Origin of the sequence: Streptomyces sp. NPDC058697, from assembly GCF_042715345.1 — a bacterium.
Taxonomy (GTDB): Bacteria; Actinomycetota; Actinomycetes; order Streptomycetales; family Streptomycetaceae; genus Streptomyces; species Streptomyces liliifuscus.
Genome location: NZ_JBHXSU010000016.1, coordinates 1 through 115343 on the forward strand (window position 1 = coordinate 1; position 115343 = coordinate 115343).

Annotated in this window: 89 protein-coding genes and 1 tRNA gene (1 of these 90 running past the window's edge); 30 read left to right on the forward strand and 60 right to left on the reverse strand. The window is 71.4% G+C overall.

Annotation, left to right across the window (positions count from 1 at the left end; translation table 11 throughout):
* Positions 1-137: 137 nt before the first annotated feature.
* On the reverse strand, positions 138-1700 hold the full coding sequence (locus ACFWXQ_RS31050; protein ID WP_383935803.1) for an MDR family MFS transporter: 1563 nt from the start codon (positions 1698-1700) through the stop codon (positions 138-140).
* Between the two features lie 213 nt (positions 1701-1913).
* On the opposite strand from ACFWXQ_RS31050, the gene ACFWXQ_RS31055 reads away from it, so the two are divergent.
* Entirely contained in the window at positions 1914-2501 is a 588-nt protein-coding gene (locus ACFWXQ_RS31055) for a TetR/AcrR family transcriptional regulator (RefSeq protein WP_383935789.1), read from the forward strand.
* A 49-nt stretch (positions 2502-2550) separates the two neighbouring features.
* Here ACFWXQ_RS31055 and ACFWXQ_RS31060 read toward each other — a convergent pair whose 3' ends face one another.
* Complete coding sequence (locus ACFWXQ_RS31060) at positions 2551-3246, reverse strand: M23 family metallopeptidase (RefSeq protein ID WP_383935787.1); 696 nt, start codon at positions 3244-3246, stop codon at positions 2551-2553.
* Between the two features lie 833 nt (positions 3247-4079).
* Between ACFWXQ_RS31060 and ACFWXQ_RS31065 the strand changes: the two genes are divergently transcribed.
* Positions 4080-4535 (forward strand): spore-associated protein A, encoded by a 456-nt coding sequence (locus ACFWXQ_RS31065; protein ID WP_383935785.1) that lies wholly within the window; start codon positions 4080-4082, stop codon positions 4533-4535.
* Between the two features lie 94 nt (positions 4536-4629).
* On the opposite strand, the gene ACFWXQ_RS31070 is transcribed toward ACFWXQ_RS31065, so the two are convergent.
* A complete protein-coding gene (locus ACFWXQ_RS31070) occupies positions 4630-6180 on the reverse strand; it encodes a carboxylesterase/lipase family protein (protein WP_383935783.1) in 1551 nt (516 codons plus the stop codon).
* A gap of 207 nt (positions 6181-6387) precedes the next feature.
* Between ACFWXQ_RS31070 and ACFWXQ_RS31075 the strand changes: the two genes are divergently transcribed.
* Entirely contained in the window at positions 6388-9507 is a 3120-nt protein-coding gene (locus tag ACFWXQ_RS31075; RefSeq protein WP_383935782.1) for an NACHT domain-containing protein, read from the forward strand.
* A gap of 131 nt (positions 9508-9638) precedes the next feature.
* Positions 9639-10289 (forward strand): HAD family acid phosphatase, encoded by a 651-nt coding sequence (locus tag ACFWXQ_RS31080; RefSeq protein ID WP_383935780.1) that lies wholly within the window; start codon positions 9639-9641, stop codon positions 10287-10289.
* A 104-nt stretch (positions 10290-10393) separates the two neighbouring features.
* On the opposite strand, the gene ACFWXQ_RS31085 is transcribed toward ACFWXQ_RS31080, so the two are convergent.
* A complete protein-coding gene (locus ACFWXQ_RS31085) occupies positions 10394-12922 on the reverse strand; it encodes an ATP-dependent Clp protease ATP-binding subunit (protein ID WP_383935778.1) in 2529 nt (842 codons plus the stop codon).
* Positions 12923-13351: 429 nt separating this feature from the next.
* Here ACFWXQ_RS31085 and ACFWXQ_RS31090 point away from each other — a divergent pair, with 429 nt between their 5' ends.
* Complete coding sequence (locus ACFWXQ_RS31090; protein ID WP_383935776.1) at positions 13352-14080, forward strand: SCO3374 family protein; 729 nt, start codon at positions 13352-13354, stop codon at positions 14078-14080.
* 8 nt (positions 14081-14088) lie between these two features.
* Here ACFWXQ_RS31090 and ACFWXQ_RS31095 read toward each other — a convergent pair whose 3' ends face one another.
* The 10 genes from ACFWXQ_RS31095 to ACFWXQ_RS31140 all read right to left on the reverse strand — a co-directional run bounded on the left by ACFWXQ_RS31095 (position 14089) and on the right by ACFWXQ_RS31140 (position 22652).
* Positions 14089-14424, reverse strand: a complete 336-nt coding sequence (locus tag ACFWXQ_RS31095) for an Lsr2 family protein (protein ID WP_055618215.1) — start codon at positions 14422-14424, stop codon at positions 14089-14091.
* A 247-nt stretch (positions 14425-14671) separates the two neighbouring features.
* On the reverse strand, positions 14672-15211 hold the full coding sequence (locus tag ACFWXQ_RS31100) for an amino-acid N-acetyltransferase (protein ID WP_383935774.1): 540 nt from the start codon (positions 15209-15211) through the stop codon (positions 14672-14674).
* A 9-nt stretch (positions 15212-15220) separates the two neighbouring features.
* A complete protein-coding gene (locus tag ACFWXQ_RS31105) occupies positions 15221-15721 on the reverse strand; it encodes a BlaI/MecI/CopY family transcriptional regulator (RefSeq protein ID WP_383935772.1) in 501 nt (166 codons plus the stop codon).
* A gap of 180 nt (positions 15722-15901) precedes the next feature.
* The gene (locus ACFWXQ_RS31110; protein WP_189843148.1) at positions 15902-16081 is read right to left on the reverse strand and encodes a hypothetical protein; all 180 of its coding nucleotides are present in this window, start codon (positions 16079-16081) and stop codon (positions 15902-15904) included.
* A gap of 70 nt (positions 16082-16151) precedes the next feature.
* Complete coding sequence (locus ACFWXQ_RS31115; protein ID WP_383935801.1) at positions 16152-16772, reverse strand: hypothetical protein; 621 nt, start codon at positions 16770-16772, stop codon at positions 16152-16154.
* Positions 16773-17035: 263 nt separating this feature from the next.
* Positions 17036-17833 (reverse strand): type III pantothenate kinase, encoded by a 798-nt coding sequence (locus ACFWXQ_RS31120; RefSeq protein ID WP_200397476.1) that lies wholly within the window; start codon positions 17831-17833, stop codon positions 17036-17038.
* Positions 17834-17835: 2 nt separating this feature from the next.
* A complete protein-coding gene (nadC, locus tag ACFWXQ_RS31125) occupies positions 17836-18891 on the reverse strand; it encodes a carboxylating nicotinate-nucleotide diphosphorylase (protein ID WP_383935770.1) in 1056 nt (351 codons plus the stop codon).
* A 5-nt stretch (positions 18892-18896) separates the two neighbouring features.
* The gene (locus tag ACFWXQ_RS31130; protein ID WP_383935768.1) at positions 18897-20615 is read right to left on the reverse strand and encodes an L-aspartate oxidase; all 1719 of its coding nucleotides are present in this window, start codon (positions 20613-20615) and stop codon (positions 18897-18899) included.
* Positions 20612-21601 carry a pantoate--beta-alanine ligase gene (gene panC, locus ACFWXQ_RS31135; protein ID WP_383935766.1) on the reverse strand — a complete coding sequence of 330 codons (990 nt, stop codon included), beginning with the start codon at positions 21599-21601 and terminating at the stop codon, positions 20612-20614. Before panC ends, ACFWXQ_RS31130 begins: the two co-directional genes overlap by 4 nt.
* 31 nt (positions 21602-21632) lie before the next feature.
* Positions 21633-22652, reverse strand: coding sequence for a Rossmann-like and DUF2520 domain-containing protein (locus ACFWXQ_RS31140; RefSeq protein WP_383935765.1), 1020 nt, complete (start codon positions 22650-22652; stop codon positions 21633-21635).
* Positions 22653-22799: 147 nt separating this feature from the next.
* Between ACFWXQ_RS31140 and ACFWXQ_RS31145 the strand changes: the two genes are divergently transcribed.
* Positions 22800-24047 (forward strand): threonine aldolase family protein, encoded by a 1248-nt coding sequence (locus ACFWXQ_RS31145; protein WP_383935763.1) that lies wholly within the window; start codon positions 22800-22802, stop codon positions 24045-24047.
* A 95-nt stretch (positions 24048-24142) separates the two neighbouring features.
* On the opposite strand, the gene ACFWXQ_RS31150 is transcribed toward ACFWXQ_RS31145, so the two are convergent.
* On the reverse strand, positions 24143-24340 hold the full coding sequence (locus ACFWXQ_RS31150) for a hypothetical protein (protein ID WP_383935761.1): 198 nt from the start codon (positions 24338-24340) through the stop codon (positions 24143-24145).
* A 167-nt stretch (positions 24341-24507) separates the two neighbouring features.
* Between ACFWXQ_RS31150 and ACFWXQ_RS31155 the strand changes: the two genes are divergently transcribed.
* The gene (locus tag ACFWXQ_RS31155; protein WP_383935759.1) at positions 24508-25614 is read left to right on the forward strand and encodes a DUF5937 family protein; all 1107 of its coding nucleotides are present in this window, start codon (positions 24508-24510) and stop codon (positions 25612-25614) included.
* 21 nt (positions 25615-25635) lie between these two features.
* On the opposite strand, the gene ACFWXQ_RS31160 is transcribed toward ACFWXQ_RS31155, so the two are convergent.
* From ACFWXQ_RS31160 to ACFWXQ_RS31170, 3 genes are all read right to left on the reverse strand, one after another.
* Positions 25636-26268 (reverse strand): AAA family ATPase, encoded by a 633-nt coding sequence (locus ACFWXQ_RS31160; protein ID WP_383935757.1) that lies wholly within the window; start codon positions 26266-26268, stop codon positions 25636-25638.
* 87 nt (positions 26269-26355) lie between these two features.
* Positions 26356-27039 (reverse strand): response regulator, encoded by a 684-nt coding sequence (locus ACFWXQ_RS31165; protein WP_383935755.1) that lies wholly within the window; start codon positions 27037-27039, stop codon positions 26356-26358.
* Positions 27040-27083: 44 nt separating this feature from the next.
* Positions 27084-28286, reverse strand: coding sequence for a sensor histidine kinase (locus ACFWXQ_RS31170; RefSeq protein ID WP_383935752.1), 1203 nt, complete (start codon positions 28284-28286; stop codon positions 27084-27086).
* A 152-nt stretch (positions 28287-28438) separates the two neighbouring features.
* On the opposite strand from ACFWXQ_RS31170, the gene ACFWXQ_RS31175 reads away from it, so the two are divergent.
* Positions 28439-29590 (forward strand): SAM-dependent methyltransferase, encoded by a 1152-nt coding sequence (locus ACFWXQ_RS31175; RefSeq protein WP_383935799.1) that lies wholly within the window; start codon positions 28439-28441, stop codon positions 29588-29590.
* A gap of 43 nt (positions 29591-29633) precedes the next feature.
* Here the strand turns inward: ACFWXQ_RS31175 and ACFWXQ_RS31180 are convergent, their stop codons facing one another.
* Positions 29634-30794 (reverse strand): NADH-quinone oxidoreductase subunit D, encoded by a 1161-nt coding sequence (locus ACFWXQ_RS31180; RefSeq protein WP_360764503.1) that lies wholly within the window; start codon positions 30792-30794, stop codon positions 29634-29636.
* A gap of 31 nt (positions 30795-30825) precedes the next feature.
* Here ACFWXQ_RS31180 and ACFWXQ_RS31185 point away from each other — a divergent pair, with 31 nt between their 5' ends.
* Complete coding sequence (locus tag ACFWXQ_RS31185) at positions 30826-31341, forward strand: PH domain-containing protein (RefSeq protein WP_269653607.1); 516 nt, start codon at positions 30826-30828, stop codon at positions 31339-31341.
* On the forward strand, positions 31338-32768 hold the full coding sequence (locus ACFWXQ_RS31190; protein ID WP_383935750.1) for a PH domain-containing protein: 1431 nt from the start codon (positions 31338-31340) through the stop codon (positions 32766-32768). Before ACFWXQ_RS31185 ends, ACFWXQ_RS31190 begins: the two co-directional genes overlap by 4 nt.
* Before the next feature lie 150 nt (positions 32769-32918).
* On the opposite strand, the gene ACFWXQ_RS31195 is transcribed toward ACFWXQ_RS31190, so the two are convergent.
* Together ACFWXQ_RS31195 and ACFWXQ_RS31200 are read right to left on the reverse strand one after the other, a co-directional pair.
* On the reverse strand, positions 32919-34862 hold the full coding sequence (locus ACFWXQ_RS31195; protein ID WP_386269641.1) for a hypothetical protein: 1944 nt from the start codon (positions 34860-34862) through the stop codon (positions 32919-32921).
* Positions 34863-35131: 269 nt separating this feature from the next.
* Positions 35132-36256 carry an alpha/beta hydrolase gene (locus tag ACFWXQ_RS31200; RefSeq protein ID WP_383935748.1) on the reverse strand — a complete coding sequence of 375 codons (1125 nt, stop codon included), beginning with the start codon at positions 36254-36256 and terminating at the stop codon, positions 35132-35134.
* Between the two features lie 227 nt (positions 36257-36483).
* On the opposite strand from ACFWXQ_RS31200, the gene ACFWXQ_RS31205 reads away from it, so the two are divergent.
* The 6 genes from ACFWXQ_RS31205 to ACFWXQ_RS31230 all read left to right on the forward strand — a co-directional run bounded on the left by ACFWXQ_RS31205 (position 36484) and on the right by ACFWXQ_RS31230 (position 41618).
* Positions 36484-38289 carry a phosphatidylglycerol lysyltransferase domain-containing protein gene (locus ACFWXQ_RS31205; protein WP_383935746.1) on the forward strand — a complete coding sequence of 602 codons (1806 nt, stop codon included), beginning with the start codon at positions 36484-36486 and terminating at the stop codon, positions 38287-38289.
* 216 nt (positions 38290-38505) lie between these two features.
* Positions 38506-39384, forward strand: a complete 879-nt coding sequence (gene folP, locus ACFWXQ_RS31210; RefSeq protein ID WP_383935744.1) for a dihydropteroate synthase — start codon at positions 38506-38508, stop codon at positions 39382-39384.
* Positions 39381-39884: a nuclear transport factor 2 family protein gene (locus ACFWXQ_RS31215; protein ID WP_383935742.1), complete on the forward strand. Its 504-nt coding sequence runs from the start codon at positions 39381-39383 to the stop codon at positions 39882-39884. The genes folP and ACFWXQ_RS31215 overlap by 4 nt, the downstream gene beginning before the upstream one ends.
* A gap of 237 nt (positions 39885-40121) precedes the next feature.
* Positions 40122-40481 (forward strand): dihydroneopterin aldolase, encoded by a 360-nt coding sequence (gene folB / locus ACFWXQ_RS31220; RefSeq protein ID WP_383935740.1) that lies wholly within the window; start codon positions 40122-40124, stop codon positions 40479-40481.
* Entirely contained in the window at positions 40478-41086 is a 609-nt protein-coding gene (folK, locus tag ACFWXQ_RS31225) for a 2-amino-4-hydroxy-6-hydroxymethyldihydropteridine diphosphokinase (RefSeq protein WP_383935738.1), read from the forward strand. Before folB ends, folK begins: the two co-directional genes overlap by 4 nt.
* 46 nt (positions 41087-41132) lie before the next feature.
* The gene (locus ACFWXQ_RS31230; RefSeq protein WP_383935736.1) at positions 41133-41618 is read left to right on the forward strand and encodes a DUF3180 domain-containing protein; all 486 of its coding nucleotides are present in this window, start codon (positions 41133-41135) and stop codon (positions 41616-41618) included.
* Positions 41619-41737: 119 nt separating this feature from the next.
* Here ACFWXQ_RS31230 and folE read toward each other — a convergent pair whose 3' ends face one another.
* The 6 genes from folE to dacB form a co-directional block, all read right to left on the reverse strand.
* On the reverse strand, positions 41738-42343 hold the full coding sequence (gene folE / locus ACFWXQ_RS31235) for a GTP cyclohydrolase I FolE (RefSeq protein ID WP_055610774.1): 606 nt from the start codon (positions 42341-42343) through the stop codon (positions 41738-41740).
* 146 nt (positions 42344-42489) lie between these two features.
* Complete coding sequence (gene ftsH, locus ACFWXQ_RS31240) at positions 42490-44529, reverse strand: ATP-dependent zinc metalloprotease FtsH (RefSeq protein WP_383935797.1); 2040 nt, start codon at positions 44527-44529, stop codon at positions 42490-42492.
* Positions 44530-44741: 212 nt separating this feature from the next.
* Positions 44742-45302, reverse strand: coding sequence for a hypoxanthine phosphoribosyltransferase (gene hpt / locus ACFWXQ_RS31245; protein WP_266507467.1), 561 nt, complete (start codon positions 45300-45302; stop codon positions 44742-44744).
* Positions 45303-45409: 107 nt separating this feature from the next.
* Complete coding sequence (tilS, locus tag ACFWXQ_RS31250) at positions 45410-46480, reverse strand: tRNA lysidine(34) synthetase TilS (protein ID WP_383935734.1); 1071 nt, start codon at positions 46478-46480, stop codon at positions 45410-45412.
* Between the two features lie 173 nt (positions 46481-46653).
* A complete protein-coding gene (locus ACFWXQ_RS31255) occupies positions 46654-47778 on the reverse strand; it encodes a zinc-dependent metalloprotease (RefSeq protein ID WP_200397454.1) in 1125 nt (374 codons plus the stop codon).
* 153 nt (positions 47779-47931) lie between these two features.
* Positions 47932-49518: a D-alanyl-D-alanine carboxypeptidase/D-alanyl-D-alanine-endopeptidase gene (dacB, locus tag ACFWXQ_RS31260; protein WP_383935733.1), complete on the reverse strand. Its 1587-nt coding sequence runs from the start codon at positions 49516-49518 to the stop codon at positions 47932-47934.
* 79 nt (positions 49519-49597) lie between these two features.
* On the opposite strand from dacB, the gene ACFWXQ_RS31265 reads away from it, so the two are divergent.
* Together ACFWXQ_RS31265 and ACFWXQ_RS31270 are read left to right on the forward strand one after the other, a co-directional pair.
* Positions 49598-50089 (forward strand): inorganic diphosphatase, encoded by a 492-nt coding sequence (locus ACFWXQ_RS31265; RefSeq protein WP_033321679.1) that lies wholly within the window; start codon positions 49598-49600, stop codon positions 50087-50089.
* 105 nt (positions 50090-50194) lie between these two features.
* Complete coding sequence (locus ACFWXQ_RS31270; protein ID WP_383935731.1) at positions 50195-51850, forward strand: threonine/serine exporter ThrE family protein; 1656 nt, start codon at positions 50195-50197, stop codon at positions 51848-51850.
* A 108-nt stretch (positions 51851-51958) separates the two neighbouring features.
* Here the strand turns inward: ACFWXQ_RS31270 and ACFWXQ_RS31275 are convergent, their stop codons facing one another.
* Entirely contained in the window at positions 51959-52939 is a 981-nt protein-coding gene (locus tag ACFWXQ_RS31275; protein WP_383935729.1) for a DedA family protein, read from the reverse strand.
* Positions 52940-53079: 140 nt separating this feature from the next.
* Here ACFWXQ_RS31275 and ACFWXQ_RS31280 point away from each other — a divergent pair, with 140 nt between their 5' ends.
* Positions 53080-53445 (forward strand): YbjQ family protein, encoded by a 366-nt coding sequence (locus ACFWXQ_RS31280; protein ID WP_383935727.1) that lies wholly within the window; start codon positions 53080-53082, stop codon positions 53443-53445.
* Positions 53446-53553: 108 nt separating this feature from the next.
* Here the strand turns inward: ACFWXQ_RS31280 and ACFWXQ_RS31285 are convergent, their stop codons facing one another.
* Positions 53554-54315 (reverse strand): MerR family transcriptional regulator, encoded by a 762-nt coding sequence (locus ACFWXQ_RS31285; protein WP_383935725.1) that lies wholly within the window; start codon positions 54313-54315, stop codon positions 53554-53556.
* Between the two features lie 184 nt (positions 54316-54499).
* Here ACFWXQ_RS31285 and ACFWXQ_RS31290 point away from each other — a divergent pair, with 184 nt between their 5' ends.
* Positions 54500-55906, forward strand: coding sequence for a glutamate decarboxylase (locus tag ACFWXQ_RS31290; RefSeq protein WP_383935723.1), 1407 nt, complete (start codon positions 54500-54502; stop codon positions 55904-55906).
* A gap of 16 nt (positions 55907-55922) precedes the next feature.
* On the opposite strand, the gene ACFWXQ_RS31295 is transcribed toward ACFWXQ_RS31290, so the two are convergent.
* From ACFWXQ_RS31295 to uppS, 6 genes are all read right to left on the reverse strand, one after another.
* Positions 55923-57227, reverse strand: coding sequence for a WD40/YVTN/BNR-like repeat-containing protein (locus ACFWXQ_RS31295; RefSeq protein WP_383935721.1), 1305 nt, complete (start codon positions 57225-57227; stop codon positions 55923-55925).
* Between the two features lie 237 nt (positions 57228-57464).
* The gene (locus ACFWXQ_RS31300; RefSeq protein ID WP_383935794.1) at positions 57465-58214 is read right to left on the reverse strand and encodes an ABC transporter permease; all 750 of its coding nucleotides are present in this window, start codon (positions 58212-58214) and stop codon (positions 57465-57467) included.
* Between the two features lie 38 nt (positions 58215-58252).
* Positions 58253-59197 (reverse strand): ATP-binding cassette domain-containing protein, encoded by a 945-nt coding sequence (locus ACFWXQ_RS31305; protein ID WP_383935720.1) that lies wholly within the window; start codon positions 59195-59197, stop codon positions 58253-58255.
* Between the two features lie 143 nt (positions 59198-59340).
* Entirely contained in the window at positions 59341-59982 is a 642-nt protein-coding gene (locus ACFWXQ_RS31310) for a PadR family transcriptional regulator (protein ID WP_383935718.1), read from the reverse strand.
* Between the two features lie 91 nt (positions 59983-60073).
* Entirely contained in the window at positions 60074-60622 is a 549-nt protein-coding gene (locus ACFWXQ_RS31315) for a DinB family protein (RefSeq protein ID WP_383935716.1), read from the reverse strand.
* 151 nt (positions 60623-60773) lie between these two features.
* Positions 60774-62633: a polyprenyl diphosphate synthase gene (gene uppS, locus ACFWXQ_RS31320; RefSeq protein WP_383935714.1), complete on the reverse strand. Its 1860-nt coding sequence runs from the start codon at positions 62631-62633 to the stop codon at positions 60774-60776.
* A 334-nt stretch (positions 62634-62967) separates the two neighbouring features.
* Here uppS and ACFWXQ_RS31325 point away from each other — a divergent pair, with 334 nt between their 5' ends.
* The gene (locus ACFWXQ_RS31325) at positions 62968-64200 is read left to right on the forward strand and encodes an FAD-dependent oxidoreductase (RefSeq protein WP_383935712.1); all 1233 of its coding nucleotides are present in this window, start codon (positions 62968-62970) and stop codon (positions 64198-64200) included.
* A gap of 97 nt (positions 64201-64297) precedes the next feature.
* Here the strand turns inward: ACFWXQ_RS31325 and ACFWXQ_RS31330 are convergent, their stop codons facing one another.
* Both ACFWXQ_RS31330 and ACFWXQ_RS31335 read right to left on the reverse strand, forming a co-directional pair.
* Positions 64298-65758: an aldehyde dehydrogenase family protein gene (locus ACFWXQ_RS31330; RefSeq protein ID WP_383935710.1), complete on the reverse strand. Its 1461-nt coding sequence runs from the start codon at positions 65756-65758 to the stop codon at positions 64298-64300.
* 105 nt (positions 65759-65863) lie between these two features.
* The gene (locus tag ACFWXQ_RS31335; protein ID WP_200401721.1) at positions 65864-66688 is read right to left on the reverse strand and encodes a helix-turn-helix transcriptional regulator; all 825 of its coding nucleotides are present in this window, start codon (positions 66686-66688) and stop codon (positions 65864-65866) included.
* A gap of 365 nt (positions 66689-67053) precedes the next feature.
* Here ACFWXQ_RS31335 and ACFWXQ_RS31340 point away from each other — a divergent pair, with 365 nt between their 5' ends.
* Positions 67054-67530, forward strand: coding sequence for an ATP-binding protein (locus ACFWXQ_RS31340; RefSeq protein WP_234048372.1), 477 nt, complete (start codon positions 67054-67056; stop codon positions 67528-67530).
* Positions 67531-67668: 138 nt separating this feature from the next.
* Here ACFWXQ_RS31340 and ACFWXQ_RS31345 read toward each other — a convergent pair whose 3' ends face one another.
* The 5 genes from ACFWXQ_RS31345 to rpmG form a co-directional block, all read right to left on the reverse strand.
* On the reverse strand, positions 67669-67887 hold the full coding sequence (locus ACFWXQ_RS31345) for a DUF397 domain-containing protein (protein WP_200401720.1): 219 nt from the start codon (positions 67885-67887) through the stop codon (positions 67669-67671).
* A 331-nt stretch (positions 67888-68218) separates the two neighbouring features.
* Positions 68219-68449: a 30S ribosomal protein S18 gene (gene rpsR, locus ACFWXQ_RS31350; protein WP_383935709.1), complete on the reverse strand. Its 231-nt coding sequence runs from the start codon at positions 68447-68449 to the stop codon at positions 68219-68221.
* A gap of 2 nt (positions 68450-68451) precedes the next feature.
* A complete protein-coding gene (locus ACFWXQ_RS31355; RefSeq protein WP_383935707.1) occupies positions 68452-69747 on the reverse strand; it encodes a GTP-binding protein in 1296 nt (431 codons plus the stop codon).
* On the reverse strand, positions 69747-70046 hold the full coding sequence (locus tag ACFWXQ_RS31360; RefSeq protein WP_383935705.1) for a type B 50S ribosomal protein L31: 300 nt from the start codon (positions 70044-70046) through the stop codon (positions 69747-69749). Before ACFWXQ_RS31360 ends, ACFWXQ_RS31355 begins: the two co-directional genes overlap by 1 nt.
* Positions 70047-70051: 5 nt before the next feature.
* Positions 70052-70216 (reverse strand): 50S ribosomal protein L33, encoded by a 165-nt coding sequence (rpmG, locus tag ACFWXQ_RS31365; RefSeq protein ID WP_030573688.1) that lies wholly within the window; start codon positions 70214-70216, stop codon positions 70052-70054.
* A gap of 65 nt (positions 70217-70281) precedes the next feature.
* Here rpmG and rpmB point away from each other — a divergent pair, with 65 nt between their 5' ends.
* The 3 genes from rpmB (at position 70282) to ACFWXQ_RS31380 (ending at position 71562) form a co-directional block, all read left to right on the forward strand.
* A complete protein-coding gene (rpmB, locus tag ACFWXQ_RS31370; protein ID WP_143640365.1) occupies positions 70282-70518 on the forward strand; it encodes a 50S ribosomal protein L28 in 237 nt (78 codons plus the stop codon).
* Positions 70518-70823 (forward strand): 30S ribosomal protein S14, encoded by a 306-nt coding sequence (gene rpsN, locus ACFWXQ_RS31375; RefSeq protein WP_383935703.1) that lies wholly within the window; start codon positions 70518-70520, stop codon positions 70821-70823. Before rpmB ends, rpsN begins: the two co-directional genes overlap by 1 nt.
* 199 nt (positions 70824-71022) lie before the next feature.
* The gene (locus ACFWXQ_RS31380; protein WP_383935701.1) at positions 71023-71562 is read left to right on the forward strand and encodes a hypothetical protein; all 540 of its coding nucleotides are present in this window, start codon (positions 71023-71025) and stop codon (positions 71560-71562) included.
* A 103-nt stretch (positions 71563-71665) separates the two neighbouring features.
* Here the strand turns inward: ACFWXQ_RS31380 and ACFWXQ_RS31385 are convergent, their stop codons facing one another.
* Positions 71666-73870, reverse strand: coding sequence for an FUSC family protein (locus ACFWXQ_RS31385; RefSeq protein WP_383935699.1), 2205 nt, complete (start codon positions 73868-73870; stop codon positions 71666-71668).
* 162 nt (positions 73871-74032) lie between these two features.
* Between ACFWXQ_RS31385 and ACFWXQ_RS31390 the strand changes: the two genes are divergently transcribed.
* The gene (locus ACFWXQ_RS31390) at positions 74033-74605 is read left to right on the forward strand and encodes a DUF4232 domain-containing protein (protein WP_383935697.1); all 573 of its coding nucleotides are present in this window, start codon (positions 74033-74035) and stop codon (positions 74603-74605) included.
* 70 nt (positions 74606-74675) lie between these two features.
* On the opposite strand, the gene ACFWXQ_RS31395 is transcribed toward ACFWXQ_RS31390, so the two are convergent.
* Positions 74676-75830, reverse strand: coding sequence for a DUF2786 domain-containing protein (locus ACFWXQ_RS31395; RefSeq protein WP_383935696.1), 1155 nt, complete (start codon positions 75828-75830; stop codon positions 74676-74678).
* Between the two features lie 120 nt (positions 75831-75950).
* Between ACFWXQ_RS31395 and ACFWXQ_RS31400 the strand changes: the two genes are divergently transcribed.
* Positions 75951-76682, forward strand: coding sequence for a Clp protease N-terminal domain-containing protein (locus ACFWXQ_RS31400; RefSeq protein WP_383935694.1), 732 nt, complete (start codon positions 75951-75953; stop codon positions 76680-76682).
* A 181-nt stretch (positions 76683-76863) separates the two neighbouring features.
* Entirely contained in the window at positions 76864-78582 is a 1719-nt protein-coding gene (locus ACFWXQ_RS31405; protein ID WP_383935692.1) for a bifunctional 3'-5' exonuclease/DNA polymerase, read from the forward strand.
* A gap of 61 nt (positions 78583-78643) precedes the next feature.
* Here ACFWXQ_RS31405 and ACFWXQ_RS31410 read toward each other — a convergent pair whose 3' ends face one another.
* From ACFWXQ_RS31410 to ACFWXQ_RS31420, 3 genes are all read right to left on the reverse strand, one after another.
* Positions 78644-82345 (reverse strand): BTAD domain-containing putative transcriptional regulator, encoded by a 3702-nt coding sequence (locus tag ACFWXQ_RS31410; protein ID WP_383935690.1) that lies wholly within the window; start codon positions 82343-82345, stop codon positions 78644-78646.
* Between the two features lie 386 nt (positions 82346-82731).
* A complete protein-coding gene (locus ACFWXQ_RS31415) occupies positions 82732-83622 on the reverse strand; it encodes a glycosyltransferase family 2 protein (protein ID WP_383935791.1) in 891 nt (296 codons plus the stop codon).
* Between the two features lie 77 nt (positions 83623-83699).
* Positions 83700-84215: a DUF3052 domain-containing protein gene (locus ACFWXQ_RS31420; protein ID WP_383935689.1), complete on the reverse strand. Its 516-nt coding sequence runs from the start codon at positions 84213-84215 to the stop codon at positions 83700-83702.
* A gap of 110 nt (positions 84216-84325) precedes the next feature.
* Here ACFWXQ_RS31420 and ACFWXQ_RS31425 point away from each other — a divergent pair, with 110 nt between their 5' ends.
* Both ACFWXQ_RS31425 and ACFWXQ_RS31430 read left to right on the forward strand, forming a co-directional pair.
* Entirely contained in the window at positions 84326-85273 is a 948-nt protein-coding gene (locus ACFWXQ_RS31425) for a M56 family metallopeptidase (protein ID WP_383935687.1), read from the forward strand.
* 246 nt (positions 85274-85519) lie between these two features.
* Positions 85520-88309, forward strand: coding sequence for a hypothetical protein (locus ACFWXQ_RS31430; protein WP_383935685.1), 2790 nt, complete (start codon positions 85520-85522; stop codon positions 88307-88309).
* A 124-nt stretch (positions 88310-88433) separates the two neighbouring features.
* Here ACFWXQ_RS31430 and ACFWXQ_RS31435 read toward each other — a convergent pair whose 3' ends face one another.
* The 13 genes from ACFWXQ_RS31435 to ACFWXQ_RS31495 all read right to left on the reverse strand — a co-directional run.
* Complete coding sequence (locus tag ACFWXQ_RS31435; protein WP_383935683.1) at positions 88434-90320, reverse strand: amino acid adenylation domain-containing protein; 1887 nt, start codon at positions 90318-90320, stop codon at positions 88434-88436.
* 33 nt (positions 90321-90353) lie between these two features.
* Positions 90354-91136 (reverse strand): thioesterase II family protein, encoded by a 783-nt coding sequence (locus tag ACFWXQ_RS31440; protein WP_383935681.1) that lies wholly within the window; start codon positions 91134-91136, stop codon positions 90354-90356.
* Positions 91137-91207: 71 nt separating this feature from the next.
* Positions 91208-92512, reverse strand: a complete 1305-nt coding sequence (locus tag ACFWXQ_RS31445) for a M18 family aminopeptidase (protein WP_383935679.1) — start codon at positions 92510-92512, stop codon at positions 91208-91210.
* A complete protein-coding gene (locus ACFWXQ_RS31450) occupies positions 92509-98160 on the reverse strand; it encodes a MupA/Atu3671 family FMN-dependent luciferase-like monooxygenase (protein WP_383935677.1) in 5652 nt (1883 codons plus the stop codon). The genes ACFWXQ_RS31445 and ACFWXQ_RS31450 overlap by 4 nt, the downstream gene beginning before the upstream one ends.
* A 293-nt stretch (positions 98161-98453) precedes the next feature.
* The gene (locus ACFWXQ_RS31455) at positions 98454-101939 is read right to left on the reverse strand and encodes a type I polyketide synthase (RefSeq protein WP_383935675.1); all 3486 of its coding nucleotides are present in this window, start codon (positions 101937-101939) and stop codon (positions 98454-98456) included.
* A complete protein-coding gene (locus ACFWXQ_RS31460; protein WP_383935673.1) occupies positions 101884-103290 on the reverse strand; it encodes an MFS transporter in 1407 nt (468 codons plus the stop codon). Before ACFWXQ_RS31460 ends, ACFWXQ_RS31455 begins: the two co-directional genes overlap by 56 nt.
* A gap of 258 nt (positions 103291-103548) precedes the next feature.
* A complete protein-coding gene (locus tag ACFWXQ_RS31465) occupies positions 103549-104724 on the reverse strand; it encodes an acetyl-CoA carboxylase biotin carboxylase subunit family protein (RefSeq protein ID WP_383935671.1) in 1176 nt (391 codons plus the stop codon).
* A gap of 249 nt (positions 104725-104973) precedes the next feature.
* Positions 104974-105047: transfer RNA gene (locus ACFWXQ_RS31470), tRNA-Thr, on the reverse strand.
* A 102-nt stretch (positions 105048-105149) separates the two neighbouring features.
* The gene (locus tag ACFWXQ_RS31475) at positions 105150-106754 is read right to left on the reverse strand and encodes an alpha/beta hydrolase (protein WP_383935669.1); all 1605 of its coding nucleotides are present in this window, start codon (positions 106752-106754) and stop codon (positions 105150-105152) included.
* 235 nt (positions 106755-106989) lie between these two features.
* Positions 106990-108195: a DNA polymerase III subunit delta' gene (locus ACFWXQ_RS31480; protein ID WP_383935667.1), complete on the reverse strand. Its 1206-nt coding sequence runs from the start codon at positions 108193-108195 to the stop codon at positions 106990-106992.
* A 186-nt stretch (positions 108196-108381) separates the two neighbouring features.
* Entirely contained in the window at positions 108382-111738 is a 3357-nt protein-coding gene (tmk, locus tag ACFWXQ_RS31485) for a dTMP kinase (RefSeq protein ID WP_383935665.1), read from the reverse strand.
* Positions 111739-112011: 273 nt separating this feature from the next.
* On the reverse strand, positions 112012-114840 hold the full coding sequence (topA, locus tag ACFWXQ_RS31490; RefSeq protein ID WP_383935663.1) for a type I DNA topoisomerase: 2829 nt from the start codon (positions 114838-114840) through the stop codon (positions 112012-112014).
* Between the two features lie 368 nt (positions 114841-115208).
* On the reverse strand, positions 115209-115343 hold the 3' portion of the coding sequence (locus tag ACFWXQ_RS31495; protein ID WP_266761973.1) for a hypothetical protein. Its footprint extends 63 nt past the window's final position; the window shows 135 of its 198 coding nt (coding positions 64-198); its start codon lies off the right edge, out of view; the stop codon is at positions 115209-115211.

The window sequence follows — 115343 nt, forward strand, 5'->3', positions numbered from 1 at the left end:
GCGCAGTTCCCCGCGCCCCTGAAAAGCGGGGCTGCGCCCCTGGCTTTTCGTCTTTTAGGGGCGCGGGGAACTGCGCGACCAGCCCCCACCGGGCCCGCAGCAAACACACAACACGAACCCCGCAACCCAACAAACACTCAGACCGTCTCAGCCGCCTTCGGCGTCGAAGCGCCCCGCAGCGGGACCTCCTTCACGAACACCGCCGCGACAAGGGCGACGACCGCGACGACCGCCCCGAGGAGGAACGCCGAGTGCGTCCCGGCGGACACCGCGTGCTGGTACGCCTCACGCGCAGCGACCGGCAGCTTCGCGAGGCTCGCCGCGTCCAGCTGGGCCGACTGTTCGGTGACCTTCGAGCCCAGCGCCCCGGCCCGCTCGGCCATCACGTCCTGGACCCGGTTGTTGAAGAGCGCGCCCATGATCGCGACCCCGAAGGACGACCCGAGCGTACGGAACAGCGTGGTGGTGGACGACGCGACGCCCATGTCCTTCATCTCGACGCTGTTCTGCGAGACCAGCATGGTGATCTGCATCAGGCAGCCCATGCCCGCACCGACCACGGCCATGTACACCCCGGACGTCAGTCGCGACGTATCCGTGTCCATCAGGGACAGCAGGTACAGCCCGACGGCCATCAGCGCGCTGCCCACGATCGGGAAGGCCTTGTAGTGACCGGTGTTGGTGGTGACCCGCCCGGCGACCATCGAGGTGACGAGCATCGCGCCCAGCATCGGCAGCAGCAGCAAACCGGAGTTGGTCGCGGACGCGCCCTGCACGGACTGCTGGTAGAGCGGCAGGAAAAGCACCGCGCCGAACATCACGAACCCGGCGATGAAGCCGATGACGGACATCAGCGAGAAGTTGCCGCTCCGGAAGATGTGCAGCGGCACGACCGGCGCGGCGGCCTTGGTCTGCCAGAACAGGAACCCGACGAGCGACGCGACCCCGATCCCTATCAGCTCCATGATCATGGCGGAGCCCCAGGCGTACTCGGTCCCGCCCCAGGTGGTGACCAGCACGATCGCGGTGATGCCCACGGTGAGCAGCCCGGCCCCGAGGTAGTCGATCCGCGCCTGCGCCCGCTTCCTGGGCAGATGCAGTACGGCGCTGATGGCGATCAGCGCGACGACACCGAGCGGCAGGTTGATGTAGAAGGACCAGCGCCAGCCCCAGTGGTCGGTGATGGTGCCGCCGACCAGCGGTCCGCCGATCATGGCGAGGGCCATCACGCCGGCCATCATGCCCTGGTACTTGCCGCGTTCCCGCGGCGGAATCAGGTCCCCGATGATCGCCATGACGCCGACCATCAGACCGCCGGCGCCGAGCCCCTGGATCGCCCGGAACCCGATGAGCTGACCCATGTCCTGGGCCATGCCGCTCAGGGCGGACCCGATCAGGAAGAGCACGATCGAGGTCATGAAGACGCCCTTGCGCCCGTACATGTCGCCGAGCTTGCCCCAGATCGGGGTGGAGGCGGCGGTCGCGAGCGTGTAGGCCGTGACGACCCACGACAGGTGTTCGAGCCCGCCCAGTTCTCCCACGATGGTCGGCATGGCAGTGCCGACGATCATGTTGTCGAGCATCGCGAGGAGCATCGCGATCATGAGCGCGAGCAGGACGACCCGTACGCTCCTGGGCTGCTTGCCCCCGGACTCGGCCGCCCCCTGTTCCGCTCCTGGTCCCGCCCCCGCTTCCGCCACTGCCTCGGCTGCGTCAGCCGCCTTGGTGTCCGCCACTGTCCCCACTCCCCTGGGTACTGCACTGCCGCTTATTTGCACTTACTTGCCGACCGGCTAGTTGACTACACTGGGGAAAAGTAGACCCGTAACTAGCCGGGCGTCAAGTAAGTTTTTCTTTACCTTACGGCGAGCACCTACGACACGTAGGGACGACAAGGACGAGGAGCAGCCACGATGGACGGCAGCAGGCAGCGGCGGCGTGGGGACACCCGTCAGCGCATCCAGGACGTGGCCGTCGAACTCTTCGCCGAGCAGGGGTACGAGAAGACGTCACTGCGGGAGATCGCCGAACGGCTGGACGTCACGAAGGCGGCGCTGTACTACCACTTCAAGACCAAGGAAGACATCCTCATCAGCCTCTTCCAGGACCTGACGAGGCCGATGGACGAGCTGATCGAGTGGGGCAAGGGGCAGCCGCACACCCTGGAGACCAAGCAGGAGCTGCTGCGCCGCTACAGCGAGGCGCTCACCAACGCCGCCCCCCTCTTCCGCTTCATGCAGGAGAACCAGGCGACGATCCGTGAGCTGAGCATCGGCGAGTCCTTCAAGGACCGCATGCTCGGGATGCTGGACATCATCAAGGAGCCGGACGCCGCGCTGACGGACCAGGTCCGGTGCGTGAGCGCGCTGTTCACGATGCACGCCGGGATGTTCGCCCTCAAGGACATGGAAGGCGACCCCGAGGACAAGCGGAAGGCCGTCCTTGAGGTCGCCATCGATCTGGTCACGCAGGCGCACGGCGGCGCGTCCGGGTCACTCTGAGGCCCGGACTCCCAGGCCAGAAGCCGGGGGCCCGAGGGCCCGAGGCCTCTTAGAGGCTCACGCCCTTGGTGCGCAGGAAGGCAACCGGGTCGACCGCCGAGCCGTAGCTCGCCTTCGTACGGATCTCGAAGTGCAGGTGCGGCCCGCTGGAGTTGCCGGTGTTGCCGGACAGGGCGATGCGCTGGCCGGTCTTCACTATCTGGCCGGGCTTCACGTCCACGCGGGACAGGTGCGCGTACTGCGAGTACGTACCGTTGCCGTGCTTGATCACGACGGCGTTGCCGTACGCGGGTCCGTCGCCGGCGCCGTTGCCGCCGGCCTTCACCACGGTGCCGCCGTGCGCGGCGACGACCTGCGTGCCGGAGGCGACGGCGAAGTCCTGGCCGGAGTGGGTGGACGACCAGAGGTTGCCGGCCTGGGCGAACTTCGCGGAGAGCTTGTACTTCTTGACGGGGTCGACCCAGGAGGCGGCCTTCTTGGCCGCGACCGGCTTGGCGGCGGCCTTCTTGGCGGCCGTCTTGCTCTTGGCCTTCGTCTGAGCGGCGGCCTTGGCCTGCGCGGCGGCCTGCTGCTGCACCGAGACGGCGGCGGAGTCCGGCAGCGCGACGGCGCTCGCCTTGGTGTCGGCGGCGACCGCGACCCCGGCTCCGAGCGCGGCCGAGGCGCCCAGGCCGAGGGCCATGGCGGCGGCCCGGACGCGGAGCTTGGGCGTGCCGGGAAGGTGGGACGTGATGCGCTGCGACATGGGGACTACCTCCAGGGGGACGGACATCAGCACACCCGGCGCGCTGTCGGCGCACCGGGCGAGGCATCCCTTGGTAACCCGCGCCCCCGTCATCCCACAAAGGCCCCATCTACGACCTCAAGTCGTACTTGACACTGAAACTTCCGACTCCTTGACAAGAAGAACGTCTGGGACGAAATCCTCCGCCTTTTCTACGGGAAGTCGGGTTTACGCCCACTTCAGAGCCATCTGCCCCGGCCCCGGAGCCATGGGTCCGGGCCCGCGCCGCACGGCCCCCGACCCCGTCACCACCCCCGGGCCAAAGGTCCTTTTTGCCCGTTTCCACTCCACCACTACTCGCCCTAGTACCGGACAAATCGCCTGTGCGTCATGTCACCGGAGGGCATGATCCAGGGGCCTGGGAATGTGGCGGGGGCTACACCAGGGCCCAGGTGGTTCGCCTACGCTCGGTGCATGGTCGACGCCGGAGTGCTCGGGGCCCGTATCGCGTCCAGCGCGGCCGCACCGCTCGTGAAGAGACTCTTCGTGAAGGACCAGCCGGGGGACGGCCGGGCCGGGGGAACAGCCGGTGACCACCGAGGAGGCCACGGCGGTCACCCACGCCCTCGCGCACTCACTCGCCTCCCTCGGGACCCTCACGATCCAGGACAGGGGCCTCCGGGCGGTGACAGTTCAGTGACACGCGGCGACAGAACGGTGACAAAAGAGGCCACAACCAACCCCCGGGTCCCCTGGTCTCACCTGGTGTGGGGCGGACGGCAGTTGACCTTGCCGGAAGCACCGCCCGACACGGACTCACGGATTCACAGACACACCAAACTGGGGGAACAGAAATGAAGCTCGTCCGTCACGCAGCCGCCGTCGCCGTCGTCGTCACCGGTGGTGCCCTCGCCCTCGCGGCGCCCGCCTCCGCGTCGGCCTCCGCGCCCACGGCGCCCAGGTCGGCTGCCGTCGCGGCCCCGTCGGAGGCCCCGGTCGCGAAGTACAACGGCGCCTGCGGCACCGGTCACAAGGTGATCGACTCCGCCAACATGGAGAACCTCGGCACCACCTTCCTCACCTACAACAAGACGACCGGCGAGAACTGCGTGGTCACCGTCCGCACCAAGCCCGGGGCGGCCGTGAAGATGTTCGCCCGGCTCAGCTCGAAGACCGGCGGAACCGCCACCGACAGCGGCCGGTTCACGACGTACGCGGGGCCCGTCTACATCGAGGCCCCCGGCGAGTGCGTCACGTGGGAGGGCGGCATCACCACGTACTCCACGAAGGGGACCGGCCACTGCGGCTGATCCACGGCCGGACGCCCGGCCGGCGATCCCCGGCCGGGCGCAAGCCCGACAAGCAGCCGCACACTTTCGAAGCGCGTCCCCGGCCGCAGACCCCCTAGCCGCACAGCGGCAGCGCCCCGAACACATGCTCGCGCCAGAGCCCCCGCGACACCTCCTCCGGGTACGGAGCCACCGCGGGCTTCGCGTCGAAGATCCGCACCGACCGCTGCTCGACGTCGTACGCGGACCACCCCGGGCCCTCCCCCGCCGCGAACCCCGTCCAGGAGGCGCGGACCAGCCGCGACAACTCCTCGGCCTCGGCGGGCGGTTCCTCCCCGAGCAGCAGCGCGGGCAGGCCCTCGCCGAGGTTGCCGAACACCAGCGGCACATCGAGCCCGTGGCAGGCGCCCAGCATCCCGCCCATGCCCGGCGCCTTCCAGACCAGCTCGTAGACGTGCGCGCGACCGCCGCCCGCGATCTGCGCCTCGGCCAGCCGGAGCGAGGGCATGCGGAACAGCCAGTCGGACTGGACGAGTTCGTAGAGCTCCTCGGCGCTCGCGGCCGGGAACGCGGCACGGTAGGCATCGCCACCCGCCGCACCACCCGCCGCACCGCCCGCGGCACCGCCCGGTCCGAACGTCCGCAGTGCGACGGCAGCCTGATCCTCCGTCACCTCACCGGTCAGTCCCCGGAGCAGCATCATCAGCCGGAACTCGTCACGGGTGTGGCCGGCCACGAGTTCGACGTCCCGTCCCGCACCGGAGGCCAGCGCCTCCCAGGGGGCGGCCGGCAGCACGTCGCCGTCGACGACCGGCGCGACCGGGATCAGCGCATGGGCCGTCGGCCCCCACCGCTCCGCGAACGCCCCGCCCTTCGCGCCGACCGCGTCCGCCACCGCGGGCAGCCGTCGCGGGGCCACCGCCCCCATCTCCTCCACCGTCGGCCGCACGCCCAGCTCCGCGGCGAACTCCCGGGCGATGTCGGCGGCGAGCTCGGGCGAGAAGAACGTACCGGGCACGCTCTGCGCGACGGCCCGGCCGAAGAGCCCTGCCGCGCGAGGCATGGTGAGCAGCGCGGCCAGCGAACCCGCGCCCGCCGACTGCCCGACGACCGTGACCCGGCCCGGATCACCGCCGAAGGCACGGATGTTGTCCCGCACCCACTCCAGCGCGGCGACCTGGTCGAGCAGGCCCCGGTTGGCGGGCGCTCCCTCGATGTGCCCGAACCCCTCGATGCCGACCCGGTAGTTGAGCGTCACCACGACGACGGCACCCTCCCGCGCCAGCCGGCCACCGTCGTACTCGGGCAGGCCCGACATCCCGATGACGTACGCGCCGCCGTGCATCCACACGATCACCGGCAGCCCCGCACCGGGGTCCGGGTCGGGCGTCCAGACGTTGAGGGTCAGCCAGTCCCCCTCGTCCACCGCGTCGCCGGACACCAGCGCGTCCATGCCGAACGCGGCGGACTGCGGAGGCGGTGTCCCGTACGCCACCGTCTTCCGTACGCCGTCCCAGCTCCGCACGGGCACCGGCGCCCCGAACCGCAGTGCGCCGACGGGTGGTTCGGCGAACGGAATCCCCTTGAACACCGCCGATCCCGACGCCTCTCCGGCTCCCCGCACCACACCTGCCGTCGTACGGACCTCGGGTTCGTCGGCACCCATCACGGCTCCCTCTGCAGACAGTTCGGCCATCGCGGATCATCCCGTCGAACCGGACGCCAGGGCCACCGGTTTTTGGTGTCTCAAGATCCACTGACAGGGCCGACCTCGGCCACTAGGCTGGTTCGGCCGAGCCCCAAAGGGGCGCGGGGAACTGCGCGACCAGCCACGACGGACCCGCAGTCGACGGACCATGCCCGGGGGAACTCCATGGAACCAGCAACCGTCGGAGTCCGCCTGGCATCCACCGTGGCCACGCCGCTGATCAGGAAGCTCTTCACGCCGGAAGGGCCGGGCGCCGGGCTCGTCGACAAGCCCGTACGCATCGCGTCCCGCCTCTCCTTCAGGGGCGAGCAGCGCACACTCGGCGAGAAGGACGTCACCAGGCTCGCCGCCGAGCTGGTCAGGCGGGCCCTGAAGGACGCCGACGAACGCCCCATACCCGCCGACGAGGCGCAACCCGTCGTCCACGCCCTGGCCGACACCCTCCGTGCCCTCGGCGACATCACCATGACCGACGCCCAGGCCGTGGCGCTCGGCCATTCGGGCCTCGCACTCCATCTCCGCCATGCCGCCGGAAGCCCCGACCGGGACCTCGACTTCGACGCGACCCTCTTCTACGAGCGGCTCCTGGACACGGCCTGTCTGCACATCCTGCACTTCTTCACCCAGCGCTCGACGTTCGTCGCCCGGACGCTCGTCGAGCAGACCCGCCGACAGTCCGAACTCATCGCCAAGGTCGACGAGTTGATCGCCCGCACGCCGCGTCCCGGCGACGGGGACGGGGCGTTCGAGCGGCGGTATCTCGCGTACGTCGCCACGAAGCACAGCAAGCTGACGATCTACGGCATCGACCTCGCCAACACACCGAACCGCTGGCAGCTCGACGCCGCCTACATGACCCTGCAGGCGGTGCGCCGCTCCGCGGACGGGGAGTCGGCCGACTACGGAGACGCGTACCTCGCCTCGCCCGGTACCCCGCTGCCCGCCGAGGAGGCGCTCGCGGACCACGACCTGGTGCTGCTGCGCGGAGTGGCGGGCTCGGGCAAGACGACCCTCGTCCAATGGCTCGCGGTGACGGCGGCGCGGGCCGAGCGCGGGGACCGTATCCCCTTCGTCCTTCCGCTGCGTACGCTCATCCGCCGCGCCGACGGACTGCCGGCGCCCGCCGACTTCCTGGCGGCCGTGCGCGTCCCGTTCCACGGCACGGCCCCGGACGCCTGGGCGGACCGGGTCCTGGCCGCGGGCCGCGGGCTCCTCCTCGTCGACGGCATCGACGAGATCCCCGAGCGCGACCGCGAGCGGACGAGGACCTGGCTGCGGGACCTCCTCGACGCGTATCCCGGCAACCAGTGGCTGGTCACCTCCCGTCCCTCCGCCGTGGGCGAGGACTGGCTCACCCCGGACGGATTCACCGAACTGCTCCTGACTGCCATGAGCCGCGCCGACGTCACCGCCTTCATCCGGCGCTGGCACACGGCGGCCGCCGCCGACGCCCAGGACACGGAACTCCTCGCCTCGTACGAGCACTCGCTCCTGGAGGCCGTCAGGGTCAAACAGGACCTCGGCCGCCTCGCCACCAACCCCCTGATGTGCGGGCTGATCTGTGCCCTGCACCGCGACCGGCGCGGCTATCTCCCGCACGGACGCCAGGAGTTGTACGACGCGGCCCTCTCCGCACTCCTCTCGCGCCGCGACCAGGAACGGTCGATGCGGCCCGACCACATCCAGCTCAGCGAACTCCCGCAGATCCAGCTGCTCCAGCGGCTGGCCTACTGGATGATCCGCAACAACCAGGCGGAGATGGACCGCGAACGGGCCGAGCGCATCATCGCCGACGCGCTGCCCTCGCTCCCCGCGGTGGCGAGCCAGGGCGACGCGCCCGCGATCTACCGCCATCTGCTGATCCGCAGCGGGCTGCTCCGCGAACCCTCGGTGGGGACCGTCGAGTTCGTCCACCGCACCTTCCAGGACTACCTCGGCGCGAAGGCGGCGGTGGAGGACGGCGACTTCGGGCTCCTCGTCCGCAACGCCGCCGACTCCCAGTGGTCCGACGTGATCCGCATGGCCGTCGCCCACGCCCGTCCGCGCGAACGGGCCCAGCTCCTGCGCGACCTGACCGGCTCCGCCGAAGGCGTCGAGGGCGCCGCGGGCACCCGCATCCGCCTCCTCGCCCTGGCCGGCCTCGAACACGCCACGGAACTCGACCCGCAGGTCCGGGCCGACGTGGAGGAACAGGCGGCCACACTCATTCCGCCCCGTACGACGGACGAGGCCAAGGATCTGGCCTCGGCCGGCCCGCTGGTCCTGGAACTGCTGCCCGGGCCGGAGGGCCTCTCCGACGCGGAGGCGCGGGCCGTCGTCATCACCGCGTCCCTCATCGGCGGCGACGCGGCCATCCCGGCCCTGGCCCGCTTCCGCACCCACCCGGCCGTGTCGGTACGCGCCCAACTCAGCTGGAGCTGGGACCGGTTCGACTCCGACCGGTACGCGGCCGACGTCATCGCCCACCTGCCCGAGGACGGGCTCTACTTCACCGCCCGTTCGGCGGCCCAGTTGCGCACCCTGCGTTCGTTCGGCGGCCGTCCCCACCTCCAGCTCGTCGGAGACTTCGAGGATGCGGAGCTGCACGCCTGCCTCGATCCGGACACGACTCGCCTGCTCGTCGTCCGGGACAACAACAGGCTGCGCGACCTGAACGTCCTCGCACCCCTGCGCCGGCTGCTGCGACTCGCCGTCAGCGGCAGTCCGCACGTCGAGGACCTCACGCCGCTGAGCGAATTGCCGCTGGAACATCTGTCGTTGGACTACATGCCGGGCCTGGAAAGGCCGGATGTGCTGGCGCCGCTCTCGGCCTCGGCCACCCTGCGCGAACTCGACACCGGAGTACCGCTCCAGGGCGAATCCCTCGATGTCGCACTCCCGGACCTGCCGCTGGCCTCTCTGCGATTCACCAAGAATGCCCTCCAGTTCACCGGACTGCGCGGCCTGCGCCATATGCGCTCGGTGAAAACACTGGCCCTGGGCACCCTCTTCGAACCGCTCACCCCCGAGGACTACGAAGAGGTCGCCCTGCTCCCCGAACTCGAGGAATTGCACCTCAAGTGGGCCACCCTCCCGTGGGACGAAGGCCCTGTCCTGCCGGGCATTAAGCGGCTCCGGTTCCACAAATTCACCGGAAACGAAGATCTCACGGCGGTATCGGCTCTGTTTCCGGGGCTGCAGTCGGTCGCATTCGCGCTGGCCCAGGATACGGCGGAGGTCCCGGAACACACCCGCGCCCTCTTCCCGGGCATCCACACCGTGACGAGGACGTACACCACTCTCTAGCCCAACCCCACCTGGGCACCCTACAGTTACCGACGAGTAATCTCTTCGCTTCCCTGTGGCCTCACACGCACATGAGCATGCACCACGACCCATGTCCGCAGCGCTCCGACGCGAGAGGAACCCCCCATCCCATGACAGGAAGAAGCTGGCAGCGCCTCATTGGCGTGACCGCCGCCGCCACCGCCGTGACCGCGGCCCTGGCGATCCCTGCCACCGCCGCGACCCCGGCCGCCGCCCCCGCCGCGGCCACCACCGTCGCGACCGCCGCCTCTGCCGCCGCCGCGGCGGACGTGGACTACGACACCTGGCAGAAGGACTGCCGGGCCGTCATGGCCGAGGCGCTGCCCTATCTGAAGGACCGCATCGCCGACGCGTCCGCCGGCGAGAAGCAGGCCATCGTCTTCGACATCGACAACACCACGCTGGAGACCGACTTCGGCTTCAGCTACCCGTCGCCGGCCAACGCGCCCGTCCTCGACGTCGCCAAGTACGCCCAGGACCGCGGCGTCGCCCTGTTCTTCGTCACGGCCCGCCCGGACATCATCAAGTCGGTGACGGAGTACAACCTCAAGCACGTCGGCTACAAGGTCTCGGGCCTGTACGTACGCAACTTCATCGACCTGTTCAGGAACGTGGCCGAGTACAAGACGGCCCAGCGCACGGCCATCGAGGCCAAGGGCTACACGATCATCGCGAACATCGGCAACAGCGCCACCGACCTGTCGGGCGGGCACGCCGAGAAGACGTACAAGCTGCCGGACTACAACGGCCAGCTGTCGTAACCGAACCACGGCCGGGCACGACGAAGGGGCCGGTGCCTTGTCGGCACCGGCCCCTTCGGTCGTTCTCAGGTCTCAGCCTCAGTCTCGGACGGAACCCCTGGGGGTCACGCCTCCTTGCTCAGGTTGGGACCGGCACCGCCGGCGGCCTGCTCGATCGGCGGGACGTCCGGCAGCGCGGACTTCTCCTCGCCGCGGAAGGTGAAGATCTTGTTCTCACCCTCGCCCTCGGTGTCCACGACCACGATGTGACCGGGGCGCAGCTCGCCGAAGAGGATCTTCTCGGAGAGCGTGTCCTCGATCTCGCGCTGGATGGTGCGACGCAGCGGACGCGCACCCAGCACCTGGTCGTAACCCTTGGTGGACAGCAGCTCCTTGGCGGACTGGGAGAGCTCGATGCCCATGTCCCGGTCCTTGAGGCGCTCGTCGACCTTGCCGATCATCAGGTCGACGATCTTGAGGATGTCTTCCTGGGTCAGCTGCGGGAAGACGACCACGTCGTCGACGCGGTTGAGGAACTCGGGCCGGAAGTGCTGCTTCAGCTCGTCCGAGACCTTGTTCTTCATGCGCTCGTAGTTGGTCTTCTTGTCGCCCGAGGCCGCGAAGCCCAGGTTGAAGCCCTTGGAGATGTCCCGGGTGCCGAGGTTGGTCGTCATGATGATGACCGTGTTCTTGAAGTCCACGACCCGGCCCTGGGAGTCGGTCAGGCGACCGTCCTCCAGGATCTGCAGCAGCGAGTTGAAGATGTCCGGGTGGGCCTTCTCGACCTCGTCGAAGAGGACGACGGAGAACGGCTTGCGGCGGACCTTCTCGGTCAGCTGGCCGCCCTCTTCATAGCCCACGTAACCGGGGGGCGAACCGAAGAGACGCGAGACCGTGTGCTTCTCGCTGAACTCCGACATGTCGAGGGAGATCAGCGCGTCCTCGTCACCGAAGAGGAACTCGGCCAGAGCCTTGGAGAGTTCCGTCTTACCGACACCGGAGGGGCCCGCGAAGATGAACGAACCACCGGGACGCTTCGGGTCCTTCAGACCGGCGCGCGTACGACGGATCGCCTTGGAGAGCGCCTTGACGGCGTCGACCTGGCCGATGACCCGCTTGTGGAGCTCGTCCTCCATGCGCAGCAGGCGCGAGGACTCCTCCTCGGTCAGCTTGAAGACCGGGATGCCGGTGGCGGTCGCGAGGACCTCGGCGATCAGCTCGCCGTCGACCTCGGCCACGACGTCCATGTCGCCGGCCTTCCACTCCTTCTCCCGCTTGGCCTTCGCGGCGAGGAGCTGCTTCTCCTTGTCACGGAGAGAGGCGGCCTTCTCGAAGTCCTGCGAGTCGATCGCGGACTCCTTGTCACGACGGACTCCGGCGATCTTCTCGTCGAACTCGCGGAGGTCCGGCGGCGCGGTCATCCGGCGGATGCGCATCCGGGAGCCGGCCTCGTCGATCAGGTCGATCGCCTTGTCCGGCAGGAAGCGGTCCGAGATGTACCGGTCGGCGAGCGTCGCCGCCTGCACCAGGGCCTCGTCCGTGATGGACACGCGGTGGTGGGCTTCGTAACGGTCGCGCAGACCCTTGAGGATCTCGATGGTGTGCGGCAGCGACGGCTCCGCGACCTGGATGGGCTGGAAGCGGCGCTCCAGCGCGGCGTCCTTCTCCAGGTGCTTGCGGTACTCGTCGAGCGTCGTGGCACCGATCGTCTGCAGCTCGCCACGGGCCAGCATCGGCTTCAGGATGCTCGCGGCGTCGATGGCGCCCTCGGCGGCACCGGCACCGACCAGCGTGTGCAGCTCGTCGATGAACAGGATGATGTCGCCGCGGGTGCGGATCTCCTTGAGGACCTTCTTCAGGCGCTCCTCGAAGTCACCGCGGTAGCGGGAGCCGGCGACCAGGGCGCCGAGGTCCAGGGTGTAGAGGTGCTTGTCCTTGAGGGTCTCGGGCACCTCGCCCTTGACGATGGCCTGGGCGAGACCTTCGACGACGGCGGTCTTGCCGACGCCGGGCTCACCGATCAGGACCGGGTTGTTCTTCGTACGGCGGGACAGCACCTGCATGACCCGCTCGATCTCCTTCTCGCGCCCGATGACCGGGTCGAGCTTGGACTCACGAGCGGCCTGGGTGAGGTTCCGGCCGAACTGGTCGAGGACCAGGGACGTCGAGGGCGTGCCCTCGGCAGGACCGCCACTGGCGCCGGCGGTCTCCTTGCCCTGGTAACCGGAGAGCAGCTGGATGACCTGCTGCCGCACCCGGTTGAGATCTGCGCCCAGCTTGACCAGGACCTGGGCGGCGACGCCCTCGCCCTCGCGGATCAGGCCGAGCAGGATGTGCTCCGTGCCGATGTAGTTGTGGCCCAGCTGAAGGGCCTCGCGGAGCGACAGCTCCAGGACCTTCTTGGCACGGGGGGTGAAGGGGATGTGCCCGGACGGGGCCTGCTGGCCCTGCCCGATGATCTCCTCCACCTGCTGGCGGACCGCCTCGAGCGAAATCCCGAGGCTCTCCAGGGCCTTAGCGGCGACACCCTCACCCTCGTGGATCAGGCCCAGGAGGATGTGCTCGGTGCCGATGTAGTTGTGGTTGAGCATCCGGGCTTCTTCCTGAGCCAGGACGACAACCCGCCGCGCGCGGTCGGTGAACCTCTCGAACATCGTTAATCGCTCCTCAGAGCGGTCAGGCAGTAAGGGGACGCTCCCCTCCCTGTCCTTCCGCAGCTTAGTCCCGCAAGCGGGGACCGCTCATTCCAACTGCCGACACCGTCCTTGGCCTCCTGACCCCGAACGCCGACATCTGCTCCAACCTGATGGTGCGAGACGATGTTCCCGCAGGCCAGGCAGATACCCCCACCATCTGTACGCCGATGGCGAACGTGAGATGCCCGAGCCATGCGTGTCGCCCCTCCCACTAGGGATGTCTTACCCGTACGCACTGACACTCCATGCCGAACGCACCGGTTCCCTCCGCTATGGGCGAACATCCTTGCGCCGCGGACCGCTGCGGAGCGCCCACTTTTCGGACACTCTGCGCACACGCGAAGCCACCCAGCGTAACTCGAACGCGGCTGTGGCGGTTGGCCTTGCATGGTCTTCACGGTCCCTTCTCCCCGCCGGCCCCTCGACACGAGTCACCCGAGCGACTCGGGCCACCCGAGCCACGCGAGTCGCGCGGTCCGGCATTGGTACGAGAACGAACTGGGCTGGCCGACCGTGCCCGGCACTCCCGTGGACCTGCCGACGGGGCTGCGTTTCGACGTACTGGACGCACCGGTGGAGGCGGGGTACGCGGCGCTGCGGCATCTGCGGCCGGGCTCTCCGGTGGCCGTGCGGGCGGACCGGATGCGGATTCTGGTGGCAGCGGGAAGCGCGGACGAGCTGCCGGGGCTGCTCGACTGGCTGGAGTGGGGGGCTCTCGCGCTGGATCTCAGGGCGATCGGCGAGGGCGGGCACATCGAGGCACCGCTGCCGCCCGGCACCTTCACGCTCGGCACTTCGGCGCCCGTTGCTTCGGCGCTCGGCACTTTGGCGCCCGTTACTCCGGCGCCCGGCACACCGCGACTTGCGGGGACCCCCGTACCTGTCCCCGCGCATACGTCTGCGGATACCGCTGTGGACGACTCGCAGGGGGCCGCTGTCTGGCTGCGACCCCCTGAGCCTGGCTGCGAGGTGGAGCCGTCGCTGCCGACGCTGTCGGCGCTCGGTGGGGGCGTTGGGGGCGCCCCCGATCTCGTACGACTCGTGGACACGATGGCGACGGAATGCCATCGCATCCGGCTGCGCCGTTCCTGTGCTCAGCCTTTGGCCATGTCGTAGGCCTCTGCTCAGCCGTTGGCCTTCTCGTAAGCCTCACGAATGGACGCCGGAACGCGACCGCGGTCATTGACCTCGTAGCCGTTCTCCTTCGCCCACGCGCGGATCTGAGCGGTGTCCTGGCTGCCACCGGAAGCGGCGCGCGCCTTTCCACGGCTCCCCGAGGCGCGGCCTCCGGTACGACGACCGCCCTTGACGTACGGCTCGAGAAGTCCACGGAGCTTGTCCGCATTGGCAGTCGTGAGATCGATCTCGTACGTCTTGCCGTCCAACGCGAACGTCACGGTCTCGTCCGCCTCGCCGCCGTCGAGGTCGTCGACAAGAAGGACCTGAACCTTCTGTGCCACCGGATTTCCTTTCATCGATATCTTCAGGGACGGGGTCCGCGGCGGCCGCCGCTGTTTCACGTCCCTGTTATATGCACTACTGCAGTACGTCGGAAAGCAAACCGCTTTTGCTGGAAAAACACAAACCCCTGGCAGAGACCGACGGACCCGGGAAGACCGGAAACGTGCGCGTTTCGGACATAGGGCCCGCGGGCAAGGGCCGCCGGGCTAGTGGCGGGAGTATGCCGCGGGTATTACGGGGTGGCGATCACAGATGCAGAAGCATCCGGCTGTTGCCCAAGGTGTTCGGTTTCACTCGTTCGAGACCGAGGAACTCGGCCACGCCCTCGTCATAGGAACGCAACAGCTCGGCGTAGACATCGGTGTCCACAGGTGTCTCACCGATCTCCACGAAGCCGTGCTTCGCGAAGAAGTCGACTTCGAAGGTCAGGCAGAATACGCGGCGAACACCGAGCCAGCGGGCGGTGTCCAGCAACTTCCCCAGCAACTGATGTCCGACGCCGGCGCCCTTCATCGAGCCGTCCACGGCGAGAGTGCGGACTTCCGCGAGGTCTTCCCACATGACGTGCAGAGCGCCGCAGCCCACGACCTCCGTGGTTGAACCGGAGTCGTGTTCCGCGACCCAGAACTCCTGGATGTCCTCGTAAAGCGTCACCGTCGCTTTGTCGAGCAGGATGCCGCCGCGGACGTAGGCGTCGAGGAGACGTCGAACCGCCGGGACATCGCTGGTCCTGGCCCGGCGGACGGTGAGGGCTTTAGTGGCGGCTTCGGGCTGCTCTGCTGGCATGAGCGGACGTTATCGCCCGGTCTCGCCCCCGGCGGCGGCGGGGTTCTCGCCGACGGGGTTCTCCGCTTCCGGGTTCTCCGCGGCCGGGTTCTCGACTGCCAGGTTCTCGGCTACCGGGTTCTCGACTGCCGGGTTCTCGACTGCCGGGTTCTCCGCCGTCGGGTTCTGTGGCGCGGGGGTTTCCTCGGGGCCTTGGACCATACGCACGGCATCGCGCAGTGCTTCACGCTGTTCCGGGGACATCATGCCGAAGAAGGCGACGAGAGCGGCGGCCGGGTTGTCGCTCTGGGTCCAGGCTTCGTTCATCAGTGCCGCCGCGTAGGCGGCGCGGGTGGAGACCGCCTCATATCGATAGGCCCGGCCTTCGGCTTCGCGACGCACCCAGCCCTTCTGATGGAGATTGTCCAAAACGGTCATCACCGTCGTGTAGGCGATGGACCGCTCCTGCTGAAGGTCTTCCAGGACTTCCCGAACGGTCACCGGGCGGTTCCACTTCCACACCCGCGTCATGACCGCGTCTTCGAGTTCTCCCAATGGGCGAGGCACAGCTCAGAACAATAGGGGGAGATGTCGCCAATCACGCGGTGGACGTGGCTTTGGATGACAAACAGCAACAAAAAGGGCGTACGACTCGAAAAGCTGATGAGTCGTACGCCACGGGGTGGACGCCGTCCGGCGCCCGGGTGGGGCTCAGGCGCCGGTGTCGCGGGAGGCCTGGCGGGTGCTCTCGGCGCGGGCGAGGGCCGCGTCGACGACCGCGTCCTCCTTGGCCTTGTTGGCGCCGCCCTGGGTCTTCACGATCGTCACGATCAGACCGGTGAAGAACACGGCCATCACTACCGGGGGCACGAGCGCGGAGACGTAGTCCATGCCGTCCAGAGTAGCCAGGGGCCGTGGGGGGTGCGGGGTGGGGGTGGCGCGGGCCGCCCCCACGGTGCGGCTAGACCGCGGCGAGCTGCTGCGGTGCGTTCGCGGGCGGGGCGGCCGGTTTGCGCCTCGGGGGGAAGACCTCGCCGGGGGTGGGGATGGGGCGGTCGCGGCGCGGGGACTGCGGCTTGGGCTGTGGGGAGGCCGGCTTCTCGGCGGGCTTTTCCGCGGGCTTCCTGCCGGGTTCCTCGGTGGCGGCGGCGAGGCCGCCAGGGAGGGCCGTCAGACGGGTGCGCGCACGACTGCGGGAGGCCGGGACCGCACGGAGGGCGAGACGCAGGCGTACGTCCTGCTCCGCGAGGTCGTGGCAGCGGTCGAGGAGGACCGCCGCGACGGGGTTGCCGCGCAGGGCGCGCAGCGCGGCGAGGTCGTCCGGGACCGGGTGATAGCCGACCACGAGGGCCTCCTCAAGGAGCGTCAGATAGCCGGCCGCCGTGCCGGGGAGCGCGGCGCGGTAGCGGGCGAGGTCGGCCAGCAGGAAGGCGCGCAGCCGGGCGCCCTCGCGGGCCGCCTCGTCGACTGCCTCCGCCAGGCGGAGGCAGTCCTGGACGTCCTCGGCCGAGGCGGGGCGGGGGTGGAGGGCGAGAGCGAGCGCACGTCGGAGCACACGCAGCTCCTCCGCACCGAACGCCATGCCGCCGCGGGATCCATAGGGCGTGGGCATGCTCGCGACGATACGCGCTAATCAGACAAAATCCGTAGATCGGGTGCCGGTGTGGCGTGGCTTCGCCGCGCCGTGATTACGGGGGTGCCACCGAGGGTGCGTGGGGACGTGCGGGCGGGTGGGGGCTGGGCGCGCAGTTCCCCGCGCCCCTGGGTGGGTGCGACCGGGGGACGCGCGTTGCCTGCGGGTCGTCCTGGGTTGCTCGCGCAGTTCCCCGCGCCCCTTTGGGGCGTCTAGGTGCGGGACACGTTTCTTTCGTAGACCAGGCGGAGGCCGATCAATGTCAGCCAGGGTTCGTGTTCGTCGATGACCGAGGATTCGCCGAGGACCATGGGGGCGAGGCCGCCGGTGGCGATGACCGTGACGTCGTCGGGGTCGTCGGCGAGTTCTCGGGCCATGCGGTTGACGACGCCGTCGACCTGGCCCGCGAAGCCGTAGATGATGCCCGACTGCATGGCCTCGACGGTGTTCTTGCCGATGACCGTGCGGGGGCGGGCGATCTCGATCTTGCGGAGCTGGGCGCCGCGGACGCCGAGTGCCTCGACGGAGATCTCGATGCCGGGGGCGATGACGCCGCCGGCGTACTCCCCGCGCGCGGAGACCGCGTCGAACGTCGTCGCCGTGCCGAAGTCGACGACGATGGCAGGGCCGCCGTAGAGCTCGACGGCCGCGACCGCGTTGATGATGCGGTCGGCGCCGACCTCCTTGGGGTTGTCCATCAGGATCGGGACGCCCGTCTTGATGCCCGGTTCGACGAGGACGGCGGGTACGTCGCCGTAGTAGCGGCGGGTCACCTCGCGCAGCTCGTGCAGGACCGAGGGGACGGTCGAGCAGATGGCGATGCCGTCGATGCCGTCGCCCAGCTCGTCGCCGAGGAGCGGGTGCATGCCCATCAGGCCCTGGAGGAGTACGGCCAGCTCGTCCGCGGTGCGGCGGGCGTCCGTGGAGATGCGCCAGTGCTCGACGATGTCCTCGCCGTCGAAGAGGCCGAGGACGGTGTGCGTGTTGCCTACGTCGATCGTGAGCAGCATGTCTACTCGGCCTCGCTCGTCGTCGACGCGTCGGAGACCTCGGACGTCCGCGAGACCTCGGACGCCTCGGAGGCCTCGCGCAGGTCGAGGCCGATGTCGAGGATGGGCGAGGAGTGCGTGAGGGCGCCCACCGCGAGGAAGTCGACGCCCGTCTTCGCGTACGTCGGGGCGGTGTCCAGGGTGAGGCGGCCCGAGGCCTCCAGGAGTGCGCGGCCGCCGACGATCGCGACTGCCTCCTCGCACTCGCCGGGCGTGAAGTTGTCGAGGAGGATCAGGTCGGCGCCCGCGTCCACGACCTCGCGGAGCTGGTCCAGGGTGTCGACCTCGACCTCGATCGGCACGTCCGGGAAGGTCTCCCGTACGGCCTTGAAGGCCTGGGCGACGCCGCCCGCGGCGACCACGTGGTTGTCCTTGACGAGGGCCGCGTCCGAGAGGGACATGCGGTGGTTGACTCCGCCGCCCATGCGGACCGCGAACTTCTCCAGGGAGCGCAGTCCCGGCGTCGTCTTGCGGGTGTCGCGCACGCGCGTGCCGGTGCCCTCCAGAACGTCCGCCCACGCGCGCGTGGCCGTCGCGATGCCAGAGAGCCGGCACAGGAGGTTCAGGGCGCTGCGCTCGGCCGTCAGCAGGTCGCGGGTTCGGGTCATGACGCTCAGGAGCTGCTGGCCGGCCTCGACGCGGTCGCCGTCGTCGACGTGCCGCTCGACCTCGAACTCGTCCGTGCAGACCACGGAGACGACCGCCTCGGCGACCCTGAGGCCCGCGACGACACCGGCCTCGCGGGCGGTGAAGTCGGCGGTGGCGACGGCCTCCTCGGGGATGGTCGCGACCGTGGTCACGTCCACGCCGTGGTCGAGGTCCTCCTCGATGGCCAGATGGGCGATGTCCTCGATCTCTACGGGGTCGAGCCCGGCGTCGGCGAGGAGCTGCGCGAGGGCGGGGTCGAGCCCGCACTCGGCGTACTCCAGGGGATCGACGTCGTACTCCCCTGCGGCGCCGCAGCCGCAGCCGTCGCCGCAGCCACCGCCGGTGAGGAGGGGAAGGTCGGGGGTGCTCACTTCTGTCACTGCTCCTGGGGACGGGACTGCTGTGTCGGGGGGAAGTCTGGGGTGTCGGTGGTGTGTACGGCGAGTGTCCGGTCGGGATTCAGCCGCACGACGATGTGGCGCCGCCAGTTCGTGTCGTCCCGTTCACCTTTGTCCTCCCGCCAGTGGCAGCCGCGGGTCTCCTCGCGCAGCCGGGCGGCGGAGACGAGGACGCGGGCCACGCACAGGAGGTTGGTGGCCTCCCAGGTGTCGACGCCGGGCTCGGCCGTCTTGCCGTACACGTCGAGGGCGTCGCGGGCTTCGGTGTGCAGCTGCTGGATGCGCTCGGCCGCGGTCTCCAGGGAGGCGGCCGAGCGCAGGACCCCGGCGCCGTCGGTCATGATCCGCTGGATCGCGAAGCGTGCCTCGGGGGCGAGCAGCGGATGGGCGGGCCTGTCCGGGTGGGCCACGGGGGCGGGCACGCGCGCGTGGAGGCTGTTCTCCTCGTGGCCGCCCACGATGTCGGCGGCGATGCGCTCGGCGTAGACCAGGCCCTCCAGGAGGGAGTTGGAGGCGAGCCGGTTGGCGCCGTGGACGCCGGTGCAGGCGACCTCGCCGCACGCGTACAGGCCGGGGACGGTCGTACGGCCCCGGGAGTCCGTACGGACGCCTCCGGAGGCGTAGTGGGCGGCCGGGGCGACCGGGACGGGCTCGGTGACCGGGTCGATGCCGTGGGCGCGGCAGGCGGCGAGGATCGTCGGGAAGCGGTGCTCCCACATGTGGGCGCCGAAGTGCCGGGCGTCCAGGTACATGTGCTCGGCGTCCTGCTCCTGCATGCGCCGCATGATGCCCTTGGCGACGATGTCGCGGGGGGCGAGCTCGGCCAGTTCGTGCTGGCCTGCCATGAAGCGCACGCCGCCCGCGTCGACCAGGTGGGCGCCCTCGCCGCGGACCGCCTCGGAGACCAGGGGCTGCTGGCCCTCGGCGTCCGCGCCGAGGAACAGCACGGTCGGGTGGAACTGCACGAACTCCAGGTCGCTGACCTCGGCGCCGGCGCGCAGCGCGAGCGCCACGCCGTCGCCGGTGGAGACGGAGGGATTGGTGGTCGCCGAGAAGACCTGGCCCATGCCGCCGGTCGCGAGGACCACGGCGGGCGCGTGGACGGCTCCCACGCCGTCGTGCTGGCCCTCTCCCATGACGTGCAGGGTCACGCCCGCGGTGCGTCCGTCGGCGTCCGTGAGGAGGTCCAGGACGAGCGCGTTCTCGACCGTACGCAGTCCACGCGCGCGTACTGCCTCGACGAGGGCCCGGGAGATCTCGGCGCCGGTGGCGTCGCCGCCCGCGTGGGCGATGCGGCGGCGGTGGTGGCCGCCCTCGCGGGTCAGCTCCAGGACGCCCCCTTCGGACTCGTCGAAGTGGGCGCCGGTCTCGATGAGCCGGCGTACGGCGTCGGGGCCCTCGGTGACGAGGATGCGGACGGCTTCCTCGTCGCACAGTCCCGCGCCCGCGACCAGGGTGTCGTCGAGGTGCTGCTCCGGGGTGTCGCCCTCGCCGAGGGCCGCGGCTATGCCGCCCTGGGCCCAGCGGGTGGAGCCGTCGTCGAGGCTGGCCTTGGTGACGACGACGGTGCGCAGGCCGGCGGCGTCGCAGCGCAGGGCCGCGGTGAGTCCGGCGACTCCAGAACCGACGACCACGACGTCGGCGGCGACAGACCAGCCAGGGGCGGGCGCGTACAGACGTATGCCTGTGCTGGTCACGAGGCGGCTCCGAAGGTCAGAGGAATGTTGTCGATCAGCCGGGTGGTCCCGACCCTGGCGGCGACGGCGAGGACCGCCTCACCGGTGTGGTCGTCCGGGATCTCGGTGAAGTCGGACGGATCGACCAGCGCGAGGTAGTCCAGCGCGAGCGGCGGCTTGAGGCGGGCCGCGTCGTCGAGGACGAGGCGGGCGGCGGCGCGGACCGCGGCGGGGCCGCCGGGGGCCGCCTTGGCGACGGCGTGCGTGTCGGCCGCGGCGCGGGACTCGCCGATGGCGCTGAGGGCCTCGGCACGCGCGTGCGTGGCGGGCACTTCACGGGCACGCGCGCGCAGGGCCTCCTGGGCGGCGTGCCGGTCGCTGCCCGCGAACAGGGCCTGGGACAGCGCGAGTGCGGTGCGGCGCTCGGTGGCCGACAGATAGCGGTTGCGGCTGGACAGGGCCAGGCCGTCCGCCTCGCGCACCGTCGGGACGCCGACGATCTCCATGCCGAAGTTCAGGTCTCGCACCATGCGGCGGATCAGGGCGAGCTGCTGGGCGTCCTTCTGCCCGAACAGCGCCACGTCGGGGCGGGTGAGGTGCAGCAGTTTGGCGACGACGGTGAGCATGCCGTCGAAGTGCCCGGGACGGGTCGCCCCCTCCAGGCGCCCGCCCATGGGGCCGGCGCTGATGCGGACCTGGGGTTCGCCGCCCGGGTAGACCTCGTCCACGGAGGGGGCGAACACGACGTCCGCGCCCGCCAGTCCGGCGATCTTGACGTCGGCGTCCAGGGTGCGCGGGTAGCGGTCGAGGTCCTCGCCCGCGCCGAACTGGAGGGGGTTCACGAAGACGGTGACGACGACCTCGCCGTCGCCCGCGATCCCACGGGCCGTGCGGATCAGCGTCGCGTGGCCCTCGTGCAGGGCGCCCATGGTCATCACGACGGCACGGCGGCCGGTGCGCACGCGCGCGTGGAGCTCGTCGGCGGTGCGCAGCACGGTGGTGGTCATCGGGTCGCTCCGTTCTCGGCACCTGCGCGCGTCATCGGGCGTCTCCTTCGGGCCCGTCGGGTCCGTTCGTTCCGCCGGGTCCGTTCGTTCCGTCGGTCCCGTTCGGGCCGTCGGGGCCGCCCGTTCCGCCCGGCCCGGCGGTCCCGGCCGTCCCGTTGGCGAGTACTCCGAGGAGGTCCTCGGCGAGTTCCGGCTTGAGCAGGCCGTGGGCGAGGGCCCGGTCGGCGGTCGCGCGGGCCATCGCCAGATAGCCGGCGACGGTCTGCGGCGCGTGCTTGCGCAACTCGGCGACGTGCGCGGCGACCGTGCCCGCGTCACCGCGCGCCACCGGTCCCGTGAGGGCCGCGTCGCCCGACCTCAGTGCGTTGTCCAGGGCGGCGCCCAGCAGCGGGCCCAGCATCCGGTCCGGGGCCTCGACGCCCGCCGCGCGCAGCAGCTCCATGGACTCGGCGACCAGCGTCACCAGGTGGTTGGCGCCGAGCGCGAGGGCCGCGTGGTAGAGCGGCCGGGAGGCCTCGGCGATCCACTCGGGCTCACCGCCCATCTCGATGACCAGGGCCTCGGCGGCCAGACGCAGCTCCTCGGGCGCGGTGACCCCGAAGGAGCACCCGGCAAGGCGCTGCACGTCCACCGGAGTGCCGGTGAACGTCATCGCGGGGTGCAGCGCGAGCGGCAGCGCACCGGCGCGCAGCATGGGGTCCAGGACCCTCGTGCCGTACCGCCCGGAGGTGTGCACGACGAGCTGTCCCGGCCGTACGGCACCGGTCTCGGCGAGGCCCTCGGCCAGTCCCGGCAGGGCGTCGTCCGGGACGGTCAGGAGCACCAGGTCGGCCCGGTCCAGGACCTGCCCGGGGGTCACCAGCGGCACGTCGGGCAGCAGCTCCGCCGCTCGTCGCCGGGAGGCGTCGGAGACTCCGGAGGCGGCCACCGGGCGGTGTCCGGCGAGCTGCAGCGACGCGGCCAGGGCGGGGCCCACGCGACCGGTGCCGACCACACCGACGGTGAGCCGCGCGGGGCGGTCCTTGGGGTCTGGCTGGGGGAATGTACTCACTCGACGGCGGCCTTCCGTTCCAGTCCGCTCGGGGTACCGGACGATTTCTCGTCATGTTAACGCGATTGGTCCGAGGGCCGTTTTTCTGTCCACAGGCTGTGGGGAATTCGCATGCCCGGCCGCCTGGGTGTCCTGCATGATCCGGGCATGGGCGATACGGCGGAGCATTCGGTGGAACAGGCGGCGGAACCGGCGGCGGAGCGGGCGGCGGAGCGGGCAGCCGAGCAGGCGGCGGACGGTTCGGCGGGGCAGGGCGCGGAAGAGACGGCCGAGCAGCGGCGCGAGCGGCGCACGGTCGCCTGGCGAGGGGCGCGGCGGGTGCTGTGGCGGCCCGGTTTCCGCTCCACGGTCGGTGAGCTGCTGACCCGGCTGACGGACGCGGCACCCGACGTGTACGACCTGGACAGGCCGGTGGACATGTACGGCGACGGGATCGTCGAAACCCTGGAGGAGCGGGTCGCGGCCCTGCTCGGCAAGGAGGCCGCCGCCTTCTTCCCCTCGGGCACCATGGCCCAGCAGGTCGCACTGCGCTGCTGGGCGGGCCGTACGGGGAATACCACGGTGGCGATGCATCCCCTCTCCCACCCGGAGGTCCACGAACGGCATTCCCTGAGCACGGTCAGCAACCTGCGGACCGTCCATCCGACACGCGAGCCGCGGATGCCCTCCGCCGAGGAGGTACGCGACCTGGACGAGCCCTTCGGGACGCTGTTCCTGGAACTGCCCCTCAGGGAGGCCGGTTTCGTCCTGCCGTCCTGGGAGGAACTGGTCGACGTCACGGACGCGGCACGCGAACGCGACGCTGTCGTGCACCTCGACGGGGCCCGCCTGTGGGAGTGCACCACCCGCCTCGGCCACTCCCTGGACGAGATCGCGGACCTCGCGGACAGCGTCTACGTGTCCTTCTACAAGTCGCTCGACGGATTCGGCGGCGCCGCCCTCGCGGGCCCGAAGACACTCGTCGACGAGGCGAAGGCCTGGCGCCACCGCTACGGAGGGCAGATCCTCCAGCAGTTCCCCACCGCCCTGTCCGCGCTGATCGGCCTGGAGAAGGAGCTGCCCCGGCTCCCGGAGTACGTGGCCCACGCGCGCGTGGTCGCCGCGGCGCTGCGCGAGGGGTTCGCCGCGGCCGGGGTGCCCTGGGCCCGGGTCCACCCCGAGGAGCCGCACACCCACCAGTTCCAGGTCTGGCTGCCGTACGACGCCGATGTCCTCACCGACACGGGGACGCTGCAGGCCGAGGAGACGAGGACCGGCCTGTTCCCGCAGGTCTGGCAGCGGGGCGGCCCCGATCTGGCGTTCACCGAGGTCACGGTGGCCGCGCCGGGCCTGGAGTGGACCGCGGAGGACGTCCGAGCGGCGGTCGCCGACTTCGTGTCGCGGCTCCCGCGCTGACCGGGCCGATGTCGTGGCACGGCTCCCGCGCCGACCACCTGGACCGGCGCCACCGCCTGGGCCGGCGCCTGAGAAGTCGGCGCCCTCGGTGGGCCTCAGTGCCCAAGCAGCCGGGTCAGTGCCGCCCGGATCCGGCCCCGGGCCGGACGTGCGGTCAGGGCCGCGCGGAACCGGCGGTGGTCGGCGAGTTCGCGCATGGCCTGCCAGTCATGGGTGCCGGGGGCCGGCGGGGTCGGGTCGCCGTGCTGCCGGGCGCGGTAGGTGTCGAGGAGGTACTGCTGGGTGATGCTCATGGCGGATCGCCTCTTCGGGACTGGGTACGGACGTGAACTCCGTGGGCCCCGCGGTTGCCCCGGTTCTGTGATCCCAGCTTGCGCGCGCCCGGCCGGGGCGTCGCGTCGATTGACCGGCGTCGTCAATCGACGGCCGCGTTGTCAGTGGCGGGGTGCACCATGAGGTCATGAGCGTGACCATCGACATTTCCGGGCTCCGCAGGGAGCGGGTGGCCGTCGTGCCCTCGCCCCTGGCCGAGCTCTGCATGGCGCTGCACGCACTGGCCGAGCCGGGGCACCATCCCGGGCTGCAGGGCTGGGCGACCGGGGTGACCGCACGGCTCGACCCGCATCTGGCGGACCGGATGTGCGAGGCCGACTTCCTGTGGCGGACGACCTTCTCGGACCTGTTCCTGCCGTATGCGGGGGTGGGCGGCGGCACCGCGCTCCCCGGCGCCACTCTGGCCGAGGACCTGGACCTGCTCGACAAACTGACGGACGACCAGTTCGTGGACGCGGCCCTCGAATTCACCTGCGCCCTGCCGTACGACGCACAGGGCGCGGGCGCGCTCACCCATGCCGGGGCCCGTCGGCGCGCGCTGGAGCTGGCCGCCGCGCGCGGACCCCGGCCGGCGGAGTTCACCGCGCGGCTGCTGGAGGACCCGCCCAGGATCCGCGCCTGGCTGCGCCAGTTCCTGGAGGACTGCGACGAGGCCTTCTTCGCCGAGACCTGGTCCCGGCTGCGCCACCAGCTCGCGGCGGACGCCCGCCACAAGACGGACCTGCTCAGACGCAAGGGCCTGGCCGAGGCGCTGGCTTCGGTGTCGCCCGCGGTGGCGCTCGACGAGGCGGCCGGCCGCGTCACCGTCGACAAGCTGGGCAGCGGCCACACCACGGTCCGGGACAGCAGCCTGCTGCTGGTGCCGACGAGCCTCGGCTGGCCCCACCTCATGGTGCTGCACCGGTACGGCTGGCAGCCGGTGCTGCACTATCCGGTCGGCTCCCCCGAGCTGGCGGCCCCGCCCTCCGTCGAGCAGCTGACCCTGAGGATGACGGCCCTGTCCCACCCGGTGCGGATGCGCCTGTGCCGCAGTCTGGCCCGCAGCGCCTTCACCACGAGCGAGCTGGCCCAGACGCACGGCATGACCCCGCCCGAGATATCCCGGCACCTGAGTGTCCTGAAGAAGGCGGGCCTGCTCACCACCCGCCGCCGCGGACGGTACGTCCTGCACCAGCTGGACGTCACGATGGTGGCCCGGCTGGGCAGCGACTTCCTGGAGGGCATCCTGCGCTGAGCCGCGCCTTCCGGCGGCGGATCAGTCGAAGCGGATGTGCCTGGCGCTCGTCCAGGACCGTCGCAGCCGGCCCCGCAGGGCACTGTCCTTGTTCGGCGCGAGGGTCAGGCCCGCCAGGACCGCGATGCGGTCGGCCGTCCTGGCGACCGTCGTGTGGTCGGTCCACAGGTGCTCGGCGAACTCCGGTTCGCGCAGCCGCTCCAGGCAGTGGTCGAGCTGCTGGACCGCCCAGCTCTCCCTGCGAAGCGGGGCGTCCTTGCCGGCGACGTACCGGAGGAGATGCCCGAAGCCGCGCTCGCGCAGCCGCCTCAGGACGGTCTCGCGCTCGGCGAGGAGCGTGAAGTGGCGTACGTCGTGCCCCTTTTCGCGCAGCAGCCCGACGGTCTCGTCGAAGTAGCCGAAGTCGGTGACCGTCATGGGCGCGATGACGACTCCGTCGTGCTTGGTGAGGGCGAGGTCGAGCACCTCGACCACGCCCTGCCGCCAGGAGGCCAAGTCCTGGAAGTTCCCGCGCAGTTCGGGCGGCAGCATGCGGCGCAGACCGAAGCCGGCGTGCTCGGGATCGCAGACGACGCTGCCGGGCAGCCGCCGCTGGAGCTCGTACGCGGTCTGTGACTTACCGCCCCCGAAAGGGCCGTTGATCCACACAAGCATGCGCAGACCCTAGTGGCCGCCGATTACACCCCGGTCACGTACGGCCCGGCCCCTGCCCGGCTTCCGGACGCCTCACCGCCCGCCGCCTCAGCCCTGTCCCCCGCTCCCGCCCCCGGCCCGCACCAGACCCGTCTCGTACGCGAGGACGACGACCTGGACGCGGTCGCGCAGGCCCAGCTTGGTGAGGATGCGGCCCACATGGGTCTTGACCGTCGCCTCGGAGAGGACGAGCCGGGCCGCGATCTCGCCGTTCGACAGCCCCTGCGCGACCAGGATCATCACCTCGCGCTCACGCCCGGTGAGCCGCTCCAGCTCCTTGTGCTGGGTCTCCTTGCCGGCGTTGGGCAGCATCGGCGCGAACCGGTCGAGCAGGCGCCGGGTGGTGGAGGGCGCGACCACCGCGTCCCCGCTGTGCACGGAGCGGATCGCGGCGAGGAGTTCGCCCGGCGGCACGTCCTTGAGCATGAAGCCGGAGGCGCCGGCCTTGAGTCCCGAGAAGGCGTACTCGTCGAGGTCGAAGGTGGTCAGGATCAGCACCTTGGGCGGGTTCGCGTCCTGACAGATGCGGCGGGTGGTCTCCACGCCGTCCAGCTTCGGCATGCGTACGTCCATGAGCACCACGTCGACCTCGGTCGCGCGCAGCACCTGGAGGGCCTCGACGCCGTCGCCCGCCTCCGCCACGACCTCCATGTCCGGCTGGGCGGCGAGCACCATCCGGAACCCGGTGCGCAGCAGCACCTGGTCGTCGACGAGCATCACGCGGATCGGCATGGGAAGGTCCTCCGGTCGGTTCGTGGAGCTGAAGCGTGCACGTGTCAGTGGGCCGGCTTGAGCGGAAGCAGGGCGCTGATGCGAAAACCGCCGCCGGGCCGCGGTCCGGCGTCCAGGGTGCCGCCGACCATACCGACGCGCTCGCGCATCCCGATCAGGCCGTGGCCCCGGCCGTCGGCGCCGCCCTCCTCGTACAGCTCGTGCGGGGCGCCCTTGCCGTCGTCCTCGACCAGCAGGCCGAGGCCGTCGTCGAAGTAGACCAGTCGCACGCTCGCCCCCGTGTTCGGCCCCCCGTGCTTGCGGGTGTTGGTGAGGGCCTCCTGCACGATGCGGTAGGCCGTGAGCTCCACGCCGCTGGGCAGGGGGCGCGGGGTCCCCTCGATCTTGAAGTCGACGGGGAGGCCGGAGCTGCGGCACTGCTCCACGAGGTCGTCGAGCTGCTCCACGTCGGGCTGCGGTACGTACTCGCCGGACTCCTGGTGTTCGCCGGTGCGCAGTACGCCGAGGAGGCGGCGCATCTCGGCGAGGGCCTGCCTGCCCGTCCCGGAGATGGTCTCCAGGGCCTTCTTGGCCTGGTCGGGAGCGGAGTCGAGGACGTATGCCGCGCCGTCGGCCTGGACCACCATCACCGAGACGTTGTGCGCGACCACGTCGTGCAGCTCGCGGGCGATCCGGGCGCGCTCGGCGGCGACGGCGACCTTGGCCTGTGCCTCGCGCTCCTTTTCGAGCCGGGCGGCCCGCTCCTCCAGCTGCGCGAAGTAGGCGCGGCGGGTGCGCAGGGAGTCGCCGAGCACCCAGGCGAGGGCGAACGGGACCATCTGGAAGACCACTATCGCCACGTGGCCCGCGCCGCTCGTGTTCCCGTCCGGCCAGCGCAGCTGCGAGAGGGGCGCCGCGAACAGACCGGCGGTCAGGGCGAGCCGGGAGGCCCAGCGCGTGCCGTTCGACGCCACGGTGTAGGTGATCACCAGAAGCGCGAAGTCGGCCGGCACGACCGACATGTCCAGTGCCAGCTGTGCCACGCCGACGGCGACGGCCAGCAGCAGCATCTTCTCGGGCATACGCCTGCGCAGCGCGATCACCAGGCAGAGGAGCAGGGTGACCGGGATGGCGACGGCCGGGACGTCGGTCCCGGCGGCCTCCTGGTCGGCGGTTCCGCCCACGACAGAGATCCCGAGCAGGACGACGGCCCAGAAGCTGTCGACCCACATCGGGTGCCTGCGGAGAAAGTCATAGAGGCGCTGCACGTAACCCAGCGTAGGGAAGCGTGCTGTGTGCAGGGGTCAACCGGAGGGTCGATCCGTAACCGGTGCTCGTACTCCCCAAGGTGGAGGCCACACTCGACTCGGCGCTTAACCTGACGCGGTGGAAGCGGTCGGGAGCAGTGGTGAGCGCAGTGATGTGTGACCGGGCGGACGCGGTGCGCGGGTGGCGCCCGGCGACCGAGGAGGCGCTGTACGGGCCCTCCGGTTTCTATCGCCGTCCCGAGGGGCCCGCGGGCCATTTCCGCACCTCGGTGCACGCGTCACCGCTGTTCGCGGGGGCCGTGGCCAGGCTCTTGTGCCTCGTCGACGAGGCGCTGGACCACCCCGCCGAACTCGCCCTCGTCGACATGGGCGCGGGCCGCGGCGAGCTGGTGTCCGGCGTCCTGAAGGCCCTCCCCGCCGAAGTGGCCTCCCGCGCGCGTGGGTACGCCGTGGAACGGGCCGCCCGCCCCGCCGGACTCGATCACCGTATCGAGTGGCTCCCGGAGCCCCCGCCGGACGTCACGGGCCTCCTGTTCGCCAACGAGTGGCTCGACAACGTGCCCCTGGACGTGGCCGAGGTGGACGCGGAGGGCACGGCACGGCTCGTTCTCGTACGGGAGGACGGGACGGAGTCCCTTGGGGATCCGGTGGCCGGGGCGGAGGCGGAGTGGCTGGCGAGGTGGTGGCCGCTCACCGGCCCTCCGGACGGCCGACTCCTGCTCCCCGACGCTCCAGGCAGCCCGCTGCCGCGCCCTGAAGCTCCCGGCGGCCCGTTCCCGGCCGAGGACGTCCGCCCGCCCGCAGAGGGCCTCCAGGGCCCGGGAGGCGGCAGCCGAGTCCCCGCCGAAGGCCTCCGCGCGGAGATCGGGCTCCCCAGGGACGCCGCCTGGGCCGCCGCCGTGGCCTCCCTCGGCCGGGGTCTCGCCGTGGCCGTGGACTACGCGCACTTCGCGGGGGCCCGCCCGCCCTTCGGAACGCTGACCGGGTTCAGGGAGGGCAGGGAGACCGCACCCGTGCCCGACGGCTCCTGTGACATCACCGCGCATGTGGCGCTGGACGCGTGCGCACGGCCCGGAGCGCGGCTGCTGAGCCAGCGGGAGGCACTGGGCGCCCTCGGCGTGAGCGGGGAGCGGCCGTCCCTGGCCCTGGCCTCCACGGACCCGACGGCGTACGTACGGGCTCTCGCGGGCGCGGGTGAGGCCGCCGAGCTGACCGCGCGGGGCGGGCTCGGCGACTTCGGGTGGCTGCTGCAGCCGGTAGGAATTCCGGACCCGCTCCCCGGCGGCGAACAGCCCTCTACGTAGAGCGCGGTTTCCTGGAGGGCCGGCCCGCCCCCGTTCCACGGTCCTACTTGTCGATGTCCCCGACCACGAAGAACAGCGACCCCAGGATCGCCACCATGTCCGCCACCAGCGTGCCCGGGAGCAGCTCCGCCAGCGCCTGGATGTTGTTGTACGAGGCCGAGCGCAGCTTCAGCCGGTACGGGGTCTTCTCGCCCTTGCTGACCAGGTAGTAGCCGTTGATGCCGAGCGGGTTCTCGGTCCAGGCGTACGTGTGGCCCTCGGGGGCCTTCAGGACCTTCGGGAGCCGCTGGTTGATGGGACCCGGGGGCAGCTCCGCGAGCCGGTCCAGACAGGCGTCGGCGAGGTCGAGCGCGACGTGGGTCTGCTCCAGGAGGCACTCGAAGCGGGCCAGACAGTCGCCCTCCTGGCGCGTGACGACCTTCAGGGTGTCCTGGAGTTCCCCGTACGCGAGATACGGCTCGTCCCGGCGCAGGTCGAAGTCGACGCCGGAGGCGCGGGCGATGGGCCCGCTCACTCCGTAGGCGTGCACGGCCTCCTTGGAGAGGACGCCCACATCCCTCGTACGACCGCGGAAGATCTCGTTGCCGAGGACCAGGTCGTCGAAGCGGTCCATGCGGGAGCGCACTCCGGAGACGGACGCACGCGCGCGTGTGGTCCATCCTGCGGGCATGTCTTCCTTGAGGCCGCCGACCCGGTTGAACATGTAGTGCATGCGCCCGCCGGAGATCTCCTCCATGACGTGCTGGAGTTCCTCGCGCTCGGTGAAGGCGTAGAAGATCGGCGTGATCCCGCCCAGCTCCAGGGGGTACGACCCCAGGAACATCAGGTGGTTCAGGACCCGGTTCAGCTCCGCGAGCAGCGTGCGCGTCCACACCGCGCGCTCGGGCACCTCCATGCCGAGCATCCGCTCCACACCGAGGACCACACCCAGCTCGTTCGAGAAGGCGGAGAGCCAGTCGTGGCGGTTGGCCAGCATGATGATCTGGCGGTAGTCGCGCGCCTCGAAGAGCTTCTCGGCGCCGCGGTGCATATAGCCGATCACCGGCTCCGCGTGCTGGATCCGCTCACCGTCGAGGACGAGCCGCAGCCGCAGCACCCCATGTGTGGACGGGTGCTGGGGCCCGATGTTGAGCACCATGTCGGTGCTCTCCGCGGCGCCGCCGATGCCGACCATGGTCTCGGTGGGACCCGTCGTAGGAGTCATGGGAACAGTGTCGCGTACGTACGCTTGCGGCATGGAGACGGGGACCTCGGAAAACGCGGGGCGGACAGCGGGGCAGGCGGCGGGCGAGCCGGTGTGGATCGGGCTCCCGCCGGGGCTGCTGAGAATGCGACGGCTGCTGCTGGTGGTGTGGCTGGGGCTGCTGACCGTCGGTACGGGCCTGCTGCTCGGCCTGCTCGCCGGGCCCGGCTGGGCTGCCTTCGCCCTGCTGCCGCTCGCGGTGCTGCTGTGGGGCTGGCCGATGCTGGGCCGCAACTGGCGGTCCTGGCGGTACGCCGAGCGCGCGGACGACCTGCTGATCAGCCGGGGTGTGCTGTGGCAGGAGGAGACCGTCGTGCCGTACGGGCGGATGCAGTTGGTCGAGGTCACCTCCGGCCCCGTCGAGCGGCACTTCGGGCTGGCCAGTGTGCAGCTGCACACGGCGGCCGCGGCGACGGACGCCCGCATTCCGGGGCTGGACCCCGCCGAGGCGGAACGATTGCGCGACCGGCTCACCGAGCTGGGCGAAGCCCGATCGGCGGGCCTGTGACGACGCCGGGCGCCTCCGAGGACGTACGGGACGAGCCCCGGCCCGTACCGCAGGAGGCATCCGCACCGGAGGCGGCGCCCGTACCGCAGGAGGCGCCCGTGCCGGGCGAGGTGTCCGACGACGGGCGGAAGGACACGACCGGGCCGCCCGAGCGGCGGCTGCACCCCGTGACGCCGCTGCGGCGCGCGTGGGCGCCCGTCGCCGTGATCGCCGGCTGGGCCGTGCACGACCCCGACCAGGCACAGCGGCAGCTGACCCGGCTCACCACGATGACACTGACGGCCGTCCTGATCGCAGCCGTCCTGGGGGCCGCCCTCTACGGCTTTCTGAGCTGGTGGTTCACACACTTCGCGGTGACCGACACCGAACTGCGCATCCGTACGGGCCTGGTGTTCCGGCGCACCGCGCACATCCGGCTCGAACGGCTCCAGGCGGTCGACGTCACCCAGCCGCTGCTGGCCCGCGTGGCCGGCGTCGCCAAACTCAAACTCGACGTCGTCGGCACCGACAAGAAGGACGAGCTGGCCTATCTGGGCCAGGAGGAGGCCCGGATACTGCGGGCCGAACTGCTCGCCCGGGCCGCCGGATTCGCACCCGAGACGGCACACGAGGTGGGCGAGGCACCGGTCCAGCGGCTGCTCCACGTGCCGGCCGGTGTCCTCGCCGTGTCGCTCGTCCTGACCGGCGCCACCTGGGGAACCCTGGCCGCCGCGCTCGTCGTACCGCCGCTGCTGTGGTTCGCCACCCACAGCGTGTGGACGGTCCTCGCGACGGCGCTTCCGCTGCTCGGCGCGGCCGGCGCGAGCAGTGTGGGACGGTTCGTCGGCGAGTACGACTGGACCGTGGGCGAGTCCCCGGACGGGCTCCGCATCGACCACGGGCTCCTCGACCGTGCGCACGAGACGGTGCCGCCCGGACGCGTCCAGACCGTACGCATCGTCGAACCGCTGCTCTGGCGGCGGCGCGGGTGGGTCCGGGTCGAGCTGGACGTGGCGGGGTCGTCCAACTCCGTGCTGGTGCCGGTCGCTCCGCGCGAGGTCGCCGACGCGGTCGTCGCGCGCGTGCTGCCGGGGGTGACCGTGCCCACCTCACTGGCGCGGCCGCCGCGCCGGGCGGGCTGGTGCGTGCCGTTCTGGTGGCGGGGTTACGGACTCGCTGTCACCGACAGCGTCTTCGTGGCCCGGCACGGGCTGCTGCGCCGCAGCATCGCGCTCGTGCCGCACGCCAAGGTGCAGAGCGTGCGCCTGGAACAGGGGCCGTGGCAGCGCCGCAAGGGGCTGGCCGACGTCCGCGTGGACACCGGCGCCAACAAGACCGTGACGGCCCGGCTGCGGGACACCTCCGAGGCCGCGGAGCTGCTGTACGGACAGGCGGACCGCTCGCGCACGGGTCGGCGGGAGGCCCGGCCGGACCGGTGGATGGCCTGAGAGCCTGGCTGTTACTGGCGGCCGTTGCTGGCCCATGGGGAGCGAACGGCGTGAGGGCAGTGGCGGGTTGCCACTGCCCTCATCACATACGCGAACGGTCGGGGCCCGGGGCCCAGGTGGGTCCGAGCGGTCCTGCCCGTCCTCCCCGTCCTACGAAACCGCGCTCCGCAGTTCCACCAGGTCGATCTGCTCCGTCTCGTCGTGCGCGGTCAGGTCGATGACCTGGCCGACACCGCGGGACTCCTCGCTCACCGGCTTGAACTCGGACTCGGACTCGGCCTTGTGGAGCGCGAGCGCCTCCTGGCCCACCACGTCGGCGAGGTCCTCGTTCTGTACGGCCTCCAGCGCCTCGTCGCCCTTCTGCGTACCGAAGAAGTCGAACCCGCCCTCCACGGAGGGGCGTCGCGCGGGCGAGGCCGGCGCGACCGCGACGGCCGTGGGCACGGTGAAGTGCCCGGCGGGCCGTGCGGCGGGGGTGAGGGCGGCCGCGCTCGTCGGGGAGTGGGTCGTCGCCCCGGTCTCGGGCCGCCGCCGCACACGGGCCACTTCGGACGGGGTGGGCCGCGCGAGGGCAGTGCCCGGCGACGGCTCGGGGGCGGGCGCCGTACGCGTCGCCGTGGACTGCAGGGGCGTCACGTCGATCGCCGCGGACCGCTTGGGAGCCGTGGTCGTGTCGGTCGCGGTGGACCGCTGGGGCGTCACATCGGTCGCGGTGGCCTGCGCGTGCGGCCGTACGGTGTCGGCGGGTTGCGTGCGTTGCGTGGCCCGGGCGGGCCGCGCGGATGTCGGTGCGGTCGCGGCGGCCGTGCGCTCATGACCGCCGACCGCCTCGGACTTCCCCCGCGTCTCGCCCTCCTGCCCGGCGTCACCCTTGGCGGGGGCACCGGTCACGGTGCTGCCGGCCGCGGACGCGCCCTTGGCGGAGCCGTTCGGGGAACCGTTCGGCCGGGGCGCCCGCTTGCCGGGGCCTCCCGGTGAGGGCGAGCCCTTGGGGCCACCGCCCTTCGTGGTGGCCCGCTTGACCGGGCCGGCCTTGGCGGAGGGGTTCGGGGCCGGGGTGTCCTGGACGGGGCCGTCCACCGCGGTCTCGTCCTGAACCGAACCGTCCTCGGCGGAGGCGGAGGCGGAGACGGAGGCGGAATCGGCGTCGGAGCCGGCCGCCTCGGGGACGGTGTCCTCAGGCTCGGTCTTGGTCTCGGACTCGGGCTCAGACTTGGCCTCGGTCCCGGACTCGGACTCGGACTCGGCCGCAGAGGAGTCGTCCGTCACCGCATCCGTCGTGGAGTCGGCCGTAGCCGAACCGTCCTCCGCCGTCACGTGCTCGGCAGGCGTGCCGTCCTCTGACACGTCGTCCGCGGAGTCGCCCGCAGAACCCGCGCCCTCGGTCGCATCGGCCTCATCAGTCACATCGGCCGTATCGGTCGTATCGGCCGTATCGACGACCGCACGCTTCGCGAGCCGGTCCAGCGCCGCGTTGGCCTTCACGTAGAGGACCGAGGCCGCCGCGGACGCCGCGAGGGCGGCCTGGACCGTCGCCGCGGTCGCCTCGGGAACCGCGTCCTGGGCGGAGGCGGATGCCGTCTCGTCCGTATCCGGCGATATCGAAGCCGCCGCGGGCAATGCCGCCCGGTCCGGAGCGGTCGCCTCTATCTCAAGGAGCCGGCGGCCCTCCAGCGCGGTGGCACGCTCGGTCTCCGCCGTGGCGTATCGCCGCAGCAGCGCGGCGTGTTCGTTGCGCAGCCCCTGCAGCTCGGCGCGCTTCGAACGGAGCCGCTGCTCAAGCTTGGTGCGCAGCTCGCGCGACTCGTCGAGATCGGTCTCCAGTTCGGCGGCCCGCTCTTCGTGACGCCACTCGTCGCTCGCCCGCGCGCGCGTGAGGTCCGCGACCCGTTTGCCCGCCGCCGCGTCCCAGCGGCGCATGACGACCGCGCCCGCGACAGCCGTCACCGCGGCACCCGCGGCGAGCCCTCGGAGCACCAACGTTTCGGAGAACAGCCATGGCCCCGCGGCGCAGACGGCGGAGACGCCTGCGATCGCCGAGGGGGGCAACAGCCGGTGCAGAGGTGGGGAATGGCGGTGACGTCCTCGTGGCATGGCCAGAAACTTACCGCGCGTAGGCGAATCGTGGTGCCCCGCGGGGCAAAAACACAGCCACACCGAGACCTTCTCACCGCACCATCACCGGGCAATCTCCGCACCGGCCGCTCGAAGACCACGACTTCGGTCCCTCATCGGCCGCCCCAACTGCCACTGCGCGGCCCCTGTTTCTTGATCGACCTTCTCCCGAATCGACCCTTCTCCTGCGGATTGCGGAATTCCGAGTGGGAAAGAATGCCGACCGGGAAAAGACCGTCAGCGGTCGCTCATCTGTCGCTCAGCCGTCCGCCGATCCACTGCAGGGTCGCCGGGATCTCGCGCCGCCAGGTGTTGAAGTTGTGTCCTCCGCTGTCGAGGATGATCGACGAGATCCGGGTCGGCTTCTTCGCCTGCACCAGGTCGATGAACCGCAGCGTCTCCTGGTAGTTGCTCTCGCCGTTCCTGCTGCTGCTGACGAGCAGTGAGGTGTCGGGCGCGGGCCTGTGCTTGAGGTACCACATCAGGTCGGCGCGGTTCTTCAACTCCTCGTCCCCGTGGAAGAGATCGCCCGTCGTGGGGTCGCTCGGCGCCCTGTAGTAGGGGGAAAGGCCCGCCCCGGCGGCGTATGTCTCCGGGTGGTGCATCGCGAGCTTCAGCGCGCAGTATCCGCCCGTGGAATCGCCGACGATTCCCCAGCTCCCGGGCTTTTTGCCCACCCTGTAGTGGTGCGATACCGCGTCGGGCAGGTCCTTGGCGAAGAACGACTCGGTCTTCGGGCCGCGGGGAACGTCCACGCATTCCGTGTCGCGGGGCGGCGCGACGGTGGGCCGCATCATGACCAGGATCATCGGCTGCATCGTGCCGTTCTTCGCCAGCCGGTGGGCGGTCTGCGGATAGTGCAGGCCCTTGATGAGCGCCTCGGCGGTGCCCGGATAGCCGGTCAGTACGACAGTCGCCGGGAACGTACGGGTGCGGTACTGCGGCTGGAAGTACTCCGGCGGCAGATAGACGTACGCGGGAGAGGCGATATGGGTCCGCCGGCCCACGATGTCGACCTTCTGGATCTGCCCGCCGATCTGCGGCCGGGTCCCGCCGGAGACGTTTACCTGTCGTGTGTCGACCACCTGGAGCGGGCCGTTCGCGCCTCCGGCGTCATGGTCGACGACGATGCCCTGGCCCGACTCCCGGCCGAGGAGGTCGGCCCAGCTGGCGTAGAACCCGAAAGCCTGGTTGGCGCCGAGGCCGACCGACGCGAAGATCGCGACCTGGGTGGCCAGCAGGAGGCCGATCCGCCCGGACACGGCACGCCAGTTGCGACGCGCGAGCCGCGGCCACCACCACACCGTGCCGACGAACAGCAGCACGGCGAAGAGGACCGCGAATGCCAGCAACTTGTTGCTCGTGAGACCCATGGGCTGTTCCTGCCTGCGCTTTCCGGCCGGTGACGGGCGCCGCTTCCTTCACGGCGCCTTGCCCCGGTCTTTCCTTGCCCTTTGAAACGGTTTTCCGATGGGGAGTGAACCTGTCTCCCCAAGACACCGTCCTAGAGGGCGCAATGTCGCCGGATGCCGGATTGGCACCGGATTCAAGGTCTCTCGCGGAACTACGGGATGCGATGTCTGTCAGGATAGATGGGGAAATGTCGGGCGAGGTTCCGGCTCGAACGGGCCGACTGCGGGGCGTACTCCGCGGTCCGCGCCCGGAGGCCGTTCCCGCCCTGGTCGCCAGGGCCTGCACGCTCGTAGGGCTTCTGGACATCGCGGCGGGTGTCTTCCCGCGCTTCCGCAACAGCCGTATGCACACGCTCGCCGAGGTGCTGCCGGGCGCGTTCGGTCCGTTCGCGGCCGCCCTGTCCCTCAGCGCGGGCGTCCTGCTGCTGCTCCTCGCCCACGGTCTGCGCCGCCGCAAGCGGCGGGCGTGGCGGGCCGCGGTGATCCTGCTCCCGGCGGGCGCCCTCGCCCAGTTCACCTACCGGCACTCGCTCATCGGGGTCCTCATCTCGCTGGCGCTGCTCGCCCCGCTGCTGCGCCACCGGAGCGAGTTCGAGGCACTGCCCGACCCGCGCAGCCGCTGGCGGGCACTCGCCAACTTCGTCCTGATGGGCGCGGGTTCACTCCTCCTCGGCCTGGTCATCGTCAGCGCCCACCCCGACCGGATGGTCGGCAATCCGAGCCTCGCGGACCGCATCAGCCATGTGCTGTACGGCCTGTTCGGCTTCCAGGGGCCGGTCGACTACCAGGGCAACACGTCCTGGACGGTGGCCTTCTCCCTCGGCGCGCTCGGCCTGCTGACCGCCGTGACCACCATCTACCTGGCCTTCCGCCCCGAACACCCGGCCGCGCGACTGACGGAGGACGACGAGACACGGCTGCGCGCCCTGCTGGACAAGCACGGCGGCCGCGACTCGCTCGGCCACTTCGCGCTCCGCCGCGACAAGGCGGTCGTCTTCTCGCCGAGCGGCAAGGCGGCGGTGACGTACCGCGTCGTCTCCGGAGTGATGCTCGCCAGCGGCGACCCGATCGGCGACGTCGAGGCCTGGCCCGGCGCGATCGAACGCTTCATGGACGAGGCGAAGGCCCACTCCTGGACGCCCGCCGTCATGGGCTGCTCCGAGACGGGCGGCGAGGTCTGGACCCGCGAGACCGGCCTCGACGCCCTCGAACTGGGCGACGAGGCGGTGGTGAAGGTCGCGGATTTCTCCCTGGCCGGACGCGCGATGCGGAACGTACGCCAGATGGTGAAGCGCATCGAGCGAGCCGGTTACGAGACCCGCGTACGGCGCATCCGTGACCTGAGCGAGGGCGAGCTGGACCGGATCCGGCGTGCCGCGGAGGCCTGGCGCGGCACGGACACCGAGCGCGGCTTCTCCATGGCGCTCGGCCGCATCGGCGACCCGGAGGACGGCGACTGTCTCATCGCGACGGCCCACAAGGAAGACACCGATCCGGGCCCATACGGCGACCTGAAGGCCGTACTCCACTTCGTCCCCTGGGGCACCGACGGGGTCTCCCTGGACCTCATGCGCCGCGACCGCTCGGCGGACCCCGGCATGAACGAACTCCTCATCGTGGCGGCCCTCCAAGCGGCCCCCCGTCTGGGCATCACCCGCGTCTCCCTGAACTTCGCGATGTTCCGCGCGGCCCTGGCCCGTGGCGAGAAGATCGGCGCCGGCCCCGTCCTGCGGGCCTGGCGCGGTCTGCTGGTGTTCCTCTCCCGCTGGTTCCAGATCGAGTCGCTGTACAAGTTCAACGCGAAGTTCCGCCCCTACTGGGAGCCCCGTTTCGTCGTCTACCGCTCCTCCCGCGACCTCCCCCGCATCGGCTTCGCCGCCATGCAGGCCGAGGGCTTCGTGAACCTCGCCCTCCCCCGCCTCCTGCGCCGCCGCGCCCCGGCCCCGCGCCCCTGCGCCCACGCCGTGACGAAACGAGACGCACGAGCGGCGTAACCGCCTCCGCGCCCCGCCCCCACACCACAAACCCCGACCGCCACGCGACGCCCACCCCCGCGCCGCGCGGCGGTCGGTTCGCTGTGCCCCGTCAGGGGCGCGGGGAACTGCGCGACCAGCCCACCACGGCCGGCAGCCGAGAACGGAACCTGCGGGAGCGCCCCCACCACACCAAGGGCGACCAACCGCTCACCGTCGGGGGCCTACGCTGGGGACATGAGCAAAAGGAGCGGGCGCAGCCAAGTCGCGGGCCTCCCGGAGTGGGACCGCTGCGCGGTCATGGGCGTCGTGAACGTGACCCCCGATTCCTTCTCGGACGGCGGCCACTGGTTCGACACGACCGCCGCCGTCAAGCACGGCCTCGACCTGGTCGCGGAAGGCGCGGACCTGGTCGACGTGGGCGGCGAGTCCACCCGCCCCGGCGCCGCGCGCGTCGACGAGGCGGAGGAGCTCAAGCGCGTCATCCCGGTCGTCCGGGGCCTCGCCTCGGAGGGCGTCACCGTCTCGGTCGACACGATGCGCGCCTCCGTGGCCGAGCGCTCGCTCGCCGCGGGCGCCGTCCTCGTCAACGACGTGAGCGGCGGCCTCGCCGACCCGGAGATGATCCCGGCCGTCGCCGCCGCGGGCGCCCCCTTCGTGGTCATGCACTGGCGCGGCTTCCTCCAGGGCAGCACCGTACGAGGGTCGTACGTGGACGTCGTCGCCGAAGTCGTCGCCGAGCTCCACACGCGCGTGGAGGCCGTTCTGGCCGGCGGCGTCGCCGCGGACCGCATAGTCGTCGACCCGGGCCTCGGCTTCTCCAAGGAGGCCGAGCACGACCTGATCCTCCTCGCCCACCTCGACCGTCTCCGGGAGCTCGGGCACCCCGTGCTGGTGGCCGCCTCCCGCAAGCGGTTCCTGGGCCGCGTACTGGCGGGCCCCGAGGGCGCGCCGCCCCCCGCCCGGGAGCGGGACGCCGCCACCGCGGCCGTCTCCGCGCTCGCCGCCCACCAGGGCGCGTGGGCCGTCCGCGTCCACGAGGTACGGGCCACTGCCGACGCCGTCCGGGTCGCCCGGGCCGTGGAGGGCGCCCGGACCGCAGAGGGAGACCGGTGAGCGCCCCCCACACGGACGTCGAGCAGGTCGAACTCGCCAACACCGCCTTCTACGAGGCGATGGAGCGGGGCGACTTCGAGGAGCTGTCGTCGATCTGGCTGACCCCGTCCGACCTGGGCCACGACGAGGAGTACCACGACCCCGCACAGGCCGGTGAGATCTCCTGCGTCCACCCCGGCTGGCCCGTGCTCAACGGCCGCGGCGAGGTCCTGAGGTCGTACGCGCTGATCATGGCGAACACCGAGTACATCCAGTTCTTCCTGACCGACGTGCATGTTTCGGTGACCGGCGACACCGCCCTGGTGACCTGCACGGAGAACATCCTCAGCGGCGGCCCGTCGCCCGAGGACAGCGACGAACTCGGCCCGCTCGTGGGCCAGCTCGTCGTCGCCACGAATGTGTTCCGCCGCACACCCGAGGGCTGGAAACTCTGGTCGCACCACGCCTCACCCGTACTGGCCGAATCCGGCGAGGAAGAAGACGACGAGTCGCCCGCTTGAGTGGGTAGGGGCCAAGCAGAGGTTGAGATCACCGGCCCCGGGGTATGCGCGGCTACCAGCCCGTTAGTCGTCGCGTTCCCCCAGGAAAACACTCGATGAACCCTCCTTGCCCCCGCGCGGGGCGAGCCCCCTGCGGGGGAGCGCTGTCAGTGCTCGCAGGTAGATTCGAATGTGGCTGGTGTTGCCGACCGCACTCGGGAGAGCCCGCCGTTACCGACGACAGCAGGAGTGATTCGCGTGGATCGTGTCGCGCTGCGCGGCCTCAGGGCCCGTGGGCACCACGGTGTCTTTCCCAAGGAACGCGAAGAGGGCCAGACCTTCATCGTGGATCTCACGCTGGGCCTGGACACCCGGCCTGCCGCGGCCGACGACGACCTCACGAAGACCGTGCACTACGGCATCGTGGCGGAGGAGGTCGTGGCCGTCGTCCAGGGCGAGGCGGTGAACCTCATCGAGACGCTCGCCGAGCGCATCGCACAGACGTGCCTCAAGCACGAAGGCGTCCAGGAGGTCGAGGTGTGCGTCCACAAGCCGGACGCCCCGATCACGGTCCCCTTCGACGACGTGACCGTCACCATCATCCGGAGCCGAGTATGACCGCGTTCACCGAGGGCCAGAGCGACCCGACCGTCCAGCCGGTGCCCGCCTCCGTGGTGGAGCGCGTGGACGCCGCCGACACGACCCTGCAGAACCCCAGGCGCGCCGTGATCTCCCTCGGCTCGAACCTCGGCAACCGTCTGGAGACCCTCCAGGGCGCCATCGACGCCCTGGAGGACACCCCGGGCGTCCGCATCAAGGCGGTCTCTCCGGTCTACGAGACGGAGCCGTGGGGCGTGGCCCCGGGCAGCCAGCCGACGTACTTCAACGCGGTGATCGTGCTGAAGACGACCCTGCCGCCCTCCTCGCTCCTGGAGCGGGCCCACGCGGTCGAGGAGGCCTTCCACCGCGTCCGGGACGAGCGCTGGGGCCCCCGCACGATCGACGTCGACATCGTGGCGTACGCGGACGTGGTCTCCGACGACCCGGTCCTGACCCTGCCCCACCCCCGGGCCCACGAGCGCGCCTTCGTCCTCGCGCCCTGGTACGACGTGGAACCCGAGGCCCAGCTCCCCGGCCGCGGCCCCGTGGCGCACCTGCTGGCCGGCGTCCCCAGGGAAGGTGTCGCGCCCCGCGCCGACCTGGAACTCCAGCTGCCCGAGTAGTCGTTAAGGTCGAGACGCACACAGGCGGGCCGATCGAAGGGGCAATGTGAAAGAGCTGCGCATCAGGACGCTGGCCGCGGTGTTCTTGGTCGCCGGGTTGCTGTCCTGGGCGGGTGCCCGCCTGTGGAACTCGGTCGGGACACTCCCCCGGGTTCCGCTGGCCGCCCCCATCGTCCTCGCTCTGATCGCCGTCGTGCTCCTGGCCACGGCGCTCTCCCTGCGGGCCCGTCTCAAGGCCCAGCGCGAGCGCCGCCCCGACGCGAAGGGCGTCGACCCCATGATGGCGGCCCGAGCGGTCGTTTTCGGCCAGGCCAGCGCCCTCGTGGCCGCCCTCGTCGCCGGTATGTACGGCGGCACGGGCGTCTTCCTCCTGGAGTCCCTCGACATCCCCGCCCGCCGCGACCAGGCCATCTACGCCGGCTTCTCCGTCCTCGCCGGCATCGCCGTCATAGCAGCCGCCTTCTTCCTGGAGCGCGTCTGCAAACTCCCGGAGGACGACGACACGAACGGCGGCACGGCCCGAGCAACGTAACGGGGCGCAGCCCCGTAGTTCCAGGGGCGCGGGGAACTGCGCGCCCGGCCACAACGAACCCGCACGTACCGCGAAGCGTTCCCGTGAGGGAAAACGTCCCGCGAAGCGACCCGCCGCGCTCAGCGAGCCATGATGAGGCTCATCGCCTCGTTCCGGGTCGCGGCATCCCGCAGCTGCCCCCGAACGGCCGACGTTATGGTCTTCGCCCCCGGCTTGCGAATCCCCCGCATCGACATGCACATGTGCTCGCACTCGACCACCACGATCACGCCACGCGGCTCCAGGATCTCCATCAGCGATTCGGCGATCTGCGTGGTGAGTCGTTCCTGAACCTGCGGCCGCCGGGCGTAGACGTCCACGAGCCGGGCCAGCTTGGACAGCCCCGTGATCTTGCCGTTCGTGCTCGGGATGTACCCGACGTGCGCGACACCCCTGAACGGCACCAGATGGTGCTCACACGTCGAGAACACCTCGATGTCCTTGACCAGGATCATCTCGTCGTGGCCGAGATCGAACGTCGTCGTCAGGACGTCCTCGGGCGTCTGCCACAACCCCGCGAAGATCTCCTTGTACGCCCGGGCCACCCGCCCCGGCGTCTCCCGCAGCCCCTCACGGTCCGGGTCCTCACCGACCGCGATCAGCAGCTCTCGTACGGCGTTCTCGGCGCGCTTCTCGTCGAATTCGCCGATCGTGCCCTCGCCGTCCAGCGTCACGGGATCGGTCATCTCGTGCCTCGTTCCTGAGCCTGCGACGCGTACGGATCACGCGTCTCATGTTCGGGCATACAACGATGCCGCGCCCCCCAGGCTAAGACCTGAGGGGCGCGGCATTCGTTCCGGGCCAGGTGAGACGTGTCGCACCCGAGCCTGGATCAGCTCTCGGAACGGTCCTCGGGGGCCGACTCGGTCACCGGGAGCGCCTCGGTGGAGGCACTGGTGCTCGCGGTGATCGCGGGGCTGGCGCCGTTCGTCCCGTTCGTCAGTGACAGCTCCCTGGGGGAGAGCACCGGCGGGCGGGTGGACGGCGTGCGCCGGGAGGAACCGGTCCACGCGGGGCGGGCCGGACGCTTGACGAGGGGAGCGAAGACCTCGGCGATCTGCTCCTTGCTCAGCGTCTCCTTCTCCAGCAGCTGGAGAACCAGCGCATCGAGGACGTCACGGTTCTCGACCAGGATCTCCCAGGCCTCGTTGTGCGCGTTCTCGATGAGCTTCTTGACCTCTTCGTCGACGAGCGCGGCGACCTCTTCCGAGTAGTCGCGCGGGTGCGACATCTCCCGGCCCAGGAAGGGCTCGGTGTTGTCGCCGCCGAACTTGATCGCGCCGAGACGCTCGGTCATGCCGTACTGCGTGACCATCGCGCGGGCCGTGGCAGTGGCCTTCTCGATGTCGTTCGCGGCACCCGTGGTCGGGTCGTGGAAGACGAGCTCCTCGGCCGCGCGCCCGCCCAGCATGTATGCCAGCTGGTCGAGCATTTCGTTGCGGGTCGTGGAGTACTTGTCCTCGTCGGGCAGGACCATCGTGTAGCCCAGAGCACGGCCTCTGGAGAGGATCGTGATCTTGTGGACCGGGTCGGAGTTCGGAGACGCCGCCGCGACCAGGGCGTGTCCGCCCTCGTGGTACGCGGTGATCTTCTTCTCCTTGTCCGACATGATCCGGGTCCGCTTCTGCGGGCCCGCGACCACACGGTCGATCGCCTCGTCGAGCATGTTGTTGTCGATGAGCTTCAGGTTGCTGCGTGCGGTGAGCAGCGCGGCTTCGTTCAGCACGTTCGACAGGTCGGCGCCCGTGAAGCCGGGCGTCCGCCGGGCAACCGCGCCCAGGTCGACGTCCGGAGCGACCGGCTTGCCCTTCTGGTGGACCTTGAGGATCTCCAGACGGCCCTGCATGTCCGGGCGGTCGACCGCGATCTGGCGGTCGAAGCGGCCGGGGCGCAGGAGGGCCGGGTCGAGGATGTCAGGACGGTTCGTGGCGGCGATGAGAATCACACCGCCCTTGACGTCGAAGCCGTCCATCTCGACGAGCAGCTGGTTCAGCGTCTGCTCGCGCTCGTCGTGACCGCCGCCGAGGCCGGCGCCGCGATGGCGGCCGACCGCGTCGATCTCGTCGACGAAGACGATCGCCGGGGCGTTCGCCTTGGCCTGCTCGAACAGGTCACGGACTCGCGAGGCACCGACACCGACGAACATCTCGACGAAGTCGGAACCGGAGATCGAGTAGAACGGGACGCCCGCCTCACCCGCGACAGCACGCGCGAGCAGCGTCTTGCCCGTACCGGGAGGCCCGTAGAGGAGCACGCCCTTGGGGATCTTCGCCCCGACGGCCTGGAACTTCGCCGGCTCCTGGAGGAACTCCTTGATCTCGTGGAGCTCCTCGACCGCCTCGTCCGAGCCCGCCACATCGGCGAACGTCGTCTTCGGGGTGTCCTTGGTGATGAGCTTCGCCTTGGACTTCCCGAAGTTCATGACCCGGGAGCCGCCGCCCTGCATCTGATTCATCAGGAACAGGAAGACGACAACGATGAGGACGAAGGGGAGCAGGGACAGCAGGATGCCGACGAAAGCGTTCTGCTTGGTCGGCGAGACCGTGTAGCCGTCCGGAATCTGCTTGTTCTGGTACTTGTCCTGGAGGGTGGTGGCCAGGGCCACGCCCTGGTCGCCGATGTAGCTCGCCTGGATCTTCGAGCTGCCCTCGACCTTTGTACCGTCCTTGAGCTCGATCTTGATGACCTGCTCGTCGCCGGTGGTGAGCTTGGCCTGCTGGACCTTGTTGTCATTGATCGCCTGGACGACCTGGCCTGTGTCCACCGTCTTGTAGCCACCGGACGAGCCGACGACCTGCATCAACACGACCACGGCAAGGACGGCCAGCACGATCCACATGACCGGCCCACGGAAGTATCGCTTCACGTCCATCCATACGGAGCGATGCCGCCCCGTCCCTCCTGCCATAGTGAGTTTGATAAGACTGTTCTTCGGACGGTACCTCAGCATTGTCACCCGAAGCTGCGCGGTCCGGCTGACAAACCCGTCTACGCATGCTCCAACGGCGCGAAACCCGCTGGGGTTCCCGGACGTCCTACAGGGGTTGGACCCCTGTCAGTGGGACGCCGTCCCTCCAGGGTGCCTCAGCCGCCGTATACGTGAGGCGCGAGCGTACCGACGAACGGCAGGTTCCGGTACTTCTCCGCGTAGTCGAGGCCGTAGCCGATGACGAACTCGTTGGGAATGTCGAAGCCGACCCACTCCACTTCGATCGCGACCTTCGCGGCCTCCGGCTTGCGCAGCAGCGTGCACACCTTGAGGGAAGCGGGCTCACGGGAGCCGAGGTTGGAGATCAGCCAGGAGAGTGTGAGCCCGGAGTCGATGATGTCCTCGACGATCAGGACGTGCTTGCCCTTGATGTCGGTGTCGAGGTCCTTGAGGATCCGCACCACTCCGGAGGACTGGGTGCCCGCCCCGTACGAGGACACCGCCATCCAGTCCATGGTGACGGGGGTGGACAGGGCCCGGGCCAGGTCCGCCATGACCATCACGGCGCCCTTGAGGACACCGACGATCAGCAGGTCCTTGCCCGCGTACTCCGCGTCGATCTTCGCGGCCAGCTCGCCCAGCTTCGCGTCGATCTCTTCCTTGGTGATGAGCACCGACTTGAGGTCGGTGCCCAGGTCTTTCGCGTCCACCCGCATCACTTTCGGTCGTCCCACCGGCTGCTTCCCGGCCCTCCCCGAAGAGGAGCCGCTCCCCGAAGGGGTTGCCCTCCGGGGCGGGTCGCTCCCCGAAGGGGAACCCTTTTTCAGCCTTGCCGAATCACCAGTCTGCCACCCTGCCGCTGGGCGACGACTTTGCCCGGGAGGTTGATGGCTCCCTGGCCGCGCCAGCCGGTGATCAGCCGGTCGACCTCTTCGATGTGCCGGGCGAACAGCGAACCGGCGGGCGCCCCGGCCTCGATGGCGGCGCGACGCAGGATGCGGCGGCGCACGGCGGGCGGCAGGGCGTACAGCTTGGCGCACTCCAGGAGGCCCGTGGCGTCGCGCACGGACGCCTCGGCCTGACCCGCCCACGCGTCGAGCGCGTCGGCGTCGTCACGGGACAGCTGGGCCGTACGGGCGAGTGCCTCGACGACGCCCTTGCCGAGCGCCTTCTCCAGGGCGGGCAGTCCCTCGTGGCGCAGCCGGGAACGGGTGTACGCCGGATCCGCGTTGTGGGGGTCGTCCCACACGGGCAGGGACTGGACCATGCAGGCCTTGCGGGCGGTCTGCCGGTCGAGGTGCAGGAAGGGGCGGCGGTAGCGGCGGGCGGCTCCCGGCCCTCCGGAGACGGCGGCCATTCCGGACAGGGAACGGATGCCGGAGCCGCGGGCCAGGCCGAGCAGGACGGTTTCGGCTTGGTCGTCGCGGGTGTGGCCGAGCAGGACCGCGGCGGCGCCGTGGCGCTCGGCGGCGGCGTCCAGGGCGCCGTAGCGGGCGTCGCGGGCCGCGGCCTCGGGTCCGCCGTCCCTGCCGACGCTGACGGCCACGGACTCGACGGGGGCCAGGCCGAGTTCGCCCAAGCGCAGCACCACCTCCGCGGCACGCAGGTCGGAGCCGGGCTGCAGGCCGTGGTCGACGGTGACACCGCCGGCGCGGATGCCGAGTTTGGGGGCTTCGAAGGCGAGGGCGGAGGCGAGCGCCATGGAGTCCGCGCCGCCGGAGCACGCGACGAGCACGAGCGGCGGGGGCGGCTGCTCGTGCGAAGTGCCGGGGGAGCCGAGGGAGGCAGCGGGGGCGGAGGGGGCGTCAGGGGAGGGCGTGTGGTCGGTGAGGACGTCATGGAGCACGCGGCGGACCGCCAGGCGTATCGCCGCGACCGCAGGATGGGGACCCATGTCCGGTTCCCTTCATGAAATTGTCGGGGGGTGAGCCCGAGGTTCGGTCACTCAGAGTGTGTAGATGGTGACAGAACCGGGCCGTTCCCCGAGCATTGCACGCCTACCCATCGCTCACGGTCCCTCGGACGGGTGATTGGAGGGGCGTTCACCTGCCGTCGGCCGGATTCGATTCACGACTCTGCCTTACGGTGCACCCGCGCGACCCAGTCCGCCGGTTTGGCGATCTCCGACTTGGTGGGGAGCGTGTTCGGTGAGGTCCACACCCGGTTGAAGCCGTCCATGCCGACCTCGTCCACGACCGCGCGTACGAATCGCTCCCCGTCGCGGTACTGGCGCAGTTTGGCGTCGAGGCCCAGGAGCTTGCGCAGGGCCAGGTCGAGGCGGGAGGCGCCGCGGGCGCGCCGCTGCTGGAACTTCTCGCGGATCTCGGCGACGGACGGGACGACGGCGGGGCCGACGCCGTCCATCACGAAGTCGGCGTGTCCCTCCAGGAGGGACATCACGGCGGTCAGCCGGCCGAGGATCTCGCGCTGGGCCGGGGTCTGCACGATCTCGACGATGGAGCGCTGGTCGTCGCCCTCCTCGCCCTCGGGGCGGCCGCCCGCGAGGGACTGGGCCGCCTCGCGGATGCGCTCCAGAACGGTCATGGGGTCGACCTCGGTCTCTCCCAAGAAAGACTGGATTTCGCCCTCAAGGTGGTCACGCAGCCAGGGCACGGCCGTGAACTGCGTGCGGTGGGTCTCCTCGTGGAGGCAGACCCAGAGCCGGAAGTCGTGGGGCTGGACGTCGAGTTCGCGCTCCACGTGCACGATGTTCGGCGCGACCAGGAGGAGCCTGCCCCCGCCGTTCTCGCCGGCCGGGAGTTCGCGGGTGGCCGGGGCGAAGGTCTCGTACTGGCCGAGGACCCGGGAGGAGAGGAAGGACAGCAGCATGCCCAGCTCGACGCCGGTGACCTTGCCGCCGACGGCGCCCAGGACGGCTCCGCCGGGGGTGCTGCCGCGACGTTCCTGCATCTTGTCGAGCAGCGGTTTGAGCAGTTCCCGGAACCCGGCGACGTTCGCCCGGACCCAGCCCGGGCGGTCGACGACGAGGATGGGGGTGTCGTGGAGGTCGTCGCCACCCATCCGCGTGAAGCCGCGGACGTGCTCCTCCGAGGCCTTTGCGTGCCGGCGCAGCTCTGCGACGACGGCCCTGGCCTCGTCGCGGCTCACTTCTGGGCCCGGCCTTACGAGCCGGGTCGCGGTCGCCACCGCGAGATTCCAGTCGACCATCTCCGCACCACCGATGCTCGTCATGCAGTCAACCGTACGTGAGCGCTGCCGCTTGGGGCAGGGAGTGGGACGGTGGGGCTGTACGGCAGTACCTCGGCTGCGGGCCGTCCGTGGCTGGGCGCGCAGTTCCCCGCGCCCCTGTCGGCGCCCCTGCGGGGCTCGCCGACAGCGGCGCTCTCAGCTGCAGCCGCAGGTCGCCAGTGTCGATGCCAGGGTGTCCAGGCCCTTCTGGGTGGCTGTGGGCTCTGTGGGTGGGTCGGAGGCTGTCAGGAAGGCGAAGGCCAGGAGGTGGCCGTCCGTGTCCACGACAGTGCCCGCCAGGGTGTGTACGCCGGTCAGGGTGCCCGTCTTGGCGCGTACGAGGCCGGTGCCGGGCTGGCCGGCGTAGCGCCCGCTGAGGGTGCCGGTGAAGCCGGCCACGGGGAGGCCCGTGAGGGCGGCGCGGAGCTCGGGGTGGGCCGGGTCGGCGGCCTTGGCCAGCAGGGCGGTGAGCAGGTCGGCGGTGAGCTTGTCGGCGCGGTCCAGGCCGCTGCCGTCGGCGAACTGCGCGCCCTTGAGAGGCAGTCCGAGCTTCTTCAGCTGCTTGCGGACGGCGGCGCCGCCGCCCTTGAAGCTCGCCGGTTCGTCCGCGGCGACGGCCGTCTGGCGGGCCAGGGCCTCGGCGATGTCGTTGTCGCTGTTGGTCAGCATGCGTTCGACCAGGGCGGACAGGGGCGGGGACTGCACCGTGGCGAGGGCCTTGGCGCGGTCGGTCGCCTTGGCGGGCACGGGGTCCGTGGTCTTGATGCCGCGGGCCTTCAGCAGGTCCGCGAACTTCTTCGCCGCGTCGGCCGCCGGTTCCTCGGTGCGCTTCGCGGTGCCGCTGGAGGTGTCGTCGAGACGGCCCTCGTCGGCCATCAGGGCGGTCACCCGGGCCACATTGGTGTTGTCGAGCCCGATCGGGTGCACGTCGGGGCCCTCGTACAGCGAGGTGTCGTACGAGAGGGTCACCTCGCCGGTCTTGCGGTCCTTGAGGGCTCGGGCGGTTTCGTCGGCGAGGGTGCGCAGGCTCGCGTTGCCCTCCGCGTCCTTGCGGGCGGTCAGTGTGGGGTCGCCGCCGCCGACGAGGACGACCTTCTTGGTGTCGGGTTCGAGGACCGTACGGGTCGCGATGCGGTGGTCGGCGCCCGCCGCGGAGAGGGCCGCGACGGCCGTGGCGATCTTCGTCGTGGACGCCGGGGTCAGCGCGTCGCCCGCGCCCTTGCCGTACAGGCGCTTTCCGGTGGCCAGGTCGACGACGGCGGCCGCGCGTTCGGAGCCCAGCGCGGCGTTGTCGAGGAGCGGGCCGAGGACGTCGGCGAGGGCCTTCTCCGTGGGGGACGGACCGGCGCCGACGGAACCGCCGAGTCCGGTGAGCACGGACGCGGCGCTGGGGGCGGGCGCCGGCGCCTTTCCGGACGTACCGGACACATGACCGTGATCTGCGCCACCTGCGCGCCCCTGCGATGCGGCCCAGTCGCGCTCCGCCGTACGCTGACCGGTGGAGTCCCAGGGCCCGGCCGCAGTGACCACGGTGGCCGCCACGACGAGTCCGAGGGTGGCGGCGCCCGCCGTGAACTGCGCGGTCGACGGCTGCGTGACCAGCGGCTTCACGGCTCCTGCGGCCCGGACGAGCGGTGGCTTCACGGCTCCCACGGCCCGTACGAGTTGCGGTCTCACGGACCGCGCGACCCGCACCACATGCGGTCTCGCGGCCCGCCAAGCCTTCAGCTCTGGCACGACCACCAGCCCCTTTCGCGATCACACACCTGCGTGAGGGACACTTAACCACCAGAACTATGTGCTGATCATGGAGGAGCCACCGGTGGAGTTCGACGTCACGATCGAGATTCCGAAGGGTTCACGGAACAAGTACGAGGTGGACCACGAGACCGGTCGGATCCGTCTGGACCGTCGCCTCTTCACCTCGACCAGTTACCCGGCCGACTACGGCTTCGTCGAGAACACCCTCGGCGAGGACGGCGACCCGCTGGACGCGCTGGTCATCCTGGACGAGCCGACCTTCCCGGGCTGTCTCATCCAGTGCCGCACGATCGGCATGTTCCGTATGACGGACGAGGCCGGCGGCGACGACAAGCTGCTGTGCGTGCCCGCGCACGACCCTCGCGTGGAGCACCTGCGGGACATCCACCACGTGTCGGAGTTCGACCGTCTGGAGATCCAGCACTTCTTCGAGGTCTACAAGGACCTGGAGCCCGGCAAGTCCGTCGAGGGCGCCAACTGGGTGGGCCGTACGGACGCCGAGGCCGAGATCGAGCGGTCCTACAAGCGGTTCAAGGAGACGGGCGGTCACTGACCCCCCGTGGCCTGAGGGCCGCGTGACCCCGACCGGGTCGCGCGGCCCCTTTGTCTGTCGGTGCGCATACTGAGGCGTACCGGATGTGCGATTCAGGAGTCGTGGGTGACCGAGCCGGAGGCGGAAGACCGTAAGCCGCAGTCGGACGAGGCGAGGAGTGCGTTCGTCCCGCCCGCCGGTGTGGTGGCGCAGCCCGTGCCGGTCGAGGAGGAGTCATCGACGACATCGGAGTTCGCGCTTCCCAAGGGGCTGGACGTCCCGCAGGTGCCCGCCGCCGATTCTGAGGGGTCGGCGTTCAGCACGCCGAGGACGTACAGCGCCAAGCACGCGCCGCTCGCCTTCACCCCGCCCACCGGCATACCGCGGGTCGATCTCACCAAGGACGTTCCCTGGCAGGACCGGATGCGCACGATGCTGCGCATGCCCGTCGCCGAGCGGCCCGTCCCCGAGACCGTGCAGAAGACGGAGGACGAGGGTCCGGCCGTCCCGCGCGTGCTCGACCTGACCCTGCGTATCGGCGAGTTGCTGCTCGCGGGCGGCGAGGGCGCCGAGGACGTGGAGGCGGCGATGTTCGCCGTCTGCCGCTCGTACGGCCTGGACCGCTGCGAGCCGGGCGTCACCTTCACACTGTTGTCCATCTCGTACCAGCCGTCGCTGGTCGAGGATCCGGTGACCGCGTCGCGGACCGTACGGCGCCGGGGCACCGACTACACGCGTCTGGCGGCCGTCTACCAGCTCGTCGACGACATCAGCGACGAGCAGATCGATGTCTCTCTGGAGGAGTCCTACCGGCGGCTCGCGGAGATCCGCCGCAACCGGCACCCGTACAGCGGCTGGCTGCTGACCTTGGCCACCGGGGGCCTCGCGGGCGCGGCCTCCGTGCTCGTCGGCGGTGACGCGATCGTGTTCGTCGCGGCCGCCGTCGGCGCGATGCTGGGCGACCGGCTGGCGTGGCTGTGCGCGGGGCGCGGGCTGCCGGAGTTCTACCAGTTCACCGTGGCCGCGATGCCGGCCGCCGCGATGGGTGCCGCTCTGACGATCGCGCACGTCGACGTGCGGGCGTCCGCGGTGATCACCGGTGGGCTCTTCGCGCTGCTGCCCGGACGTGCGCTGGTGGCGGGCGTGCAGGACGGGCTGACCGGCTACTACATCACCGCGGCGGCCCGGCTCCTGGAAGTCATGTACTTCTACGTCGGCATCGTCATCGGCGTCCTGGTGGTCCTGTACTTCGGCGTGAAGCTGGGCGCGGAGCTCAATCCGGACGCGGCCCTGCAGTCCTCCAACCGGCCGGGGTGGCAGATCGCCGCGTCGATGCTCCTGACGCTCTGCTTCGCGGTGCTGCTCCAGCAGGAACGTTCCACTGTGCTGATCGTGACGCTCAACGGGGGCGTGGCGTGGAGCGTGTACGGGGCCATGCACTACGTGGGCGAGATCTCGCCCGTCGCCTCCACGGCCGCGGCGGCCGGGCTCGTAGGGCTGTTCGGGCAGCTGCTGTCGCGCTATCGGTTCGCTTCGGCGCTGCCCTACACCACTGCGGCGATCGGGCCCCTGTTGCCGGGGTCGGCCACGTATTTCGGGCTGCTGGCGATCGCTCAGAACGATGTCGACGAGGGGCTGGTGTCGCTGACGAAGGCGGCCGCCCTTGCTATGGCCATCGCCATCGGGGTGAATCTGGGGTCCGAGATTTCCCGGCTGTTCATGCGGTTGCCTGGTGCGTCCGCCGGGGCGCGGAGGGCGGCGAAGAGGACCCGCGGGTTCTGAGGTGCGGGTCCTCTTGGGGCGGCTTTGGATCCGGGTGGCTGATGTCCCGTGGCCGGGTGCGGGGGCGTTGTGGCTGGTCGCGCAGTTCCCCGCACCCCTGGAGGGGCGTCAGTTCTGCGGGTAGTTCTGGCCGTACGGGTAGCCCTGGTTCTGGTTCTGGTCCTGGGGGTACGGGGGCTGGGGGTACTGCTGCTGGTTCTGGGGCGGGTAGTTCTGGGGGTACTGCTGGGCGTACTGGCCCTGGTCCTGGGGGTAGCCGCCGTAGTTCTGGTCGTAGCCCTGGTCCGGGGTGTAGGGCTGCTGTTGGTACTGCTGGTTCTGGCCGCCGTTGCCGTGGTTGCCGTAGTAGTCGTCGTGGCCGGTCGGGCCGTTCTGGCCGGTCTCGTGGGCCGGGGGGATGCGGCGGAGCTGGGTCGTCCGGTCGTCCATGGCCTGCGGCGCCGGGGGCTGCTGCTGCGGGTTCTTCTTGGACTTGCTGCGGGCCCGCATGAACTCGATGATGATCGGGACCACCGAGATGAAGACGATCAGCAGCAGGATCGGCTCGATGTTCTTCTTCACGAAGTCGATCTGGCCGAGCCAGGAGCCGAGCAGTGTGACGCCCGCGCCCCAGAGGATGCCGCCGACCACGTTGAAGATCAGGAACGAGCGGTACTTCATGCCGCTGACACCGGCGATGATCGGCGTGAACGTACGCACGATGGGCACGAAGCGGGCCAGGACCAGGGACTTGGGGCCGTACTTCTCGAAGAACTCGTGGGCCTTGACCACGTTCTCCTGTTTGAAGAGGCGCGAATCCGGCCGGGTGAAGAGCGACGGCCCCACCTTCTTGCCGAACATGTAGCCCACCTGGTCGCCGACGATCGCGGCGATGCAGATCAGGACGACGGCGGCCCACAGCGGGAAGTCCAGCTGGTTCGACGTGATCAGCAGACCCGCCGTGAACAGCAGCGAGTCACCCGGCAGGAAGAAGCCGATGAGCAGGCCGGACTCGGCGAAGACGATCAGGAGCAGGCCCCAGATGCCGAACGAGTCCAGTAGGTAGTCCGGATCCAACCAGCTTGGGCCGAGGGCAAGCGTCGTCGTCACGATTCCGGACTCCTGAGGGTGGTGGATATGCGGCAGGCGAGGGTGTGGCCGACCAAAGTTATCAACGCAGCATGAAGGGTCCAGGTTCCACCGGCTCTTACAGGATGCACTGTGCCCCGACTGGGACAAAGCTGTGAGCCATGGGAATCGAAGAATACGGCGGCGGTCAGGGACCCCAGCCCGACGTACTGGTCGTGACGACGAACGATGTGCCCGGCTACCGGGTCGAGCAGGTCATCGGTGAGGTCTTCGGGCTGACCGTGCGCTCCAGGCATCTGGGCAGCCAGATCGGCGCGGGTCTGAAGTCGATGATCGGCGGCGAGCTGAAGGGCCTCACCAAGACACTGGTGGAGACCCGCAACCAGGCGATGGAACGGCTCGTCGAGCAGGCAAGCGCGCGCGGCGCCAACGGTGTGCTGGCGTTCCGCTTCGACGTGACCGAGGCGTCGGACGTCGGGACGGAGGTGTGCGCGTACGGCACGGCCGTGGTGATGGTCAAGGAGTAGCGCGGCGGCGGTACGGGGGTAAGGGGCGCCCACCATTGCGAACGCCCCTTACCGCCCTCCACCGGCAGGCACTCACCGATCGCCTCGGCCCTCCTGCCGCCCGCGCCGTCAGGCCTCGTGCCGAGCCGCGTTCGCCGTGATCGCGTCCCTCAGGTGTTCGGCGAGCCCCGGGCGCATGGAGTCGTAGAACTCCTTGAACCGCTCGTCCGACACGTACATCTCGCCGAGGCCCCGGTGGATCTCGTACGAGCAGTCGTAGAACCACTGGCCGATGTGCTGCCGGTGTTCCTCGGCCATGTCCATGGCCCGCTCCCCCGTGGCGGGCTCGCCGGCCTCCATGAGGGCGTCGTAGCGTTCGCCCCAGGAGGCGACCTCGGCCTGCATGCGCTTCCAGTCGTCCTTGGTGTAACGGGCGGCGCGGCGCTGCGACTCCGCGTACGCCTCGGTGCCGCCCCAGCGGCGCTCGGCCTCCTCCGCGTGTTCCTCGGGGTCCTTGTCGCCGAAGACCTCGAACTTCTCCTCGGGTGTGAGGTTGATGCCCATCGTGCGTGCCTCCATGGCGTGCTCCACGGCCGTGGCCATCTTCTGCAGCTTCTCGATCCGGGCGGTCAGCAGTTCGTGCTGGCGGCGCAGGTGCGCGCGCGGGTCCGTCTCCGGGTCGTCGAGCAGGGCCCCGACCTCGTCGAGCGGAAAGCCCAGCTCCCGGTAGAACAGGATCTGCTGCAGCCGGTCGAGGTCCTCGTCGCCGTAGCGCCGGTGGCCCGCGTGACTGCGCTCGCTCGGTACGAGCAGCCCGATCTCGTCGTAGTGGTGCAGCGTCCGCACCGTCACCCCGGCGAAACCGGCGACCTGTCCCACGGAGTAGCTCATCGTCTCCGCTCCCTCCTTTTCGGTACGCACCTCAGGCTGAGGCCTCACGTCACGTGAGGTGCAAGCCGGAATCCATCGGCCGAATCCGCCCGGCCCGAATCCACCTGGTGCCATGCCGGTTTTACCCGCTTATGACGAGGTGGTGGCCCACCATGGAAGCCCGACCCCACCGACCGGAGGACCCATGCCGCTGCACACCGGCCCCAAGCAGCCCGACGAGCGTCCCGCGACCGTCAACCCCTTCTACGGGCAGGCGAATCCGGTCGGCGGCATGACCGAGGCCCCGCCCAAGCACCGGCTGCCGGACGGGCCGCTGCCGCCCTCCACCGCGTATCAGCTGGTGCACGACGAGCTGATGCTGGACGGCAACTCCCGCCTGAACCTCGCCACCTTCGTCACCACCTGGATGGAACCGCAGGCCCGGGTGCTGATGGACGAGTGCAGCGACAAGAACATGATCGACAAGGACGAGTACCCGCGCACGGCCGAGCTGGAGCGGCGGTGTGTGGCGATGCTCGCCGATCTGTGGAACGCGCCGGATCCGTCCGCCGCCGTGGGCTGTTCGACGACGGGGTCCAGCGAGGCGTGCATGCTCGCGGGCATGGCGCTCAAGCGGCGCTGGACCAAGCGCAACGCGGACCGGTATCCGGGAGCCCGCCCCAATCTCGTCATGGGCGTCAACGTCCAGGTCTGCTGGGACAAGTTCTGCAACTTCTGGGAGGTCGAGCCGCGCCTGGTGCCCATGGAGGGCGACCGGTTCCACCTCGACCCGCAGGCCGCCGCCGAACTCTGCGACGAGAACACCATCGGCGTCGTCGGCATCCTCGGTTCCACCTTCGACGGGTCGTACGAGCCGATCGCCGAACTCTGCGCCGCCCTGGACGAGTTGCAGTCGCGCACGGGTCTGGACATCCCCGTCCACGTCGACGGCGCGTCCGGCGCTATGGTCGCTCCCTTCCTCGACGAGGACCTGGTCTGGGACTTCCGGCTGCCGCGCGTCTCCTCCATCAACACCTCGGGGCACAAGTACGGCCTGGTCTACCCGGGTGTCGGCTGGGCGCTGTGGCGCTCGGCCGACGAGTTGCCGGAGGAGCTGGTCTTCCGGGTCAACTACCTGGGCGGTGACATGCCGACCTTCGCGCTCAACTTCTCCCGGCCGGGGGCGCAGGTCGTGGCGCAGTACTACACCTTCCTTCGGCTGGGCCGCGAGGGCTACCGGGCTGTTCAGCAGACGACGCGGGACGTCGCCCTGGGGCTCGCCGAGCGGATCGAGGCGCTCGGCGACTTCCGTCTCCTCACCCGGGGCGACCAGTTGCCGGTGTTCGCTTTCACAACGTCTCCGGACATCACCGCGTACGACGTCTTCGACGTGTCCCGGCGCATGCGGGAGCGTGGCTGGCTGCTGCCGGCGTACACCTTCCCCGAGAACCGTGAGGACCTGTCCGTGCTGCGGGTGGTGTGCCGCAACGGGTTCTCGTCCGACCTCGCCGAGCTGTTCGTGGAGGACCTGGGCCGTCTGCTGCCCGAACTGCGGCAGCAGTCGCATCCGCAGACGCGGGACAAGGGGGCGGCGACCGGCTTCCACCACTGAGCGGGCCTTTCTCCGGTCAGTCGCCGTCCCCCAGTTCGAACCGGTGCCAGTGGATGCCGTCGGCGGATATCCGGAAGGACCCTGCACCGAAGCTGTCCGCCCACAGGTAGCCCAGCGGTGTCGCGGTGACGGAGCCCGAGAAGCCTCGCCCGCCGCTGCCCCGCTGGAAGGTGCCGCCGCCGTCGGTACTGCGCCAGACGCCGTCCTCGCCGTGGACGGTGAGGCTGCCGTCGGCGGCGACCACCAGGTCGCCGAGGCTGGAGCGGGGCTCCGCCCCCTTGCGGTGCCTCCAGACGCGCTGCCAGGTGTGGCCGGCGTCGGTGCTGCGGTGGATGGCCCGCAGGCCGTTCTTCACGGTGTCGTCCTCGGGCAACTGGCCCGTCTCCAGGGCATACAGCGTGCCGTCCGCCTCTGTCACGCGCACATGTGATGCCCGGTCGGCGCCCGGGAGCGGGGCCCTCCTCCATGTGCGCCCCCGGTCCTCACTGGCGGCCAGCACGGGCCGGGCCGTTCGCGGGTCGTCGGCCGCGGCGAAGAGCACGTCTGTCCCCTCTGACGGGTTCACGTCTGACGGGTTCGCGTCTGACGGGTTCGCGGCTCCGCCCCTGAGGGCGACCTCCCCCGCCGGGCTCACCACCCCTTCCAGCGGCGGCTGCGTGGCCAGCACGCGGAACTCGCCCGTGTCGGGCAGAACGACGAGCAGCCGGGACCGCTCGCAGTAGCTGTTGTCGTCCAGCACCTTCACGCAGTCCTGGACCAGAGCGCCTCCCTCGGGCACCACCGGGATCGTCCCCGAGGGTTTCTCCGAGCCCGTCCGCCAGGTGCGGCCGCCGTCGGGCGTGAACCAGGTCCGGTACGTCGGCGGCCAGACGCCCTCGGTGATCAGCGCGCGGCCTGGGCCCAGTCCGGTGAGCCCGACGGTGATACCGAGATCGCCCGTCACGTCCGGCAGCGGCGAGCGCACCGGGCGCCAGGCGTCCGCTCCCCTGTCCAGCACGGCCACGCTCTGCCGGCAGCGCTTCTCCCCGCACTGCGCGAAGAGCGCGAAGCCGCTGCCGTCCGCCGCGAAGCCGACGCCGGAGGGGTTCCCCGGCAGCCCGGGTGCCGACGGGATCCGGGGAGGCGTCACCCCGGATCCCGCCGGATCGGCCGCGGCGCCCGAGGACCCGGCCGACGAGGCCCCGGCGGGCGAAGACCTCGCGGCCCCCGCCGCACCGCCCCCTCCCGGCTCGGCCTCGGCGCACGCCCCCAGCAACGCCGACACCCCGAGCACCGCGGCCAGAACCGCGGCGGCCCTCCTCCTCAGCCCCGACCACCCCATGGAATCCCCCGATCAGCGACGAACCGATGCCCCGCCGCGCTCCTCGCGCAGCGTCTGCTTCTGGTACACCGCTCGCCGCGATCGGGTTCCCACTTCGTCCCGGCGACTTCGCCGCGGGGGTGACCGACCCGCGCCGGGACCGGCCCGTACCGACGCCTGGCCCGTACTCACACCCGGCCCGTACTCACGCCCGGCCCGCCCCGGCAGCCACCCCGTACCAGCCCCCGCCCGGAGCCCCTACTTGCTCAGCGCCCCGAACCTCCGTACCGCCAGCGGGAAGAACACTGCGACCAGGGCCAGCGGCCAGAGCACCGCCAGCAGTTGGGCGTGTTCCGCCGCCCAGGACGTGCTCACGGCGCCGCCCTCGTTGCCGAAGAGGTCACGGACCGCGGTGGCCGTCGCCGACATGGGGTTCCACTCGACGGTCGCCCCCAGCCAGCCCGGCATGGACTCGGGGGTGGCGAAGGCGTTGGACAGGAAGCTCACCGGCCAGACCAGGATCTGCACGGTGGCCACCAGTTCGGGCCTGCCCGCGACCATGGCCAGGTAAATGCCCATCCACAGCATCGCGAACCGCAGCAGGAGCAGCAGGCCGAGCGCGCCCAGGAAGGCCGCGAACGAACCGTGCCAGGTCCAGCCGACCGCGAGCCCGACGCCGACGAGGACCACCAGGGAGAGGGCCGACTGCAGCATGTCCGCGGCCGAACGGCCCACGAGGACGGAGCCGCCGGTCATGGGCATCGACCGGAACCGGTCGATCACGCCCTTGTTGAGGTCCTGGGTGACCGCGACCATCGTGGCGTCCAGGCCGAAGGCCATGGTCAGCGCGAACATGCCCGGCACCAGGTACTCGCGGTAGTCGCCCGAGACGCCGCTGCCGCCGCCCATCAGATAGCCGAACATCAGCAGCAGCATCACGGGGAACGCCAGCCCCACGAAAACCTGGACGGGTTGGCGTGCCCAGTGGGCGAGTTCGCGCCGGGTCATGGTCCAGGAGTCGGTGACGGCCCAGCTCAACGACGTACTCACGCGGCCTCCTCGGTCTTGCCGGTCAGGTGCAGGAAGACCTCGTCCAGGGTCGGCCGGCGCAGCGCGATGTCCTCGGCCTCTATCCCGGCCTCCTCCAGGGCACGTACGGCCCCGGCGAGGGCCGTCATGCGGTCGGTGACCGGGGCGCTGAGGAGGCGCCGGTCGGTGTCCACGGAGAGGGTGGCCTTGTCGAAGGGCAACAGGGCCACGGCGGCGCCCAGTTGGCCCGCGTCGTGCAGTACGACGTCGATCCGGTCGCCGCCCGTCTTCGCCTTCAGCTCGTCCGCCGTGCCGTCCGCGATGACCTGGCCCCGGTCGACGACGGAGATACGGTCGGCGAGCTGGTCCGCCTCCTCCAGGTACTGCGTGGTGAGCAGCACGGTCGTGCCGCCGCCGACCAGGGAGCGCACCGCGTCCCACACCTCCGCGCGGCCTCGCGGGTCGAGGCCCGTCGTCGGCTCGTCCAGGAAGAGCACCTCCGGTTCGGTGATGAGTGAGGCGGCGAGGTCGAGCCGGCGCCGCATGCCTCCGCTGTACTGCTTGACCGCCTTGCGGCCCGTGTCCGCCAGGCCGAACCGCTCCAGGAGCTCGTCGGCCCGCACGCGCGCGTGGCGGGCACCCAGGTGGTAGAGGCGGCCGAACATCTCCAGGTTCTGCCGTCCGCCGAGCTCCTCGTCGAGCGCCGCGTGCTGGCCGAGCAGTCCGATCCGGAAGCGCACCTCGTGCGCGTCGGTCCGCACGTCGTGCCCCGCCACCTCGACGCGGCCCTCGTCGGGCCGCAGCAGGGTGGCCAGAATGCGGACCAGGGTCGTCTTGCCCGCGCCGTTCGGCCCGAGCACTCCGTGCACCGTGCCGCGCCCGACGCTCAGGTCGAGCCCGTCCAGCGCGTGCTTGTCTCCGTACCTCTTCCGTACGCCCTCGACGACGATCACGTCGGTCATCGGGCTCCCTTCACCTTCGAGTAATCAAACTTGACTACCAGCGTGCCGGTGAACCGTATGCCCGTCCGGGCACTTAGTCAAACTTGATTAGCGAAATTTCTCCGAGCCCGCTGTCCGATTCCGCCGAGCGCGCCTCGCCCCGCTCAGCGCGCGTCCCCCGGATGGGGCTCCCCCGTCGCGTACGGGTTCTCGTCGTCGTCCGCCAGCACCCCCACGAACGGGTCCCCCTCGCCGGAGAAGACGTACGCGCCGCCCCTGATCCGCTCGATCAGGCCGCGGGTCCACTGGGCGCCGGTGTCCGCGGAGGTGACCCAGTAGTTCATGATCTCGCCGATGTGGCCCAGCTGTTCGGGCCCTTCTTCGGGGGTGTAGTACTCGGTGACGCCCTTGCGCCACTCCTCGATGGACCGCACCCGTTCCTCAAGCAGTTCGAGGACCTCCTCGCGGTCCAGGTCGACCATGAGGCCGAGCGCCGCGGTGAGCACGTCCGGCTTCTGGTCGTACGCGGTGAGGTACTGGCGCAGCAGTGTGAGGTACTCCCCGGTGCCCGCCTCCGTGATCTCGTACTCCGTGCGCGGCGGGCCGCCGGCCGTGGAGGGCGCGATCTCGTGGGCGAGCAGCAGTCCCTGCTTCGCCATCTGCTTGAGCGCGTGGTAGATCGAGCCCGGCTTGGCGTTGGACCACTCGTGCGCGCCCCAGTACTCCAGGTCGTTGCGCACCTGGTAGCCGTGGGCCCGGCCGTGCTGGCGCACTGCGCCGAGCACGAGGAGACGGATCGCTGACATGGAGCCAGCGTATGGCCCGTCTCCCCTGGGCCGGGCGGCACCTCACCCCAAGGCCCCACCCCCAGGCCCCGCCCCCGAGCCCTCTCAGGACTCACCCCCAGGAGGCGCCCTGCTGCTGCGCGACCAGCTCGAAGGCGGTCCTGCCGTCCAGGGACTCGCGGATGACGTCGGCGTGGCCGGCGTGCCGGGCCATCTCCGCGATCAGACGGAGCATCACCCAGCGCATGGACACGGCCTCGTCGTCCGGGAACCAGGGCTCGTCGGGCAGCGGGAAGGTGTCGTTCAGGCTGGGCACGGACCGGATGAAGTCCTCGGTCTGCCCGGCGATCTTGTCCCACTGGGCGAGCATCGACTCGACGGTCTCGTCGCCGACGAGCCGGAAGCTGTCGCCCCAGTTCTCCTCGGAGCGCTGGATGTCGGGCGCCACCTGCCGGGCCCGCGAGAGCCAGCCCTGCTCGGTCTCGGCGACGTGCTTGAGCAGCCCGGAGAGCGAGAGTTCGCTGGCGCTCGGGCGGGTCGCGGCCTGCTCGTCGGTCAGGCCGAGCAACGTGCGGCGGATGCCCCCGCGCTGCTCGTCCAGGAAGGCGAGCAGCGCCCCGCGCTCGTCGCCATGGGCCTCCGCGTGCACGTGCATGACCATGAGTGGCCGCCTCTCATCGGGTCCTCTTGCCTGCTGACATCAACCAAGTTACGGACCCTTGCGGACAACTTCTGTCCTCAACGAGAACCGGCTCCGGGCGGAATTCCGGGACTCTGGGACTCCGGGACTCCGGGCGGAAGACCGGGACTCTTCAGACCCGCGTGCCCTCCACGACCGGCGCGGCCCCGTGCCGTCGCTTGCGCTGCGTGTACGTACTGACCGCCCGCCACAGGTCCCGGCGGTCGACCTCGGGCCACAACGTGTCGGTGAAGTGGAGTTCGCTGTAACTGAGGTGCCAGGGAAGGAAGTTGGAGATCCGGTGTTCCCCGCCCGTGCGCCACAGCAGGTCGACCTCCGGAAGGTGCGGGTGCGGCAGGTGGGCGGCGAGGAGGCGTTCGTCGATGTGGTCCGGGTCCAGCTCGCCCGCCGCGGCCGCGCGGGCCAGCCCCGCCGCGGCCTGGACGAGTTCGGCGCGGCCTCCGTAGTTGACGCACAGCGTGAGCGTCAGCCCGGTCCGGTGGCGGCTGTCGCGCGCGCTCTGCCGCAGCGCGTCGGCCAGGTCGACCGGAAGCCCCTCGGGACTGCCCGCCCAGCGCAGCCGGACGTCGAGGGAGCGCAGGTCCGAGTCGCGCAGGGTCTCGTGCATGGTGCGGAACAGCCGGGCGACCTCGCTCGCGTCGCGCCGCCAGTTCTCGGTGGAGAACGCGTAGAGCGTCAGGTGGCTCAGACCGAGCTCCAGCGCCCCGTGGACGACATCACGGGTGGCGTCCGAGCCGACGCGGTGGCCCTCGCTGCGGGGCAGTCCCTGCTGGGCGGCCCAGCGGCCGTTGCCGTCCATGATGACGCCCACGTGCCGGGGCAGCCGCTCCGCGGGGATGTCCGGCGCGCACTCCCCGCTCGGGTGGGGGCGGGGCGGCACCGGCGGAAGGAACGCCGGATCGGCCTCGCGCCTGGGCTCGGGCAGGGTCACCGCGGGCTCGGCCGGCTGCACGAGCGCGGCCCGGCGCCAGGCGCGTACGGCACGGACACGGGCGGGGGCGAGCAGCCGCAGCCGTACCGCCGGGGACAGTTCGGCGGTGCGGTGCAGCAGCGCGGGGCCGAGCCGGCGGGCGGTGCGGACGCGGGCCCGGAAGATGTCGGTGGAGGTGCGGAGCAGGACGGCCATCCCCGGATGCACCCCCCGCTGCAGCGCGGGCTGTTCCAGCCAGTCGTGGGCCTGTTCCGTCAGGCCGGTGATCAGTGCCTCGACGGGCGGTGTCCAGCGGCGGGCGAGGAGGTCGGCCTCGGGGACCCCATGGGCCGCGAGGGCCTCCTCGGGGAGCGTCAGGATGCCGCGGCCGAGGTCGGACGCCAGATCGGTGAGCGTGTCGGTGAGGTAGAGGCCGTCGAGGAAGGCGGGCATCGCCTCCAGGTGCTCCTGGCGGACCGTGGTGGGAACTCCGGCCCGGGTCAGGAGAGTCAGGCACCACATCGCCCACGGGGTGTTCTCCGCCTGGGTGCGCAGGCTCCAGTCGCGCCAGGTCTGGGGACGGCGGCCCGAGGCGTCCTCGCGCAGGGCGGTGAAGACGGGCGTCAACGTCTCGACGTCGAGTTGCCACGTTCGGATGGTGTCCGCGAGCGCGCGGCGGACCGGATCCCCACGGTCCCGGCCGTCACCCCCGGGCCCGCGGGAAAGCCCCGCGCGGGAGGGCCGCGCGGGCGACGGTCCCACGGGCGAGGACCCCGGCTCCGACAGCTCCGCGCGCAGGGCGTCCACCCAGGCCTGCAGCCTCGCGGCGCGCTCGGCCGGGCTGCCCTCCCCGTCGTCGACGAGGGCGTCGGTCGTCACGGCCGCCGCGTACATCGCCCAGCACGCGGGGCGCAGCGCGGCCGGCATCAGCTGCATGACGGAGTACTCGACGGAGCGGGAGGACCTCACCAGCCGTCGGCAGGACGCGTAGGCGGCGGCGATGTCGGGGGCGGAGTCCGACGCGGGGTCGGGGGCGGCGGGCTGAGGGAGAACGGGGGACAAGGAGCCCTTCTTTCACAGCCGTCACGTCTCACGTCACGCCTGGCGATAGGTCGGAAATGCGGTCGCCGTCGGCCCGGAACGGCCCACGGACCGGCCTGGTGCGGCACTCTCTCAACGACCCTGCACGGCCCTCGGAACGGCCTGGTGCGCCACCCGACGGTTGCGCCCTTCCTACCGGGCCCGTCGCCGCGCCGCGCGGGCTCGGCGACCTTCTCGCCCGATCGTGGTACGCCGCCGGGGCGGAGAACGGACATGGGTTAGGTTCCGTAGGCGATCGGTCACGAACAGTGACGCACCGTCAACACAGGGCGCCAGCCCGGGATGTGAGCCAGGCATGAGCGATTCCGTGGACGCGATCGTCGTGGGGGCCGGCCCGGTCGGCTGCGCCGCCGCGCACGCGTTGGCCGACCGCGGTGCCCGGGTCGTGGTGGTCGAGCGCATGGAGCGGGGACCCGCCTCGCCGTTCGCCGTGGAATGGCTGCATCCGACCGCCGCCGATGTGCTGCTGCGCTGGGGCCTCAGGCTTCCGGAGGGCGGTCACGTCCGGGGTACGGGCGTCAGCATGCACCTGGCCGACGAGGGGCACGAGCCGGTCGTGGTGCCGTACCGGCGGGGCATGCGGGCGGTGTCCATGCCCCACGCGGAGCTGGTGGACGCGCTGCGGGACAGCGTCGTGGAACGGCCCGGGGTGGAGGTGCTCACCTGCGCCCGGGTCACCTCGGCGACACCGGACGGCACGGTCCGGCTGACCCGGGACGGGCAGGAGACGCGGCTGCGCGCCGATCTCGTGGTGGCGGCGGACGGCCGCTCCTCCGGCGTGCGGCGCGCGCTGTTCGGGCACACCCCGCAGACCGTCGTGTCGCACTCGGCCGGTGTCGTGCTCGAAGGACCGGGGCTGCCGGTCTACGAGTTCTTCCAGGTCGCGAGCGAGGTGCCCGGGCACGGTGTGGCCATCTACTCCATCGCTCCCGACACGATCCGGGTGGTCCTCGACGTACCCCCGACGCATCCGCGACCGCCGGCGCTGCACGCGTATCTGCACCGTCATTTCGTGCCGCTGATGCCCGAGGTGCTGCGGCGGCCGCTGGCCGATGCCCTGGCGGCGGGCCGGCTGACGTGGTCCGCGACCGGTTTTCGCCCCCGTGTGCACTACGGGCAGGGCAGGATCGCGCTGGTCGGCGACGCGGTCGGGCACATCCACCCGATCCTCGCGGCCGGCACGACCCTCGGCATCCAGGACGCCCTGAGCCTGGCCGCGCACGGCTCGGCCGAGGCGTACGCCCGGGAGCACGCGGGAGCGGGAGCGGCGACCGGGCGGGTGGCGATGGCGCTCTACCGTCTGCTGAGCCGTCAGGAGCCGGGCACCGCGCAGACGGCGAGGATGGCCGTCGACCAGCTGCGCCTCAGCCCCGCGCTCCGCGACGCGGTCGGGGACCTCCTCACCGGTGACGAGCCCGGCGCGGCCCATCTGCCGGTCGTGACGGCGTTCTCCACGATGCTCGGCATCCCGGCGCAGGACATCGCCGCCGCGTACGGGCCGGACGCCTACCTGCTGAGCCGCCGCTGAGGCGTGCCGTGCGCGCCGCTCGCCCCGTGTCCCCGAAACACGGCACGGGGCGCCCTCGCCGAAGCCGGCAGGGGCGCCCCGTAACGGAGTTGGCAGGTCAGAACGGGAAGAAGCTGCGCCCGTGCTGGACCGAGATCCACTTCTGGGTGGTGAAGGCGCCGACCGTCGACTCGCCGTTCAGCCGGCCGATGCCCGAGGACTTCTCGCCGCCGAAGTCGACCAGCGGCTCGTCGTGCACGGTGCCGTCGTTCACGTGGAACATGCCCGTGTCGATCTGCCTGGCGAAGGAGACACCGCGCTCGACGTCGGCGGTGTGCACGGCACCGCTCAGCCCGTACGGGGTGTCGTTGACGATCCGCACGGCCTCCTCCTCGCCGTCGAACGGGACGAGGAGCGCCACGGGTCCGAAGATCTCCTGGCGGAGGATGTCGGAGTCGGCGGGCAGGCCGGTCAGCACGGACGGCTCGACGAGGTTGTCGGTGACGGTGCCGTGCACGAGGGCGGTGGCGCCCTCGGCGATCGCCTGGGTCACGACGCCCGAGACGGAGTCCGCCTGCGAGGAGTTGATGAGCGGGCCGATGACGGTCCCCGGGTCGTTCGGGTCGCCGACCTTGAGCGTCTTCACCTTGGCGACGAACTTCTCGGTGAACTCGGCCTCGATCGAGCGGTCCACGAGGACACGGTTCGCGGCCATGCAGACCTGGCCCTGGTGCACGTACCGGCTGAAGACCGCGGCGTCCACGGCGTAGTCGATGTCCGCGTCGTCCAGGACCACCAGCGCGCTGTTGCCGCCGAGTTCGAGGACGGAGCGCTTGAAGTTCGCGGCGCAGACGGTGGCGACGTGGCGGCCGACCTTGTCGGAGCCGGTGAAGGAGATGACCTTCGGGACCGGGTGCTCGATGAAGGCGTCGCCTATCTCCGCGATGTCGGTGATCACGACGTTGAGCAGACCGGCCGGCAGACCCGCGTCCTCGAAGATCTTCGCGACCAGGGAACCGCCCACGATCGGGGTGTTCTGGTGCGGCTTGAGGACCACGCCGTTGCCGAGGGCCAGGGCGGGCGCGACGGACTTCAGCGACAGCAGGAACGGGAAGTTGAAGGGGCTGATCACACCGACGACGCCGACCGGGACGAGGTAGAGGCGGTTCTCCTTGCCGTCGACCGGCGAGGGGATGATCCTGCCCTCGGGGCGCAGCGCCAGGTTGACCGACTCGCGCAGGAACTCCTTGACGAGGTGCAGTTCGAAGCCGGCCTTCAGATGCGTGCCGCCGAGCTCCGCGATGATCACCTCGGCGATCTCCTGCTCGCGCTCCTCGATGATCCGCAGGGCCTTCTCGAACACCGCACGACGCGCGTACGGGTTCGTCGCGGCCCATTCCTTCTGGGCGCGGGCGGCGGCCCGGTAGGCCTGATCCACCTCGTCGACCGTGGCTATCGTGATCGACGCGAGCTTCTCACCGTCGTACGGGTTGAAGTCGATGATGTCCCAGGAGCCGGTACCGGGACGCCACTCGCCGTCGATGTACTGCTGAGCCAGGTCGGTGAAGTAGGACGACATGTGATCCCTCAATCCCTTGCTGCCGCAGCAGACACCCGAACGATCATCTTCACGGTCTGATCACACGTCATCGTACTGGTGTCGCACGGCAGTTGGAGAGCGGATTCAGGAGAGCTGCAGCAGACCCCTGAGCAAGTCACGGCTCTCGTCGGGACCAGGGCTGTCCTGCTGGAGCTCCTTCATCGCCTTCTCGTACTGGGTGACGTCCTCGCGCTTGTCCAGATACAGCGCGCTGGTGAGCTGCTCCAGGTATACGACGTCGGACAGGTCGGACTCGGGGAAGCTGAGCACCGTGAAGGCCCCGCTCTCGCCCGCGTGCCCGCCGAAGCTGAACGGCATGACCTGCAGCCGCACGTTGGGACGCTGGGAGATGTCGATGAGGTGCTGGAGCTGACCCCGCATCACCTCCCGGTCGCCGTACGGGCGTCGCAGCGCGGCCTCGTCGAGTACGACGTGGAAGTCCGGGGCGCTCTCCGACACCAGGTACTTCTGGCGCTCAAGGCGCAGCGCCACGCGCCGCTCGATGTCCGCCTCGCTCGCGCCCTTCATGCCCCGGGCCACGACCGCGTGCGCGTACGCCTCGGTCTGCAGCAGGCCGTGCACGAACTGGACCTCGTAGGAGCGGATCAGGGACGCGGCGCCCTCCAGGCCGACGTAGGTCGGGAACCAGCTGGGCAGGACGTCCGAGTAACTGTGCCACCAGCCCGCGACGTTGGCCTCCTTGGCGAGGGAGAGCAGGGAGGCGCGCTCCGCCTCGTCGGCGATCCCGTAGAGCGTCAGCAGATCCTCGACGTCTCTCGTCTTGAAGCTCACCCGGCCCAACTCCATACGGCTGATCTTCGATTCGGAGGCGCGGATCGAGTAGCCGGCCTTTTCCCTGGTGACGCCGCGCGACTCGCGCAGCCGCCTCAGGTGTGAGCCGAGCAGCATGCGCCGTACCACCGATCCCGACTCCTGCGCGCTCACGTTCGTCCGCCTCCCCAACCCGTCTTCAAGGGCCGCAGTCTGCCACTAATTCACTCCAAGCAGTACTCGTTCGATTACAGAAACGGCAAGGTTTCAGCGGGGACACACAGGATTCGGCAAGGAGAAGACAAGCCAGACACAAAAAAGCGGCGCGAAGGCCCCGGAAAAAATGACCAAGAAGCGGTATGGGAAGGTCCAATTCGGGCACGTGCACGTGCATCTGCCCTTGCATCTGCCGAACGCATTCGGAACGATGGTCTCGCGCCACCGCTGCATCGCAACGACCGCGAACCCCGGGAGTGCCTCGCATGGGGACGAATGGATCGACCATGCTCGAGCCGTTACGGCAGGGGCTTCCGCCACTGGACCCCGCGTCCGTGTCCAACGCCGCCTCCTGCGCCCTGCCGCCCCGCTACGAAGCGGTGCGCGACGCGCGGCAGTTCACCCGCCGCACGCTGGACCAGTGGGACATCGGCAACCGCTTCGACGACGTCTGTCTGGTGGTCTCGGAACTCGTCACCAACGCGCTGCGGCACGCCCTGCCCGCGGACACTCCACGCCCCTGCGACCAGGACGCGCCCGTGCGGCTGCACCTGATGCGGTGGACCGAGAGACTCGTGTGCGCGGTGCGCGACCCCAGTCACGACAGCCCGGTCGCGGGCGACTCCGAGGACTTCTCGGCGGAGTCGGGCCGCGGGCTGTTCCTGGTCGACTCGTTCGCCGACGGCTGGGGATGGCACCCGCTCGCCGGCACGCTCAACGGCAAGGTCGTCTGGGCGCTGTTCCGGCTGGGCCCTTCCGCATGAGGAACCGCGGCGCTTTTTCGCGCCGCGGTTCTACGCGCGTTACCGGCCGTCTACGGTCCGTGAACATCCCCGAATAGGGTGAGTTGCCCCCGCCGGCCGACTGCAGGCCTGCTCCCGGCGGCCGACTGCGGCCCGCCCTCAGCCCGCGATCAGGTGGTCGAACTCGCCGTCCTTGATGCCCAGGAGCATCGCCTCGATCTCGGCGGGCGTGTAGATGAGGGCGGGGCCGTCGGGGAAGTTCGAGTTGCGCACCGCCACCTCGCCGCCCGGCAGCCGGGCGAACTCCACGCAGGAGCCCTGCGAGTTGCTGTGCCTGCTCTTCTGCCAGGCCGCTCCGCGCAGCTCCGTGGCAGCCATGCCGTTGTACACGTCGTGGTCCACAGGTCGCTCCCCGGTGGTGCATTGGCGTCTGTTGCCAGTGATGCAGTGTTGGTCAACTGCCCGGATCATAGCCGCTCTTCACATGCAGTTGCATGAGCAGATGCACGTGCACGGGGGGTGGTCCTACGATTACATGTTTGACGGTCCCACGGGCCGAATCGTTCCAACGCCTTCCCCCGCATAAGTAAGGGACGCGTACCGGGCCCTTTGTGTTCCGAAACGGCCGTACCCCGCGCCCCACAGGGGCGCGGGGAACTGCGCGACCAGCCACGGACGGCCCGCAGCCGAAGCGCTTCCGGCGTCGGGCTCAGCGCGACGAATACGGAAGCAAAGCCATCTCGCGTGCGTTCTTGATCGCGCGGGCCAGCATGCGCTGCTGCTGGGCGGTCACCCGAGTGACCCGCCGGCTGCGGATCTTGCCCCGGTCGGAGATGAACCTCCGCAGCAGGTCCGTGTCCTTGTAGTCGATGTACGTGATCTTCACCGTGCCCAGCGGATTGGGGCGCGGCGACGGCTTGCGGTCGGGCTTGCGGGGCATGGTCAGACCTCCAGGAGGGAGTCGAAGGCGGGCGGGAGCTGTTTCCAGGCGGTGCGGCCGGCGGCGTACTCCGCGTCCGTCAGCAGGCAGGACTCCAGGAGCAGTTCGAGTCCGTCGCGGTCCAGGCCAGGTGACGTGAAGACGAGGTGCTGGCAGCAGTCGCCGTGCTCCGGGTGCCAGTCGAGCGCGGCGGCGGCACGGCGTACCGGCGGCACCAGTTCCCAGGCCGCGTCGGGCAGGGAGGCCAGCCAGGGTCCGGCGTTCTCCACGCACAGGGCGCCTCCCGCGGCGTCCCAGTGCAGCAGCGTGTCGGGCCGGTCCGCGAGCCAGAACCGCCCGCGGCTGCGCGCCGCCGCACAGCACAGATCCTCCAGCGCCGCGTACAGCCGCTCCGGGTGGAACGGCCGCCGCCGGTGCCATACGAGCGTGGCGACCCCGCACTCGTCCGCCTCGGCCGGCAGCAACGCGCAGGCCGGATGCTGCGCGGCGGCGGCCGCCTCCACGTCGAACCCGCCGAACGCGGCTTCCGCGAGCGGGGACCGCCCGGGGGCCGGGTCCGCCGAGGCGAGCCCCGCCGGTCCTGCCGGTCCCGTGAGGCCCGGCCCCTCGGCCGATCGCCTCTCGAACCACGACTCCCAGTCGCTGCCGTCTCTGCCCGGCAGGTCGCCGCCCGGCAAGTCACCGCCCGGGAGGTCGCCGTCGCCTATCGGGACCTGGCGGGCCGTCGGGTGGAGTTGGGCCAGGAGGGCGCGGTCCTCGTCGTCGGCGTCCTCCGATGTGGCGAGGGCCAGGACGGGCGCGTACTCCAACTGGCGGGCGAAGGTGTCGGCGACCGTGCGCTGGTCGGTGGTGGCGGCGGCGAGGCCCGCCTCGGCGAGGTCGTCGCCGTTGCCGAGGTAGGGCAGCACCAGGGCGGGGTCGACCGCCGTGATGACCCCGGTCAGGCGGAGGTCCGCGCTCTCCATCGCCTCCGCCACCACCTCCGCCATCGCCTTCGGCTCGACCGAGTCCCAGAGCTCGACGACCGCGAGCCGGGTCAGCCCGTCATCCGCGAGGCGCTCCAGCTCGGGGACCAGGTCCTCGCGCAGGGCGCAGCACGCGCAGTCGTTGACGAGGGGCGCCTCACCGGCGGAGACGATTCCGGTGCGGTCGCGAACGGTGCGAACCACCGTGCCCTGTACGGCCGTTGCCAGGTCGTGGTGGAGCGCCACCGACCCGGGCACCTCGGCGAGCAGCCGGTCCACGGCCGCCCGCCGGGCATCGGCGTGCAGCCCGCCCACGATGGCGACGGACAGCATCACCGCTCCCCGCGCCGGTCGTCGTGCTCGCCGACACGTCGGCCGTCGCGCCTGCCGAACCGTCGCTCGAAGCGCTCCACGCGGCCGGCCGTGTCCATGACCCGGGCCGTCCCCGTGTAGAAGGGGTGGCTCACGTTCGAGATCTCGACGTCGACGACCGGGTAGGTGTTGCCGTCCTCCCACTCGATCGTCTTCCCGCCTGCCCCGGCGACGAGGGTCGAGCGGGTCAGGAAGGCGTGGTTCGCGGCCCGGTCCCGGAAGACGACGGGACCGTACGCCGGGTGGATTTCCTCGCGCATGAGGCTCAGCGCTCCTCTCGGAAGTCGACGTGCCGGCCGGCGACGGGGTCGTACTTGCGCAGGGTCATCCGGTCGGGGTCGTTACGGCGGTTCTTGCGGGTGACGTACGTGTAGCCGGTCCCGGCCGTGGACCGGAGCTTGATGACCGGACGGAGTTCGTTGCGTGCCATGTGGCTAGTATATGAAAACGGATCCCATTATCGATAACGAGAAATCAGAGAGGTACGTCACTCACATGTCCGCGCACTGCATGCTGACCGGGGCCCAGCCGGGCTTCGGGAACTCCATCTCCCACTCGCACCGGCGCACGTCCCGCCGCTTCGACCCCAACATCCAGAGCAAGCGCTACTGGCTGCCGGGCGAGGGCCGGTACGTACGGCTGCGGCTGAGCACGAAGGGCATCAAGACGGTCGACGTCATCGGTGTCGAGGCCGCCGTGGCCCGGATCCGGGCCCGTGGGGTGAGGGTCTGATGGCCAAGAAGAGCAAGATCGCGAAGAACGGGAAGCGGCAGGAGACCGTCGCCCGGTACGCCGAGCGACGGGCCGAGCTGAAGGAGATCATCCGCAGGCCGTCCTCGACGGACGCCGAACGGTCCGCCGCCCGGCGCGAGTTGGAGCGGCAGCCGCGGGATGCGAGCGCCACGCGCGTACGCAACCGGGACAGTGTGGACGGGCGTCCGCGCGGCTACCTGCGGAGGTTCGGGCTCTCCCGGGTGAACCTGCGGGAGCAGGCGCACAAGGGGTTCCTGCCGGGGGTCCGGAAGTCCTCCTGGTAGCGGAGTAGCGGACTCCGGCGGAGGCGCCGACGCTCCCCCGGTGCCGGGCGGGCGTGCTTCGTGTCCTGCGGGCGTGCTTCCCGAGGTGCCGGGCGAGGGGCCTGGTAGCTTGCTGGCGGTCGTTCCCGGTTGCATCGGCGCCACCGGCGGTACCCGTCGGGTACCGGCGACTCGTCCGGCCAGACCCTTGGGGGCTTCAGTGACTTCGGCGACCATCTCGCGCGGGCAGACGCGGATCGCGGCCGCGGCGGTGGGGCTGGCGGCCGCGCTCGTCCTGACGACCGGCTGCAGCGGTGACGACGGCGGGAGCGACGACTCCCCCTCCTCCACCGGCACGGCGTCGACCGGGTCGGCCGACGCCGACACCGGTGGCGGAACCGGTGGTTCCGGCGGTTCCGGTGATTCCGGTGGGAGCAAGGGCAAGGTCGGGGCGCTGGAGGGCAGCTGGCTGGCCACCAAGAGCGGCAAGGCCGTGGCGCTGGTGATCACCGGCGAGGAGGCCGGGCTGTTCTCGACGGGCGGGTCCGTGTGCAGTGGCACCGCCGGTGAGACCTCGGGCATGCGCATGATCGAGCTGAAGTGCTCCGACGGGAACAAGGACCGGACCGAGGGCATGGTCGACTCGGTCGACTCCACGACCCTCAAGGTCACGTGGGAGGGCTTCGGCGAGGAAACGTATACGAAGGCGGAGGGCGGGAAGATGCCGTCCGGGCTGCCTACGGCGAGTCTGGGGTCCTGACGGGCCGGGTTCGGGGTTCTGAAGGCCCGAGTCCGGGGTCCTGACGGCACGGTTCGCGTCGCGCGGGTTCATCTCGCGTTGACTCATGTCTCGTCGGTTCGCTTCAGCGGGTCGCGGAATCCTTCGGGTTTCGCGGCCCGTCCGGCTTTTCGGGGGCCGTTCCGTCGAGCGTCATGGGCGGTACGGCCGTGTCGAGGGCCTCGGAGAGCTCGGTGAGGGTGTCGAGGACGAGGGTCGCGGTGTTGCGCAGGACCTTGTCGGTGTCCTCCGTCTCCCAGGCGTCCAACGCCTCGCGCACCGCGTCCCAGGTGGGAACCCGGCGCTCGCGGATGGCCTTCGCGCCCTTGTGGGTCGACTCGCGCAGGGCGTCGGCGAAGCGGGCGGCGGGCGGCACGGGGGTCGCGCCGCGTTCCGGGAGGTGGGCCTCCAGGAGCATGGCCACGCGGCCCAGTTGGGCGAGCGCGTCTTCGGCGTCGTCGGCCGCGGTGCGGGAGAGGCCGCGGTGGCGGACCGGTTCGGCAGTGGCGCGGGCCACCGCCGCGTGCCAGGCCGCGCGGGCGGTACGGGCGGTGAGCAGGGCTCCGCGGACGTCCGGGGCGTTGCTCGCGGACGGGTCCGCGTACGAGCCGAAGACCGCGGCCGCGTACGGGCCCTGCGCGGCCAGCCAGTCCGCGAGGCGGGTGCGCAGGCGCGGGGTCTCCCAGGCCGGGTACACGGCGTACGCCAGCATCGCGAGGAATCCGCCCATGAGGGTGAGCAGGACGCGTTCGGGCACGGTCTGGGTCCACTCCTCGCCGCCCATGCCGAGGAGGAAGACGACGTACGCGGCGATGCAGGCCTGGGTCGCGAACTGGCCCGTGCGCATGAGGAGGTACATGAGGGCGGCGCTCGCCACGGCGAGTGTGCCGGACTGGAGCGTGCCGGGGGTTGCCGCCTGTACCACGCCTGTGGCCACGGCCACGCCGATGACCGTGCCGGCCAGGCGGGCCACGGCCCGGCTGTAGGTCTGGGAGAAGTCCGGGCGCATGACCATGACCGAGGTCAGTGGGGCCCAGTAGCCGTGGCCCAGGGGGAGCAAGGTGCCGAGGATGTAGCCGGTGGCCGCCACTGCGGAGACGCGGGTGGCGTGGCGGGTGATGGGGGAACCCCGGTGGAGCTCGCTGCGCATGGCTTTGAGGGCTTTGGGGATGAGGGCGAGGAAGGTGGGGCGGCGCCTTGGGGGGTGGTGGGGGGCTGTTCTCGGGCGGGTGCGGGTCGGTTGTGGCTGGTCGCGCAGTTCCCCGCGCCCCTTTGGGGCGCCCCCCTGCAGGGCGCTTTCCTGCGGGGCTCCCCCCGCCGTTTCCACCACGTCCTGGAGGAGGGTGTTGAGGCGGGTCATCGCTCGGTAGGGGGCGCCGGTGAGGATGCTGCCGGTGTCCGGGGTGCGGAAGGTGGCGAGGGCTGCGGGTGGGACGGAGACGGGCTCGCCGTGGCGGATGGCGTGGGCGGCGGCGTCGAGGAGGGCTGCTGCGGAGGCGAGGAGTTCGCGGACGCGGTCGCGGGCCGGGCCCTCGGCCGGGACGCCCATCGCGGGGTCGGCGAGGGAGGCTAGGACCGGGCGGATGCGTTCGGCGATGCCTCGGGCGCCGTGGAGTTCGGCGGGGCGGCGGCGGGCCTGGCGCGGGGTGACGGCGGCCGCGTTGCGCGCCTCCATCAGGGGCTGCGGGTCGAAGGACGCGACCGGGTCGTGCCGCAGCCGGCGCGCGTAGTCGGCCTCGGCGGCCAGGGCGTCGGCGAGCGCGTCACGGTGGGCACCCCAGCGTCGTACGGGGAACAGGACGATCAGCGCCGCCTGCACCAGGCCGCCCACGATCATCATCGCGGCGTGGCCCGCGGCCTGGGCGACGGAGGTCGGCAGAGTGACCGTCACCAGCATGATCGCCACGTTCGAGGAGGCGATCAGGCCGATGGTCGGGCCCGCGGCCCAGCTCATCCCGGCGGCGAAGGCCCACACCACGAGCAGCGCGAGGAAGAGCGGCTCCTTGGAGATCGTGAGGTAGCCGAGGAACGTGGACACGGCAAGGCTCGTACCGGAGGCGATGGCCAGTTCGGGGCGGGGGCGCCAGCTGCGCTGGAACGTCGCGATGGCCGCCTGGAACGCCCCGAAGGCCGAACTCGCGGCGGCTGCCGGGCCGAAGAGCCACAGGCTCAGCGCGATCACGATCGCGAGTCCCGCCGCCCCGCGCACCGCGATGAGCGGTTCGAGCCGCTTCTTCTCGACGGCGATGCCGGAGCGAGCAGTGTCCTTCAGCGCCCGTCGCCAGCTCACCGCGCCAGCGTACGCCGCGGGATGGCCGATACCCGTGACCGATACCGATGGCCGATGACCGATGACCGATGACCGATGACCGATGATCTACGAGCACCGCCATGCACCGGAAGTCCCCGCAAGCCGGACCCAGAAGCAGGTCCCGGAAGTCAGAGGTAAGCCATGCGCACCCGACCGATAGCCGTCTCCGCACTCACCGCCCTCGTGGCGGCCCTCACCCTGACCGCATGCGGCGACGGCGGCAGCGGTGACAAGGGGGGCAAGGGGAGCAAGGGGGACAAGAAAGCCGACAGCTCGGCGTCCTCCGCCGGCTCCACCGCTTGCAAGGCCGACCAGGTCGGGCAGGAGGTCGCCGCGAGCGAGGCCCCGGCCGCCGGTGACACCGGGAGCGTCTCCGTCACCCTCACCAACCGCTCCGGCGGCGACTGCACCCTGGAGGGCTTCCCCCGCGTCGACCTCACCGCGGGCGGGACCACCTGGTCCCTCACCCCGGAGGACTCCGCGAAGCCGGAGAAGCTGACCCTCAAGCCGGACGAGACCACCGCCTTCACGATCACGTACGTACGAGGACCCGCGGGCGACGCGACAAAGGGTGCCGCCGTGCAGACCGCGAAGTTCGGCCTGCCCGGCGCGGGCGCCGACCTGTCCTTCCCCTGGAAGTACGGCGAGGTCGCGCTGCGGAGCGAGAGCGAGCCGGACGCCTCCGTGGGCCCGTTCTCACGCGCCGGCGACTGAGTCACCGGACCCGGGCACCGGACGCGACGCGGGGCACGGGCCCTGAACCACCGCCCCGGATCCGTCCGGGTCACCGCAGTGGCGGCCGTGCCCTCACCTGGGCGCGGTCCGCCGCGGCGGCTCCTTCCTCCCAGCCGGCCGCGTCGTTCACCCCGCGCAGCCTGGTCGTGACGGTCGCCGGGAACATCCGCTCGGTCTCGTCCGTGACCGCCACGTCCCGGGCCGCCAGAACCGGCAGCAACTCCCCCTCGGAAGCGGTCACCTGCCCCTCCGCCGCCTCCGCCAGCCGGTCGCCGATGCGATGGGCGTACGCGGCGAGGAAGGACTGCCGGAAGGACTTCGTACGCTTCCTGCCGCCCGCCCGCTGTGCCGCCTCCGCCTTCGTCATCGCGGCGGTGGCCTGCACGAGGAGCGAGGTGTAGAGGAGTTCGACGGCCTCCAGGTCGGGTTCGAAGCCGACGACGGTCGAGAAGCCGAGGGCCTCGTTCCAGACCGCCCGGCAGCGGTTGGCGCCGGACACCGCGTCCAGGAGTACCGCCTTGGCCGTCTCGTAGGGCGGGTCGACGCCGATGCGGCAGGCGCCGGGCGCGTCCTTGGCGTGCGTACGGGCCGCCAGCAGCGCCTCGTCGATGCTGTGCCGCGCCATCAGCTCCTGTGCCTTGGCGCTGAGCGCCTCCGCCTCCTCCGGGAACCCGGTCGCCTCGGCCTTGGCGAGCAGGGCACGGATGCGGGTGAGCATGCGGGAGTCCTTCGGGGCGCCGGCCGTCCCCTTGGGCGCGTCCACGTCCAGCGGCTCGATGGAGGGCAGGCGGAGCAACAGCCGGTACAGCCCCAGGACGGCGGTGGCGTACGAGAAGCGGTCGGTGCGGGGTTCGGGGCGGGGTGGCGCCTTCGTCCCGGCCGTCTCGGCGGTCAGCTCTTCGAGCTGTGCCGTCCAGCGCGGGCCGCGCGGCTGTCGGTTCCGGCCGCTCTCGCCGAGGATCAGCGCCGACACCAGGCGTACGTGTGTGTCGTCCAGCTCGCGGCGCACGATCCGTACGACATCGGCGGGCTGCCAGCCGCGCCGCCAGGCCCCCTCGACGAACTCCTCGCCGCGGCGGGTCAGTTCGGCGTCGGACGCGGGGTCGGAGGCGAGGAGCGAGGCACCGGTGTCGAGGGCCGCGTCGGAATCGGCGTAGAGGGCGGCCTCGAAGGCGCGCTCCACGGTGCTGGGCGTACTGCTCATTCCTCGATCGTGTCACGCGTCGGAGTGGGGGCGGCCCTGGCCCCGGGCGCCTCCGAGCAGGCGACGGCCGGGTGTCAACTCGGGGTTGACACTCGCCCACTGTCAACCTACGGTTGACACATGACCACGAATCCACGTGCCACCACCTCCGTACGCCTCGACGATCTGATCGAGGCCATCAAGAAGGTTCACGAAGACGCTCTCGACCAGCTCCAGGACGCGGTGATCGCGGCGGACCACCTCGGCGACGTGGCCGACCATCTGATCGGTCACTTCGTGGACCAGGCACGGCGATCGGGCGCGTCCTGGACGGACATCGGCAAGAGCATGGGCGTCACCCGGCAGGCGGCCCAGAAGCGGTTCGTGCCGAAGGCGGAGTCGGACCTCGACCCCAGCCAGGGCTTCAGCCGCTACACACCACGGGCCAGGAACGTGGTGATCGTCTCCCAGAACGAGGCCAAGAACGCGGGCAACGACCTGATCCGCACCGAGCACCTGATCCTCGGTCTGGTCACCGAGCCGGAGGGCCTCGGGGCGAAGGCGATCACCGCGCAGGGCATCACCCTGGACGCCGTGCGCGAGGCCGCGACCGCCGCACTCCCGCCGAGCGCCGACGACGTACCCGCGCTCATCCCCTTCGACAGCAACGCCAAGAAGTCCCTCGAACTCACCTTCCGCGAGGCCCTCCGGCTCGGCCACAACTACATCGGCACGGAGCACATCCTGCTCGCGCTGCTTGAGCACGAGGCCGGTGCGGGTCTCCTCAGCGGACTCGGCGTCGACAAGGCGGCGGCCGAGGCGAACATCGCGGAGGCGCTGGAGAAGGTGCGGGAGTCCCTCCAGGAGGGCTGACCGGACCCGACAGGGAAGAGTGGCGGCCCCTCCGGGGGGCGACCGGCCGCGCCCCGTACCTGGCGGCCGGTCTCTCCGGGGGGCGACCGGCCGCGCCCTGTACCCGGCGCCGGGCACGGCCCTGAACTGCGGGACTCGTGGTTCGGGGCCGTTGTCAGACCCTCCTGCGAGACTCGAAGGCATGACCGACCGGTGGGCTCTCGCGCCGGCCGAGGACGGCGGCGCCGAACTCGCCCCCCTCGGCCTCGACGGGCTGCCCGCGGGACCGGTCCTGAGGGAGCCGGATCTCGCCGAGTCCGTACGGTCCCGGCCGGACGTCACGCGCTGGGTGTGGCGGTCGACGGCCGAGGTCTATCCGCGGCTGCGCGAAGCGGGCGTCCGCGTGGAGCGGTGTTACGACATGGAGGCCGCCGAGACCCTCCTCCTCGGCCACGAGGGACGGCTCGGCGAGCCCCACTCGGCGGCGGCCGCCCTGGCGAGGCTGCGCGGCGGTCCCGTACCGCCCGATCCCCCGCAGCGTTCCGCCGAGCCCGGTTCGCAGTCCTCCCTCTTCGAGCCCCGCCCCGTCCACGTACCGCTGGAACAGCTCATCGAGGTGTACGGGGACCAGCAGCGAAGACACGACAAGGCCGCGCACCCCGGGCGGATGCGGCTGCTGACGGCCGCCGAGTCGGCGGGCATGCTCGTGGCGACGGAGATGAACGCGTCCGGGCTGCCGTGGAGCGCGGACGTGCACCGGGACGTGCTGCACGAACTGCTCGGCGAGCGGTACACGGGAGGGGGCGAGCCGCGCCGCCTGGCCGAGCTGACGGACGAGGTGTCGGCCGCGTTCGGGAGACGGGTGCGGCCCGATCTGCCCGCGGACGTCGTCAAGGCCTTCGGACAGGCCGGGATCAAGATCAGATCGACTCGGCGCTGGGAGATCGAGTCGATCGACCACCCGGCCGTGAAGCCGCTCGTCGAGTACAAGAAGCTGTACCGCATCTGGGTCGCGCACGGCTGGTCGTGGCTCCAGGACTGGGTGCGGGACGGGCGGTTCAGACCGGAGTACCTGCCGGGCGGGACGGTCACCGGGCGCTGGGTGACCAACGGCGGGGGCGCGCTGCAGATCCCCAAGGTCATACGCAGGGCCGCGGTCGCCGACCCCGGCTGGCGGCTCGTCGTCGCGGACGCCGACCAGATGGAGCCGCGGGTGCTGGCCGCGATCTCCCGCGACCCCGGCCTGATGGAGGTCGCCGGGCGGGAGAGCGACCTCTACCAGTCCGTGTCCGACCGCGCCTTCTCCGGCGACCGCGCACAGGCCAAGCTCGCCGTGCTCGGCGCGGTCTACGGCCAGACCTCCGGCGACGGCCTCAAGAACCTCGCCCTGCTGCGCCGCCGCTTCCCCAAGGCGGTGGCGTACGTGGACGACGCGGCGCGGGAGGGCGAGGAGGGGCGGCTCGTGCGGACCTGGCTGGGACGGACGTGCCCGCCGGCGGCCGGGTCGGACTCCTCAGGGGAGGAGGCGGGGATTCCGGAGAGCGAGCAGGCCGGAGGCGGGGGCGTGCCGGGCGAGGGCGCCGAAGCCGGGGACGCCCAGGACTGGGTGCCGGGGTACGCCTCCACCAACTCCCGTGCCCGGGGCCGCTTCGCGCGCAACTTCGTCGTGCAGGGCAGCGCCGCCGACTGGACCCTCCTCGTCCTCGCCGCACTCCGCCGCACCTGCCGGGACATGGCGGCCGAGCTGGTCTTCTTCCAGCACGACGAGGTGATGGTGCACTGTCCGGCGGCGGAGGCCGACACGGTGGTCGAGGCCATCCGGGAGGCCGCGGAGCTGGCGGGGCGGCTGACGTTCGGGGAGACGCCGGTGCGGTTTCCGTTCACGACGGCGGTGGTGGAGTGTTACGCGGACGCGAAGTGAGGTGAGGTGAGGTGAGCGGGCCAAGTGGGAGCGCTCCCCGCCTGTTCGTGGTGAGCTTCGCTCAACTTCCGCGCACGGAAGGTCCGTTGAGACGGACCAGCAGCAGCTCCCGCAGTTCGTCGGTCACCGTGCTGTCGGTGCCGTCCAGGTCGTCGAGGGCCAGTTCCCACTGCTCGTACGCCTCGTCGGTGCGGCCCGCCGACCGGTGCAGGAGGCCCTGCTGGTGCCGGGCGAGACCGGCGGTGTAGTGGTCGGCGCGCTGTTCGGCGCGGGCCAGCAGAAGGGCGCACTCGCGGGCGGCCCGCTCGGTGTGGTCGAGGCCGCGCAGCGCACGGACGAGACCGAGGCGGGTCTGCGAGCCGCTCTGCCAGTCGACCCCGTCCGAGACGCTCAGGGCACGGTCGAAGTGCTCCAGCGCACGGGCCGGTTCGCCGAGCGTGAGGTGGGCGTACCCGATGTTGCAGTGCCCGGACTCGCGGACCCGGGAGTCGCCCATGGTCTCGCCGATCGCGAGGCTCCGCTCGTGCCACTCGATGGCGGCGCGCGGGTCGGAGTGCTCGTGGAGGTTGCCGAGGTTGCTGTAGGCGACGGCCTCGCCGTCCGGGTCGCCCAGCTCCCGTGCCAGCTCCAGGCTTTCCCGCAGGGCGAGTTCGCACTCGACGTACCGGCCCAGGCTTTCCAGCAGCAGCCCGCGGTTGCTGAGGCAGCGCTGGATGCGCGAGACGACGCCGAGGCCGCGCCAGCGGGTGAGGGCCTGGTCGGTCAGGACGAGCGCCTTGCCCGCCTGACCCTGCATGAAGTGGAGGCCCGCCAGGTCGGAGAGCGCGATCGCCTCGGCGGCGTCGTCCCCGAGCCGCCGCGCCACCGTCAGCGCCCGCCGCCCGAGCACCGCCAGTTCGCGCAGCCGGCCGCGGCGCTGCAGATAGGGGAAGAGGGCGCGTACGAGGACGGGGACCAGCGGGGACGCGGCGGCGCGGCCCTCGACGAGCGCGACGACGTTCGCCACCTCGCGGTCCCACCAGGCGACGGCCTCGGCGGCCGACGCGAACGGCTCCGCCTCACCGCCTCCGGCGCCCGCCCCCTCCGACTCGGCCGTCGTCACACCGAGCCGGTTGTCGCGGTCGGCACCGGAGGGGATCAGAGCCGGTACGCACCGACGGGCGGAGGCGATGTACCAGCGGAGGGCGATGTCGGTGGGGTCCGGGTCCGTGGGGCCGGAAGCGGTGGGGCCGGGGTCCGTTGGGGCGGGGGCCTCCCTCTCCATCGTCTCCCGGGCGGTCTCGCGGGCGAAGTCGCGTACGAGGTCGTGCGGGGTGTAGCGGCCGTACGTCGTCTCGTCGAGGAGGGCGACGTCGACGAGGCGGTCGAGGGCGGCCTCGGTGCGGCGTTCGCCGGTGCCCAGGAGCCGGGCGAGGAGCGGGACCCCGTACGTCGGCAGGTCGAGCGCGCCGATCCGGCGCAGGGCGAGGGCGGCGTCCCGGTCGGCCTCGCGGTCCGAGGCCCGCAGCGCGTCGAGGGCCACCGCGAGCGAGCGGCGCACGCTGAGGTCGTCGTATTCGAGGTGGTGCAACCGTTCGCCAGTGGCGGCCAGTTGACCTGCGAGCGCGTCCGGTGTGAGGACCTGGCGGGCGGCGAGCCGGGCCGCGACGATCCGCAGTGCGAGCGGCAGCCGTCCGGTGAGGCCGACGAGAGGGTGCGTACCGTCGAGGCCGTCCCGTCCGGAGACGGCCCGCAGCAGCTCGGCGCTCTCCTCGTCGGAGAGGGGGGCGAGCGGGAAGCGGGTCGCGCCGTCCAGCGCGGTGAGGGGCGAGCGGCTGGTGACGATCACCGCGCAGCCGGGGCCTGCGGGCAGCAGGGGGCGGACCTGGGCGGCGTTCACGGCGTCGTCGAGTACGAGCAGGGTGCGGGTGGGCGCCAGCAGTGAGCGGAGCAACGCGCTTGCCGCGTCCGGGTGTTCGGGGACGCCCCGGGGTTCCACGCCCAGGTCGCGGAGCAGCGCGGCGAGGGCCTGCCCGGCGGTGAGCGGCGGCACGCCGGGCGTGGCCCCGTGCAGCCGTACGTACAGCTGGCCGTCCGGGAACTCGGCCCGCAGCCCGTGCGCCACCCGCACACCGAGCGCGCTCTTCCCGACGCCCGCCATCCCACTGACCACGGCCACGCGGGGGTGCCCGGCCCCGGTCGCCACGAGTGCGGCGCGCAGGCCGCCGATGGTCTCGGCACGCCCCGTGAAACAGAGGGGGGCGGGAGGGAGTTGAGCGGGCCGGGGGACGGGAACGAGCGCGGGCGCCTTCGGCGCGGCCGGAGTCGCTGGAGTGGATGGAGCGGCTGGAGTGGATGGAGCGAGTGGGGCCGCCGAGTCTGCCGGGGAGAGCTGGGAGGCTTCCGCAGAGGGCGGGTGGTCGGCTCCGGGCTGATCCGTACGGCTGGAGGCCGACTCGGCGGACAGCGGGGCGGAGACACCATCGCCTCCGTCGAACTGCCGCCCGCCGGAAGCCACCGGGTCTGCCGGAGCGTCCGGGTCGGCTTCCCCAGAAGGCAGGTCGTCGGCCCCGCGCCGATCAGCACGGCTGGAGGCCGACTTGGCGGACAGCGGGACGGAGACGCCGTCACCTCCGGCGAACTGCCGCCCGCCGGAAGCCGCCGCGTCTGCCAGGGCGGCCGGGTCGGCTTCCCCAGAAGGCAGGCCGTCGGCCCCGCACCGATCAGCACGACCGGAGGCCGCCTCGGCGGACAGCGGGGCGGAGAAACCGTCACCTCCGTCGAACTGCCGCCCGGCGGAAGCCACTTCCTCGCCGGAAGCCGTTGCCTCGGCGGGAGCCGCTGCCCTGGCGGAAGGCGCTGCCCCGGTGGAAGGCGCTGCCTCGGCGGGAGCCGTTGCCCCGGCGGCATCGATCCCCGCAGCGGCGGACACCCCCGTGCCCAACCCCAGTCGCGTCTCCGTGCGCGTGCCCGTTCCTGTCGCTGCGTCCGCCCTTGAATCTGTCGGGGCCCCCGAATCCTCGTCCCGCAAAATCTCCAGGTGGGCCTCGCGGACCGTGAGGCCCGGTTCCACGCCTAGTTCGTGGATGAGGGTGCGGCGCAGGTCGCGGTGGACGGCGAGGGCCTCGGCCCGGCGGCCCGTCCGGTGGAGGACCATCATCAGCTGGCGGTGGAAGGCCTCGCGGAGGGGGAACTCCGCGACCAGCGCGGTCAGTTCGGGAGCGAGACCCGCGAGATCAGAGAGCCGTACGGCTCCGTCGGACACCCCGCGGGCCAGCTCCAGCTCCGCCTCGTACCGGCACTCCAGGGCGAACAGCCGTGCCTCCTCCAGCCGTTGGACGAGGGAGAGCCCGCCGAGGCCGGGAGGCATGCCCGTCAGCGGGGTGCCGCGCCACAGGCCGAGTGCCGCCACGGCCTCGGTCACGGCCCGTTCCCAGTCCCGCCGCGCGTGTGCCGCACGGGCGGCGCCGATCCGGGTCTCGAAGAGGCGTACGTCCAACTCGCCTTCAGATACGCGCAGTTGGTAGCCGGGCGGTACCGACCGCAGCCGGTCCGGGTCGTCCAGGAGGCGGCGCAGACGGGTCACGTGGTTCTGCAGCGACGCGTGCGCCGAGGCGGGCGGTGTCCCGCCCCACAGCGCGTCCTTGAGTACCTCGACGGAGACGACCCGGCCCGGTTCCAGCAGCAGAGCGGTGAGCAGTACCCGCCCCTTCGCGCTGCTCAACGGCCGTGGCACACCGTCCGCGTCGTACACGACGGTCGGCCCGAGAAGCCCGAACCGCAACCCGAGAGGCAACCCGGATCGCCGACCGGATCCCACTCCGGAACCCACTCCGGAACCCGGCTCGGGCGACGGTCCGCCCGGGCGGCCGGGCGATCGGCCGCGGCGCAGCCCGGCGCCCCGGTCCGACCGCTGTCCGCCGCCCACCTGTCCGCCTCTTCCCAACGGCGGCCGTCAACGGCCGGAATCCGCCGCTCCCGCCACCTCCCGGGCGAAACTCTGTGCCTCGCCACACCGTTCGCCCCATGTTAGCGATCGGTTGGCGTGGCCTGATTTGATCACCGTTCGGACCCGGTCGTTCCGGTACGCGGTTGGCGTCGTAGGTCGCCGCGGCTCGGGGGAGTGTCGCCGTAGCGACCGGGTCCGAGAGCACGTCGGCGGGATCCCGCTCAGACGACCGGCAGCCGCCCCAGGCGCGTGAGCCGCCAAACGGTCGCCCAGCGCATCGGCCGCCGTTCCCCCGCCGAAACCCTGAGCCCCTCCATGAAGCCGCCGAACCATGCCCGCAGCCCGCCAACAGAGCGTGTCCGCAGGAGAGTCAGCGCGATCCAGACCGCCAGGTGGACGGGGATCAGGGGGAACGGCAGCCGGCGCCGGACCAGCCAGACGCGGTTGCGGGCGGTGACGCGGTAGTAGATGGCGTGCCGTGCGGGTGAGGTCTTGGGGTGCTGGAGCAGCAGCTCGGGCTCGTACCGGATGGTCCACCCCGCGTCGGCGGCCCGCCACGCCAGGTCGGTCTCCTCGTGCGCGAAAAAGAACTCGGCCGGCCAGTCCCCGGTCTGCGTGAGCATCTCCATGGAGAGGGCGTGTCCGCCGCCGAGGAAGCCGGTGACCTCCCCGCCCCGCATCGGATCCTTGGCACCGAGCCGGGGCACGTGCCGCCGCTGGGTCTCGCCGTGCTCGTCGGCGATACGGAATCCGACGATGCCCAGGCGCGGATCGGCCGCGTACAGGTCCCGTACCCGCCGCAGGACGTCGGGGTCGACGAGGAGCCCGTCGTCGTCGAGGTCGACGACGACGTCCACGTCGCCGAACTCCCGCAGCCGGCTCAGCGCGACGTTCCGGCCGCCCGGGCAGCCGAGGTTCTCGTCGACCTCGATGGCGGTGACCTCGCCTGGCAGCCCCAGCCGGTCGGCGAACTCGGGCAGCGGACAGCCGTTCCCGACGATCACGATCCGGGTGGGCGCGACGTCCTGCTTGGCCACCGACGCGAGCAGCGCGTCGACCTCCTGGGGCCGTGTGCCCATCGTCACCACGGCCACCGCGATCCGCGGCTCCACCGGCACGGCGCCCACCCCCACCACTCGACCTCGTTCGACAACAAGGGGCGATGCTAGTCGTTCACGGTAAGGACTCTTTAAATACGCCGGTTCTCCCTGCGGCGTACGAACTTCAGCCCCGACCAGTCGTCCCCGAGCGCGGCGACCTTCACATCCACGACACCCAGGGGGAGGAAGAGCTCCCGCAGCCCGTTCTCGGTGATGTCGCTCACGTGGCCGGCGGCCTTCCTCGGCCAGGCGATCCAGAACATCGCGGAGTCGGCGAGCGCCTCGACAAGGCCAGGTCCCTCAGCGGCCAGGACGGCGGCCTCCCGGTAGAAGGCCAGGGTGACGTCCGCCCCCTCCGGCCCTCCTTCGGCGACCTCGCAGTCCTCGGGCAGCCCGGGGATCGCCCACCCCTCCCCCGGCGGGTGCAGCAACCGCACCCGCTGCCCGGCCTTGATCCCGATCTTCTTGGCCAGTGGCGTACGGGAGTACCCGCCGCTCGCCCCGCGCCCACCACTGGCCGCGCTCCCATCACCGGCCGCGCTCCCGCCACTCGCCCCGCTCACCGCGCCACCACCGTCCATGCGTCCATGAGTCCATGCGCTCACGCGCTCACGCGTCCATGGTTACTCGCGGTTCGCCGTCGTGCCGCTCATTGCCGTCCTGGCCCCGGTGGCAGGTAGCGTGTCCACGGCCGCTTCCCGAAGGAGCCCGCGACATGACCGTATCGATCTCCCTGCTCCTGATGGCGGTCGTCGCATTGGCGGCGGCGGTCGCGGCGCCCCGTGTCCTGACGCGTGCGGTCTGGCCCGACCGGGAGCCCGTGCTCGCGCTGTGGGTGTGGCAGTGCCTGGTCGCCACCGTGCTGCTCTGCTGTCTGACGTCACTGGTACTGAGTGCCTCGGCGGTCTTCCACACCGTCCGTGTCCATGTCTTCGCGCCCGCGCCGCCCAGGGTCACCGCGGCCTACGACCTGGCCGCCGCCCCGACCTGGACCACCGCGCTGACACTGCTGCTGGCCGGCGGTGCCGCCTGGACCACGGCCATGCTGGCGCGGGAAGTGACGGAGGCCCGCAGGCGGGGCCGGCTGCGCCGCGAGCACCTGCGCGAACGCGCCCCCGAGCTGCCGGCCGGGCTCAGCGACTCCCGCGGCCCGCTCCTCGTGCTGGAGGACGAGTACCCGGACGCCTGGTGGATGCCGGGCAGCCCGCCCCAGCTCGTCGTCACCACGGGCGCGCTGCAGCGCCTCACCGACCACCAGCTGGACGCCATCCAGGCCCATGAACTGGGTCACGCCCGGGCCCGCCACGACTGGCTCCTGCACCTCTCCCAGGCCCTGGCCTCCGGCTTCCCGGGCATCCCGCTCTTCACCCACTTCCGCGACCAGACCCACCGCCTGGTCGAGCTCTCCGCCGACGACACGGCCTCCCGCCGCTGCGGCCACCTCACCACGGCCCTCGCGCTGATCGAGCTGAACCAGCACCGGGGCGTCCTGTCCTGCGCCACTCCCCGCCCCCTCCTCCACCAGCGGGTGGAGCGCCTCCTGGACCCGCCGCCCCGCCTGCCCCGGACCCACCGCCGCGGTACGACGACGGCCGCCGCCCTCGCCCCGCTCATCCCGCTGCTCATCGCCTTCGGCCCGGCCCTGGCGACGCTCGGCTCCTAGGGCCTGTCTGACGCCCGCCCGCCCGGCGATTCCCTCCCCCGGCTCCGGCCGGGAGGTACCCCCGCGCGGGGTCAACTCTGCTTCTCCAGGCTCCACTTGAGGCCCCCGCCTGCCTCGGCCCGACGTCCGCTCCGAGCAACCCTGCAGCCTCGATTCTCATCTTCTTCTCAGGGACGAGAGAGATGCCCGGGTCACCTGGGGCAACCGAGGTGCCCGGGCGCAGGAGCCAACAGGAGGAGAAGGACGTTGATCCATGCCCGGCGCACATTGGTCGCCGCTGCGGCGTTGTTGGCGGTGGTGGTGGGGTCGCAAGGAGTGGCGCAGGCCCGGCCGGCCGCCGAACCCGCACCGCCCGCGGCCTCGGCCGACCCCGACGGCAGACTGCCGGCGGGCTGGCAGATCACCACGGCCAGATCCGGTCAGCAGCTGACCTGGCGTTCGGCCACACCGGTGCCGATGGGAGACGCCGCCGTCGAGTTCTACTCCGGCGGCCGGCTCCTGGGCCGACCGCTCGCAGCCAAGGACGGGCACACGTTCAGGCTCGCCCTCCAGGGCGTGGAGCTCGGACCGGCGAAGGACCTCCAGGTGCGGGCCGCCGGCCGCCGCCTCGACGAGGCCGGCATCGATGCGGACTCACGCCGGCGTTCCTCCAAGGCGCCGGTGAAGCCGTCGGCCCTGCCACCGGCCAACCCCGTGGACCCCGGCGTCCCCGGCCCGTACCGCACGGTCAGCGGCGAGTACGAGCTGAAGTCCGTGAAGCTGCCCGACTTCCCCGAACCGGTGGAGATGCGCGCGGCCGTGGTCGCACCGGCCGGCGCCCAGGGCGAGCGCCCGCTGGCCCTCTTCCTGCACGGCCGCCACCCCACCTGCTACACCGGGGGCCCGGACGGCGACTTCGTCGGTGACTGGCCCTGCCCCACCGACTCGAAGGCGATACCGAGCCACCGCGGCTATCTGCACGACCAGAAACTGCTGGCGTCCCAGGGCTATGTGACGGTGTCCATATCCGCCAACGGCGTCAACGGACAGGACTTCGCGGCGGAGGACGGCGGGGCACAGGCCCGCTCGTCCCTCGTACGCCAACATCTCGCCCGCTGGGCCAACTGGTCGGGCGCCGGACGGACTTCGGCACCGGAGATCGTACGGAAGGCGGCGCGGGCCGACCTGTCGCGCGTACTCCTCGTCGGTCACTCGCGGGGCGGCGAGGGCGTGAACCGGGCCGCGATGGACAGCCTCTCCAAGCCTCCCGCCGACAAGGACGGCTACCGGGGTCCGGTGCGCTGGAAGATCCGGGGGACCGTCCTGATCGGCCCCACCGTCTTCGGGCAGAACCCCGCTCCCGAGGTGCCGTCGATGACGATCCTGCCCGGCTGCGACGGCGATGTGTCCGATCTGCAGGGTGAGATCTACGTGGACGGAACCCGCGGTGTCAGCCGTGGTGCCGCCCTGCACAGCGCGGTCTACATGGTCGGCGCCAACCACAACTACTTCAACACCGAGTGGACGCCGGGCCAGGCCCAGGCACCCGCCAACGACGACTTCTGGAACGACGAGGAGTCGCCGGACGCGGTGTGCACACCGGGCACCGCGACTCGTCTGACCGCCAAGCAGCAACAGGCCGCAGGCTCCACGTACATAGCCGCCGCGGCCCGCGTGTTCGTCGCGGGCGACGACCGGGTCCGGCCACTGCTGGACGGCTCCGGCGTACGCGCGAAGTCCGCGGGTCCCGCGCGCGTCCTCACCCACGCCGTCGGTGCCCGTCGCGGCGGCGCGTTCCTGCCGGACCCCTCGGTGAAGGTGGACGGCGGCCGGCTGTGCGAGCAGATCGACCCCGATCCGGCGACGAGCTGCCTCAACCCCGACGAGCCCGGCGCGTCACCGCACTTCGCCGGCTGGGAGACCGACCGGGAACCGGGCCGCAACGCCGTGGCGCTCGACTGGTCGACGCCGGGTTCCGCGGTACGGGTGCAGCCGGAGCGACCGGTCTCGGTGACCGGGGCCAAGTCGCTGGCCCTGCGGGTCGTCGTGCCCCCGAACACCACCGGCACCCGCCTGGACGTGTCCCTCACGGACACCGCGGGCCGACGGGCCACGCTCGGCGACATCCGCCTCGACGGACTGCCGGGCACCGAGCGGACGACCTCGTACTGGGGCCAGGAGGTACGCGTACCGCTGACCGCCGCGACCGCGGCCGGGCTGGACCTCAAGCAGGTGAAGTCCCTTGAACTGACCCCCCGCAGCGGATCCGGAAAGGCGTGGCTGATCGACGCCTGGGGCTGGCGCTCCGGCCTGGCGGACGTACGGCCGGTCTCGCTCCCCCGCGTCGACATCGGCCGGCTGACCGCCGACGAGGGCGACTCCGGAGTCAAGACCTACCAGGTGCCGGTACAGCTCTCCGGGCAGGGCAGCGGACAGATCCGGCTCTTCGTCTCCGACCCCGAGACCCGTGAGACCACGTCCCGGGTGGTGACCGTGCGCCCCGGCGGCGACAGCATCGACGTGCCGGTCGACGTGCCCGGCAACACCCGCTACAGCTACGGCACGGCGTACAACGTGTTCGCGAAGGCCGTCCACGACACGGTGGTCGGCAACCACCTCGGCGGCGTGACCGTGAAGGACGACGACCCGATGCCCACGTTCAGCGTGACGCCGGTCCCGAGCCGGGTCACCGAGGGCCAGAGCCTGACGTGGCAGATCACCCAGTCCGCGGTCGCCGACACGGAGATCTGGATCGACTCCGCGTTCGCGCCGGTCGACGGCGCCGAACTGTCTACGACCGACGTCGACCCGGCCTGGCTCGACGAGACCACCGGTGAGTCCCCGACCCCGTCCCGGCCGCTGACCGGGCTGGGAGGGCTCTATCTGCCCCTCTCCATCCCCCAGGGCGAGGTGAGCACCGACGTGACGATTCCCGTCGTCGCGGACGGCGTGAGCGAGCCGGAGGAGTCGCTGCGGATCCGGCTGTCCCTCTGGACGGCTGACGGCGAACAGGTGGAGGGGCCGGTGCTCGACGGCACGGTGACGGACGCGCCGTAGCAGATCAGTAGTACCTCAGTAGCAGCTCAGTAGCGTCTCCGTACGGAACTGGACGCGGGGGCCCGGGAGTTCCGGGCCCCCGTTTCGCGCTCCCGGACTCCCTGGTCTCTCCGGACCCCCGGGTTCAGTCCGTGGGCCCGTGGGCCATGATGCGGCGCAGCTCCTCGCTGAAGTCGGCCGCTGTCGGCTCCAACAGCAGCGCCGCCAGGGGGATGTCCGCCCCCAGCCGTTCCCGGAGGGCCTCGATGACGCGCAGCACCTTGAAGGAATCCCCGCCCAGGTCGAAGAAGTCGTCGTCCCGGCCGACGGCGGGCACCTGGAGGACCTCGCACCACACCTCGGAGACGACGCTCTCCACATCCGGTTCCGCGCCGGCGGGCGCCCGGTGTACGGGCCGCGCGGGCGCGGGTTCGGCCGACCGCTTCGCCGCCCAGGTCTCCAGGAGACTCCGGTCGAGCTTGCCGTTCGGGGTCAGCGGCAGTTCGTCCGTCACCTCGATGGCCGACGGCACCATGTACGGCGGGAGCCAGGTCCGCAGAGCCTCGCGTACGGACGACGGCAGGCTGGCCGTTGCCACGCCCTTCTCGGGCACCACGAACGCGGCGAGACGCTTCTCGGCACCCGAGCCGTGCGCGACGACCGCCGCCTGCCCGACCCCCGTACAGCGTTTGGCGGTCTCCTCGATCTCGCCGGGCTCGATACGGATGCCCCGGATCTTCACCTGCCGGTCGGCGCGGCCGAGGAACTCCAGCACGCCGTCGGGACGCGCCCTGACCAGGTCGCCGGAACGGTAGAAGCGGCTGTCCGGGCTCACCGCGGGCACGTTCGGAAGACGCTCGGCGTCGAGAAAGCGCTCGGCGGTGAGTTCGGGCCGGTTGAAATAGCCGAGGGCGACGCCGGCGCCGCCGATGTAGAGCTCGCCGGTTTCCCCTTCGGCCACCGGAGCGCCCTTCTCGTCGAGGATCCACAGCTCGGTGTCCTGGATGGCGGGGCCGATGAGCACGGTGTCCAGGCCGGGATCGCGCGGCAGCACCCAGGCCGTGCAGTAGATCGTGCACTCACTGGGCCCGTAGATGTTGGTGAGCGAGGCGGTGGAGCGCGAGTGGAAGCGCCTGACCAGGTCGGGGCCGAGCACCTCGCCGCCGGTGAGCACCTGCCGCAGCCCGTCGTACCGTTCGGCGGGATCGCGGGTCAGCAGGAAGAGTTCGAGCTGGGACACGCCGAAGTAGACCGTCGTGATCCCCTGGTCGCGTATCAGCTCCGCGAGATGGTCCGCGTCGCGATGGCGGCCCGGGGCCGCGAGGACGACGGTGGCGCCGGCGAGCAACGGCCAGTACAGCTCGCCGAGATGCATGTCGAACGTGCACACCGTGTGGTGGATCATCCGGTCGCGCTCGTCCATGCGGTGCGTGGTCTGCAGGGCCGTGATCCGTGAGACGAGAGCACGGTGGCTGATCAGCGAGGCCTTGGGACGGCCGGTGGAGCCGGAGGTGTGGATGACGGCGACGGGGTCGTCCGCGGACGCGTCCCCCCGTACGTCCCCTCGTACGGCTTCGGGCGTCGGCGCGTACGTGGCGCACTCCTCGTCCGTCAGGACGACCAGGTCCGACAGGCCGGGTACGTCCGAGAAGCGGTCGCGCAGGGCCGAGTCGGTGAGCACGGCCCGGGGCGCGCAGTCCTGGACGGACCGCAGGATGCGCCGCGGCGGGTCGTCCACGCCGAGTGCCGCGTGGGCGGCGCCCGCGAACATGGCGCCCAGCACGGCCACCACGAACTCGACGGAGCGCTCGTGGTGGATCACGACGCGGTCGCCGGCCCGTACGCCGTGCGCGCGAAGGGCACCGGCGGTTCGTAGAACCCGTTCCCTCAGCTCGCCCATGGTGAGGACGGTCGCGCCGGAGACGATCGCGGGGAGTGCGGGATCGCGCTCCCACCGTTCGAGCAGGAGTGCGTCGAGCCGGTGGTCCGCATCGGTCGACGGGCGGTCGGCGGAGGCCTGGACGGTCGTCATGGAGGTCAACCTCGGTCGGTCCGGATGCGGAGGCTAGGACTGTTGTGCCGCGAACTGGTCGAGATTGCCGGCAAAGGCGTCCACCACCAGGGCGGGGCTCTCCGTCAGGAGCATGTGTCCGCCCGGCAGCCAGACACTGCGGGTGTTCTCGCTGAACAGGGCCCAGTCGGCGGTCCGTTCCTCGGGACACAGCGGGTCCTCGTCCCCGAACACGGTCAGGAGCGGACACCGCAGAAGGGGGTCGGGGCCGGACGAGTAGTCCTCGACGGCACGGATGTCCGCCACGATCGTCGGCAGCACCAGCTTGAGCATCTGCTCGTTGGCGGCGAGCCGTTCCGGGACTCCGCCGAACCCGTCGAGGATCGCCAGTACGTCGTCGGTGTCGTCCGTGTCGCGCAGCAACCGGCGCTCGGGATCGGGCTTCTCGGTCACCGCCCACTGCGAGACGGCCACCATTCCGGCGACGCGGACGCTGTCGTCCCGCTGCAGCGCGCGTACGGCTTCCAGGCCGACGATCGCCCCGAAGCACACCCCGACGACGACCAGCGGGGCGGTGCCGGGCAGGGAACGTGCCGTGGCCACGACGTCGTCGACCAGACCGGGCAGCTCCGGAACGCTCTCCCGGATACGCGTCTCCCTGCCGGGCAGCCGGGCCGTGGCCACCAGCCAGTCGGCCGGCGCGTGCTCCGCGAAGCCCTGGCCGCTCGCCGCGCCGGCTCCGGCGTGCGGAACGATCAGCACGCGTATCGAGGCGTCCTGCGGGTCGGCGCCCCTGAGGGCGAAGGTCTTTGCCGACAACGTTCTGTCACTCTCCATGGTTGGTCCTCGATACCTGGTGTCCGGCCTGACGCCCGTCGTGCCCTTGGGTTTCCGTGCGGGTCCCGCTCTCAGCTCGTCGTGACGAATTCGGCGAGCGCCTGTGCCAGATAGCCGGGGTCCCGGGCCCCGACGAGTTCCCGGGCGGAGTGCATGGACAGGCCGGGCACGCCCACGTCGACCGTCGTCACGCCCAGGCGGGCCGCGGTGATCGGCCCGATCGAAGTACCGCAGGGCATGGCGTTGTTGGACACGAACCGCTGCAACGGCACCCCGGCCCGCTCGCACGCGGCCGCGAACGCGGCGAGCCCGGTGCCGTCGGTGGCGTACCGCTGGTTGACGTTGACCTTCACCACGGGTCCGCCGTTGGGCAGCGGGTGGTTGTCCGGGTCGTGCCGCTCGCTGTAGTTGGGGTGGACCGCGTGGGACATGTCGGCCGAGACGCAGAGCGCGCCCGCCAGCGCCCGCGACCAGTCCTCGCCGCTGCCGCCGCGGGCGGACACTGAGCGGTTCAGTACGCGTTCCAGGAGCGGGCTCTGGGCACCGGTCTCGGAGCCGCTGCCGACCTCCTCGTGGTCGAAGGCGGCCAGCACCGGAACCCGGAACGACTCGGCACCGGCGTCCTTCGCCCAGGCCTCGGTCGCCGCCGTCAGCGCGGTGACCCCCGCGTGCACGGACACCAGGTTGTCCAGGCGCGACGACACCAGGAACTCGCGCTCCGCGCCCAGGTGTGCGGGTGCCTGGATGTCGTGCAGCATCAGGTCCCAGCCGAGGATCTCGGTGGGTTCCAGATCCGCCTCGTACGCGATCCGGCGCAGCAGCGCGCCCTGTTCGGGTCTGCCGAGGGACCAGATCGGCTGGGTCTGGCGCTGCCGGTCCAGGGCCATGGACTCGTTGACCGAGCGGTCGAGATGGATGGCCAACTGCGGTACGCGGAACAGCGGTTCGTCGACCTTGACGAGGGTGGAGCTGCCGTCGCGCAGCGTGAGACGCCCCGAGATGCCCAGGTCCCGGTCGAGCCAGGTGTTGAGCGGGACGCCTCCGTAGATCTCCACGGCGACCTGCCGCCACCCCGCGGAACCGGTGTCGGGCCTCGGCTTGACCCGCAGGTTGGGCGAGTCGGTGTGCGCGCCGACGATCCGGAAGGGGGTGTGGGCGGGCGCGCCCTCGGGGACGTACCAGGCGATGAGCGCACCGCCGCGGGCGACGAAACAGCCGCCGCTGCGCCCCGTCCACTCCTCGGTCTCGCTCAGCTCCGTGAAGCCCGCCTTCTCCAGGCGGCGCGCTGCCTGGGACACGGCGTGGTAGGGCGAGGAGCTGCCCTGGAGGAAGGCGAGCAGGTCCTCGGTGTGGCTGGGGTCGGTGGCCAGGGTCATTCGGCGTCCGCCTTCCGGGGCGTTGTGTGCGTGTCGAGCAGTGCGGCGACCGGACGGTCGGGCCGCGCGCACAAGTCTCCGATCACCGAGACGTACTCGGCGAGCAGTTCTTCGGCCGATTCCCGATCCCAGAGATCGGCCGAATACTCAAGGAAGGTCCGGTAGCCGAGGCCCGGATCACGGCGCGGCGCGAGGCCGAAGACGAGTTCTGCCCGGGCGACCGGCGGGGCCACGTCCTCCACTTCGACGTCGAGGCCGGGGATCTCGATGTCGGAGTCGGCGTAGTTCTGGAAGGCGAGGCCGTTCGGCACCCGGTCGGGGACCTCGGTGGCCCCCGCGTCGCGCATCGCCTGGAGGATGCGGGCGGTGGGCAGCACGTTCGCCATGATGCCGAGGGCGCCCGCGCCGGTGCGGGTCACCAGTTCGGCGACCGTCTCGGCCGGGTCGATCCGCACCCGGACCAGGACGGCCGTGGAGACCACCGACACGAGCGACTCGCAGTCCAGGTCCTCGCGGTTGGCGTACGGGACGCTGAGCAGGACGTCCCGCTCCCCGGAGAGCCGGGCGAGGTGGATGCCGAGCGCGGCGGCCGCCACCGCGAACGGGGTCACGTGCCGGTCGGCCGCCAACTTCTCCATGGCCGCGCGGAGTTCACCGGAAGCGGTCCCGCGTGCCGTGCCGCCGTCGCCGCTCAACCGCTCGGGCCTGGGCCGGTCGGTCGGGGTGTCCAGCCGGCACGGCACCCCCGCCAGATAGTCGGCGCAGTGCGCGGCCCGCCGGTCCTCGGCCGCCGGGTCCTTCGCCTCCAGCTGACGGCGGGCGTAGTGCGTGGCCTGGACCGGGGGCGCGTCGAGTGCGTGCGCGGTACCGGACGCTGCCGCCGTGTAGAGCTCGGCCAGCTCCGCCAGGAGCACGGAGTGGGCCCAGCCGTCGGCGCAGATGTGGTGCATGACGAACATCAGCACCCACTCGTCGCGCTCGACCCGCAGCAGCCTCAGCCGGGGCAGCGTCGGGCGGGTGAGGTCGACGGGCGCCGCGGCCATCGCCCGGCACACCTTGTCGACCCGGGCGGCACGTTTCCCGGGTTCGAGCCGGGTGAGGTCGTCGATCTGCAGCCGCAGCGGGGGCGCGGCGACCACCTCCTGCCACCAGACGCCATCGCCGGCCCCCGATCCGGCTCCGGCTCCGGCTCCCGATCCGGCCCCGCCTCCCGATCCGGCCCCGGCCCCTGCTCCGGCCCCAGCCCCGTCTGCGGGCCCGGCCCCGTCTGCGGCCTCCCGCACGAAGCGGGTACGCAACGAGTGGTGGCGCTCGATCAGTTCGGCGAGGGCCGCGCGCAGGGCGTCCGGGTCCAGGGCGCCCCGGAAGCGGATCCTGGTCGGCACGTTCCAGACCTGCGCCTGGGGAACGGCGTAGTGACCGGCGATCATCCGGTTCTGCTGGTCGCTCGCGGGGGCGCGGTCCACGACCTCGGCGTCGACGGAAGGGGCTGCGGGCTCCCGTGGTCCGCCGCCGAGTTGACGTGCCATCGCGCCCAGGGTCGCGTCCGCGAAGAAGTCCGCAAGGGCGATGTCCACGTGCAGCGCGTCGCGTACGCGGTTGACGAGCCTGATCGCCGCGATCGAATTGCCGCTGAGATCGAAGAAGTTGGAGTCGTCGGACACGTCGTCGACGTCGAGGACCGACTTCCAGACGGTACGGAGTGTCTCCAGGACGGAGGGGGCGGAGGAGGAGAGTTCCGATGGGGCGGGCGCGGTCACGTCCGCGGCCTTCGGCCGAACCGCGGTGTCCCGCACCAGCGCCGCACTGCCCGACACCATGGCGCCCAGGATCCTGTCGAGGTCGCCCAGACAGCCCCGTACCGTCGCCGCGTCGAAGAGATCGGCGTCGTAGCGGATGCGCAGCCGCAGCCCCGAACCGGTGCGGACGGCCATCAACCCCATCTCCAGCGGCGCCGATTCGGAGCCGCCGTCGACCGCTTCGGCGTACAGCCCCGGCAGCCGGATCCCGGCCAGCGGAGCGGTGTCCAGGTCCGCGGAGACGGTGATCAGCGGGCGCGGGTTGCCGGGGTCGGGGTTGACGGCGGCGAGGAGGGCGTCCAGGTCGACGTGTTGATGGGCGTCCGCCGCGAACAGGGCGTCCCGGGTTGCCCGCACGGCTTCGGTCAGCGGTGTCGACTCCGTCAGCGTGGCCCGCAGCGGAAGAAGCGCGACATGGAATCCCACCGTGCCGGCGGTCTCCGGGGTGCGCCGCCCGAAGGTCGAGCCCACGACGAACTCGTCCTGGCCCGAGCGTTCGCGCAGCACCAGCTGCCAGGCGGTGAGGAGCGTGGCGAAGAGCGTGACGCCCTGCCGGCCGCTCCACTCCCGCAGTGCCGCCGTGCGGGAGCCGTCGAGCCGGATCTCGGCGGCGGCCCCGCTGCCCGCCACTCGACGGCCGCGCGGGCGCCGGGTGGGCAGCGCGGGCACCGGAGGCAGCGGGTCGAGGTAGCGCCGCCACCACTCCAGATCGGCCGGGTCCCGATCGGGTCCGGCGGCCCCGACCGTGCTGCCCGCGGGCGCCGCGAACCGCGCGGGGCGCCCCTCGACCGCGGCCTTGTACAGCTCCTCCAGGTCGGCCGCGAGGATTCCGGCCGAGTGCGCGTCGGTGATGATGTGGTGCAGCCCGAGTACGAGCACATGGTCGTCGTCGGCGAGCGTCAGGAGCCGTGGGCTGAACAGCGGGCCCTCGGCAAGGTCGTACGGCCGCGAGCTCTCTTCCCGCAGCACGGCGGCGACGACGGCGTCGTGCTCCTGCCCCCGGGCGTCGGTCACCCGCAACGGAACGCGCATGCCGTGCCGTACGACCTGCAGTACCGTCTCGTCGCCACCGCCCGGGCGGAACACGGTCCGCAGCCCGGCATGCCGCTCGACCAGCCCGTCCACCGCGGCGGCGAGCGCCTCCCTGTCCAGCGGGCCGCGCAGCCGTACGGCCTGGATCTCGTTGTACGCGGCCGGGTCGCCGATCAGTTGGGAGGCGAGCCAGATCCGGCGCTGGGCGTCGGTCGCGGGCGCGGAGACATCGTTGCCAGGAGGCCTGGCCGCAGGCCCGGCCTCCTGGTGACGCTCGCGCAGCGTGTCGAGGTGTTCGAGCCCGGAGCGCATCAGGTCGGCGGGCATGCCGAAGTCGACGAGGGCGGCGATCTCGTCGACGCCCGCCTCGTACAGCGCGTCCACCACGGGCGCGCAGGTCTCCGGCGTACCGATCAGGGCTCGCTCGTCGCAGTACCCGTCGTACGCCCGGCGGAAGAGGTACTCCAGGTCCTCCTCGCTCGCCGTGGCCACGTCCCGCGGATCGCCGCCCGGCGTGCCCAGCGCGCCCAACGCGCCCAGTGCGCTCGCCGCGGAGCGCATCTGCAGCGAGGAGCGCAGATAGCGGGTCATCGGCTCCAGCGCCTGGGCGCGCGCCGTCGCGTGGTCGTCGCCGAGGTAGGTGTGCAGGAGGACGGTCACCCGGCCGGTGCCGGGGTCGAGACCGTGCTGCTCGCGGGCCTTGCGGTAGTAGCCGATGTTCTCGGCGAGTTCGGCGACCGTCTGGCTCATCAGGTTGGTGACGATGCCCAGACCGCGCCGCGCCGCCTCCTCGTACGACTCACGCCGCCCCGAGGTCGCGAGGAACATGGGCGGCATGTCCTGCACCGGACGCGGATGGATACGTACCGCGGTCTCCCCGCCGTCCCCGGTCCGCCGCGACAGCGTGCCGCCGCTCCACAGGGTCCGTACGTCGTCGAGATGGGCGAAGCCGATCTCCTTGCGGCGGGCGAAGCGGTCGGGGTGGAGGGCGAAGTCCTGCGCGTGCCAGCCGGTGGCACAGCCGATGCCGACGCGGCCGCCGGAGAGGTTGTCGACGACCGACCACTCCTCGGCGATCCGGACGGGGTCGTGCAGCGGCAGTACGACGGAACCCGCGTTCAGCCGGATCCGGTCGGTCTCGCGGGCCAGCGCTGCCGCGAGCACGGACGGGTTGGGGAAGAGGCCGCCGAAGGAGTGGAAGTGCCGCTCCGGCACCCAGAGGGAACTGAAGCCCCGCTCGTCGGCGAAGCGGGCCGACTCCATGATCTGGTCGTAGGCGTCGGAGGGGCGGGGTGAGTTGGGCCGGCCGTCCGCGTCTCCCTCCTTGCCCGCGGCGGGCTCCGCATCCGGGTAGTCGCCGAAGAAGTACAGGCCGAAGTCGGCGGCCGGGCGAGGGCGTGTCGCCTTCGGCCGCGGCTGCGAATGCGCGCCCAGGTCAGGGCTGGGGCTCGGGCGGGTCGTGGGGAAGAAGCCGCCCTCGCGCAGGGCTCGCAGGGAGTCCTTCACGGCGTCCGAGACGCGCTCGACGTCCGCGTCGGTGTGGGCGGTGGAGAGATAGAAGCTGCGCCACTCCCACACGTAGATGCCGCGCAACAGCAGGTGCTGGTAGAGCAGTTCCATGTCGGCCCGGTGCGTGAACCGGAACATGGACCCGAAGTGGCTGAGTTCCAGGGGGAATTCCTCGGCCCTGAAGAACTCGTTCAGGCCTTCGGCCAGCATGTCGGTGCGGGCGTTGAGCCGTTCCTGGAGGGCGGGACCCTCGGCGGCGAGATGGGTGAGGACCGCCTTGGCCGCCGCCATGGACAGCGGGTGCTGCATGTACGTACCGCCGAAGAAGGTGGTCTCGGTCTCCGGGCGGCTGTCGTCGCCATACCGCCAGAAGCCGCCGTCGACCCCGTCCAGGATGTCGGCGCGGCCCGCGATCGCGCCGACCGGGAAGCCGCTGCCGAGCGCCTTGCCGTAGGTGGCGAGGTCCGGGACGACGCCGAAGTGGTGCTGTGCGCCGCGCGGATGGGGGCGCAGGCCTGTGAGCATCTCGTCGAAGAGCAGCACGATTCCGCGGCGCCGCGTGAGATCGCGCAGTTCCCGCAGGAACGCGACGGGGCGCAGGGCGGGGTTGCGGCACTGGACCGGCTCGACGAGGACCGCCGCGATGGTGTCGCCGAGCGCGTCGACGGTGTCGAGGGCTTCCTGGCTGCCGTATTCGAGGACGATCAGCTCGGAGACGGCGCTGTGCGGGATGCCGTGCGAGACGGGTACGGCGTGGGTGCCGTCCGGTCCCGGGCGGCCCAGCACGGAGTCGATGTGGCCGTGGTACGAGCCGCGGAACATGACGACGCGATCGCGTCCGGTGGCGGCGCGGGCCAGCCGGATGGCGGCGGAGTTGGCCTCGGTGCCGGAACCCGCGAACGCCACGCGTTCCATGCCGGTCAAGTCAGCCAGCAACTGGGCGACTTCACCGGCCTCGACCGGCCGCGGGCCGAAGCGCAGGCCCCGCGCGAGGTGCTCCCGTACGGCCTCGGTGACGATCTCCGGCTCATGGCCGAGCAGCAGCGCGCCGAAGCCCATGGTGATGTCGGTGTACTCGTTGCCGTCCACGTCGGTCAGGCGCGCGCCCCGGGCCGAGCGGGCCGCGAGCGGGTACAGCGTCTCCTTCGTGGAGCGCCGGAACCCGACGACGGCCCGGCTGTCGGCAAGCACGGCACGCTGCCGCTGGGCCAACTCCTTTGATGTACGGGTCCGTTCGGCCAGCCGCCGTCCGAGCTCGACGGCGTGCGCCTGCTGACCTTCGCCGGCACCGGCACCGTCGCCGACCATGCCGGAGCCTTCGGGGAGGGTTACGCGGGGGCCGTGGAGGGTGGGTTGCGGGGCGGGTGTGGAGAGGGGGGCTGGTGCGGAGAGAGGGGCTGGTATGGAGGTGGGGGCGACGGGGGGCGGGGCTGCGGGGGCGGGTGCTGCCGAGACCGGGGCCTGGGCCGGAGCCGGAGCCGGGGCCTGAGGGTGGGTCGAGGTTGCTCCGGGCGGCCCCGCCGCCGAATGTCGCTTGGCCGCCGCGAGTTGCGCCGTGAGCTTCCGGGAGAGTTCCGCGGCCCGGTCCGCCGCCGTCGTACTCATCGGGCACGCTCGGCGCCGAGCAGGGCTATCGCCTCGGAGAGCTGCGTCAGCATGGCCGCCTGCGTCTCGGCGAGCAGATCGACCTGCCGACGGAGCTCGGCCACCTCGGAGCGGAGCTCGTACTCCGGGCCTGCGGGCGCCGGGCCCACAGGCGCCGGGCCCACGGGCGCCGGGGCGGTCGCAGCCAAGGGCGCCGGGGCAGAGGCAAAGGCAGGAGCGGCAGCAGCAGACGTAGAAGCAGGGGCAGGAGCAGGAGCGGCAGCAACAGACGGCGAAGCAAGGGCAGGGGCAGGCGCAGAAGCAGGAGCAGCAACAGCAGACGTAGAAGCAGGGGGCGCCGGGGCAGGCGTCGGCGCAGCCGCAGGCCCCGTGCCAACGTCGACCGGCGGCTGCCCACCCTCCGGCCCCGAAGCCGGCCGCCCCGCCCTCGCCGCGATCAGCCGGGCCGTGAGTTCAGGCGTGCCCGCCTCCTCAAGGATCTCCCGGACGGACGTCCGCACGCCGAACTCGCTCTCCAACTGCCGCAGCAGTCCGATGAGTTGCAGCGAGTCCGCGCCGAGGCCGACGAACGTCTGCCCGGCGCCGAGCTCGTCGGCTCGGTAACCGAGATGCCGGGCCGTGAGCTCCCGTACCCGTTCGAGTACTGCCTGTTCGGTCATGCCGTCCTCCACTGAACCTTCCCTTGCAGGTAATCGGTCCACTGCCGGACCGGGATGCGGTGGCGGGCCGGTCCAGTACGACCGGTGCTGGAACGGGTAGAGGGGCAGCGGGATCCGGCGTCCCCCGGAGCCGTCGAGGAGCGCCGCCCAGTCGAGGTCCACCCCGGCACAGTGCAGCCGGGCCGCCGCCGCCCACAGGCCGTCGATGTCCGCGCCCCCACGCCCCTGCGTCGGCACGCAGAGGGTCTCCGGTACGGCACGCCGGGCCATGCCGGTCAGCGGCGCACCGGGCCCGAGCTCGACCAGGACGGCCCTGGACGCGAGCGTGCGCAGCACGGCGTGGAAGTCCACGGTGTGCCGCGCCTGCCGTACGAGGTGTCCGGCGTCGGGCAGCCAGCCCACGGGATACGCCGTACCGTCCAGCCCACTGACGAACTCCACCTGTACGGGCCGGAGTTCGGCCTTGTCCGCGGCCGCGCGCAGCTCGTCGAGCATCGGGTCGAGCAGCGCCGTGTGGAAGGCGCGGTCGACGGGGAGCCGCTCGCCCGCCACATCGTGCTCGGCCAGCCACGCCCGGGCCGCCTCGACCGCGGCCGGCGGACCGGCCACGACGTGATGCGCGGGACCGTTGGACACCGCCAGTTCGAGGCGCCCGTACCGCCTCGCGTCGATGTCCCCGAGCAGCCGCCGTACGTGTTCCGGCGGGGCGAACACGGCCAGCATCGCGCCGGGTTCGGTGTCGTGCATGAGCCGGCCCCTGCGGCAGACGAGCCGCATGCCGTCCTCCGGCGACAGGGCTCCCGCGACGCACAGAGCCGCGTACTCGCCGACACTGTGCCCGGCGACGGCCGAAGGTCGCACACCGAACCCCTGCCAGAGCCGGGCCTGTGCCACTTGCAGGGCGAACAGCGCGGGCTGGGCGAAGTCGGTGTCCCACCGCTCAGGGCCCCGGCCACCGACGATCCGGTCGAGGAAGTCCAGTTCCCCGGTTTCCTCCTCATGGATGCGGGCGCACCGCGCCAGGACGTCGGCCACCACGGGGAAGCGGCCGGCGAGCGCCGCGGCCATTCCAGGCCGGCCGCCGCCCTGCCCGCTGAAGACGTACGCGGGTGTGACCGGGGCCGGGGTGTCCACGGTTCCGGTGCAGTAGGCGGCGGTGGCAGGCGCGGGGCGCCCCGGATCCGCCAGGAAGGCGTCGAGACCGCGGACGAGCCCTCCGACAAGGTTGTCGGCCGGGCCATCGACGGGTGTGCCTTCGAAGGGCGCTGTGGGGGCGGGCGCGGTGACGACAAGCCGGTGGCGCAGGTGCCGGCGCCCGAGCGCGGCCGTCGTGAGGAGGTCGGCCGGTGCCATGTCCGGGCGCCGCACCAGGGCGTCGCGGAAGGAACGGGCGTACTCCTCCAGGGCTTTGGGGCTGTGCGCGGAGAGCGGCAGGAGGGCGGGCACAGGGACGCCGTCGCCCCGGACCGTGCCAACGGGGGCAGGCGGGGCCTCTTCCAGGATCACATGGGCGTTGGTGCCTCCCATCCCGATGGAGTGCACACCCGCCCGCCGGGGCCCGTCACCCGGCAACGGCCACGGCACGGCACTCTGCGGGAGCGTGAACGGGCTTTCCTCGACGCCGAGTTGCGGGTTGGGCCGGGTCAGGTTCACCAGCGGCGGGACGACGCCGTGGCGCAGCACCAGGATCGCCTTGAGCAGCCCCGCGAGACCCGCCGCGCTGTCCAGGTGCCCGATGGCGGGCTTGGTGGACCCGAGCGCGCAGAAGCCCTTGCGGTCGGTGTGCCGCCGGAACGCCTCACTGAGCGCGGCGAATTCGATCGGATCACCCTTGTAGGTGCCGGTCCCGTGCGCCTCCAGATAGCCGATCGTCTCGGCCCCAACGCCGGCGCGGTGCAACGCGCCGAGCACGGCATCGCGCTGGCCCGCGACCCCCGGAGCGGCGAAACCCGCCTTGTCCGCACCGTCGTTGGTGACCGCGGAGCCCAGGATGACGGCGTGCACGGTGTCGCCGTCGGCGAGTGCGTTGGCCAGCGGCTTGAGGAGTACGGCGGCCACCCCGTTGCCGCCGACCGTGCCGTCCGCAGCGGCGTCGAAGGCCCGTACCGCACCGGACTTGGAGATCGTCGAGCCCTTCACATGGCGGTGCCCGGTGACCTGCGGCAGATGCAAGGCGGCCGACCCCACCACCATGAGGTCCGCGTCGCCCGCGAGCAGCGCCTGACAGGCCAGATGGACCGAGACGAGCCCGCTGGAACAGGCGGTCGCGACATTCACCGCCGGACCGTCGAGTCCGAGCCGGAACGCGGCCCGGTTGGCGGTGAAGTCCGGGTAGTTGCCGACCTGGATCTGCTTGACCGTGGTCCAGTCGTCGGCGCGGCCCGACTCGCCGATGTTGGACGCCAGATAGCTGTGCAGGGAGTAGAGCCGATAGCCGACGCTGGCGTAGACCCCGATCCGTACGCTCCCGGTCCGGCCGCTTCCGCCGCCCCTCTGGCTGCCGGCGTGGCCACCGTCCTCCAGCGCGTGGTGAGCGCACTCCAGGAACAGCCGCTGCTGGGGGTCGGTCAGGGTGGCCTCCCGCCCGCTCATCCCGAAGAACCCGGCGTCGAAGCCGTCGATGCCGTGCAGCAGCGCGCTCGCTCCGGTGAAGTCGGGGTCCCGGTAGAGCTCCTCGGGCAGGCCCGCGGCGGCGAACTCGGAGTCGGTGAAGGGCCGTACGTGGGACACGCCGGACCTGATGTCGTGCCAGTACTGCTCGGGTGTGTCAGCCCCCGGAAACCTCAGCGCCATCCCGATGACCGCCACGCGCGGGTCCTGCACCGCTCTCCCCCTTCCCGACCTTCCCGTCCTTCCCCTCCCGTTCCTCGCTCCCCGGCACGGTTTCCTGCGGTTCCGGCGGTTTCTGCGGTTCCTGGACTGGGCGCCCCCGCAGCACCCGGGCCACGTACACCAGGGCGAGGACGATGGCGGCGCCGTGCGCGACGCCGACGACCGACAGCGGTGTGAAGACGTCGAGGGCCGCGGCGACCACGATCATGCCGACGCCGAACCCGAGGTTCTCCACCGTGGCGGAGAGCCCGAAGGCGTGGGTGCGCAGGGGGTTCGGCAGGGTCTGCAGATGCGAGGTGTACGACACCTCGGTCAGGCCGTCGGCCGCGCCGGCCAGCAGCGCGATCAGCACCGTCGCGGCCCAGGGGAGCCCGGCGAAGGCCAGGATGAAGGTGCCCGACATGGCGATGGTGCCGAGCCCGAAGCCCAGGGCGCCGACCGAGCGTCCCGTCCGCTTGGTGTACCTCTGCAGTACCTGCTGGACGAGGACGTTGCCGAGCGCCCAGACGCACCAGAAGACGCTGACGAACACGGCCGGGTTGTCGGCGTCGAGTTCGGTGGAGTACACGGGCAGCGCCGCGTTGTGCGAGGAGGAGCCCAGCGCGTCGATCCCGCGCAGCGCCACCATCAGCCCGAGCACCGGAACCGCACCGAGCGCCACGAGAGCGGCGGGCACCCGCCGCCGCCCCGACCCATCGACGCCGTCTCCCCCTTGGCCGCCCTGGTTGTCCTCTTCATCCCTGCCGTCGTCGCTGTGGGCCGGGCCCATGGGCATCGGGAGGAAGAGGACGGTCAGGGCGCAGACGAGGAAGGTGGCCATGTCCACGAGGAAGGCGGCGGTGTAGCCGAGCAACGACACGACCACGCCCGACGAGGCGAACCCGGCCACCATCGCCATCGAACGCCCGCTGACCATCAGCGAGTTGGCCCAGGTGTGCCGCCCCTCGCCGACCATGTCCGGGATGGAGCTGCGCAGGGTGACCATGAACAGGGTGCCCGAGGCCCCGACGACCGCGGAGACGGCGAACAGCGTGCCCGTACGGAATCCGTCGGGAGCAAGCACCAGCAGGAGCAGCGCGGCAGCCTGGGCCACGTTGGCCCAGAACATGACGCCCTTCACGGACCAGCGGGCCAGGACGGCCGCGGCGGCGAGCCCCGCGACGAACCCCGCGGCGAGTCGTACGGCCATGAACACACCGACGGCCAGCGCCCGGTCCGTGACCGCGTAGACGTACAGGCTGAGCGCCACGACATTGAGGAAGGTGCCGTACGAGGAGATCGCGTAGCCGGTGACCAGGATCCGGTACCGGCGTTCCTGAAGCGCTGCCGTACCGGACGTCACGAACGAACCTGCGCCAGGACGTCCTCGTGCCGTACAGAGTCGGGCATGGCGGCATCCTTTGCGAACACATGGGCGAAGGGGCTCCGCGCACCATAGGCAACCGGGCCCGCAGTTCGCAGGCAGAAGCCCGAACTCATGATTTTTATACGGCAGTTGCGAAGCATGACGACTTCCGCGACGCACGGCAACAGTGCTCTCGGGGCAACGTTTTCTCAGGACGACTCCGGGCGGTACTCACACAGCCGGAGACGTGTGAACCTACCGCCCCGCCCGCTGCCGGAGTTCGCCGAGGATCTCGGGAATCGTGTCCGGGTCCTGTGCCGTCACAACCACCACGACCTCGTCCTCCGGGGAGGGCCACTCGGCGGCGATCCGTACGGCCGGGTGGTCCACGAGGCGGGACAGCAGCGCCGGGAGGTCACTGTCGGCGGGGACCGGGAGGAGGTGCATCGCCGCGGTGGTCACGAAGGGAGCGGGGGACGGCAGTTCGCCGTCCGCGAGGGTCTCGACGAGGGAGCGGTACGGCTGCGTGGCGCCGTTGGTGGCGAGCGGCACGAGATGGGAGTTGATCAGGTCGCCGCCGAGGCGTGCGCCGATCTCCAGGACGACGGGGCCCTCGGACGCGTAGCGCAGGTCCACGTGAAAGCCGCCGGCCTCTATGCCCACGGCGCGCACAGCGGCCTCGGCCGCCTCGCGCACCCGGGCGAGCCGCTCCGGGGTGAGCGCCGAGGGGACGACCGTGGTGGTGGTACGGAGTTCCCCAGGCGCCAGGTACTTGTCGGACACGGCGAGGGTCACCACCTCGCCGCCGTGCACGAGCCCGGAGACCGAGTGCTCGCTGCCGTCGACGAGTTCCTCGACCAGGAAGGAGTCGGAGTCCTCGTAGTTGAGGGACGTGAGCTTCATAAGCTCGTCCGGTTCCGTGTCCGCGTCGATCACGGCCGACCCGCGGCCCCCCGAGGAGTGGGCGAGCTTGAAGACGAGCGGAAGACCCAACTCCCCCACCGCGGCCTTCAGCTCGTCGGCCGTGGTCCCGCTGCGCCAGCGGGGGTTGAGGCCGTGCGGTTCGAGGGCCCGGCGCTGCGCGGCCTTGTCGAGGCACACCGCGGCCGCGGCGACCGAGGGACCGCGCAGACCGAGCGCCTCGGCGACCCTGGCGGCGACGTCCACGTACCGGTCGCCCCAGCACAGCACCGCCGCGGGTTCGTGCCCGCCGTCCCGTGCCTGTCGCAGGGCGCGGGCCGCCACATCCTCGGCGGACTCCGCCCGGCCGAAGGCGGCGACCCGGTCGTCGGGCAACCCGGTATGGCCAAGGCCGGTGTCGGAGTGGACGTACACGGCGAGACCCAGCTCCACCGCGGCATCGATCTCGGGCCGCCACTCCAGGGGTGAGCGGCGCAGGCCGAGATGGAGGACTGAACGGTCGGGGGACATGCGGGGGCCTTCCAGAAACGGGTGCACCGGCGGGAGCCGGAAGGCGACGGGAGCACGGGCCACAACAAGGCCGCGGCGGACACGTAGCGCCACGGGTACTCCGGGACTCCGGGACGCTGTGCAGGCCCCCGTTCACGCTTTCCGAGGCACAGTCCCCCGGCGTGCACAGCACTCACCCAGCACCACAAGCCCCACCCACCAAAAGCAAAAGCCCCAGGTCACGGCGAGTGAGTCCTGAGGCTTCCACAGAGCCGCCTTCGGGATTCGAACCCGAGACCTACGCATTACGAGTGCGTTGCTCTGGCCATCTGAGCTAAGGCGGCGCGCTGCCAGAACTATGGTGCGATCGGCAACGTGCGTAAGTCTACACAGTTTCGGGGGGTGCTCCGAACAGCCCTCGGGAGCACCCCCGGCGGACCACGTGATCACGCCCCTGAGCAGCGCTTTCCGTTCTTCGGAGGGGTGCCTTCGAGGAGGTAGCCGTTGATCGCGGAATCGATGCAGGCACTGCCCCGCCCGTAGGCCGTGTGGCCGTCGCCGTCGTAGGTGAGGAGGGTGCCGGAGGCGAGCTGGGAGGCGAGGGCCTGGGCCCAGCGGTAGGGGGTCGCGGGGTCACGGACGGTGCCGACGACGACGATGGGGGCGGCACCCCGCGCCTCGATGCTGTGGGCTTCGCCGGTCGCCTTCACCGGCCAGTACGCGCAGTTCAACGAGGCCCAGGCGAGGCTCTCGCCGAAGACCGGGGAGGCCTGCTCGAAGGAGGGGAGCGCTTCCTTCACCTCCTCGGGCGAGGAGAACGCGGCCGGCAGGTCCAGGCAGTTGACCGCCGCGTTGGCGAACATCAGGTTCTCGTACTTGCCGTCGGAGTCGCGCTCGTAGTAGCTGTCGGAGAGGGCGAGCAGGCCCGCGCCGTCCTTGTCCTTCATGGCCATGTCGAGGGCGTCGCGCAGTTGGGGCCAGGTCCCTTCGTCGTACATCGCGGCGATGACGCCCGTCGTGGCCAGCGCCTCGCCCAGCTTGCGGCCGTCCGCGTCGCCCGTCTCGATGGGGGCGCCGTCCAACTGCCGGAAGAAGGCCTTCAGGTTCTTGCCGACCTGCTCCGTCGTCGTGCCCGCGCCGCCCAGCGGGCAGTCCGACTCCTGCACGCAGTCCTTGGCGAAGGACTGGAACGCCGTCTCGAAGCCCGCCGTCTGGTCCTGGTTCGTCTTGCGCGCGGGCAGCGACGGGTCCAGCGCGCCGTCCAGGACTAGCCGGCCGACCCGCTCCGGATACAAGCCCGCGTACGTCGCCCCCAGAAACGTGCCGTACGAAGCACCCACGTACGTCAGCTTCTCGTCGCCCAGCGCCGCGCGCACGAGGTCCATGTCACGGGCCGCCTCGACCGTGGACATATGGCGCAGCAGGTTCCCCGCGCGCCGCCCGCAGCCCTCCGCGAACTCCTTGAAGGCATCGACCAGTTCACCGGTCTCACGCGCGTTGTCGGGGGTCGTGTCCGTCTGCGTGTACGTGTCCATCTCGCGCCCGGTGAGGCATTCGACAGGCTCGCTGCGGGCGACGCCGCGCGGGTCGACCGCGATCATGTCGTAGCGGGCGCGGACCTTCGCCGGATACCCGATTCCGGCGTACGCCTGGAGGTAGCCGACCGCCGAACCGCCCGGCCCGCCCGGGTTGACCAGCAGCGAACCGAGCCGCTTGCCCGGACCCGTGGCCTTCTTGCGGGAGACGGCCAGCTTGACGTCGCCCTTGGCCGGCTCGGCGTAGTCGAGCGGGGCCTTCAGCGTGGTGCACTCGAAGCCGGAGACACCGCAGGCCCGCCAGGCCGGCCGCTGGTCGTAGTACGGGGCCAGCGCCGACGGGGTGGCCTCGGGCAGCGCGCGCAGCGCGGCCGCCGCCCCGGCCGGGCTCGCGGAACTCGTCGAACTCCCCGCGGAGCAGGCGGAGACGAGCAGTCCGGCGACAGCGAGCAACGTGCCGCACGCGCGAAGGGATCGGTTGGCCCTAGATGACCTGGGCCGGCGCCTGGTGTACATCAAGTGAGCGTAACCCTGCGCGACAAATCGGTCGCCCAGAGTCGTCAACCCGACCTCGTACGAGTGACGCCGTCAACACCGGACCGGACGGCACGGCACGGCACGCATGGCGGGCGGCGGAAGGCGGGCGGCAGGCGGCAGGCGGCAGGCGGCAGGCGGCAGGCGGCAGGCGGCAGGCGGCAGGCGGCAGGCGGCAGGACAACATGCCCGGCGGGACCGCGAGGCGCGCGTGGCGTCAACCGGCCCGCAGCGCCATCGTCATCGCCTCCACCGCCAGCAGCGGTGCCACATTCCGGTCGAGGGCCTCGCGGCAGGCGGCGATCGCCTCTATCCGGCGCAGGGTGGTCTCGGGGGACGAGCCGCGCGCCAGCCGGTCCAGGGTGTCCCGCATCTCCGTGTTGGCGAGGGCGAGGCTGGTGCCGAACTGGAGGGCCAGCACGTCACGGTAGAAGGCCGTGAGGTCGATCAGGGCCAGATCCAGGCTGTCGCGCTGCGTACGCGTCTTGCGGCGCTTCTGCTTGTCCTCCAGCTCCTTCATCACGCCCGCGGTGCCGCGCGGCATCCGGCCGCCCTGGGACGCGCCGAGCGCCGCCTTCATGTCCTCGGTCTCCTTGACGTCGGTCTCCTCGGCGACCTGCTTGGCGTCCTCGGAGGCCGCGTCGATCAGCTCCTGGGCCGCCTTGAGGCAGGCGCCCACGTCGTCGACACGGAGGGGCAGTTTGAGGACGGCGGCACGCCGCGCGCGGGCGCGCTCGTCCGTGGCGAGGCGGCGGGCCCGCCCGATGTGCCCCTGAGTGGCACGGGCCACGGCGGCCGCCACGTCCGGCTCGATGCCGTCGCGGCGTACGAGGACATCGGCGACCGCGTCCACGGGAGGCGTCCGGAGCGTGAGGTGACGGCAGCGGGAGCGGATGGTGGGCAGTACGTCCTCGATGGAGGGGGCGCAGAGGAGCCAGACCGTGCGGGGGGCGGGCTCCTCGATGGCCTTCAGCAGGACGTTGCCCGCGCCCTCCGTGAGGCGGTCGGCGTCCTCCACGATGATGACCTGCCAGCGGCGGCCCGCCGGGGACATCTGTGCCCGGCGGACGAGATCGCGGGTCTCCTTCACGCCGATGGAGAGGAGGTCGGTGCGGATGATCTGCACATCGGCGTGGGTGCCGATCAGGCTCGTGTGGCAACCGTCGCAGAATCCGCAGCCGGGGGACCCGCCGAGGGCCCGGTCGGGGCTCACACACTGGAGGGCCGCAGCGAAGGCCCGCGCTGCGGTGGAACGGCCCGAGCCCGGCGGCCCCGTGAAGAGCCAGGCGTGCGTCATCTTCGACGCCTCGGCCACCGGGGTGCGGTCCGCCACGGCCGTGACCTGGGCGTCGGCGTCCCGGGCGGCGGCGTCGAGCTGCACGCTCACCTTCTCCTGGCCCACCAGGTCGTCCCACACGGTCATGGGATGCCGCCCTTCCGTCGCACCGGTGCCTTGCGCATCCCATTGTGCGGGAGGGCACTGACAACGCGGTCCACCCGACCCCCGCGCTCACCATCGGCACCCGCCGCAGACACCCGCCGCACAGGTCGCATCGCCGAGCATCACCGCCGACGCCCGCCCCACCCGGCCAAGGACCCTCAACCGCCGTCAGCGCCGACGACGCCCCCGCCCCTCGTCCGGCTCGTCCTCGTCACGGGGACCCAGCAGTTCGTCCGCCAGCGTCGGGAGGTCGTCCAGCGGGGTCTCCTCCGCCCAGTCCGAACGGGGACGCCGCCGAGGCGTGCCGTCCTCGTCGACCTGAGGCAGCTCGCGCGTGCGGGCGTCGGTGCCCTCACTCCCGGGCCGCTCGTCACGGAAGTACCCCGGAGGCACCCGGTCCGCCGGACCACTCCCCTGCTCGCCATCACCACGGTCCTCCCGTACGGGAGGAAGGACAGCCGTCTCATCGGCAGCGGGACCACGCCCGACCGGCGGCAACACAGCCGTCTCATCCGCAGCGGAACCCGGCCTCACCGGCGGCAACACAGCCGTCTCATCCGCGGCGGACCCCGGCCTCACCGGCGGCAGCACAGCGGTCTCGTCGGCCGCTCCCTGCGGCCCCGCTCCCTGCGGCGCCGGAGGCTGCGGCAGCACGGTCGTCTCGTCGTCGTCCGGCCCGGCCTGGCGAGGCGGCACCGGAGGAAGCACCGCCGTCTCGTCGGCCGGCCCTCCGGACACGTTCGTGGGTGTCACGACGGGCGTCGGCACCGTGGCCCGGCTGTCACGGCCGGCCACCGGACCACCGGAACCAGCCCCTCCGGAACCCTCGGAACCACCAGAACCACCGGCAGCCCCAGAGCCCCCAGAGCCCCCGGAACCCGCAGCACCAGCACCCGCACCCGCAGCCTCCGCCGCAGCGGCAGCCGCACTGGAAGCCTCCGCCTCCCTCTGCGCCTCCGCCGCCCGCCGGGCCTGCTCGGCCCGGAGCAACGCCTCCTCGGCCTTCCGCTGCTTCTCCAGGCGCCGCTCCTCGGCCTCGGCCCGGAGCCGCGCCTCGTCCTCGGCCTGCTTGCGCCGCCGCGCCTCCTCGGCCGCGAGGGCCTGCTCCTCGGCGAGCCGCCGTGCCCGTTCCTCCTCGGCACGCACGCGTGCCGCCTCGGCGCGCTGCCGGGCCTCCTCGGCCTGCCGCTCGGCCTCGCGCCGCTGGGCCTCCTCCAGCTCGCGCTGCTTGCGCTCCTCTTCCTCCGCGCGCAGCCGGGCGAGCTGCTCCTGGCGCTCGCGCTCCTGCCGCTCCTCCTCGGCCTTGCGGGCGGCCTCTTCCTCGGCGCGCCGACGCGCCTCCTCCTCGGCGGCCTTGCGGGCCTCCTCCTTGGCCTTGATCTCGGCCTCGGAGAGCGGGAGGACCACATCGAGCCGATGCCGGATCACGGTCGTGACGGCTTCGGGCTCCTGCCCGGCGTCGACGACCAGATAGCGCGCCGGGTCGGCGGCGGCGAGCGTCAGGAAACCGGACCGCACGCGCGCGTGGAACTCGGCGGGCTCCGACTCCAGCCGGTCCGGCGCCTCCGTGAACCGCTCACGGGCGGTCTCCGGCGGCACGTCGAGCAGCACGGTCAGATGAGGCACAAGCCCGTCGGTCGCCCACCGGTTGATACGGGCGATCTCGGTCGGGGACAGATCACGCCCGGCCCCCTGGTACGCCACGGAGGAGTCGATGTAGCGGTCGGAGACGACCACCGCGCCCCGCTCCAGGGCGGGCCGCACGACGGTGTCGACGTGCTCGGCGCGGTCGGCGGCGTACAGCAGCGCCTCCGCGCGGTGCGAGAGACCGGCCGACGACACGTCGAGCAGGATCGACCGCAGCCGCTTCCCGACGGGCGTGGCACCCGGCTCGCGCGTGACCACGACCTCGTGCCCCTTGGCGCGGATCCACTCCGCGAGCGCCTCGGCCTGGGTCGACTTCCCGGCCCCGTCGCCGCCCTCCAGGGCGATGAAGAAGCCCTTCACTGCAGCCGCCTGCGCGGGGTCGTCCCCGCCGCGCAGCGCGTCCAGCAGGTCGTGCCGCAGCGGCACTCCGGAGCGGTCGTCGGCCTTGGCCAGCACCAGCGCGGCCACCGGCAGCAGCAGCGCGCCGACCAGCATCAGCGTGAAGGCCGCGCCGCCGTGCGCGAACACGAACTTGCCGTTCTCCACGCGGTGCGGGCCGATGGCGGCGGCCACCAGGGGGGCCACCAGCGCACCCAGGGCCACGAACACCCGTACGACCGCGTGCAGGTGTTCCGTCGTACGCGTCCGCCGGTACTCCTCGGCCTCCTGGTCGAGGAGGGCGTGCCCGGTGTTGGCGGCGACGCCCGCGCCGCCGCCCGCCAGGCCGACGATCAGGATGACCGTGGTGACGTCCGGGACGAGGCCCGCCGCGAGCAGCGCGATCCCCGTGAAGGCGATCGCCAGCGCGAGCAGCCGGCGCCGGGACAGGGACGGCAGCAGCTTGGCGGCCGTACGGATGCCGATCACGACCCCGCCGGTCAGCGCGAGCACCAGCAGCCCGTACGTCACCGGCCCGCCGCCCAGGTCCTTGGCGTGCAGCACGGAGACGGCGACGGCCGCGGCGATCGCCCCGGCGACGGCGGCGCAGGCGAGCACCAGGAGCGGGATGGCCCCGGTGCGGCCCTTGTCGATGCCGGTGCCCGTCTTGGGGCGGCGCAGCCCTTCGAGCGGCGACCGCGCGCGCGGGGTGCGCGCGTCGGGCAGTTCCAGGAAGGTGAGCACCGAGAGGGACGCGGCGAACAGGCCCGCGGAGACGTACGAGGCGAGCGCGGCCTGGTGCTGCGCGAACCAGTCGAGCCCGGTGCCCAGCAGGTTGTTGACGAGCGCGGCAACGAGAAGCGTGGCCGCCGCGAGGGGCACCGCCACGAATCCCGTACGCAGTGAAAGGCGCCGCAGCGCGTCCATGTGGTCCGGCAGCGGGCGTACCGTCGCGCCCTCCATCGGCGGCGCGGGCAGCAGCGCGGGGGCCGCGCTCTCGCGGCACACCATCCAGAAGCGCTCGGCGACCCCGATCACGAAGGCGGTCACCAGGAGCACGGCCAGCGCGTTCTCCGGCGTCCAGTCGATCCACAGGGGGGCGATGATCAGCAGCGCGGCCCGCACACCGTCCGCGCCGACCATCGTCCAGCGGCGGTCGAGCGGCCCCTCCTGGGAGGTAAGGGACGTGAGCGGCCCGAGCAGGACCGCCCCGAAGAGCAGGGTGGCGAGAATCCGCGCCCCGAAGACCGCCGACACGGCGAGGGCCACTCCGCGGTAGCCGCCTCCGAAGGAGCCGTCGGCGACCGCCGCCTGGAGGGCGAGCAGGACCAGCACGAGCAGCGCGAGGGCGTCGCCGACGCCGCCCACCAGCTGGGCGCTCCACAGGCGCCTCAGTTGCGGCACACGCAGCAGCGCCCGGACGGCGCGCTCCCGTGAATCTGCGACCAGGGCGTCGTCGGGGGCCGTGTTGTGGGCCGTTGGCTGCTCGGCTCGCGTCATCCTGCCAGCCTATCGGGAGGGACTGACTCCCCGAATAGGCCCCCGAACATGCGAACGCCCCCGACACCAAGTGGTGCGGAGGCGTTCGTTTTACGAACCAAAGGTGAAGGACTCGGTCCCGAGCCGGAGGCGGGCCCCGAAGGCCCTCACCGGAAGCGGACCGAAGGACTCGGCCCCGGTCACGGCCCGCGGCCTCAGCCGCAGTCCGAGCCGTCAGCCGTCAGCCGTCAGCCGTCAGCCGTCAGCCACAGTCCGCGACCTCGGCTCTCGGCCTCAGTCCTCGGCCGTCGCCCGGGAAGCCGTCGCCTTCTTTGCGGTCGTCTTCTTGGCAGTGGTCTTCTTTGCCGCCGTTTTCGTGGCAGCGGTCTTCTTGGCGGCGGTTTTCTTCGCCGGCGCCTTCTTGGCCGGGGCCTTCTTGGCGGCCGCCTTCTTCGCCGTCTTCTTGGCAGGCGACTTCGCGCGCTTCTCAGCGAGCAGCTCGAAACCGCGCTCCGGAGTGATCTCCTCGACGCTGTCGCCGGACCGCAGGGTGGCGTTGGTCTCGCCGTCGGTGACGTACGGGCCGAAGCGGCCGTCCTTGACGACGACGGGCTGACCGCTGACCGGGTCCGCGCCGAGCTCCTTCAGCGGCGGCTTGGCGGCGGCGCGCCCGCGCTGCTTGGGCTGCGCGTAGATCGCCAGGGCCTCGTCGAGGGTGATCGTGAAGAGCTGGTCCTCGGCCTGGAGGGAGCGCGAGTCGGTGCCCTTCTTCAGGTACGGCCCGTAGCGCCCGTTCTGTGCGGTGATCTCCACGCCCTCGGCGTCCTTGCCGACGACACGCGGCAGCGACATCAGCTTCAGGGCGTCGGCCAGCGTCACCGTGTCGAGGGACATCGACTTGAACAGCGAGGCCGTACGCGGCTTCACGGCGTTCTTGCCGGTCTTCGGGGTGCCCTCGGGGAGCACCTCGGTGACGTACGGGCCGTAGCGGCCGTCCCTGGCGATGATCTGGTGGCCCGACTGGGGGTCGGCGCCGAGCTCGAAGTCACCGCTCGGCTTGGCGAGCAGCTCCTCCGCGAGCTCGACGGTCAGCTCGTCGGGTGCCAGGTCCTCGGGCACGTCGGCGCGCTGGTGGTTCTCGGAGTCCTTCTCGCCGCGCTCGACGTACGGGCCGTAGCGGCCGACGCGCAGCATGATGTCGCTGCTGTCCACGCGGAACGACGACACCTCGCGGGCATCGATGGCACCGAGGTCGGTGACGAGCTCCTTGAGACCGCCGAGGTGGTCCCCGTCGCCGTTGCCCGCCTCCGCGGCGCCGGTCGCGTCGCCCTCGCCGAAGTAGAAGCGCCTGAGCCACGGAATGGCCTGGGCCTCGCCCCGCGCGATGCGGTCGAGGTCGTCCTCCATCTTGGCGGTGAAGTCGTAGTCGACGAGCCGCCCGAAGTGCTTCTCCAGGAGGTTGACCACGGCGAAGGACAGGAAGGACGGCACGAGTGCCGTGCCCTTCTTGAACACGTAGCCGCGGTCGAGGATCGTGCCGATGATCGACGCGTACGTCGACGGGCGGCCGATCTCGCGCTCTTCGAGCTCCTTGACCAGGCTGGCCTCGGTGTAGCGGGCCGGGGGCTTGGTCGCGTGGCCGTCGACCGAGATCTCGTCGGCGGACAGCGGGTCGCCCTCGTTGACCTGCGGAAGCCGGCGCTCGCGGTCGTCCAGCTCGGCGTTCGGGTCGTCCGCGCCCTCGACGTAGGCCTTGAGGAAGCCGTGGAAGGTGATCGTCTTGCCGGACGCGCTGAACTCGGCGTCGCGGCCGTCGGAGGCCGTGCCCGCGATCTTCACGGTGACGGAGTTTCCGACCGCGTCCTTCATCTGGGAGGCGACGGTCCGCTTCCAGATCAGCTCGTACAGCTTGAACTGGTCACCGGTCAGGCCCGTCTCGGCAGGCGTGCGGAAACGGTCACCCGAGGGGCGGATCGCCTCGTGCGCCTCCTGCGCGTTCTTGACCTTCCCGGCGTACGTACGCGGTTTGTCCGGCAGATAGCTCGCGCCGTAGAGCTGCGTGACCTGGGCCCGGGCCGCGGTGATCGCGGTGTCCGAAAGGGTCGTGGAGTCCGTACGCATGTAGGTGATGAAGCCGTTCTCGTACAGCTTCTGCGCCACCTGCATGGTGGCCTTCGCGCCGAAGCCGAGCTTGCGGCTGGCCTCCTGCTGGAGCGTGGTCGTACGGAACGGGGCGTACGGCGAACGGCGGTACGGCTTCGACTCGACGGACCGTACGGAGAAGCTCGTGTTCTCCAGGGCGGCGGCCAGCGCGCGAGCGTTGGCCTCGTCGAGGTGGAGCGTGTTCGCGCCCTTGATCTGCCCCAGCGAGTCGAAGTCGCGGCCCTGGGCGACGCGCTTGCCGTCGACCGTGGTCAGACGGGCGACCAGGGCGGCCGGGTCGCTCGCGTCACCGGCGCGGCCGGTGCCGAAGGTGCCGGTCAGGTCCCAGTACTCGGCGGAGCGGAAGGCGATGCGCTCGCGTTCCCGCTCGACGACGAGACGGGTCGCCACGGACTGGACGCGGCCCGCCGACAGACGCGGCATGACCTTCTTCCAGAGGACCGGCGATACCTCGTAGCCGTAGAGGCGGTCGAGGATGCGGCGGGTCTCCTGGGCGTCGACCAGCTTCTGGTTGAGCTCGCGCGGGTTGGCGACGGCGGCCTGGATCGCGGCCTTGGTGATCTCGTGGAAGACCATCCGCTTGACCGGGACCTTGGGCTTCAGCACTTCCTGCAGGTGCCAGGCGATGGCCTCGCCCTCGCGGTCCTCATCGGTGGCGAGGAAGAGTTCGTCGGAGTCCTTGAGCAGGTCCTTGAGCTTCTTGACCTGGGCCCGCTTGTCGGCGTTCACCACATAGATCGGCTGGAAGTCGTGTTCTACGTCCACACCGAGGCGGCGCACCTCGCCGGTGTACTGCTCGGGCACCTCCGCGGCGCCGTTGGGGAGGTCGCGGATGTGCCCGACGCTCGCTTCGACGACGTAGCCGGGGCCGAGATAGCCCTTGATCGTCTTCGCCTTGGCGGGCGACTCGACGATGACGAGTCGGCGGCCGCCGTGTGCGGTCTCGCTGGTCGGGGACAACTTCGCTCTTCTCTCCGGTCGACGCAGGGGGTCTTGCCCCAGGCCTGGAACCCGGGGGTCGGGTCATGCTGACGCTGCGGAGTGTGACGGTACATCCCGCCCCCGTGTCAAACGGGAAAAGCCCGCAACGGCCACTCGAACGGTAACCCGACTCCCGCCATTCCTGCCGCCCGGAGTGCCGACCTGCCGTTTCCGACCTATCCGGAGGGTGACCTCTCAGTTACTGGAGGTCTGCGTCCCGGAGGGCTCAGGGCCTTGTCCGCGACGGCCGTAGGCCGTCGATTCCCGGACACCGAAGGTGAATGTTCCCGGCCAGGGCGGCCGACTCGGCCGAGGGGCGCCGGGGGTGTCGCCGGAAGGGGCGACGCTCAGGTACGAGTGAAACACCACACGGCGAGGAGCAGCGCGGACGTCCCGGCGAAGGCCGCGACCGCCGCGGAGGCCACCGGATGCACTCCGTGGGCGACAGGGGCGCGCTGCCGCAGCCGGACGGCCGTCCACAG

What these genes read in the sequence shown, in the direction of transcription:
- ACFWXQ_RS31355 (WP_383935707.1), bottom strand. Translation starts at nt 69,747, where the DNA reads ATGCTGTCCGTCGCCATCGTGGGCGGGCTGCACGCCGATGCCCGGCGG.
- ACFWXQ_RS31070 (WP_383935783.1), bottom strand. Translation starts at nt 6,180, where the DNA reads ATGGGTGCCGACGAACCCGAGGTCCGTACGACGGCAGGTGTGGTGCGG.
- hpt (WP_266507467.1), bottom strand. Translation starts at nt 45,302, where the DNA reads ATGCGGGTGGACGCGAAAGACCTGGGCACCGACCTCAAGTCGGTGCTC.
- ACFWXQ_RS31325 (WP_383935712.1), top strand. Translation starts at nt 62,968, where the DNA reads ATGAGCGATTCCGTGGACGCGATCGTCGTGGGGGCCGGCCCGGTCGGC.
- ACFWXQ_RS31280 (WP_383935727.1), top strand. Translation starts at nt 53,080, where the DNA reads ATGGGAATCGAAGAATACGGCGGCGGTCAGGGACCCCAGCCCGACGTA.
- ACFWXQ_RS31185 (WP_269653607.1), top strand. Translation starts at nt 30,826, where the DNA reads ATGGAGACGGGGACCTCGGAAAACGCGGGGCGGACAGCGGGGCAGGCG.
- ACFWXQ_RS31150 (WP_383935761.1), bottom strand. Translation starts at nt 24,340, where the DNA reads ATGAGCATCACCCAGCAGTACCTCCTCGACACCTACCGCGCCCGGCAG.
- ACFWXQ_RS31405 (WP_383935692.1), top strand. Translation starts at nt 76,864, where the DNA reads ATGACCGACCGGTGGGCTCTCGCGCCGGCCGAGGACGGCGGCGCCGAA.
- ACFWXQ_RS31060 (WP_383935787.1), bottom strand. Translation starts at nt 3,246, where the DNA reads ATGTCGCAGCGCATCACGTCCCACCTTCCCGGCACGCCCAAGCTCCGC.
- ACFWXQ_RS31065 (WP_383935785.1), top strand. Translation starts at nt 4,080, where the DNA reads ATGAAGCTCGTCCGTCACGCAGCCGCCGTCGCCGTCGTCGTCACCGGT.
- ACFWXQ_RS31480 (WP_383935667.1), bottom strand. Translation starts at nt 108,195, where the DNA reads ATGACCGTGTGGGACGACCTGGTGGGCCAGGAGAAGGTGAGCGTGCAG.
- ACFWXQ_RS31465 (WP_383935671.1), bottom strand. Translation starts at nt 104,724, where the DNA reads ATGTCCCCCGACCGTTCAGTCCTCCATCTCGGCCTGCGCCGCTCACCC.
- ACFWXQ_RS31340 (WP_234048372.1), top strand. Translation starts at nt 67,054, where the DNA reads ATGCTCGAGCCGTTACGGCAGGGGCTTCCGCCACTGGACCCCGCGTCC.
- ACFWXQ_RS31450 (WP_383935677.1), bottom strand. Translation starts at nt 98,160, where the DNA reads ATGGTCGGCGACGGTGCCGGTGCCGGCGAAGGTCAGCAGGCGCACGCC.
- rpmB (WP_143640365.1), top strand. Translation starts at nt 70,282, where the DNA reads ATGTCCGCGCACTGCATGCTGACCGGGGCCCAGCCGGGCTTCGGGAAC.
- ACFWXQ_RS31310 (WP_383935718.1), bottom strand. Translation starts at nt 59,982, where the DNA reads ATGTCAGCGATCCGTCTCCTCGTGCTCGGCGCAGTGCGCCAGCACGGC.
- ACFWXQ_RS31360 (WP_383935705.1), bottom strand. Translation starts at nt 70,046, where the DNA reads ATGCGCGAGGAAATCCACCCGGCGTACGGTCCCGTCGTCTTCCGGGAC.
- ftsH (WP_383935797.1), bottom strand. Translation starts at nt 44,529, where the DNA reads ATGGACGTGAAGCGATACTTCCGTGGGCCGGTCATGTGGATCGTGCTG.
- ACFWXQ_RS31290 (WP_383935723.1), top strand. Translation starts at nt 54,500, where the DNA reads ATGCCGCTGCACACCGGCCCCAAGCAGCCCGACGAGCGTCCCGCGACC.
- ACFWXQ_RS31100 (WP_383935774.1), bottom strand. Translation starts at nt 15,211, where the DNA reads ATGCCAGCAGAGCAGCCCGAAGCCGCCACTAAAGCCCTCACCGTCCGC.
- ACFWXQ_RS31205 (WP_383935746.1), top strand. Translation starts at nt 36,484, where the DNA reads ATGTCGGGCGAGGTTCCGGCTCGAACGGGCCGACTGCGGGGCGTACTC.
- ACFWXQ_RS31390 (WP_383935697.1), top strand. Translation starts at nt 74,033, where the DNA reads ATGCGCACCCGACCGATAGCCGTCTCCGCACTCACCGCCCTCGTGGCG.
- ACFWXQ_RS31090 (WP_383935776.1), top strand. Translation starts at nt 13,352, where the DNA reads ATGGTCTTCACGGTCCCTTCTCCCCGCCGGCCCCTCGACACGAGTCAC.
- ACFWXQ_RS31425 (WP_383935687.1), top strand. Translation starts at nt 84,326, where the DNA reads ATGACCGTATCGATCTCCCTGCTCCTGATGGCGGTCGTCGCATTGGCG.
- ACFWXQ_RS31120 (WP_200397476.1), bottom strand. Translation starts at nt 17,833, where the DNA reads ATGCTGCTCACGATCGACGTAGGCAACACGCACACCGTCCTCGGCCTC.
- ACFWXQ_RS31305 (WP_383935720.1), bottom strand. Translation starts at nt 59,197, where the DNA reads ATGACCGACGTGATCGTCGTCGAGGGCGTACGGAAGAGGTACGGAGAC.
- ACFWXQ_RS31115 (WP_383935801.1), bottom strand. Translation starts at nt 16,772, where the DNA reads ATGGCGTTCGGTGCGGAGGAGCTGCGTGTGCTCCGACGTGCGCTCGCT.
- ACFWXQ_RS31075 (WP_383935782.1), top strand. Translation starts at nt 6,388, where the DNA reads ATGGAACCAGCAACCGTCGGAGTCCGCCTGGCATCCACCGTGGCCACG.
- rpmG (WP_030573688.1), bottom strand. Translation starts at nt 70,216, where the DNA reads ATGGCACGCAACGAACTCCGTCCGGTCATCAAGCTCCGGTCCACGGCC.
- ACFWXQ_RS31180 (WP_360764503.1), bottom strand. Translation starts at nt 30,794, where the DNA reads ATGACTCCTACGACGGGTCCCACCGAGACCATGGTCGGCATCGGCGGC.
- folE (WP_055610774.1), bottom strand. Translation starts at nt 42,343, where the DNA reads ATGACCGATCCCGTGACGCTGGACGGCGAGGGCACGATCGGCGAATTC.
- ACFWXQ_RS31400 (WP_383935694.1), top strand. Translation starts at nt 75,951, where the DNA reads ATGACCACGAATCCACGTGCCACCACCTCCGTACGCCTCGACGATCTG.
- tmk (WP_383935665.1), bottom strand. Translation starts at nt 111,738, where the DNA reads ATGACGCGAGCCGAGCAGCCAACGGCCCACAACACGGCCCCCGACGAC.
- ACFWXQ_RS31195 (WP_386269641.1), bottom strand. Translation starts at nt 34,862, where the DNA reads ATGCCACGAGGACGTCACCGCCATTCCCCACCTCTGCACCGGCTGTTG.
- ACFWXQ_RS31165 (WP_383935755.1), bottom strand. Translation starts at nt 27,039, where the DNA reads ATGCCGATCCGCGTGATGCTCGTCGACGACCAGGTGCTGCTGCGCACC.
- ACFWXQ_RS31160 (WP_383935757.1), bottom strand. Translation starts at nt 26,268, where the DNA reads ATGCTTGTGTGGATCAACGGCCCTTTCGGGGGCGGTAAGTCACAGACC.
- ACFWXQ_RS31175 (WP_383935799.1), top strand. Translation starts at nt 28,439, where the DNA reads ATGTGTGACCGGGCGGACGCGGTGCGCGGGTGGCGCCCGGCGACCGAG.
- ACFWXQ_RS31200 (WP_383935748.1), bottom strand. Translation starts at nt 36,256, where the DNA reads ATGGGTCTCACGAGCAACAAGTTGCTGGCATTCGCGGTCCTCTTCGCC.
- ACFWXQ_RS31080 (WP_383935780.1), top strand. Translation starts at nt 9,639, where the DNA reads ATGACAGGAAGAAGCTGGCAGCGCCTCATTGGCGTGACCGCCGCCGCC.
- ACFWXQ_RS31145 (WP_383935763.1), top strand. Translation starts at nt 22,800, where the DNA reads ATGGGCGATACGGCGGAGCATTCGGTGGAACAGGCGGCGGAACCGGCG.
- folK (WP_383935738.1), top strand. Translation starts at nt 40,478, where the DNA reads ATGACCGCGTTCACCGAGGGCCAGAGCGACCCGACCGTCCAGCCGGTG.
- ACFWXQ_RS31255 (WP_200397454.1), bottom strand. Translation starts at nt 47,778, where the DNA reads ATGACGAGCATCGGTGGTGCGGAGATGGTCGACTGGAATCTCGCGGTG.
- ACFWXQ_RS31345 (WP_200401720.1), bottom strand. Translation starts at nt 67,887, where the DNA reads ATGGCTGCCACGGAGCTGCGCGGAGCGGCCTGGCAGAAGAGCAGGCAC.
- ACFWXQ_RS31315 (WP_383935716.1), bottom strand. Translation starts at nt 60,622, where the DNA reads ATGGTCATGCACGTGCACGCGGAGGCCCATGGCGACGAGCGCGGGGCG.
- folP (WP_383935744.1), top strand. Translation starts at nt 38,506, where the DNA reads ATGAGCAAAAGGAGCGGGCGCAGCCAAGTCGCGGGCCTCCCGGAGTGG.
- ACFWXQ_RS31110 (WP_189843148.1), bottom strand. Translation starts at nt 16,081, where the DNA reads ATGGACTACGTCTCCGCGCTCGTGCCCCCGGTAGTGATGGCCGTGTTC.
- ACFWXQ_RS31445 (WP_383935679.1), bottom strand. Translation starts at nt 92,512, where the DNA reads ATGACCCTGGCCACCGACCCCAGCCACACCGAGGACCTGCTCGCCTTC.
- ACFWXQ_RS31285 (WP_383935725.1), bottom strand. Translation starts at nt 54,315, where the DNA reads ATGAGCTACTCCGTGGGACAGGTCGCCGGTTTCGCCGGGGTGACGGTG.
- ACFWXQ_RS31335 (WP_200401721.1), bottom strand. Translation starts at nt 66,688, where the DNA reads ATGCTGCTCGGCTCACACCTGAGGCGGCTGCGCGAGTCGCGCGGCGTC.
- ACFWXQ_RS31055 (WP_383935789.1), top strand. Translation starts at nt 1,914, where the DNA reads ATGGACGGCAGCAGGCAGCGGCGGCGTGGGGACACCCGTCAGCGCATC.
- ACFWXQ_RS31085 (WP_383935778.1), bottom strand. Translation starts at nt 12,922, where the DNA reads ATGTTCGAGAGGTTCACCGACCGCGCGCGGCGGGTTGTCGTCCTGGCT.
- rpsN (WP_383935703.1), top strand. Translation starts at nt 70,518, where the DNA reads ATGGCCAAGAAGAGCAAGATCGCGAAGAACGGGAAGCGGCAGGAGACC.
- ACFWXQ_RS31105 (WP_383935772.1), bottom strand. Translation starts at nt 15,721, where the DNA reads ATGACGCGGGTGTGGAAGTGGAACCGCCCGGTGACCGTTCGGGAAGTC.
- ACFWXQ_RS31155 (WP_383935759.1), top strand. Translation starts at nt 24,508, where the DNA reads ATGAGCGTGACCATCGACATTTCCGGGCTCCGCAGGGAGCGGGTGGCC.
- panC (WP_383935766.1), bottom strand. Translation starts at nt 21,601, where the DNA reads ATGACCACCACCGTGCTGCGCACCGCCGACGAGCTCCACGCGCGCGTG.
- tilS (WP_383935734.1), bottom strand. Translation starts at nt 46,480, where the DNA reads ATGGGTCCCCATCCTGCGGTCGCGGCGATACGCCTGGCGGTCCGCCGC.
- ACFWXQ_RS31300 (WP_383935794.1), bottom strand. Translation starts at nt 58,214, where the DNA reads ATGACCCGGCGCGAACTCGCCCACTGGGCACGCCAACCCGTCCAGGTT.
- ACFWXQ_RS31435 (WP_383935683.1), bottom strand. Translation starts at nt 90,320, where the DNA reads ATGACGACCGTCCAGGCCTCCGCCGACCGCCCGTCGACCGATGCGGAC.
- ACFWXQ_RS31475 (WP_383935669.1), bottom strand. Translation starts at nt 106,754, where the DNA reads ATGTACACCAGGCGCCGGCCCAGGTCATCTAGGGCCAACCGATCCCTT.
- rpsR (WP_383935709.1), bottom strand. Translation starts at nt 68,449, where the DNA reads ATGCCCCGCAAGCCCGACCGCAAGCCGTCGCCGCGCCCCAATCCGCTG.
- ACFWXQ_RS31395 (WP_383935696.1), bottom strand. Translation starts at nt 75,830, where the DNA reads ATGAGCAGTACGCCCAGCACCGTGGAGCGCGCCTTCGAGGCCGCCCTC.
- ACFWXQ_RS31295 (WP_383935721.1), bottom strand. Translation starts at nt 57,227, where the DNA reads ATGGGGTGGTCGGGGCTGAGGAGGAGGGCCGCCGCGGTTCTGGCCGCG.
- ACFWXQ_RS31440 (WP_383935681.1), bottom strand. Translation starts at nt 91,136, where the DNA reads ATGGAGAGTGACAGAACGTTGTCGGCAAAGACCTTCGCCCTCAGGGGC.
- ACFWXQ_RS31330 (WP_383935710.1), bottom strand. Translation starts at nt 65,758, where the DNA reads ATGTCGTCCTACTTCACCGACCTGGCTCAGCAGTACATCGACGGCGAG.